This window comes from Pseudomonas sp. PME37.24/006 (assembly GCF_055556635.1).
In genome coordinates, this window is the sequence record NZ_JBVHNL010000001.1 from 619719 (window position 1) to 733277 (window position 113559).

Below are 113559 nucleotides of genomic sequence, written 5' to 3' on the forward strand. Positions count from 1 at the left end.
GGGAGCCAGGGAGCCTTGAAGGTGTTTGCCGAGTTGGGCGGGGGCGAGTTTCATGGGTCGAGAAACCGAGGGGCCACCGAAGTGGCCCCGACTGGCTTATTGCACCGGCAGTTCTATGGGCGATTGCTGCGGCTGGGCAGCTTCACGCTGGCGTGCAGCTTCCAGTGCATCGGCTTCGGCTTTGGCCTTGGCTTCGGCAGTTTGCTGCAGGGCGTCGAGCTGATCCGGGGTGATTTGCTGCAGACGCTGGGCCAGTTGTTGTACCAGATCACGGCGCATTTCGCTGCGCAGTTGGGCTGACTCCTGGTCGTTGCTGATCAGGTTATTGGAGTCCTGTACGTAGTAGCTCTGCACTTCCAGCTGGTTGTTCAGCAGCAGCAGGTTCTTGGCACCGCGGATCTCGTAGTCCAGGGTCAGAGTGCGCTCGTACTCAACGCTGCGCGCCGAGCTGGTGTAGCTGGCGGAGCGCTGGCTTTCCTGCTCGCGGGCCAGGTACAGCTTGTAGGCGGCGCCCGGGAATACCCGTACACCGTTATTTTCCAGCACTTCGCGAACGTCACGTACGGTATCGCCGTAGCTGTCGCGCGCGCTGACTTCCAGCTCCTTGAGAGCGAACGTCACGTCACCGGTACCGCGCAGCTGGAAGCCACATGCGCCGAGCAGGCTTGCCAGGCCGATTACCAACAGATTGCGCTTGATCATCTCGTTATCCCCTTGTCCTGCCGGCTCCGCTGGCCAGCATGGGCAGGCACGGGTGCCTGCGTTGCCGATACGTTGACCCGGTGCCGGCAGCATGCCGACACCTCAGTTGTCGCCTCAGTTGGCGACGATGTTGACCAGCTTGCCAGGCACCACGATGACCTTGCGGATCGTCAGCCCTTCGGTGAAGCGTTGTACATTTTCGTTGCTGCGTGCAGCCGCTTCCACCGCTTCGCGGCTGGCGTCGGCCGGCACGTCGATCTGGCCGCGCAATTTTCCGTTGACCTGAATCACCAACTGCAGGCTGTCCTGCACCAGGGCCGTTTCGTCCACGATTGGCCATGTGGCATCGATGATCGCTTCCTCGTGACCCAGCTCTTGCCACAGTTCGTGACTGATGTGCGGGGTGATCGGGGCGAGCAGCAGGGCGACGGTTTCCAGGCCTTCCTGCAGCAGAGCGCGTTGTTGATCATTGTCCTGTGGGGCTTTCTCCAGCACGTTCATCAGGGTCATCACCTGAGCGATGGCCGTGTTGAATTTGTTGTGCTGGCCGATATCCTGGCTCGCCTGCTTGATTGCCAGGTGAATGGCACGGCGGACTTCCTTGCTGCTGTCGTCAAGTTTGGCGACATCCAGTACGCCCGGCAGCCCTTTGCTGACGTGGCCCTGAGCCAGGCGCCAGACGCGGCGCAGGAAACGGTTCGCGCCTTCAACGCCGGCGTCTGACCATTCGCAGCTCATGTCGGGTGGGGATGCGAACATCATGAACAGGCGGCACGTGTCCGCGCCGAACTGGTCGATCATCGACTGTGGGTCGACGCCGTTGTTCTTCGATTTGGCCATTTTCTCGGTGCCACCGATTTCCACCGGCAGACCATCGGATTTCAGCTTGGCGCTGATGACCTTGGCCTTGCTGTCACGCTCAAGCTCGACATCGGCCGGGTTGAACCAGGTAAAACCACCATTGGCTTCGCGACGGTAATAGGTGTCGGCGACCACCATGCCCTGAGTCAGCAAGTTCTTGAAGGGTTCATTCGACGACACCAGGCCTTCGTCACGCATCAGCTTGTGGAAGAAGCGCGCGTAGAGCAGGTGCAGGATGGCATGTTCGATCCCGCCGATGTACTGATCGACTGGCAACCAGTGGTCGGCCGCGGATTTGTCTACCAGGCCGCCTTCATAATGCGGCGAAGCGTAGCGAGCGTAGTACCACGAGGACTCGACGAAGGTGTCCATGGTGTCGGTTTCACGCTTGGCCGGGGCACCGCATTTCGGGCAGTTGCATTCGTAGAACTCGGGCATGCGCGCCAGCGGCGAGCCAGCGCCATCGGGTACTACGTCCTCGGGCAGCACGACCGGCAGTTGATCTTCCGGCACAGGTACGTCGCCACAGGCGTCGCAGTGGATGATCGGAATCGGGCAGCCCCAGTAGCGCTGGCGGCTGATGCCCCAGTCGCGCAGGCGGAACTGAGTGCGCGAGGCGCCGAGTTGCTTCTTCAGCAGGGCGACTTCGATGGCGTCGAAGGCACCTTCGAAGTCCAGGCCGTCGAACTCGCCGGAATTGATCAGTTGGCCATGCTCGTTGTACGCGGCTTGCCACGGTGCAGGTGTTTCGTCACCGGCACTGGTACGAACCACGGCCTTGATCGGCAACTGGTACTTGATGGCGAATTCAAAATCACGCTCGTCGTGAGCGGGCACGGCCATGACCGCGCCGTCGCCGTAGTGCATCAGCACGTAGTTGGCGACCCACACTGGCAGTTTCTCGCCGGTCAGAGGGTGTTCGACGAACAGTGGCGTGGGCATGCCACGCTTTTCCTGGGTGGCGACGTCGGCTTCCGCCACGCTGCCTGCTTTGCATTCGGCAATGAATGCCTGCAGCTCAGGGTTGTGCTGTGCGGCCTGGGTCGCCAGCGGGTGTTCGGCGGCCACCGCGACATAGGTCGCGCCCATCAGGGTGTCGGGGCGGGTGGTGAAGACTTTCAGTACACCCGCTGCGCCGATGGAGCCGACGTCGTAGGGGAACTGCACTTCCATGCCACGGGATTTGCCGATCCAGTTGCGCTGCATGGTCTTGACCTGTTCCGGCCAGCCATCCAGTTCATCCAGACTGCTCAAGAGCTCATCCGCGTAGGCGGTGATCTTGAAGTAGTACATAGGGATTTCGCGCTTCTCGATCACCGCGCCGGAGCGCCAGCCGCGGCCGTCGATGACCTGCTCGTTGGCCAGTACGGTCTGGTCGACCGGATCCCAGTTGACTGTGCCGTTCTTGCGGTAGATCACGCCTTTCTCGAACAGGCGAGTGAACAGCCATTGTTCCCAGCGGTAGTAATCCGGCTTGCAGGTGGTGATTTCGCGTGACCAATCCACCGCCAAGCCCAGGCTGCGCAGCTGGGTCTTCATGTAGGCGATGTTTTCGTACGTCCACTTGGCAGGGGCCACGTTGTTTTTCATGGCGGCGTTTTCCGCCGGCATGCCGAAAGCATCCCATCCCATGGGCTGCAACACGTTCTTGCCCTGCATGCGTTGGTAGCGCGCGATCACGTCACCGATGGTGTAGTTGCGCACATGGCCCATGTGCAGCTTGCCGCTCGGGTAGGGGAACATTGACAGGCAATAGAACGTGTCCTTGCCGGGCTGCTCGCTCACTACAAAGGATTTCTGCGAGTCCCAGTGGGATTGCGCGGCGGCTTCGATTTCGCGTGGCTGATACTGTTCGTGCATGGCTACTTGCGCTAGGGAAAGGGGCTTTCGGGAAACGCCGTAGCATACATGACCCCCCTTGACGGTGGGAAACGTTGATTGCTCTGCTGGGCGTGTACGTAGCCGTTTGTCGCGGTGCCCGGCTCTCTTTGGGGCGAGCGCTAAGCTCAGTTGCAGGGCGTGCTGCCCGGAGGTGTGCGATGGAGCATTTAACAGGTGTCGACGACGAGGCTGATCCCTACGGGCGTTTGCTGGAACGGCTGACTTCAGCACTTGATGAAGCCAGCAGCCTGGCACATTTATCCGCAGAACCGCCCGCTGAAATGGAGGTACGTGGGTTGTCCACTGCCGAACTGGCACTGATCACCGCCTACCTTGCCAATGATCACGACTGGCTGAAAGATTGGCATGCCACGGCTGTTCAGCAATATTCATCTGCCGCCGTGTTTTCTGAGCCTATTCGACCACCGTTCAAGCGTCAGTCGCTCTTCTATTGTGGGCAGTACTGGCATGCCCCTGCTGTGCTTTTACGCGATGCGTAACGTACCGGTAATTGCCTGTTCGTAGATTTCGTCTGGCTGCCTTCATCACATTCAAAGGCGCCTCGGCTTGCGCTGAAACGAGAACAAACTCTAGGCTTCGACCCTTTTGTGGAGGTGCTCGATGCCGTTTCGCTACATGCTCAAGCAATTCTTCATGCCGCCCGGCATTCTCCTGCTGCTGCTCATGCTCGCCTGGTTTCTGCGGCGGCGCTTTCCGCGACTGGCGGCAGGCTGTTTCGCTATCGGGTTGGGTGGGTTGTGCTTGATGAGCCTACCGGTGACGGTGGAGTGGACGGCGCGACTGATCGAGCGTGAGCCTGCTTTGCTTGCGCAGCAGTGGGCTCAATTGGCGCAACGTGCGGACGCTATCATCGTCTTGGGTGGCGGGCGGGAGTCTGCAGACCCAGCGTGGGACGGTGATCAGCCCAGTGCCATAGCGTTGGAGCGTACCCGCTATGCGGCGCGTCTGGCCAAGACTTCCGGCTTACCGGTGCTGACCACCGGTGGGCTGCATTTCGGTCGGCCGCCGAGTGAGGCGGCGCTAATGGCTGACGTGATGAGTGTGGATTTCGGCGTCGAAGTGCGCTGGCGCGAAGAACGCAGCCGTACGACCTGGGAAAACGCGCTAGAAAGCGCCTCCATGCTACAGCCCGAAGGTATTCGCCGTGTGGTGCTGGTGACGCAGGCCTGGCATATGCCCCGCTCGCGCTGGAGTTTCGAGCAGGCAGGCTTTGATGTGGTGGCAGCGCCGGTGGGGTTTATCGGCGTGCCCAATGACCGCCCGCTAGGCGGTTGGCTGCCAGAGGGCAAGGCTTTCTGGCAAAGCACCTTGCTGCTCAATGAAGTGATCGGTTCCCTTGCCTACCCACTGGTCTATGGGCGTTAAGCCGGTACTGGCACAGATGTGGCGGAAGCGGCCGTTCGTTGTGGTGCGCCAATTGGTGGGCTGAAGCCCACCTTACCCAAGATGCGCGGCTGTAGGTTGGGCTTCAGCCCACCAAATCGAACGTCCGCTTTCGCCTTATGGCCGTCGTTGAGCCGTTACGCCACACCCTTGCGGCGTCGGGCCAAAGCCCAGCCCAACAGCAGGGTACACAGGATGATCAGTGGCCAAGAGCGCCATTGCAGGTATGGCGTCAGGTGCTGCATGGGCTGCACTTCACCGTAAAGGGTGCCTTGCTCGAACTGCGGCAGGCGCTCGGTGATGCGGCCGAAGGGGTCGATCAGCACGGTCACGCCATTGTTAGTGGCACGAATCATCCAGCGGCCGGCCTCCAGGGCGCGCATCTGGGCCATCTGCAGGTGTTGTAAGGGGCCGATCGAGGTGCCGAACCAGGTGTCGTTGCTCACCGTTAGCAGCAGATCGCTCTGCGCGGAGAGGTTGGCGGCGAACTCGGGGTAGACCACTTCGTAGCAGATGAATGTCGCGATGCGATGCCCTTTGGCTTCCAGCAGCGGTTGATCGGCCGCGCCGCGGGCGAAATCGGACATCGGCAGGTCGAAGAAGGCGATCAGGCCGCGCAGCACTTCCTGTAGCGGTACGTATTCACCGAAAGGTACCAGCCGCTGTTTGAGGTAATCGCCGCTACCCTGGCCGAGCACGCTAACGCCATTGTAGTAACGCTGTTCGCCACGCTCGTTGGGCTGACGGATCGGCACGCCGGTAATCAGTGCACTCTGGCGGTCGCTGGCGAAACGATCCATCACGCTGAGATAGCCAACGGCTTGTTCCTTGAGCACCGGCACTGCGGTTTCCGGCCAGATCAGCAAATCGGTCGGTTTACTGCTGAAACTCATGTCGCGGTACAGCGCGAGTTGCGCATTGAGCTGTGCCGGATCCCACTTGAGGTTCTGTTCCACGTTGCCCTGAATGGCCACAACGCTGAGCGGCTCGCCTGCCGGCGCGGTCCAGGCGTGACCCTTGAGCAGCGTGCCGCTCAGCCAGGTCGCGATCAACAGGCCCAGTGCTGCAGCCAGTTGCGGCTTATGCCGATAGAGCCGCGTCAGGTTGACCAGCAGCGCTGCGCTCAGCGCCAGCGCAAAGGACAACAGCCACACACCGCCCACTGGCGCGAGGCCAGCCAGCGGGCCGTCGAGCTGGCTGTAACCGGCGTAGAGCCACGGGAAACCGGTGAGGAACCAGCCACGAAAAGCTTCCTGGACGACCCACAAGGCAGCGAACGTCAGGGCGTCCGTTACCGGCGATGCATTGCGGCGCAGCACTAGCGCCCACAGCCAGCCCAACAGAGCAAAGAAAAGACCGAGGCCGGCAACGAAACCCAGGGTCAGGAACGCTGCCAGAGGCGGTGAGGCTGCACCGTAGTCGTGAATGCTCACGTACACCCAGCTGGTGCCGGAGGCGAATAGGCCGAAACCGTACCACCAGCCGCGCCACGCGGCCTGGCGCGGTGTCAGGTCGCGTAGTCCGCGGTAGAGCAAGGCGATCGACAGCAGCACCAACGGCCAGATGCCGTAAGGCGCCAGGGCAAGGGTGGTAAGTGCGCCTGCGAGGAGGGCGACCAGATTGCCGGGCCAGCCGGAGCGGAACAGTCGATTCATCGGGATGCTCGTGAGGGGAGTGAGAGGCGCCCTGTTTACAGGGCGCTACAATGCGTCAGCGGGCCAGCGGCGTTAGACGCAGCAGATGCACGCGGCGGCTGTCGGCATTCAGTACGCGGAAGCGGAACTCGCCGATCACCGTCACTTCGTTACGCTTGGGCAGGTGGCCGAAGGCGCTCATCACCAGGCCGCCGACGGTGTCGAACTCGTCGTCGGAGAAGTCGGTGGTGAAGGCTTCGTTGAAGTGGTCGATAGGCGTCAGCGCCTTGACCAGGAAGTCGCCGCTGGGCAGCGGTTTGACGTAGCTGTCTTCCTCGACGTCATGCTCGTCTTCGATGTCGCCGACGATCTGCTCGAGCACGTCTTCGATGGTCACCAGGCCGGCGACGCCACCGTATTCGTCGATCACCACGGCCATGTGGTTGTGATTGGCGCGGAACTCGCGCAGCAGCACGTTGAGGCGCTTGGACTCTGGTACGAAAGTCGCCGGGCGCAGCATGTCGCGGATGTTGAAGTCGGGCTGGTCGGCTAGCAGCAGCGGCAGCAGATCCTTGGCGAGGAGGATGCCGAGCACGTCATCGAGGGTTTCGCCAATCACCGGATAGCGTGAGTGCGCCGCTTCGATGATCACCGGGAGGAATTCTTTGGGAGACTGGCTGGCCTTGATGGTGACCACCTGGGAGCGCGGCACCATGATGTCGCGAACCTGCAGATCCGCGACCTGGATGGCGCCTTCGACGATGGCCAGGGCCTCGCTGTCGAGCAGTTTGTTCTGGTGCGCATCGCGCAGAACTTCCAGCAGTTCCTGGCGGTTCTTCGGCTCATGAGCAAAAGCCTGGGTCAGTTTATTCAACCAGGACTTCTGCTCGTTGCTCGATCGGTCTTCGCTCATGGGGGTTTACTCGGGATCCTTGCTTCTATTCGTCGCCGGCATACGGGTCGGGATGACCCAGCTCGGCGAGCAATAATCGTTCCAGCGCTTCCATTTCCTCGGCTTCCTCATCATCGATGTGGTCGTAGCCGAGCAAGTGCAGGCAGCCGTGTATCACCAGATGCGCCCAATGCGCTTCCAGTGTCTTGCCTTGTTCGATGGCTTCGCGCTCGACCACTGGTACGCAGATCACCAGGTCGCCGAGCAGCGGGATATCCAGCAACTCGTCAGGCACATCGGCGGGAAAGGACAGTACGTTGGTGGCGTAGTCCTTGTTTCGCCAGGTGTGGTTGAGCTCGCGGCCTTCGGCCTCGTCGACCAGGCGGATAGTCAGTTCCGAGTCTGCCGTGCGCTGGCGCAGGGCCAGCTCACACCAGGCTTGAAAAGCGCTTGGCACGGGCAACTGGTCGCCGTTACTGGCGACCTGCAGATCCAGCTCGATCATGTGTCTGACCTGGCACCCGGGTCGTTGTCCGCCGGCCGGCGGTCGAAGGGCTTGTGATCGGCTTCGAAGCGCTCGTAAGCCTCGACGATGCGCTGCACCAACGGGTGACGCACGACGTCCTTGGGCTTGAAGTGGGTGAAGCTGATGCCAGGTACGCCATTGAGCACCTCCAGCACGTGAGTCAGGCCACTTTTGGTGCCGCGCGGCAGGTCAACCTGGGTAATATCACCGGTGATTACCGCCGTAGAGCCGAAGCCGATGCGGGTCAGGAACATCTTCATCTGTTCCATCGTGGTGTTCTGGCTCTCATCGAGAATGATGAAGCTATTACTCAGTGTACGGCCGCGCATGTAAGCCAGCGGCGCGACTTCGATCACCTGCTTCTCGATCAGTTTGGCGACCTGTTCGACGCCCAGCATCTCGTAGAGCGCGTCGTACAGCGGGCGCAGGTAAGGGTCGATCTTCTGCGACAGATCGCCGGGCAGGAAGCCCAGCTTCTCACCGGCCTCGACCGCCGGGCGCACCAGCAGAATATGGCGGATCTGCTCACGTTCCAGCGCATCGACAGCACAGGCAACAGCCAGGTAGGTCTTGCCGGTACCGGCTGGGCCGATGCCGAAGTTGATGTCGTGGTCGAGGATCGCTTTAACGTAAAGCTGCTGGTTGGCACCACGCGGCCGAATCATGCCCTTGCGGGTGCGCAAGGCGATGTTGGTGTGGGCGCTGGGGTTGTTCAACTCCTCGATGCCCGATTCCTGCAGGAACAGGTGCACCATGTCCGGCGACAGCTCGGCGCTCTCGGCTTCGCGATACAAACGACGGATCAGGTGCTCGGCAGAAGTGGTCTGCTTTGGCTCGCCGAGCAGCTCGAACTGATTGCCGCGGTTACGAACCTCGATACCCAGACGCGATTCGATCAGGCGCAGATGCTCGTCGAATTGCCCGCTGAGATTGGCGAAGCGCTTGGCTTCAAAGGGTTCGAGGGTGAAACGATGAGGTTCTATGGATGTATTCAAAGTTGTATTTTGGCCGCCAGTCGGCTGAGTTGAAGGCAGAGAATAGCGCTAGCCGTCGCCGGGGGAAAGCACGGCCGACGACTGCGCTCCCAGAGCGTGCCTCGACCGGTGCTGGGCTCAGTGGCGCTCGATCAGGGTGCCGCGTAGAGAATGCGGCATCGCCTCGTCGATATGCACATCGACGAACTGGCCGATCAGCTGCGGGTTGTCACATGGGAAGTTGACGTAACGGTTGTTCTCGGTACGGCCCTGCAGCTTGCCGGGATCCTTTTTCGAGAAGTCGTTGACCAGAATGCGCTGCACGCTGCCGACCATGCGTCGGCTGTTCTCGAAGCCTTGCTGGTTGAGCCGGTTCTGCAGGATTTGCAGGCGCTGCTTTTTCACTTCTTCTGAGGTGTTGTCGACCAGATCGGCCGCCGGCGTGCCAGGGCGCGAGCTGTAGAGGAAGGAGTAGGAGAAGTCGAAACCGACATCCTCCACCAGCTTCATGGTCTGCTCGAAGTCCTTCTCGGTTTCGCCGGGGAAACCGATGATGAAGTCCGAACTGATGACGATGTCCGGCACTGCAGCCCTGAGCTTGCGGATACGCGACTTGTATTCCAGTGCGGTGTGGTTGCGCTTCATCGCCGCGAGAATGCGGTCGGAGCCCGATTGCACCGGCAGATGGAGGAATTTCACCAATTCCGGGATCTCGGCGTGGGCCTTGATCAGTGCGTCGGAGAATTCCAGCGGGTGGCTGGTGAGGTAGCGAATGCGGTCGATGCCATCGACCGCCGCGACCAGGTACAGCAGTTCGGCGAAATCGGCGATGCCGCCTTCGCGCGTGGCGCCACGGTAGCCGTTGACGTTTTGCCCCAGGAGGGTCAGTTCACGCACGCCGTTTTCGGCCAGATGGATGATTTCGGTCAGCACATCGTCCAGCGGGCGGCTGACTTCCTCGCCGCGGGTGTAAGGCACCACGCAGAATGTGCAGTACTTGCTGCAGCCTTCCATCACGGACACGAGCGCGCTGGGGCCGTCGACGCGAGGCTCAGGCAGGCGGTCGAACTTCTCGATCTCGGGGAAGGAAACATCCACTTGGGCGATCTTGGTGTTGCGTGCCGCATCGATCATCTCTGGTAGGCGATGCAGGGTCTGCGGGCCAAAGACCACATCGACATAGGGTGCGCGATCACGAATCGCCGCACCTTCCTGGCTGGCCACGCAGCCACCGACGCCTATCACCAGATCCGGGTTCTCCAGCTTCAACTCACGCCAGCGGCCCAGCTGAGAGAACACCTTGTCCTGGGCTCTTTCGCGGATCGAGCAGGTATTGAGCAGGATGATGTCGGCGTCTTCCGCACGCTCGGTCACTTCCAGGGCCTGATGCTCGCCCAGCAGGTCGACCATGCGCGAGCTGTCGTACTCGTTCATCTGGCAACCGTGGGTTTCGATATAGAGCTTCTTGGTCATGGCACTGCCTGGCGTGATTGAAAAATAGTGCGAAGAATTTTTAACGTCGCGTCAGCGACGATCCACAGGATGGCCGCCAACAGCGGAGGCCATAAATATGACCGCGCAGTATAAGGGCCTTGGCCGACCGAGGCCACAAGCTATGGACAAGAGGAGGCGACCTCGTGCCCAGTAGGCGTGCTAAGATTCGCGCCCTCTTATTGACTGCCAGCCAATAGCTACCCATGACCAAGCGTGAACCGATCTACAAGGTGATTTTCCTCAACCAGGGCCAGGTGTTCGAAATGTACGCCAAGCAGATCTTTCAAAGTGATCTGTGGGGGTTTCTGGAAATCGAGGAATTCGTCTTTGGCGAGCGCACCCAAGTGGTCGTCGATCCTAGCGAAGAAAAGCTCAAGGCCCAGTTCGATGGCGTGGTGCGTAGCTTCGTGCCGATGCATTCGATCGTGCGCATCGATGAAGTCGAACGCCTGGGTACGCCGAAGATCAGCGAGGCCAAGGGCGGCGGCAATATCATGCCGTTCCCCATGCCGATGCCTGACAAATAAGCTACAGAGTGCAGGTTGCCGGCAACAAGTCGGTTTTGATAGCCGCCTGGCTGAGGTGACTTACTTCAGTGGTGCGAAAGGCGAGAGGCCGTCGGCGGCCTGCAGTTCCTGCAGGTAGTTGCGGAAGATCTGCCCCAGCACCTGTGTGGCGACTTCCAACTCGGCTCTTGGCATCTGCAGCGAGACTTCGTCGGCGCTGTCCATGGCCTCGTCGGAGCCGTTGACTGCCGCCATCTTCAGCACGATATAGGCTTGCACGTTGTTCGCGGCCACACCCTCGCCACGGAAAAACATCATGCCCAGGTGATATTGCGCCTGCGCATGGCCCTGCAGGGACGCGCGCTCGAACCAGCTGAGTGCCTGGGGAAGGTCGCGCTCGGTAGCCCTGCCGTCGTAATAAAACTCGCCAAGCTCGTACTGCGCCTGGGCATCGCCGCCTTCGGCGCTCTGCTGGCAGGCCTGTAATGCATCGGGCAGGTCTTCAGGCGCGACGCTCAGCGAGCAACTGCCAGTTGCCGGAATCAGCAATGAGTTTCCGTCCGCCAGTGCAAGCAATGGCAGCAGGAGCAACAGGCAGCCCAGAGACAGGGTGCGGCCGGTGCGCTTCATGAAGATCCGAATACCTCGAGGTGCTGACAGGGTGGGTTCCTGGCAAGACAAATGCGTCCGCCATCACATTATGAAATAAGCCGCACCGTTCTTACAAAGTGTTTGCCGGATTTTCTGCCCCGTCGTGGCGCGATTGCGTGGTTATTGCCCGCAAATCACGCCATGACATGGCTCAAGCCCGCATGCTGGTACGCCTTACCAGGTGATCAGCCGCTGTTTTACAGGTTGCAGCATTATGCGCGCTGATAAGCATCTGCTCCGCATAGTGGTGGGTTATTGCGCCTGTTTGAGAGCGGTGAAGGCGCGCTCTGCTGCGTCAAGAGTCAGCTTCAGCTCGCTTTCGCCGTGGGCGATAGAAGTGAAGCCTGCCTCGAACGCGCTCGGTGCCAGGTACACGCCGCCTTCCAGCATCAGGTGGAAGAAGCGCTTGAAGCGCTCTGCATCGCTGGCCATCACGTCGTCGAAGGTGACGATGTCGTCGGCGCCGCTGAAATACAGCCCGAACATGCCGCCCGCCTGGGTGGTGACGAAGGGAATGCCGGCCGCATCGGCGCGCAGCTGCAGGCCCTGCAGCAACTTGCTGGTGTAGTCGCCCAGTTCGGCATGGAAGCCTGGCCGGCTGATCAATTTCAGGGTAGTCAGGCCGGCGGCCATGGCCAGCGGGTTGCCCGACAACGTACCGGCCTGGTAGACCGGGCCGAGCGGCGCGATGCGCTCCATGATCGCGCGCTTGCCGCCGAAGCAGCCAACCGGCATACCGCCACCGATGATCTTGCCAAAGGTCGACAGATCCGGTGTTACACCGTAGTGCGCCTGGGCGCCACCGAGGGCGACGCGGAAGCCAGTCATCACTTCATCGAAAATCAGTACTACGCCGTGTTGGTCGCAGAGGCTGCGCAAGCCTTCGAGGAAACCAGGCGCTGGCGGTACGCAATTCATGTTGCCGGCGACCGGCTCGACGATGATGCACGCGACTTCAGTGCCGACCTTGGTGAGCATCTCGGCGACCGCGTCGATGTCGTTGAAAGGCAGGGTCAGGGTGTGCTTGGCGAAAGCCGCCGGCACGCCCGCCGAGTTCGGCACGCCCTGGGTCAAAGCGCCGGAGCCGGCTTTGACCAGCAGGCTATCGGAGTGGCCGTGGTAGCAGCCTTCGAACTTGATGATGCTGTCACGGCCGGTGTAACCACGGGCCAGACGAATGGCGCTCATTGTCGCTTCGGTTCCGGAGCTGACCATGCGCACCATTTCCATGGATGGCACCAGCGCGCAGACCAGGTCGGCCATTTCGGTTTCCATAGCGGTTGGCGCACCGTAGGACAGGCCGTGTTCAAGCTGGCGGCGCACCGCGTCGATCACTTCGGGGTGGCTGTGGCCAAGAATCATCGGGCCCCAGGAACCCACGTAATCGACATAGCGCTTGTCGTCCTCATCCGTCACGTAGGCGCCTTCTGCATGCTTGAAGAACAGCGGCGTGCCGCCAACGCTCTTGAAGGCGCGAACCGGCGAGTTGACGCCACCGGGGATGTGTTTCTGGGCGTTGGCGAAGAGGATTTCGGAGCGTGACATGGTAGAGCCTCTTGGAAATGAATTAGGCCGATTGGAACAGGGCGCTGAAGGCATGCGCGCGGCGCTCCACTTCGGCAGCGGAATCGGCGGCGAACAGGGCGTGGATCACCGCGATCATGCTGGCGCCCCTTTCGATCAAGGGGGCGGCGTTATGCAGGTCGATGCCACCGATGGCGACGATCGGCAACTGCACGCGTGCCTTGGCGCTGGCCAGCAGGTCGAGCGTGGCCGCTGGTGCGCCGGGTTTTGTGTGGGAATTGAAGAAGCGCCCGAAGGCCACGTAGCTGGCGCCTTCGCGGGCAGCATGTTCAGCCAGATCCAGGCGCGCGTGGCAGGTGCCGCCGATGACCGCCTTGCGTCCGAGCAGGGCGCGGGCCACGGCCAGCGAACCATCTTCCTGGCCCAGGTGCAGGCCGACACCCAATCGGGCGGCCAGCTCGGCGTCGTCATTGATGATCAGCGCCGCGCCGTAGCGTTCGCAGAGACCACGCAGGGCCTCGGCCTCGCGCAAGCGGCGGGCTTCATCATCGAACTTGTCGCGGTATTGCAGCACGCGTGCACCGCCAGCCAGGGCCGCCTCGACATAGGGCAGCAGCTTGCCGCCAGCGAGCAGTTGGCTATCGGTGATCGCGTACAGACCCCTTAGCTTGGCGCGGTGGGCGGGCATCAGGAGAGATCCAGCGGCAGGCGGCGAGGGATGAACTGGCCGCGGCCCGGTTGCTCGGCGTCGCGCAGGGTACGCCAGGTGTAATCCAGGGCGGTTTCGACTGCGCTGATAAGGTCTTGTCCCAAAGCTATTCGGCCAGCGAGGGTGCTGGCCAAGGTGCAGCCGGAACCGTGGTAGCTGCCGGGCAGCCGTGGGCAGGTAAAGGTGTGCTGGCTGCCATCGCGCAGGTACAGGCGATTATGCACCACATCGCTTTCGTCGCCATGGCCGCCGGTGATCAGCAGGTGGCGGATGTGCGGCAGCAGCTTGTCCGCACATTCGTCAGCCGTGCCGTCTGGCAGTCCGGCAAGGATGCGTGCTTCCGGCAGGTTGGGCGTGGCGATGGTGGATACCGCGAACAGACGCTCGCGCATGGCGAAACCAACTTCGTCCTTGCCCAGGGCGCCGCCACCGCCGGCACGCAGTACCGGGTCGCAGACCAACGGCACACCGGGCAGTTTGTCCATGATCATCAGTACGGTTTCGACCATCTCAACCGAGCCGAGCATACCCAGCTTGACCGCCGCTACCGGCATGTCGGCGATCACCGCATGGGCCTGAGCGAGCACCCAGTCGCGGTCGAGTACGCGAAAGTCGCTGACGTCGACGGTGTCCTGCACGGTCAGTGCGGTCACCGCAGGAGCCGCGTGGCAACCCTGGGCCAGCAGCGCTTCGATATCGGCCTGCAGGCCAGCGCCGCCGCTCGGATCGTGACCGGAGAGGCACAGTACCACTGGGCGCGAGGGGGCGAGGCGGGCGGTGCTGCGCGCGTAATCAGGGAGGCCGAAGTCGATCATCTGTGTCACGGGTTCCGGTTGACGGGTACGGCGGCAACTGCAGTACCTGGTTGATCGGGGTTCGCCGCAGCGGTTAGCTGGCGGCGTTTTCGTGGGGCGCGAGCTTAACATTTAATGAGTTACGGTGAGGCTGGATAGTCTCGCCGCTCAGGTGAGAGGCCAGTGCTATCGATGCTCCGGCATCCTATGTTGGATTTACACGCATACTGGTGTGCTACCCATCGAATGCCTGGCGGAGGTCGCCGCCGGGGCTCTACTGCGCTTACCTGCACAATGTACTCCCCGATTTTTCGTCGCCGTAGCGCTTGCGATAAAGCGCTGGCAGACTCTAGAGTTGCCGGCATTCCTATTTCGAGCCGTGCAAGCCAGTATCATCAAGAGGGCGTGGGGCCTTACGGTACTGCTCGACACAGCCATTAGCGGGGCTGCATGCGTTTTTTTCTGATCATTCTTCTGGCAGTTTGCCCGGTATTGGCGAGTGCTGCGCGGCCGGCCGTGTTCGACGAGAACACACGTGTCTTGCCGCTTGGCCAGATGATGTCCGTGTTCGAGGACGTGCGTGGCGACAAGACCATCGACGACGTTACCTCCAGCGCCCTGCAAGGCAGCTTTCGTGACCACGATAAATCGGTGCTGAACGCGGGTTATTCCCGATCCGCGTTCTGGTTGCGGCTCGATCTGCATTACTTGCCCCAGGACGGCTCCGTATCCGCTCGCCACCATCAGCACTGGCTGCTGGAGCTGGCTTATCCGCCGCTGGATCGCCTGGAACTTTACGAGGTGGGTGCTGATGGCCGCTTCCACCTGACGCAACGTACTGGCGATGCGCTGCCGTTCTCCAGTCGGGAAATTCGCCAGAACAACTACCTGTTCCCCCTCGACTTCAAGCCGGATCAGGTGCGGCGCGTCTATCTGCGTATTGAAAGCCAGGGCTCGATCCAGGCGCCGCTAACCCTCTGGTCGCCCACCGCCTATCTGGAAGAGCAGCCAGCGCGCATCTACATGCTGGGCATCATCTACGGTGTGCTGCTGGTGATGCTGATCTACAACCTGTTCATCTTTATCAGCGTCCGCGATACCAGTTACCTCTATTACATCCTCTATATCGCCTCGTTCGGGTTGTATCAGGTGTCAGTCAATGGTGCAGGTATCGAGTTCTTCTGGCCCGACAATCCCTGGTGGGCGAATGTTGCTACTCCATTCCTGATTGGCGCCACGGCACTGTTCGGCTGCCAGTTCGCGCGCAGCTTCCTGCAGACCTGCGAACACAGTCCTTGGATCGACCGCTGCCTGTTGCTGTTGATGCTCTGGGGCGCGGCGGTGATGGTGTTGGCGTTGACTGCCAGCTATGCCGTGTCACTGCGTCTGGCCACGGTTCTGGCGCTGGTGTTCACCTTGGTGGTGTCCGTCGCCGGGGTGTTGGCCTGGCTACGCGGCATGCGGGTGGCGCGTTACTTCATCATCGCCTGGACGGCCTTTCTGCTCGGTGGCGTAGTCAACACGCTGATGGTGCTGGGTTACCTGCCTAATATGTTCCTGACCATGTACGCCAGCCAGATCGGCAGTGCGATCGAAGTCGCCTTGTTATCGTTGGCGCTGGCCGACCGTATCAACGCAATGAAGGAGGAGCGTGCGCGCATTTTGCAGAGTGCCACGGCCAAGCTGGAAGCGCTGAACCACGAGCTGGCCGACAGTAATCGCCTCAAGGACGACTTCCTGGCCACAGTGACCCATGAGTTGCGTACGCCGATGAACGGCGTTATTGGCTCCCTTGAGTTGATGCAGACCCTGCGCCTGGAACCGGAAGTCGAGCAATACCAGAAGACCGCGACGCGTTCGGCGCGGGACATGATGCAGATGGTCAGCGACATCCTCGCGCTCACCGAGTTGCAATCTGGCAGGCTCTATCCACGGCGCGAGACGTTCAGCTTGCGTGGCATGCTCGATGGGGTGTGCGCCAATTACGAAAGTCGCGCCCGTGACAAGGGTTTGGCCTTCGCTCTCGACCTGGATGAGCACCTGCCCGATACCGTGGAAGGCGATGCGGTAAAGCTGGCGCAAGGGCTTGGCTATCTGCTGGATAATGCCATCAAGTTCACGGCGGCTGGCAAAGTTCGCCTACGTGTACATGGTAATGGCGAGGCGACGCTCGAGAGCTTGCCACTGAGCTTCGAGGTGATCGACGCCGGGATAGGCTTGGAGAATGTCCGCGAAACGGATCTGTACCGCCGCTTCCATCAGCTCGACACCTCGATGACTCGCCAATACGGCGGCCTTGGTATCGGCCTGAGCATCTGCAGGCAACTGGTCGATTTGCTCGGCGGTAGCCTGGCGTATGAGCCCAATCGTGCTGGTGCGGGCGGTAGCATCTTTCGTCTGGATCTGACGCTTGCCTTGCCGGTGCACAAGGGCGGTAGCGAGCCAGTGGTGCGCCGCGCCAGTGGCAGCGCCGTGCGCACACCAGAGCAATGCACGGTGCTGGTGGTCGAGGACAATGCCATCAACCAATTAGTGATTCGTGGCATGTTGCTCAAGCTCGGTTACCGTGTGCGCACCGCCGACAACGGCAGCGAAGCCCTGGAGTGCCTGCAGCGCGAGTCGGTTGACGCGATGCTGCTCGACTGCCAGATGCCGGTGATGGATGGTTTCGCTACCTGCCGGGCGCTACGTCTATTGCCCGGTTGTGCCGAACTGCCCGTGCTGGCGATCACTGCCCATAGTCAGTCCGGCGACCGCGAGCGCTGTTTGGCAGCCGGTATGAGCGATTATCTGGCCAAGCCGGTTAAGTTCGACGAGTTGCGTGTGCTGCTGCATGACTGGGTGCTATGCCGCTCTGCCTGAGCCTGGTGCCGCATGGCGTATTACCACCCATTAGCCAGGCCGGCTGCACGCCGCCTGGCTTTTTCGTCTCTGCGTTTCCAGTCCGCTGATCGGTCACCTGACTGTCATCGCGATTGACTGTTTTGCGCTGTAGCCATGACGCCCTGTGCCGCTACCGCCTATCCCTCAAGTTGAATCTTTTTTCGCGCAGCCTCCTCCTTATTCCATAAGGCCAAGACTGATTCGCGGGTCGAGCAGACCTGCAAATCGGTAAGACGGCCACCCATGGAATCACCTGAGCGCTGCTCTCGAACCCTCCGTTTCGAAAGCGCCTTTGAACTGCCCACGCAAGGCTCCGACCATGACCACATTAATGCCGATTTTCACCACGCCTCGAGAAAGCTACAGCTTTCTGCCATCCGATCCTGCTCGCACCCTCTACGAACGACTGTTGCAGCCCCAATTGGCTGATGGCGCTTTGCATCAGGCGCGCGGTTTTCTTGAGGCGCAACTGGAGGAGAGTGAGCGGCTGGCTTGCGACATGCCGGCTCAGCCGGAGGCGCTGCTGGGCTGGATGCGCGATGCCGCATTGCGTACTACCGACGCGTATGCGCAGTACCTGCAGGAGCGTCGTCAGGGCGCGCCAAGGCGTTATTTCAGCAATCGTGCCCACGCCGTTTATTTCCTGCGCCATGTGGCGCCCACCAAACTGGTCGATGGCGCCTGGCTTTATGGGTTGCTCAAACACTGGCAGGAGCCGAGGCTGCGGCCGCTTCTGCGTACTTACCTTGAGGAGCTGGGCGACGGCGTTCCTGCCATGAATCATGTGGTGCTGTACAAGCAGCTACTCAGCCAGAACGGTTGCGACGAGCTGGCCGAACTGGAAGACGAGCATTTTCTTCAGGGCGCCCAGCAACTTGCACTAGGTCATCTGGCTGACGAGTACTTGCCTGAGGTGATCGGCTACAACCTCGGCTACGAGCAACTGCCCTTGCACCTGCTGATCACCAGCTACGAACTGACCGAATTGGGGATCGATCCCTATTACTTCCAGTTGCATGTGACTATCGACAACGCCAGTACCGGCCATGCGCAAAAGGCAGTGCAGGCGGTTCTGGAGAATCTGCCGGTAGTCGGTGACCGCGAAGCCTTCTATCGCCGGGTTATGCGTGGTTACCGGCTCAACGACCTGGGCGTCGGCTCCACCGCAGTGATCGCCGCGTTCGATCTCGAAGAGCAGTTGTTGGGCATGTTCGAGCGCAAGCGCGAAGTCGCCACGCAGGTGCATTCCGACTATTGCCGAATCGAGGGGCGCACCGTCAACGAATGGTTGAGCCAGCCAGGGCAGGTGCACGGCCTGCTCGAGGCGCTGGAGAGACGTGGCTGGATTCGTCGTAACGAAGACCCGCAAAACAGCCGTTTCTGGCAATTGGTGCAAGGCGATCGGGCCGCCATGTTCGGCGTGTTCAATGCTTACGAACAACAACTGCTGCATGACTGGATTGCCGGCCACTGGACGCCGCCGCGCAGCCGCGGCCGTAACCGTCGAAGCGCTGCACAACCCGGTGTCCCGCAAATGGGTGGTCTGGATGACGAAACCCAGGCCCTGCATGCAACCCTGCGTGCACTGCCGGCTGGCCAGCAGCCGGAAAAGTTGATCGAGTTGATGTCGCCCGCTAGCCACTTCACCCCCGCAGGGTTGCTGGCCACACGTCTGTTCAATGACTATCTCCAGTAACCGTTGTCGGAGCACCGATGCTTAACGAACCACAGCAGGCACTACTGAAACTCGGCCAGGCGCTCACCGCGCGAGGCTACCGATTTACCACTGGCACACCGCTGACCCATGAGCGCATCAATGGTCGCGCAGGCAACGCGCTGGCCCAGGATCTGCCTGGTGTGTTCGGCTGGAGCCGCCCCTTCGTGCCCGGCCTGGTCGGCGCCGATCTGCTTGAATTGATGCGCGCCGCAGGGGTGCTAATGGAGGAGGGTGAGCAGCTGCGCAGCACCGTGCGTTATTCCAGCCTGGGCGAGCAGTTGTTCGTGCACTCGCGCTACCCGACCACCCAGGCCGATGCGGTGTTCTTCGGCCCCGATACCTATCGTTTCGTGCGGGCGGTCGATGCCTTTCTCGGATCGCCGTCCACTGCAACGATCAGCCGTGCGGTGGATATCGGTTGTGGCGCCGGGCCGGGTGCGCAAAGCATCGCGCTGGCGCGTCCGGCGGCCGAGGTGCTGGCCGTTGATATCAATCCCCAGGCGCTTACCTACACCCGCATCAACGCTGCCCTCGCGGGTGCCGACAATCTCAGGGCTCAGCACAGTGACCTGCTCAGGGACGTGCAGGGCGAATTCGATCTGATCGTCGCCAACCCGCCTTACATGCTCGACAGCGAAAGCCGCGCCTATCGTGATGGGGGTGGTGAACTGGGGGCGGGATTGTCGCAGGCTATCGTCGAGGCCGCAGTGACCCGACTGGCGTCAGGAGGCAGTCTGCTGCTCTATACCGGTGTGGCGATGACCGCTGGCGGGGACCCGTTTCTCGCCTACATCCAGCGTACGCTGGGGGATTCCTCGCTGGCCTGGCGCTATGAGGAAGTCGACCCGGACGTGTTTGGTGAAGATCTCTCGAAGCCGGGCTACGAGGACGTCGAGCGAATCGCTGCAGTGGTGCTCACCGTTACCCGCACGGTGAGTTGACGGCAGCAGCGCCGCCCCGGAGGCGGCGCCACGCAGATTAGGCCTTTTCGATGAAACGACGGATACGCCGTGCGGCTTCCACGCATTCCTCGAGCGGTGCCACCAGCGCCATGCGCACGCGGCCACTGCCCGGATTGAAACCATCGACGTCCCGCGACAGATAGGAGCCTGGTACCACGGTCACGTGCTCCCGGGCGAACAGTGCACGGGTGAATTCGGCGTCGTCGCCCGGCGTCTTGGCCCACAGGTAGAAGCCGCCATCCGGACGTTGCACGTCGAGCACGCCATCGAGAATTTCCAACACGGCCGCGAACTTCTCGCGATACAGGTCGCGGTTGGCGCGTACGTGATCCTCGTCCTGCCAGGCGGCGATGCTGGCCAGTTGGGTTTGTACCGGCATGGCACAGCCATGGTAGGTGCGGTACAGCAGGAAGGCCTTGAGAATCTCCGCGTCGCCCGCCACGAATCCCGAGCGCAGGCCAGGCAGGTTGGAGCGTTTGGAGAGGCTGTGAAACACCACGCAGCGTTTGAAATCGCTACGGCCCAGTTCGGCACAGGCGGTCAGCAGTCCGGCCGGCGGGTTGCTCTCGTCGAAGTACAGCTCGCTGTAGCACTCGTCCGCTGCGATGACGAAATCGTACTGGTCGGCGAGGGCGATCAGCTTCTTAAGCGTTCCCACGGGAATCAGCGCACCCGTCGGGTTGCCGGGCGAGCAGAGGAAGAGAATTTGGCAGCGCTGCCAGACTTCCGGCGCCACTGCATCGAAATCTGGATTGAAGCCCAACTCGGCCAGGCACGGCAGGTAATGCGGCTGGGTGCCGGCGAGCAGGGCTGCGCCTTCGTAGATCTGATAGAACGGGTTGGGGCTGACCACCAGACCGTCGACGTCACGCTGGGCGACGGTCTGGGTGAAGGCGAACAATGCCTCGCGGGTGCCGTTCACCGGCAGCACGTGGCGCGCGGGATCGAGCCAGCCGGCCGGCACCTTGAAGCGCCGCTCGCACCACGTGGCGATGGCTTCGCGCAGCGGCGCAATGCCCAGCGTCGTCGGGTAGACGGCCAGTTGTTCGAGATTGTCGGTCAGCGCCTGGGCGACGAAGGCCGGCGAGCGGTGCTTCGGCTCACCGATGGACAGGGCGATGGGCGAGCGGTCGGCGGCGGGCTGTACGCTGGCGAGCAGGGCGCGAAGTTTCTCGAACGGGTAGGGCTGCAACTGGGCGAGGGCGTGGTTCATGATGATCCGACGTGTCCTTTGTAGGGCGGCGACAAAGTTGCCGACACTAGCACGTAGGGTGGCCTCAGGAAAATTGCCTATCCGTCCGATAGTCGTCCGTAGACGTCGCACTCCTGATGCTAGAACCTCTCAAGGCGTACCGTTTTGGGCCGATAGCCTGATTGCAAGCCGTACTCAGCCCTACTTTCAGCGAGACCCTCTATGCGCACCCTCAAGTTCAGTCACAAGATCATGCTGGCGGCGTCTCTGGTGGTCATTGCAGCCTTTGCGTCTTTCGCGCTGTACAACGACTACCTGCAGCGCAGCTCGATTCGCGACAACCTGGCTAATTACCTTCATGACGTCGGTCAGGTGTCGACCGGCAACATTCAGCACTGGCTCAACGGGCGTATGCAGTTGTTGGATAACCTCGCCGAGTCGGTTCAGGACGACACCGCAGCCGAGCCGCTGGCCAGAAACCTGCAGCACCGCAGCATCGCGTCGGCCTTTCTGTATGCCTATTACGGCCAGAATGATGGCACCTACACCCAGTTTCCCCCCAGCGAGCTGCCTGCCGGTTACGACCCGCGTCAGCGCCCCTGGTACAAGAGCGCTGCGGGCAGTAGCGGCCCGGGCTTGACCGAGCCCTACCTGGCGGCGGATCCCCGCGACGGCCTGCTGATCACCATCACTCGCCCTGTGAGTACGGGCGGCAGTCTTCAAGGTGTGGTCGGTGGCGACCTGAAGTTGCAGACGGTTGACGACATTCTGAATTCCTTCGATCTGGGTGGAATGGGCTACGCCTTTCTGGTCGACGAAAAGGGCACGGTGCTGGTGCATCCGGACAAGAGCCTGGTGCTCAAGAAGCTGCCCGACCTGTTTTCCAGTGGCGCGCCGCGCCTGGAGTCAGGCCTGCAAGATGTGGCGGCGGTCGATGGCAGTGCGCGCATCGTCACCTTCCTGCCGGTGCAGGGCTTGGCTGGGGTGCGCTGGTACGTTGGTCTTTCCGTCGATGAGAGCAAGGCGTTCGCTGCCCTGCAGGAATTCCGGCTTTCGGCGCTGATGTCCACGGTCATCGGTGTCATCGCCATTCTGTTGCTGCTTGGTGCGCTGATCCGCATTCTGCTGCGTCCGCTGCATGTAATGAGCCACGCCATGAGCGGTATCGCCGAAGGTGAGGGTGATCTGACCCAGCGTTTGAAGGTCGACTCCGGCGATGAGTTCGGCGAGCTGGCGGGTGCCTTCAACCGCTTCGTCGAGCGTATCCACGAGTCGATCCGTGAAGTGGCCTCGACCACCCGGGAAGTGCATGCCCGAGTCAGTACCGTGGTGGGAGCGTCCAATGCCTCCATGGGCAACTCCAGCGAGCAGGCCGCGCGTACTGACAGCGTTGCCGCGGCGATCAACGAGCTTGGTGCGGCCGCTCAGGAAATCGCTCGCAACGCCGCTGATGCGTCGGTACAGGCCAGCGATGCTCGTCGTGATGCCGAAGAAGGGCAGAAGATGGTCGAGCGTACGCTGGGCTCCATGGGCGACTTGTCGGACAAGATCCAGGCGTCCGGCAGCCATATCGAAGTGCTGAGCCAGAAGAGCAGCGATATCGGTCAGATTCTCGATGTGATCAAGGGGATTTCCGAGCAGACCAACCTGCTGGCGCTCAACGCCGCCATCGAAGCGGCTCGTGCCGGTGAGGCCGGACGTGGTTTCGCCGTGGTCGCCGATGAAGTACGCAACCTGGCGCAACGTACCCAGAGCTCGGCGCAGGAAATCCAGCAGATGATCGAGCAGTTGCAGGCCGGTGCTCGTGACGCCGTGACGACCATGGGCGAGAGCCGTCGCTTCAGCGATGACAGCGTACGCATCGGTGGGCAGGCCGGTGAGAGTCTGCGTGGCGTGACCCGTCGCATCGGCGAGATCGACGGCATGAACCAGTCCGTGGCCACCGCCACCGAGGAGCAGACCTCGGTGATCGAAAGCCTGAACATGGATATTACCGAGATCAACACCCTCAACCAGGACGGCGTGCGCAACCTGCAGTCCAGCCTCAACGCCTGTACCGAGCTGGATCAGCAGGTCGGGCGCCTCAAGCAACTGGTGGACAGTTTCAGGATTTGAGAGCGCTGAATACCGCTAGGGCCTCGTTGCGAGGCCCTAGCGGTTTGCCTGTTAGATACTGATCTGCAGTGGGCTTGGGCTACTCGTCGCCGACAGCTTGGTGATGATGGTCTGCTGCAAGCGTGCGCACAGTTCCGGGTCGGACAGCGGCTGGTTATTGGCGTCGGTGACAAAGAACACGTCCTCTACGCGCTCGCCCAGCGTGGCGATCTTGGCGTTCTGCAGCGAAAGGTCGAAGTCCAGGAATATCCGTCCGACTTTGGCCAGCAGGCCGGGGCGATCCGGCGCGGTCAGCTCCAGCACAGTGACTGGCCGCTGGGCGTCGTTGTGGATGGTCACCTGCGGTGCAAAAGCGAAGTGCTTGAGCTGCCGTGGTACGCGGCGCTGAATGATGTTGGGGTACTCGTCCGGGTGCTTCAGAGTGTCGATCAGGCTCTGACGTATCTGCTTGATGCGCTGCGGATTATCGCCGATGGAGCCACCTTCCACTTCCAGCACGATGTAGGTGTCGAGGGTGAACTGGCTGGTCGAGGTGAGAATTCGCGCGTCGTGAATGTTCAGGTTCAACTGCGCCATGGCAGCCACCGTCACGGCGAAGAAATCGTGTTGATCCGGTGCGTAGATAAAGATCTGCGTGCCGCCCTCGAACTCGCGTTGGGTGGTCTCCTTGACCAGCACCAGCGGGCCGGCGTCGCTCGGGTGCTGGAGGATCGCATCGGTGTGCCAGGCCACATCGCTGGCCGTGTGACGCAGGAAGTAGTCATCGCCCAGTTGCGACCATAGCTGCTCGACGTCATCGGAATCGGTTCCACCGCGTACCAGAGTGTCCAGCGCCGCGTTCTGGGTCAGACGAATCTGCTCTTCGCGCTCCACTGGATTTTCCAGGCCGCGACGCAAGGCCCGCTTGGTTTCCGTGTAGAGCTGGCGCATCAGGCTGGCACGCCAGGAGTTCCACAGGCTTGGGTTGGTGGCGTTGATGTCGGCCACGGTGAGCACGTAGAGATAATCCAGGTGAACCTGGTCGCCCACGAACGCGGCGAAGTCGTGGATCACCTGCGGATCGGACAGATCCTTGCGCTGGGCGGTGGTCGACATCGCCAGATGGTTCTGTACCAACCAGACGATCAGCCCGGTATCCCAAGCCGGCAAGTGGTGACGCTGGCCGAACGCTTCGGCATCGATGGCGCCGAGCTCGGAGTGGTCGCCGCCACGGCCCTTGCCGATATCGTGGTAAAGGCCGGCCAGGTAGATCAGTTCGGGCTTGGGCAGCTTGTCGATCAGTTTGCTGGCAAGGGGAAATTTTTCCGCTAGCTCCGGCCATTTGAACTTGCGCAGGTGCTTGATCAGGTTGAGTGTGTGGGCGTCGACCGTGTAGATGTGAAACAGGTCGTGCTGCATCTGCCCGACGATATGGCCGAACTCCGGCAAGTAGCGGCCGAGAATGCCGTAGCGGTTCATGCGGCGCAGATTACGGTGGATGCCCTGTTCGCACTTGAACAGCTCGATGAACAGGCTGGTGTTGCGAATATCCTTGCGGAAATCGTCGTTGATCAGATGGCGGTGATCGCGCAGCAGGCGGATGGTGTCGGCGCACACACCACTGAGATGAGGGTGCTGAGCCATTAGCACGAATATTTCGATGATGGCGAACGGCGTACGCTTGAATACATTCGGGTGAGTGACTTCGATATAGCCGTCACGAACCTGGAAGCGGCTATTCAGCGGTGTGGCCGGGCCGCTTTCGCCGGCGCGCAGAATTTCTTCTTCGAAGTGCTGGTTGATCAGGTCACTCAGTTCCGCGATGGCCATCACTACCCGGTAGTACTTCTGCATGAAGCGTTCGATGGTGCGCTTGGTGTCGCCCTCGTCGTAGCCGAGCAGTTCGGCCACCTTGCTCTGATGGTCGAACAACAGGCGGTCTTCGGCGCGCCCTGCCAGCATGTGCAGCGCATAACGCACCTTCCAGAGAAACTCCTGGGAGGAGGCCAGCAGGGTATATTCGCTTTCCAGCAGGAAACCCTGACCAACCATCGCGTGCAGATTGAGCGTGCCGAAGTGTCGGCGTGCAATCCACAGGATGGTCTGGATGTCGCGCAGCCCGCCAGGCGAGCCTTTGACGTTGGGCTCGAGGTTGTACTCGGTGTCGTTGTACTTGGCGTGTCGGCTTTTCTGCTCATTACGCTTGGCCAGGAAGAACTCCTGGCTTGGCCACATGTGTGCGCTGGAAGTGACCTCCTGCATGCGCCCACGTAGATGCTCGTGACCGGCAATGGTGCGGCTTTCCATCAGGTTGGTGATGACTGTCAGGTCGGCGCGGGATTCTTCGGCGCACTCGGCGACCGAGCGCACGCTTTGGCCAACTTCCAGGCCGATGTCCCAGAGCAGGGTGAGGAAGCCTTCGATCGCGTCGCGGAAAGTTTCCTGATCGTCACTGCCAAGCAGGATCAGCAGGTCGATATCCGAATACGGGTGTAGCTCGCCACGACCATAGCCACCTACCGCCAGCAGGGATATTTCGGCATCCGCGCTCCAGGAAAAACGATTCCAGGCTTCCAGAAGGATCTGGTCGGTGAACCAGGCGCGATCCTCGACCAGTCGGCGCACGTCGCGGCCGCTACGAAAGCGCGCGTCGAGCACGTCGTGGGCGCGGCGAATGGCTTTCTTGAAGGCGCCGATGGGGCTGGACTTGAGCGCCAGTTCCGCCTGGAACTGGCCACGATCGAACAACTCGGAGTCTACCTGCGGCATACGGCGGCCTTCCTTCTATCTATAGGCGTGGTTCGAGATCAGGGAGAAACGCGTGCGATGGTGTCATCGTCGCGCAGGGTGAAGATCTCGTAGCCGTCGGCGGTGACCAGTAGGGTGTGCTCCCACTGCGCGGACAACTTGCGATCCTTGGTGATCGCGGTCCAGCCGTCACCCAGTACGCGAGTTTCTGCACGGCCCTGGTTAATCATCGGCTCGATGGTGAAGGTCATACCCTCCTTGAGTTCCATGCCGGTGCCAGCGCGGCCGTAGTGCAGTACCTGTGGCTCCTCGTGAAATACCGAGCCGATACCGTGGCCACAGAATTCGCGAACCACCGAGAAACCATGCTTCTCGGCATGCTTCTGGATCACTTCGCCGATATCGCCCAGACGGGCGCCGGGGCGTACCACTTCGATGCCTTTGTACAGGCATTCCTGGGTGATGCGTGACAGTCGCTCAGCCCACTCCGGAACGCTGCCCACGTGAAACATGCGGCTGGTGTCGCCGTAGTAACCATCCTTGATCACGGTAACGTCGATGTTCATCACATCACCGTCTTTGAGTGGCTTGTCGTTGGGGATGCCATGGCATACCACATGGTTGAGCGAGGTGCAGATGGACTTGGGAAACCCAGGGCGGCCTGGTGCGGCGCCGTAATTGAGCGGCGCGGGAGTAGCCTTCTGCACGTTGACGATGTGGTCATGGCAGAGGGTATTCAGTTCGTCCGTGGTGACGCCTGGCTTGACGTGCTCGGCGATCATCTCCAGCACTTCGGCGGCCAGGCGGCCAGCGATGCGCATTTTCGCGATTTCATCGGGCGTCTTGAGGGTGACGGTCATGGTGATCTCTGTATCTTTATATATAAGCGCGACATGGTAACAGTTTGCGCCTGGAACCTTGAAGCCGCAGGGCTACACTGGGGCAGTCGCAAGCCTGTTTGAGGCTGTAGCTTGGGGCCACTTTTTATGGTATAAAACGCGCCGCTTTACGGGGCAGACCCCGAAAGCTTAACCCCACACACGTGTCGACACGATTTCCTGGGTGCCCGCAAGGGTTGGAAATTGGGACGCGTGGAGGCCTAACCCGACTTATCAAGGAACTACCATGTCCCAAGTCAATATGCGCGATATGCTGAAGGCCGGTGTGCACTTCGGTCACCAGACCCGTTACTGGAACCCGAAAATGGGCAAGTACATTTTCGGCGCGCGTAACAAGATTCACATTATCAACCTTGAAAAGACCCTGCCGATGTTCAACGACGCCCTGGCGTTCGTTGAGAAGCTGGCCGCTGGCAAGAACAAGATTCTGTTCGTCGGCACCAAGCGTTCCGCTGGCAAGATCGTTCGCGAAGAAGCCGCTCGTTGTGGCTCGCCGTTCGTCGATCACCGCTGGTTGGGCGGCATGCTCACCAACTACAAAACCATCCGCGCCTCGATCAAGCGTCTGCGTGATCTGGAAGTGCAGTCCCAGGACGGCACTTTCACCAAGCTGACCAAGAAAGAAGCCCTGATGCGTTCGCGTGATCTGGAAAAACTGGATCGCAGCCTGGGTGGTATCAAGGACATGGGCGGTCTGCCGGACGCTCTGTTCGTCATCGACGTTGATCACGAGCGCATCGCGATCACCGAAGCCAACAAGCTGGGCATCCCGGTAATCGGCGTTGTCGATACCAACAGCAGCCCAGAAGGCGTTGACTACATCATCCCGGGTAACGACGACGCCATCCGCGCCATCCAGCTGTACATGGGTGCCATGGCCGACGCCGTGATCCGTGCTCGCAGCAACGCTGGTGGCGCTACCGAAGCGTTCGTCGAAGAAGCACCGGCTGCTGAAGCTGCCGAAGGCTAAGCGGTAACGCAGAGCATCTAGTGTTATGCGCTGCGCAAAAAGGGGGCTAGGCCCCCTTTTTGCCACTCACAGATTTGATCGTCTGTTATGACAGGCGATGGTTGAAGACCTACCAAAGAGGATTTTCAAAATGGCAGAGATTACTGCAGCCCTGGTTAAAGAACTGCGCGAGCGCACCGCCCAAGGCATGATGGAATGCAAGAAGGCCCTGGTTGCCGCTGGTGGCGACATCGAGAAAGCCATTGATGACATGCGTGCTTCGGGTGCCATCAAGGCCGCCAAGAAAGCTGGCAACATCGCCGCTGAGGGTGCTATCGCCGCTCGCGTCGAGGGTGGCCGTGGCGTGATCATCGAAGTCAATTCGCAAACTGACTTCCTGGCTCTGCAGGATGACTTCAAGGGCTTCGTCAAAGACAGCCTGAATGAAGCATTCACTCAGAATCTGAGCGACGTTGCGCCACTGATCGCTTCTCGTGAGTCTGCTCGTGAAGCCCTGGTGGCCAAGTGCGGCGAGAACGTCAATATCCGTCGTCTGGCCGCTGTTGCTGGTGAAACCGTTGGTGCCTACCTGCACGGCCATCGCATCGGTGTTCTGGTCGTCCTGAAGGGCGGTAACGACGAGCTGGCCAAGCACGTTGCCATGCACGTCGCTGCCTCCAACCCGGCCGTTGTTTCCCCGGATCAGGTCTCGGAAGAATTGGTTGCCAAGGAAAAAGAAATCTTCCTGCAACTGAACGCCGACAAGATCGCTGGCAAGCCGGAAAACATCGTCGAGAACATGATCAAGGGTCGCATCAACAAGTTCCTGGCCGAAGCCAGCCTGGTTGAGCAAGCTTTCATCATGGACCCGGAAGTCAAGGTCGGTGACCTGGTCAAGAAAGCCGGTGCTGAAATCGTTTCCTTCGTGCGTTACGAAGTGGGCGAAGGCATCGACAAGGGCGAGACCGACTTCGCTGCCGAAGTGGCTGCCCAGGTTGCTGCCAGCAAGCAGTAATAGGCCGCTTAGCTAGTGCCCCAGAAGAGGCTGCCCGCTCACGCGCGCGGCCTCTTTTTCAAATGGGCTTTTTTTCAAAGCGACGGTTGGTGCCTGGGGCACGAACGGTCGTGAGCGCTGTCGAAGCGCTCAGCATGGGCGAGCCACGTGGCTCGCACGTTTTCTTACGCCGCAGGAGAGACTGGTAATGGCTCAGCAGGTGAGTGGTCGTCAACCGCGCTATAAGCGCATTCTGCTCAAACTTAGCGGCGAGGCCCTGATGGGGTCTGAAGATTTCGGTATCGACCCCAAGGTACTGGATCGCATGGCGCTGGAAGTCGGCCAGCTGGTCGGCATCGGCGTGCAGGTCGGCCTGGTAATCGGTGGTGGCAACCTGTTTCGTGGTGCAGCATTGAGCGCTGCCGGCATGGATCGGGTGACCGGTGATCACATGGGTATGCTCGCTACGGTGATGAACGCCCTGGCCATGCGCGACGCGCTGGAGCGCTCGAATATTCCAGCGCTGGTCATGTCGGCCATTTCGATGGTTGGGGTCACCGATCACTATGACCGTCGTAAGGCCATGCGCCACTTGAAAACCGGTGAGGTGGTGATTTTCGCCGCTGGCACTGGTAACCCATTCTTCACCACCGACTCAGCCGCTTGCCTGCGGGCGATCGAGATTGATGCCGATGTGGTGCTGAAGGCAACCAAGGTGGATGGTGTGTACACTGCCGATCCATTCAAGGATCCGCATGCGGAAAAATTCGATCGCCTCACCTATGACGAGGTGTTGGATCGCAAGCTGGGCGTGATGGATCTGACGGCCATCTGTTTGTGCCGTGACCATAATATGCCGCTGCGTGTTTTTAATATGAATAAGCCGGGCGCCCTGCTGAATATCGTGGTGGGTGGCGCTGAAGGTACTTTGGTCGAGGGAAGCAAAGAATGATCAACGAAATCAAGAAGGACGCCCAGGCGCGCATGCAGAAGAGCGTTGAGTCGCTGGCTAACGCATTCAGCCGCATCCGCACGGGTCAGGCTCATCCGAGCATCCTCGGCGGGGTGATGGTGCCTTACTACGGCGCGGATACGCCGCTGAGCCAGGTTGCCAACGTGACCGTGAAAGACTCGCGCACCCTGCAGGTCGTGGCGTTCGAGCGCAGCATGCTGGCTGCCGTGGACAAGGCGATCCAGAGCTCCGGTCTGGGTTTCAATCCGACCAACCTCGGCGAGCTGCTGCTGATTTCCATGCCCGCACTGACCGAAGAAACCCGTAAGGGCTTCACCAAGCAGGCACGTGACGCGGCGGAAGACGGTCGTGTGGCCGTGCGTAATATCCGTCGTGATGCGCTGAGCCAGCTCAAGGATCTGGTCAAGGAAAAAGAAATCAGTGAAGACGAAGAGCGTCGTGCTGCTGACGATATCCAGAAGTTGACCGACAAGTTCGTGGCCGAAATCGAAGCTGCCGTTAAGCAGAAAGAAGCGGATCTGATGGCCGTCTGACGGCCAGGAAGTCGCCATGGACAATTCCAAAGTCGGTGCCGCGGCGATCGTTCCGCGGCACGTGTCGGTCATTATGGATGGCAATAACCGCTGGGCGCGCAAGCGCCTGCTGCCCGGTGTGGCCGGGCACAAGGCGGGCGTCGATGCGGTGCGTGCGGTGATCGAGGTGTGCGCTGAGTCCGGGGTCGAGGTGTTGACCCTGTTCGCGTTCTCCAGTGAGAACTGGCAGCGGCCTGCCGAAGAAGTCGGGGCGCTGATGGAGCTGTTCCTCAGCGCCTTGCGTCGGGAAACGCGCAAGCTCGATGAGAACGGCATCAGTTTGCGTATCATCGGCGACCGCTCGCGTTTTCATCCTGAGTTGCAGGCCGCCATGCGTGAGGCTGAAGCCAAGACGTCGGGCGCACCTGGCGAAAAGCGCTTCATTTTGCAGATCGCGGCGAACTACGGTGGCCAGTGGGATATCGCCCAGGCTGCCCAGCGGCTTGCGCGAGAAGTTCAGGGTGGGCATCTGCAGCCTGAGGACATTACTCCGGGCTTGCTACAGAGTTGCCTGGTTACGGGCGAGTTGCCACTGCCCGACTTGTGCATCCGCACGGGCGGCGAGCATCGGATCAGCAATTTCCTGCTTTGGCAGATGGCCTACAGCGAGCTGTATTTCTCCGACCTGCTGTGGCCGGACTTCAAACACGACGCCATGCGCGCAGCGCTGGCGGATTTCGCCAACCGTCAGCGGCGTTTTGGCAAAACCAGTGAACAAGTCGAAGCCGAGGCCCGCGCCTGATGCTCAAGCAACGAATCATTACGGCATTGATCCTGTTGCCGATCGCCCTTGCAGGGTTCTTCCTGCTAGAAGGTGACGCGTTTGCGCTGTTCATCGCTGCAGTGGTCGTGATCGGGGCCTGGGAATGGGCGCGCTTGGCGGGTTTCGCCGCGCAGCCGCTACGCATTGTCTACGCAACGCTGGTGGCATTGTTGCTTTACTTGCTGCACGGGTTGCCGGCGCTGGCGCCCTGGGTGCTGGGTATTGGTGTGCTGTGGTGGGTGTTCGCGACCTTCCTGGTACTCAATTACCCGGATAGCAGTCGTTATTGGGGCGGCTTGCCGGGTCGCCTGCTGATTGGCCTGCTCATTTTGCTACCGGCCTGGCAAGGCTTGGTGGCGATGAAGCAGTGGCCGCTGGCCAACTGGTTGATCCTGGCCGTGATGGCATTGGTATGGGTAGCCGATATCGGTGCTTACTTTTCGGGTAAACGCTTTGGCAAGCGCAAGCTGGCTCCGCAGGTCAGCCCTGGCAAGAGCTGGGAAGGTCTGATTGGTGGCCTGTTGCTGAGTTTGCTGCTGACCGTCGTGGTCGGCGTGTACCGTGACTGGTCATCCGCACAATTTCTTATGGCGCTGCCTGCTGCAGCTCTGGTCGTGCTGATTTCTGTGGTCGGCGATCTCACCGAGAGCATGTTCAAGCGCCAGTCTGGCATCAAGGACAGCAGCAATCTGCTGCCTGGTCATGGCGGCGTACTCGACAGGATCGACAGCCTGACCGCGGCGGTTCCGGTATTTGCCGCGCTGCTGCTGCTCGTGGGGTGGGGCACATTGTGAGTCAGGTACAACGCATTACCGTCCTCGGCGCCACTGGCTCCATCGGCCTCAGTACGCTCGACGTCATCGCGCGCCATCCATCGCGTTATCAGGTTTTCGCGCTGACCGCGTTCAGCCGGGTGGCTGAACTGGAAGCGCTGTGCGTGATTCATCGGCCACGCTTCGCCGTCGTTGCGGATGTGCAGGCGGCAAACGACCTGCAGACTCGCCTGCGCCTTGCTGGCCTCGATACTCACGTGCTGTTTGGCGAGGCGGGGCTGTGTGAAGTGTCGGCGCACGCCGAGGTGGACGCTGTGATGGCGGCCATTGTCGGTGCGGCGGGTCTGAAGCCCACGCTGGCAGCAGTGGAGGCGGGCAAGAAGGTGTTGCTGGCCAACAAGGAAGCGCTGGTGATGTCCGGCGCGCTGTTCATGCGTGCGGTGCGCCAGAATGGCGCGGTGCTGCTGCCAATCGACAGTGAGCACAACGCGATTTTCCAGTGCCTGCCTCGGGATTATGCCCGCGGCCTGCAGTCGGTCGGTGTGCGCCGCATCCTGCTGACCGCCTCTGGCGGCCCGTTCCGCGAAACCACGTCCGAAGCGCTGCACGCGGTGACTCCCGAGCAGGCCTGCGCTCATCCCAACTGGTCGATGGGGCGCAAGATTTCCGTCGATTCGGCCAGCATGATGAACAAGGGGCTGGAGCTAATCGAGGCCTGCTGGCTGTTCGATGCGCGTCCTGATCAGGTCGAAGTGGTAATCCACCCGCAGAGCGTCATCCATTCTCTGGTCGATTACGTCGATGGTTCGGTGCTCGCCCAGCTCGGCAACCCCGACATGCGTACCCCCATCGCCCACGCGCTGGCATGGCCTCAGCGCATCGACTCCGGTGTTGCGCCGCTGGATTTGCTCACGGTGGCGCGCCTGGATTTTCAAGCCCCCGACGACGTGCTCTTCCCCTGTCTGCGCCTGGCGCGTCAGGCGGCGGAGGCGGGCGGCAGCGCGCCAGCCATGCTCAATGCTGCGAACGAAGTGGCGGTTGCGGCGTTTCTCGAGCGGCGGATTCGCTTTACCGATATCGCGCGTATCATTGACGGCGTTCTCGAGGCCGAGCCGGCTGTCGCGGTCGAGTGCCTCGACGCCGTGCTTGAGGCCGACCGCCGTGCGCGGGAGTTGGCTGGGCAGTGGTTGAATCGTGGAGAGGTGGCATGAGTGCACTGTATATGATCGTCGGCACCCTGATCGCGCTCGGGGTGCTGGTGACCTTTCATGAATACGGTCATTTCTGGGTGGCCCGGCGCTGTGGCGTCAAGGTACTGCGTTTCTCGGTAGGCTTCGGCACGCCGCTGGTGCGCTGGCACGATCGTCAGGGCACGGAATTCGTGATCGCCGCCATCCCGCTCGGTGGCTACGTGAAGATGCTCGACGAGCGCGAGGGTGATGTGCCCCCGGCGCTGGTCGAACAATCGTTCAATCGCAAGACCGTCGGGCAGCGCATTGCCATCGTGGCCGCAGGCCCGGCAGCCAATTTCGCATTGGCGCTGGTGTTCTTCTGGTTGGTGGCCATGCTGGGCAGTCAGCAGGTGCGTCCGGTCATCGGTGCGGTCGAGGCTGGGAGTTTGGCCCAGGTCGCGGGTCTGCAGGCGGGCGAAGAAATCGTTTCGATCAATGGCAAGGCGACTGTTGGCTGGTCGGCCGTCAACCTGCAACTGGTGAGACGCCTTGGCGAAAGCGGTGAGCTGGAAATTACCACCCGTCCTGTTGGTGGTGGTGCTGACACGCTACGCCGTATCGAACTGGATAACTGGTTACGCGGTGCGAATGAGCCTGACCCGATCGCTTCGCTGGGCCTGCGTCCGTGGCGTCCAAGTCTTGAGCCAGTGCTAGCCGAGTTCGATCCCGAAGGGCCTGCACAAGCTGCCGGTCTGCAGGTTGGTGATCGCCTGCTGGCGCTGAATGAGAAGTCTCTGGTCGACTGGCAGGATCTGGTCGACCAGGTACGGGCATTGCCAGGGCAATCGGTGTCGCTGTCGCTGGAGCGTGGCGGGCAACGTCTGGACGTGCCCGTCACCCTGGCGAGCCGTGGTGATGGTGAGGCGGCCAGCGGTTACCTGGGCGCCGGTGTCGCTGCTGCCCAATGGCCTGCGGACATGCTTCGCGAAGTCAGCTATGGCCCGCTGGAAGCCGTTGGTGAAGGGGTATCGCGAACCTGGACAATGAGCGTCCTGACCCTGGATTCACTTAAGAAAATGCTGTTCGGCGAGCTCTCGGTAAAAAACTTGAGCGGGCCGATAACCATTGCTAAAGTGGCGGGCGCTTCGGCCGAGTCAGGTCTCGGGGACTTCTTGAATTTCCTCGCCTACCTGAGTATCAGCCTGGGCGTTCTCAATTTGTTGCCCATCCCCGTGCTGGATGGGGGGCATCTGCTTTATTACCTGGTCGAGTGGGTGCGGGGTCGTCCCCTCTCAGAGCGGGTGCAGGGTTGGGGGATGCAGATTGGCATCAGCCTGGTTATCGGGGTGATGTTGCTGGCTCTGGTCAATGACCTTGGGCGCCTGTGACCTCTGCTGAATTACATATCTTTCGTCTCGAACGACTGATTTCTTATCGTTAGTTGGAATAAGAAAGGACTTCATGAAACGTCTGCTGCTACCTGCGGTGCTTGCCGCATTGATGATCGCCGAAGTTCACGCCGAGTCCTTCACCATCTCCGATATTCGCGTTAACGGCCTGCAACGCGTTTCCGCGGGCAGCCTGTTTGGCGCGCTGCCCTTGAACGTGGGTGAGTCGGCCGACGACCGCACGCTGGTCGAGGCGACCCGCGAACTGTTCAAAACCGGCTTTTTCCAAGATATCCAGCTTGGCCGTGATGGCAACGTGCTGGTTATTACCGTGGTCGAGCGCCCGTCGATTTCCAGCATCGAGATCGAAGGCAACAAGGCCATCAGCAGTGATGACCTGCTCAAGGGTCTGACCCAGTCCGGCTTGGCCGAAGGCGAGATTTTCCAGCGCGCGACCCTCGAAGGTGTGCGTAACGAGCTGCAGCGCCAGTATGTGGCGCAGGGGCGTTACTCCGCCGAGATCGACGCTGAAGTGATCCCGCAGCCGCGTAACCGCGTGGCGCTGAAGATCAACATCAACGAAGGTACCGTTGCGGCCATCCAGCACATTAACGTGGTGGGCAACAACGTCTTCTCCGATGAAGACCTCAACGATCTGTTCGAGCTGAAGACCACCAACTGGCTGTCGTTCTTCCGCAACGATGACAAGTACGCCCGCGAGAAACTCTCCGGTGACCTGGAGCGCCTGCGTTCCTATTACCTGGATCGCGGCTACATCAACATGGATATCACCTCCACCCAGGTGTCCATCACTCCGGACAAGAAACACGTCTACATCACTGTCAACGTCGATGAAGGCGAGAAGTACACCGTGCGTGACGTTAAGCTCTCCGGTGACCTCAAGGTGCCGGAAGAAGAAGTTCGTGCACTGCTGCTTGTCAAGGAAGGTCAGGTGTTCTCCCGTAAGGTGATGACCACTACCAGCGAGCTGATTACCCGCCGTCTGGGTAACGAGGGCTACACCTTCGCCAACGTCAACGGCGTGCCTGAGCCGCACGATGACGACAACTCGGTATCGATCACTTTTGTCGTTGATCCCGGCAAGCGTGCTTACGTCAATCGCATCAACTTCCGTGGCAACACCAAGACCGAAGACGAAGTGCTGCGCCGTGAAATGCGTCAGATGGAAGGCGGCTGGGCTTCGACCTACCTGATCGACCAGTCCAAGGTGCGTCTGGAACGCCTGGGCTTCTTCAAGGAAGTTAACGTCGAGACCCCGCAAGTGCCGGGTACTGATGACCAGGTCGACGTCAATTACAGCGTCGAGGAGCAGGCTTCCGGTTCTATCACCGCTAGCGTCGGCTTCGCACAGAATGCCGGTTTGATCCTTGGTGGCTCGATCACTCAGAACAACTTCCTGGGTAGCGGTAATCGCGTCAGCCTCGGTCTGACCCGTAGTGAATACCAGAGCCGTTATAACTTCAGCTTCACCGACCCCTACTGGACCGAAGACGGTGTCAGTCTGGGTTACAACGCCTTCTACCGCACCACTGACTACGATGAACTCGATGTCGATGTATCCAGCTACTCGGTCGATAGCCTGGGCGCTGGTGTCAACATCGGTTACCCGATCAGCGAGACCGCGCGTCTGACCTACGGCCTGACCGTGCAGCAAGACGAAATCAACACCGGCCGCTACACCGTCGACGAAATTTTCGATTTCACCCGTCAGGAAGGCGAAAAGTACCTGAACCTCAAAGCTTCCGTCGGTTGGTCTGAATCCACGCTTAACCGTGGCGTACTGGCCAACCGTGGTCACTCGCAAAGCCTGGTGTTCGAAACCACCGTGCCGGGTAGCGACCTGTCGTTCTACAAGCTCGATTACCGTGGCCAGGTGTTCAAGCCGCTGAGCGATACCTACACCATGCGTTTCCATACGCAGCTTGGTTATGGTGGTGCGTTCGGCTCTACCAGCAAACTGCCGTTCTATGAGAACTACTACGCCGGTGGTTTCAACTCGGTACGTGGTTTCGAAGACAGCAGCCTGGGGCCGCGCAGTACGCCAAGCACCGGTACGAACGAAGGCACGCTGGCTGACCCGGATCAGGATCCGCTGCCGTTCGGTGGTAACGTGCTGATCCAGGGTGGTGCGGAGTTGCTGTTCCCACTGCCGTTCGTCAAGGATCAGCGATCGCTGCGTACCGCACTGTTCTGGGATGTGGGTAACGTGTTCGATACCGATTGCAGTTCCGGACAGAAACGCCGTGGCGACAGCTGCGACATCGATTTCGGTAACCTGGCCAGCTCGGTTGGTGTGGGTGTCACCTGGATCACCGCACTTGGCCCGCTGAGCTTCAGCCTGGCGATGCCAGTGAAGAAACCGGACGACGCCGATACTCAAGTATTCCAGTTCTCCCTCGGCCAGACGTTCTAAGCGTCTGCTCATGAATCACGAAGACAGTTTTTCTGCAGGAGTTGCACCGTGCGTAAGTTGACTCAACTGGTTCTGTTAAGCGCTGCTCTGCTGGCAACCCCGGCATTCGCGGAAATGAAGGTTGCGGTACTCAATTATCAGATGGCCCTGCTCGAATCCGACGCAGCCAAGCGTTATGCAGTTGATGCCGAGAAGAAATTCGGCCCGCAACTGAACAAGCTCAAGACACTGGAAACCGATGCTCAGCGCATTCAGGATCGTGTCGTCAAAGACGGCGAGAAAATGCAGACTGCCGAGCGTGAGCGCCTTGAGCTGGACTTCAAGCAAAAGGCCCGCGATTTCCAGTTCCAGTCCAAGGAGCTGAACGAAGCCAAGGCTGCTGCTGACCGTGAGATGCTCAAGAAGCTCAAGCCCAACCTGGACAAGGCTGTTGAAGAAGTCATCAAGAATGGCAACTTTGACCTGGTGCTGGAGCGTGGTGCGGTGATCGATGTCAAACCCCAGTTTGATATCACCCGCCAGGTTATCGAGCGCATGAACCAGATGCGTTGATGATGTCCACACCTGTATTCACCCTCGGTCAATTGGCCGAGCGGTTAGGCGCCACCTTGCGTGGCGCTGCGGATCAGACGGTCGACGGGCTGGCAACCTTACAGGATGCCGGCCCGTCTCAGCTGACGTTCCTGTCGAATGCTCAGTACCGCAAGCACCTGCCTAGCTGCGAGGCCGCTGCCGTGCTGCTCACTGCCGCCGATGCCGAAGGCTTCGCCGGCAATGCGTTGATCGTGGCCAATCCCTATCTGGCCTATGCGTCGTTGTCGCATCTGTTCGATCGCAAGCCCAAAGCGGCGGCGGGTATCCATCCCACTGCCCTGGTGGCTGACGATGCTCAGGTCGATCCGAGTGCTGCTATCGGGCCTTTCGTGGTGATCGAGAGTGGCGCGAAGATTGGTGCCGGCGTATCGCTGGGCGCGCACTGCGTGGTTGGCGCTCGCTCCGAGATCGGCGAAGGTGGCTGGCTGGCACCAAGGGTGACGCTGTACCACGACGTGCGCATCGGCAAGCGAGTGGTCATTCAGTCGGGCGCGGTGATCGGTGGTGAAGGCTTCGGCTTTGCCAACGAGAAGGGCGTCTGGCAGAAGATCGCCCAGATCGGTGGTGTGACCATTGGCGATGATGTCGAGATCGGTGCCAATACCACCCTCGACCGAGGTGCGCTGTCAGACACCCGCATCGGCAACGGTGTGAAGCTGGATAACCAGATCATGATCGCGCACAACGTGCAGGTCGGTGACAATACGGCGATGGCTGCCTGCGTTGGTATTTCCGGCAGCACCTCGATCGGCAAGAATTGCATGATCGCCGGCGGCGTCGGCATGGTCGGTCATATTGATGTGTGTGACGGCGTATTCGTTACTGGCATGACCATGGTCACCCGCTCGATCAACGAGCCGGGCGCCTATTCATCCGGTACCGCCATGCAACCTGCAGCCGAGTGGAAGAAAAGCGTGGCGCGTATCCGCCAGCTGGACGACATGGCGCGGCGCGTGAAGCAGTTGGAAAAACAGCTGAACGCCGTGACCTCGAGCGGGAATGCCTCATCTGATGCCTGAGCCTGCTGATGGCGGGCTCTCTTCTTTTTATTACGGGCTTCTCTGGAAATGATGGACATCAACGAAATTCGCGAGTACTTGCCGCACCGTTACCCGTTCCTGCTGGTGGATCGGGTTACGGATCTGGATCTTGAAGGCAAGAGCGTTCGTGCCTATAAGAATGTCAGCGTCAATGAGCCATTCTTCAACGGCCATTTCCCCGAGCATCCGATCATGCCTGGCGTCCTCATCATCGAGGCGATGGCACAAGCGGCCGGTATTCTCGGTTTCAAAATGATGGATGTGAAGCCGGCCGACGGTACGCTCTATTATTTCGTTGGCTCCGATAAGCTACGCTTCCGTCAGCCAGTAGTGCCTGGCGACCAGCTGATTCTCGAGGCCAAGTTCCTCAGCAGCAAGCGCAGCATCTGGAAGTTCGAATGCAAGGCCACGGTCGATGGCAAAGAAGTCTGCTCGGCCGAAATCATCTGTGCGGAACGCAAGTTATGAGTTTGATTGACCCTCGCGCCATCATCGATCCCAGCGCCAAGCTGGCAGACGACGTCGTCGTCGGCCCTTGGTCGATAATTGGGCCCGACGTAGAAATTGGCGAGGGCAGCGTGCTGGGTCCCAATGTGATCATCAAGGGGCCTACCCGTATCGGGAAGCACAACAAGATCTATCAGTTCGCCTCGCTCGGCGAAGATACTCCTGATCGCAAGTACAAGGGAGAGCCCACGCGACTGGTCATCGGTGATCACAATATCATCCGTGAAGGCGTGACCATGCACCGTGGCACCATTCAGGATCGTGATGAAACGACCATCGGTGACCATAACCTGATCATGGCCTATGCCCATATTGGCCATGACAGCGTCGTCGGTAACAACTGCATTCTGGTCAACAACGTGGCACTGGCTGGCCACGTGCACATCGGCGATTGGGCGATCCTTTCTGGCTATACCCTGGTTCATCAGTTCTGCCATATCGGTGCGCATGCCTTTGCCGGCATGGGTGCAGCGATCGGCAAGGACGTTCCGGCTTACGTCACCGTGTCCGGCAACCCTGCCGAGGCGCGTAGCATGAACTTCGAAGGCTTGCGCCGTCGTGGCTTCAGCTCCGAGGCCATGCAGGCCCTGCGTCGTGCTTACAAGATCGTCTACCGTCAGGGATTCACCATCGAAGAAGCGCTGGTGGAGTTGGAAGACGTTGCCAATCAGTTCTCCGAAGTAGCGGTGTTCCGCGACTCCATCCTGACCTCCAGCCGCGGCATCACCCGCTGACCCATGGCTGAGGTATTGCGTGTCGCGCTGGTCGCCGGCGAGGCATCCGGCGATATTCTGGGTTCAGGTCTGATGCAGGCCTTGAAGGCACAGCACCCCAACGTAGAGTTCATCGGTGTCGGCGGCCCGCGCATGCAGGCCGAGGGGCTGGTCAGCGACTTTCCCATGGAGCGCCTGGCGGTTATGGGGCTGGTCGAGGTGCTCGGTCGTTTGCCCGAGCTGCTGTCGCGCCGCCGCCGGCTGATCGCCAGTCTGATCGAGCGCAAGCCTGATGTGTTCATCGGCATCGATGCGCCGGATTTCACCCTGGGTGTCGAGCTCAAGCTACGGCGTGCCGGAATTCGTACCGTGCATTACGTCAGCCCATCGGTATGGGCCTGGCGGCAGAAGCGCGTACTGAAGATTCGCGAAGCCTGCGACCTGATGCTCACCCTGTTTCCCTTCGAAGCACAGTTTTACGAAGCGCATCAGGTTCCTGTGTGCTTCGTTGGTCATCCGCTGGCAGATGCCATCCCGTTGCAGGCCGACCGCGCGGCTGCTCGCGAGCTGCTCGGGCTGCCCTTGGACGCTCCCGTAGTGGCATTGCTGCCAGGTAGCCGCGGCGGTGAAGTGTCGCGCCTCGGCAGTCTGTTTCTCGATGCCGCCGAGCGCCTGCGTGCGTTGCGTCCGGGTGTTCGCTTCGTATTGCCTTGCGCCAGCCCCGAGCGTCGCCAGCAGCTCGAGCAGATGCTCGGTGGGCGTGATCTTCCGATACAGCTGCTCGACGGTCGCTCTCACGATGCCCTGGCTGCCTGCGATGCGGTGCTGATCGCGTCTGGCACCGCCACCCTCGAGGCGCTGCTGTACAAGCGGCCGATGGTGGTGGCCTATCGTGTGGCGCCGATGACCTTCAGCATTCTCAAGCGCCTGGTGAAGAGCCCCTACATTTCGCTGCCCAATCTGCTCGCCCAGCGGCTGCTGGTGCCCGAGCTGATCCAGGATGCTGCCACTGCCGAGTCGCTGGCTCAGACGGTGTCACCGCTGCTGGTCGATGGCGACGTGCAGACCGAGGGCTTCGATGCCATTCACCGCACCCTGCGACGCGGCGCCTCCGAGCGCGCCGCTACTGCGGTGCTCGATCTGCTGGGGCGTCGCTGATGCAAATGGGCCTGGATTTTTCGACCGTCGAAGAACTGGTCGCTGGTGTCGACGAAGTCGGCCGCGGCCCGCTGTGTGGCGCAGTGGTTACCGCTGCGGTGATCCTCGACCCGGCGCGGCCGATCCTCGGCCTCAATGACTCCAAGAAGCTCAGCGAGGCGCGGCGCGAGAAGCTGTTCGACGAAATTCGCGAAAAAGCCCTGGCCTGGTGCATAGCCCGCGCGGATGTTGAAGAGATCGACCGCCTGAATATCCTGCATGCCACCATGTTGGCCATGCAGCGTGCCGTCGAAGGCCTGAGTGTGACGCCGAAACTGGCGCTCATCGACGGCAACCGCTGCCCCAAGCTTTTCGTGCCCAGCGCGCCTGTGGTCGGTGGTGATGCGTTGGTGCCGGCGATTGCTGCTGCCTCGATCCTCGCCAAGGTCAGCCGTGATCGTGAGATGCGTGAGCTCGACGCGCTCTATCCGGGTTATGGCATCGCCCTGCACAAGGGCTATCCGACGCCTGTGCACCTCGAGGCCTTGATTCGTCTGGGCCCGACTCCCATCCATCGGCGCTCCTTCGCGCCGGTACGCCGCTTGCTGGAAGCCACAAGCGGTAGCTGAGCGTACTCGGCCCGCTGTCCATCCTCCCAGTTGCGGTACAATCCGCGTTTTGTCGCTTTTCCTGCAGGGCTTCTTCATGGCTGTTTCTTTCGTTCATCTTCGCCTGCACACCGAATATTCCCTGGTCGACGGACTGGTTCGCGTCAAACCGCTGGTCAAGGCGGTTGCCGGCTTGGCAATGCCTGCCGTGGCCGTCACCGATATGAGCAACATGTGCTCGCTGGTGAAGTTCTACAAAGCTGCCATGGGCGCCGGTATCAAGCCGATCTGCGGCGCTGATATCTGGCTTGCCAGCGCCTACGAAGACGGCCCATTGACCCGCATGACCCTGCTGGCGATGAACCCCAAGGGCTATCGCAACCTCACCGAGCTGGTGTCGCGCGGCTGGAGTGAAGGGCAGAGCAATGATCTGGTGATCATCCAGCGCGACTGGGTGAAGGCTGCCAGCGAAGGCTTGATTGCCCTGTCCGGTGCCAAGGAAGGGGAGATCGGCCACGCGCTGCTCGACGGCGAACTGGCCAAGGCTGAAGCGCTGCTGCAGGAATGGCGGGCGGTGTTCCCGGAGCGTTTCTATCTGGAGGTTCAGCGCACCAGCCGCGTCAACGACGAAGAGCACGTGCATGCTGCCGTGGCCCTGGCAGACAAGATGGGCGCACCTTTGGTCGCCACCAACGATGTGCGCTTTCTCAAGCAGGGCGATTTCGAGGCCCATGAAACCCGCGTCTGCATCGGTGAAAGCCGCATTCTCGACGACGCGCGGCGGCCACGTATCTACTCCGACCAGCAGTACCTGAAGTCGCCGGAAGAGATGGCCGAGCTGTTCAGCGATCTGCCCGATGCGCTGGAAAACACTGTCGAGATCGCCAAGCGTTGCAATATCGAGGTAACGCTGGGCAAGTACTTCCTGCCCGACTTTCCGGTGCCGGAAGGCATGACTATCGATGAATATTTCCGCAAGGTCTCGTTCGATGGCTTGGATGAGCGTCTCGAGGTTCTGCTGCCCAAGGACACCCCGGACTACGACGCGAAGAAGCAGGTTTACATCGACCGGCTGAATTTCGAACTGGATATCATCATCCAGATGGGCTTCCCCGGTTACTTCCTGATCGTTATGGACTTCATCCAGTGGGCCAAGAGCAACGGTGTGCCGGTAGGGCCGGGCCGTGGTTCAGGTGCCGGCTCGCTGGTGGCCTACGTGCAGAAGATCACCGACCTCGATCCGTTGGCCTACGATCTGCTGTTCGAACGCTTCCTCAACCCTGAACGTGTATCCATGCCCGACTTCGACGTCGACTTCTGCATGGATGGTCGCGACCGGGTTATCGATTACGTGGCCGAGAAGTACGGCCGTAATGCGGTAAGCCAGATCATCACCTTTGGCTCGATGGCGGCCAAGGCGGTGGTGCGGGACGTAGCACGGGTGCAGGGCAAGTCCTACGGTTTGGCGGATCGTCTGTCGAAGATGATTCCGTTCGAAGTCGGCATGACCCTGGAAAAGGCCTTCGAGATGGAGGAGCCGCTGCGCGACTTCCTCAAGAACGACGAAGAGGCCGCCGAGATCTGGGACATGTCCCTGAAGCTCGAAGGCATCGTCCGCGGTACCGGCAAGCACGCCGGGGGTGTGGTGATCGCGCCGACCAAGCTCACCGACTTCTCGCCGATCGCCTGTGACGAAGAGGGCGCCGGCCTGGTGACCCAGTTCGACAAGGACGATGTCGAGTCGGCCGGCCTGGTGAAATTCGACTTCCTCGGCTTGCGTACCCTGACCATCATCAAGTGGGCGCTGGAGACCATCCACCGCGACCAGCGCGCTGCTGGCGAGCCGGAAGAGAAGCTGGTCAACATCGATTTCATCCCGCTGGATGACAAGCCGACCTATCAGATGCTGCAGAAGGCGGAGACCACCGCGGTCTTCCAGCTCGAGTCGCGCGGTATGAAGGAGCTGATCAAGAAGCTCAAGCCCGACTGCCTGGAAGACATGATCGCACTGGTGGCGCTGTTCCGCCCCGGCCCGTTGCAATCGGGCATGGTGGACGACTTCATCAATCGTAAGCACGGCCGTGCCGAGCTGTCGTACCCGCACCCGGATTATCAGTACGCAGGCCTGGAGCCGGTACTCAAGCCGACCTACGGGATCATCCTTTATCAGGAACAGGTGATGCAGATCGCCCAGGTCATGGGCGGTTATACCCTCGGCCAGGCGGACATGCTGCGCCGTGCCATGGGTAAGAAAAAGCCCGAGGAAATGGCCAAGCAGCGCGGCGGCTTCATCGAAGGCTGTGCCAGCAACAATATCAGCGCAGACCTGGCGGGTAACATCTTTGACCTGGTGGAGAAATTCGCCGGTTACGGCTTCAACAAGTCTCACTCGGCCGCCTATGGTCTGGTTTCCTACCAGACTGCCTGGCTGAAGGCGCATTACCCTGCGCCGTTCATGGCTGCGGTGCTGTCGGCGGACATGCACAACACCGACAAGGTGGTGATCCTCATCGAGGAATGCCGCAACATGAAGTTGCGCATTGATCCGCCGGATGTGAACGCCTCCGAGTACAAGTTCACCGTCAGTCATGACGCGAACAATGTGCCGCGGATTCTTTATGGCCTGGGCGCGGTCAAGGGCGTCGGCGAAGGCCCGGTGGAGGCCATTGTCGAGGCACGCCAGGACGGTCCGTTCAAGGATCTGTTCGACTTCTGCTCGCGGGTCGACCTCAAACGCATCAACAAACGCACCATGGATGCATTGATTCGCAGTGGTGCGCTGGATCGCCTGGGCCCGCATTTTTACGACGAGATCAAAGCCTATCAGGCCAACATCGACCGTAACCGTGCGGTGTTGCTGTCAGCGATGGAGGAGGCCGTTCAGGCCGCCGAGCAGACAGCGCGCAGCCATGACAGCGGCCATATGGATCTGTTTGGCGGCGTGTTCGCCAGTCCCGAGGCAGACGTTTACGCCAACCATCACCGCGCCAAGGAGCTATCGCTCAAGGAGCGCCTCAAGGGCGAGAAGGACACCCTTGGGCTGTACCTGACCGGCCACCCGATCGATGAGTATGAAAGCGAAGTGCGGCGTTTCGCTCGCCAGCGCATCGTCGACCTCAAGCCTGCACGGGATACCCAGACCGTCGCCGGCCTGATCGTCAACCTGCGGGTGATGAAGAACAAGAAAGGCGACAAGATGGGCTTCATCACCCTGGACGACCGTTCCGGACGCATCGAAGCCTCGCTGTTCGCCGAAGCCTTTTCCAGCAATCAGGCACTGCTGCAGAGCGATGCCTTGGTGGTGGTGGAAGGGGAGGTCAGCAATGACGATTTCTCCGGCGGCATGCGCCTGCGCGCCAAGCGGGTGATGAGCCTGGAAGAGGCGCGTACCGGCCTGGCCGAGAGCTTGCGTGTGCGCGTCCAGGCCAGCGAATTGAAAGGTGATCGTCTACGCTGGCTGGGTGATCTGTGCCGCCGTCATCGTGGCGCCTGCCCAATTACCGTGGATTACACCGGCGCCGACGCGAAAGCCTTGCTGCAGTTTGGCGAGGACTGGCGAATCGACCCGGCCGACAGCTTGATTCAAGCTTTGCGTGACCAGTTCGGACGAGAAAACGTCTTCCTGCAATACCGCTAGAATTGCGGCGCTGAAATGCGGGGCCAAGGCTCCGTACGACGCCCGTGACACTGCATGATCGCCGCCGACGCGAGCCAATCCCCCGGGTTTGGCTGCCGAGTGAATGCCTAGGTGCATTTGCTGGCATATTCGCTGCCGGAAGTGCCTTGCAAGTGTCGACCTGAATGCGCCTGTTCCTATAAGGTAGGCGCCAAATGGATACACGCTCCCCGGCCCTGTGGCCGTCGACGCATGACGGATGCCTATGAACCCGAATTATCTCGATTTCGAACAGCCGATTGCCGACCTGCAAGCCAAGATCGAAGAGCTTCGTCTGGTTGGTAATGACAACTCCCTGAACATCGGCGACGAAATCGCCCGCCTGCAGGACAAGAGCAGTACGCTGACCGAGAGCATTTTCGGCAATCTGACCAGTTGGCAGATCGCTCGCCTTGCTCGTCACCCGCAGCGTCCTTATACCCTGGACTATCTGCAGCACATCTTCACCGAGTTCGACGAGCTGCACGGCGATCGTCACTTCTCCGACGACGCTGCAATCGTGGGTGGCGTTGCGCGCCTCAATGGCCAGCCGGCCATGGTCATCGGCCATCAGAAGGGCCGTGAGGTTCGTGAGAAAGTGCGCCGTAACTTCGGCATGCCGCGTCCGGAAGGTTACCGCAAGGCCTGTCGCCTGATGGAAATGGCCGAGCGCTTCAAGATGCCGATCCTGACCTTCATCGACACGCCAGGTGCTTATCCGGGCATCGATGCAGAAGAGCGTAACCAAAGCGAAGCCATTGCCTGGAACCTGCGAGTGATGGCGCGCCTGAAAACCCCGATCATCGCCACCGTAATCGGTGAGGGCGGTTCCGGCGGTGCATTGGCCATTGGTGTGTGCGACAGCCTGAACATGTTGCAGTACTCGACCTATGCGGTGATCTCGCCGGAAGGCTGCGCCTCGATCTTGTGGAAAACCGCCGAGAAGGCGCCGGATGCTGCCGAAGCCATGGGCATCACTGCCGAGCGCCTGAAAGGCCTGGGTATCGTTGACAAGGTGATCGCCGAGCCTCTGGGCGGTGCACACCGCGATCCGGCCGCTGCCGCCGAATCCATCCGCCAGACCCTCAGCGCTCAGCTTGAGGATCTCAGTACGCTCGACACCGACGCCCTGCTGGCGCGTCGCTACGAGCGCCTGATGAGCTACGGTATCGCCTGATGCCGGCGTGCCCTGCAGGCATGCGAGTTGCCGACCTGGCAATGTGCATGTCTGCAGGGGCGCTCCGCTAAGCTGCAGCATGTCCCTTGAATCGGCTCTGCTCGCGCGCCTCGCTCCGTGGCGTGGGGCATCTGCCTGGCGAGTCGCTTTCTCCGGCGGGCTCGATTCCAGCGTGCTTCTGCACGCGCTGGCAGTGGCTGCTCGAAGCCACGCGCTGCCACCCATTTCCGCTATTCATGTGCATCACGGCCTGCAGGCCGCGGCCGACGACTGGCCGATGCATTGCCAGCGCCTGTGCGATGAGCTCGGCGTGCTGCTGCATGTCGAACATGTTCAGGTCGTGCCTGGTGCCAGTCTGGAGCGAGCTGCTCGTGATGCTCGTTATGCCGCGTTTTCCGCGCGGCTGAATCCGGGTGAGGTCGTGCTGCTCGCTCAGCATCAGGACGATCAGGCAGAGACCGTTCTCTATCGTCTGTTGCGCGGTGCTGGTGTGCGCGGGCTTGCTGCGATGGCGGCAAGTCGCCCGCTGGCCGCCGGGCATGCCGTTCGTCCTCTGCTGGATGTACCACGCAGTGCGTTGGAGGCTTATGCCGAGGCATATGGCCTGCGTTGGGTGGAAGACCCTTCGAATGCAGACAGCGGCCTTGCTCGAAACTTTCTACGCCGGGAAATCCTGCCGCGCTTGCACAGGCATTGGCCTAAAGCGTCCCAGGTGGTGGCTCGTACGGCGGAGCATCAGGCCGAGGCGTTGGAGTTGCTGCAGGAGCTCGCCGAACTTGATTTGCAGCGAGCCCAGGCGTCGCCCGGTTTCGATTGGCTGGACGTTCCCTGTCTCGATCTGCAGGCGTTGCGCGGGCTATCCGATGCCCGGCAGCGCAATCTACTGCGCTACTGGTTGGCGGGTTTCACCCGCTTGCCCGATAGCCGCCATTGGCAGGGATGGTTCGATCTGCGTGATGCCGGGCCCGACGCCAAACCGGTCTGGCGACTGGAGAGCGGTGAGCTGCGGCGCCATGGTCGTTATCTGTTCTGGCTCAATGCCGACTGGGCTGTGGCGTGGGTGGCTCAGGCGCAGCCCTGGCCTCTGGCTGAGCAGCCACTGGCGTTGCCGGGTAATGGTCGCGTCTGGCTCGAAGGCGCCATACCCGTGGGGCAGTTGAGCGTCGGCTATCGCCAGGGCGGCGAGGTTCTCGAGGTGCCGGGGCGTGGTCGGCGTGACCTCAAGCGTCTTCTGCAGGAGGCTGGCGTGCCCGAGTTCATTCGTGGGCGCATCCCGCTGCTGCTGTGCGACGGACGGCCCGTGGCTCTCGCCAATCTGCTCGCCGGCCCCGGCTGCGGCACGTTTCACTGGCAGCCCGAGCAAATTGATCCGCCTCTTGATGGGGCTGTCGATTCTCGCGCGTAAGGGTCGGCTGCTGTAAGAGTGTCGCAGGTGCGAAGCCCCAGGCTAGAGGCTTTTCGGGGTTCGATGTAGATCTCGTTTCAGCAGCTTTTGCCCTGCTTTGGGTTTCGCGTTCTTCCCCACTCAGGACGTTTCCGGTAGACTACGCTCCCGTCTCTATTCAGGTATTCGCTGCTTCTTCAGAAGCGGTGGATGTTTGCTATTTGCCGGCATGGTTCGCCATGTTTGCTAAGGTGAACCAAGGCCTTCTCTGCTCCCCGGCGGCTCGACCGCCACTGCTGACTTCTTAGGGTTTTTCATGACGCGCTTCATTTTCGTCACGGGTGGTGTTGTTTCTTCATTGGGGAAAGGCATCGCCTCGGCATCCTTGGCGGCAATCCTGGAGGCGCGGGGCCTGAAGGTCACGATGCTCAAACTGGATCCCTACATCAACGTCGATCCGGGCACCATGAGCCCGTTTCAGCACGGTGAAGTGTTCGTCACTCACGACGGTGCCGAGACCGATCTCGACCTGGGTCACTATGAGCGGTTCATCCGCACCACGATGACCAAGAGCAACAACTTCACCACCGGCCGCGTCTACGAAGACGTGCTGCGCAAAGAGCGCCGTGGTGATTACTTGGGCGCGACCATCCAGGTCATCCCGCACATCACTGACGAGATCAAGCGCCGCATCATCAAGGGTGCCGGCGACGCTGACGTCGCCATGGTCGAAATCGGCGGTACCGTGGGCGACATCGAGTCGCAGCCGTTCCTCGAGGCGATCCGCCAGCTGCGTTTCGAAGTGGGCGCCAAGCGCGCCATGCTGATGCACCTGACGCTGGTTCCGTACATCGCCACTGCCGGCGAAACCAAGACCAAACCGACCCAGCACTCGGTCAAGGAACTGCGCTCCATCGGCCTGCAGCCGGACGTACTGGTGTGCCGCTCCGATCACCCGATCGACCTGTCGTCGCGCCGCAAGATCGCCCAGTTCACCAACGTCGAAGAGCGCGCAGTAATCGCCCTCGAAGACGCCGACACCATCTACAAGATCCCGGGCATCCTGCACTCGCAGGGGCTGGATGATTTTGTTGTCGAGCGTTTCGCTCTGGAATGCCGTGGTGCTGACCTGTCGGAATGGGATCGCGTGGTCGATGCCAAGCTGAACCCGGAAAAAGAAGTCAATATCGCCATGGTCGGCAAGTACATGGAGCTTCTGGACGCTTACAAGTCGCTGATCGAAGCGATGAGCCATGCCGGTATCAGCAACCGTACCAAGGTCAACCTGCGCTATATCGATTCCGAAGACATCGAGAATCAGGGTACTGCGCTGCTCGAGGGCGTCGATGCAATCCTGGTTCCGGGCGGCTTCGGCTTGCGTGGTGTGGAAGGCAAAATCACCACTGTGCAGTATGCCCGTGAGAACAAGATTCCTTACTTGGGTATCTGCCTCGGTATGCAGGTAGCCGTCATCGAGTTCGCCCGTAACGTGCTGGGCTGGAGCGATGCCAACTCCACCGAGTTCGATATCGCCAGCAAACATCCAGTGGTCGGTCTGATCACCGAGTGGCAGGACGCGACCGGCGCGACCGAGCAGCGTACCGAAGCCTCCGACCTTGGCGGCACCATGCGTCTTGGCGCCCAGGATTGCCAGCTGCTGAGCGGCTCCAAGGTTCACGACTGCTATGGCAAGGACGTGATCGTAGAGCGCCACCGCCATCGTTACGAAGTGAACAACAACCTGCTGCCGCAACTGATCGACGCTGGCCTGAAGGTCACCGGTCGTTCGGGTGATGGTGCCCTGGTGGAGGTGGTCGAGAGCGCGAATCACCCGTGGTTCGTTGCCTGCCAGTTCCACCCGGAATTCACCTCCACGCCGCGTGACGGCCACCCGCTGTTCAGTGGCTTCGTCAACGCTGCACTGGCGCACCAAGCGAAGAAGGCCTGACCCATGGCTCAGAAGACCATCCGCGTTGGCGCGATCGATGTCGCCAACGACAAGCCGTTTGTGCTGTTTGGCGGCATCAACGTGTTGGAGTCCCGCGATCTCGCCCTGCGTACCTGCGAGGAATACGTGCGGGTTACCGAGAAGCTCGGTATCCCTTATGTGTTCAAAGCAAGCTTCGACAAGGCCAACCGTTCGTCGGTGAGTTCCTTCCGTGGCCCGGGCCTGGAAGAGGGCATGAAGATCTTCGAGGAAGTGAAGAAGACCTTCGGCGTGCCGGTGATCACCGATGTGCACGAACCTCACCAGGCACAGCCGGTGGCGGACGTTTGCGACATCATCCAGTTGCCGGCTTTCCTGTCTCGGCAAACCGATTTGGTGGTGGCCATGGCCAAGACAGGTGCGGTGATCAACATCAAGAAGGCGCAGTTCCTCGCGCCCCAGGAAATGAAACATATTCTCGCCAAGTGTGTCGAAGCCGGGAACGATCAGCTCATCCTCTGTGAGCGTGGTTCTTCCTTCGGGTACAACAACCTGGTGGTGGATATGCTGGGCTTCGGCATCATGAAGTCCTTCGAGTACCCGGTGTTCTTCGACGTCACCCATGCTCTGCAGATGCCGGGCGGTCGCTCGGATTCCGCTGGTGGGCGTCGTGCCCAGGTGACCGAGCTGGCCAAGGCCGGCATGAGTCAGGGGCTCGCGGGGCTGTTCCTCGAGGCGCATCCTGATCCGGAAAACGCCAAGTGCGATGGCCCTTGTGCCTTGCGTCTCGACAAGCTCGAGCCGTTCCTGGCGCAGCTCAAGCAGTTGGATGATCTGATCAAGAGTCAGGATCCGATCGAAACCGCCTGATCGGCGTTTCCACGGTTCGCTTATCTGTTTCACCGCCCGGCCTTTTGGCCGGGTTTGTCATGTCAGCCCGGTCTGCCGTTGATCGTGCCCGGTGCTGGCAGCCGAATGCAGCAGTGCGTTTTCGACAATTTCTGGAGAGCTTACAAGAATGGCAAAGATCGTCGACATCAAGGGTCGTGAGGTTCTCGACTCCCGTGGCAACCCCACCGTGGAAGCGGACGTAATCCTCGACAATGGCATCGTCGGCAGCGCCTGTGCGCCTTCCGGTGCCTCCACCGGTTCGCGCGAAGCGCTGGAACTGCGTGATGGCGACAAGAGCCGTTACCTCGGCAAGGGCGTTCTCAAGGCCGTTGGCAACATCAATGGCCCGATCCGCGATGCACTGCTGGGCAAGGATCCGGTCGACCAGAAGGCTCTGGACACGATCATGATCGATCTGGACGGCACCGAGAACAAAGCTACCCTGGGCGCCAACGCCATCCTCGCCGTCTCCCTGGCAGCCGCCAAGGCCGCCGCTCAGGATCAGGATCTGCCGCTTTACGCGCACATCGCCAACCTCAATGGCACTCCGGGCCAGTACTCCATGCCTGTGCCGATGATGAATATCATCAATGGCGGCGAGCATGCCGACAACAATGTCGACATCCAGGAGTTCATGGTGCAGCCGGTCGGTGCGAAGACCTTTTCCGATGCACTGCGTATGGGGACTGAAATCTTCCATCACCTGAAGGCCGTACTCAAGGCTCGTGGTCTGAGCACGTCCGTGGGTGACGAAGGTGGCTTTGCACCGAACCTGGCCTCCAACGAAGACGCGCTGTCGGCCATTGTCGAAGCCGTTGCCAACGCTGGTTACACGCTGGGCACCGACGTCACGTTGGCACTCGATTGTGCGGCCAGTGAATTCTTCGAGGACGGTAAGTACAACCTGTCTGGCGAGGGCAAGTCGTTCGACGCCGAAGGCTTCGCTGACTACCTGAAAGGCCTGACTGAGCGCTTCCCGATCATCTCCATCGAAGACGGCCTGGACGAGTCCGACTGGGCTGGCTGGAAGATCCTCACCGACAAGATCGGCAGCAAGGTTCAACTGGTCGGCGACGACCTGTTCGTGACCAATACCAAGATTCTCAAGCGCGGCATCGACGAGTCGATTGGCAATTCGATCCTGATCAAGTTCAACCAGATCGGCACCTTGACCGAAACCCTTGAAGCCATCCAGATGGCCAAGGCTGCCGGTTACACGGCGGTCATCTCGCACCGCTCCGGTGAAACTGAAGACAGCACCATCGCCGATCTGGCTGTCGGCACTGCCGCTGGTCAGATCAAGACCGGTTCGCTGTGCCGCTCGGATCGCGTATCCAAGTACAACCAACTGCTGCGTATCGAAGAGCAACTGGGCGCCAAGGCGCCGTACCGTGGTCGCGGCGAGTTCCGCGGCTAAGGTAGGTTTGCATGGCGAGGTGGCCATTACCTCGCCCTGCGGACTCTGTCCCGATCTGCCGAGTCGACTTCACGGTCTTGTCCGATGCCGATGACGCAGGGAGAATCGACAGATGTCCGCAGCAGCGACCCTTTCTTATCCGAGTGCCTCACCTGCCATGCGTAGTCCCTACTGGCTGTTTCTCTTTCTCGTTCTGGTACTCGCGGGGCTGCAATATCGTCTGTGGGTAGGCGAGGGCAGTCTGGCGCAGGTTACCGATCTGCAGCATCAGATCGCCGATCAGGAAGGCGAGAACGAGCGTCTGCTCGAGCGCAACCGCATCCTCGAAGCGGAAGTGATGGAGCTGAAGAAAGGCATGGAAACCGTCGAAGAGCGCGCCCGCCACGAACTGGGCATGGTCAAGGACGGCGAAACCCTCTATCAGTTGGCTGAATGAACACACCTGATCTGCCGTCCTTCTGGGCGGTGATTCCGGCCGCCGGCATCGGCAGTCGCATGCGCGCCGACAAGCCAAAGCAGTATCTGCAACTGGCCGGCAAAAGCATTCTCGAACATACCCTCAACTGTTTCCTTGATCATCCGTGCCTGCGTGGCATGGTGGTCAGCCTGGCCGAGGACGATCCGTTCTGGCCGAACCTGGCTTGTGCCCGCGACTCGCGCATCCATATTGCCAGCGGCGGTGCCGAGCGTGCCGACTCGGTGCTCAACGCGTTGCTGCGTCTGGGCGAGTTGGGCGCCAGTGAGCAGGATTGGGTGCTGGTGCACGACGCTGCGCGGCCCAATCTGGCGCAGTCCGATCTCGATCTGCTGCTGGCTGAGCTGGCTGACGACGCTGTAGGCGGGCTGCTCGCCGTTCCCGCTCGGGATACCCTCAAGCGCGTCGGCAGCGATGGACGTGTGCGCGAAACCATCGATCGCTCGGTCATCTGGCAGGCCTACACACCGCAGATGTTCCGCCTGGGGGCCTTGCACCGTGCGCTCGCCGAAGCACTGGTTTCGGATGTTACGGTGACCGACGAAGCCTCGGCCATCGAGTGGGGCGGTCAGTCGCCACGTCTCGTCGAAGGCCGGGCGGATAACCTCAAGGTCACCCGCCCGGAAGACTTGCACTATCTGGAGCGCTTGTGGCGCGGCCGGAGCTAACGCCGAAATAACGCTATCCAGTAGGAGCCTGCTTGCGGGCGAATGATGCGGCGTGCACCGGCAATGCGTACGGCCGCTATCAATCGCGCCGGGGGCGCTCCTGCAGGCAAGTGAACTGCTCTCAGTGAATCCACTTGTTGGCGTTCTTGCCAAGATTGCGATCGAGCACACTGGTGAGCCTGTTCATGGCGCCGTCGATAGCCTGCTGCATTTCGCAGGCGTCAAAGGACACCGACATGGGGTCGCGCCCCTTCATGCGTGCTTCTACCTTGCAGCGTTTGTCCTGGGGGCCGCTTTTCAGTGCGTTTTCGTCGGAGAGATGAATTTCCACGCGCGTGAGGTGTTCCTCATAGCGCTGTAACTTGTCTCGTACTCGACCTCGGATATCCGTCTTGAATGCCATCGAGGTGTCGACGTGTTTTCCGCTGTTGACCATGACCTGCATAACCATCTCCTCATGCTGGTGGGTTCGCAACGGCCCGAACAAGGGCCTCATGATTTACGACGGGGTGATGACGGCAGAGGTTCGCTGGCGGTTGTGACAGCATATGAGCGGCTAGGTGTATTCGACTCGTTGGCTCAAACCGTCGCGCAATGCATCGATCAATTGCCTGACCTTGGGCGACAGATGCCGTTGTTGCGGGTAGAGCGCCCACACAGCGGTGTTCGGTGGTTGATGATTGTCGAGCAGGGAAACCAAGGCGCCGCTGCGTAGGTGTTCGAGCACGTAATAATCGGGCAACTGACACAGGCCCAGCCCGCTCAGGGCCGCATCCAGAACCGCCTGGCCGCTGTTGCAGCGCCAGTTGCCCTGAATCCGTTGCGAGGCTTCACGGCCGTCGAGCTGGAATGTCCAGACATCGCTGCTGCCCACCAGGCAATTGTGTCGAGCCAGCTCCGAGAGGCTGTGCGGGCGACCGTAGCGCTGCAGGTAATCAGGCGACGCGCACAGGTACATGCGTCGCGGCGCCAGGCGCGTGGCAAGCATTCGCGAGTCCTGCAGGCGGCCCAGGCGGATGGCGATGTCGAAGCCGTCCTGGAGCAGATCCAGGGTGCGGTTGCTCAGTTCGATATCCACGGAAAGCCGGGAGTGACGGGCGGCGAATGCCGTGACCAGCGGCACGATGAAACGCTCGCCGTAGGCCACCGCACAGGTCATGCGCAGCAGCCCTTTGGGTTCGCCGCCCAGATCGCCAATCGCGTTGAGTGCTTCCTCCCGTGCATCCTGCAGGCGCTGGCAATGCTGCAGAAAAGTCTGGCCCGCCTCGGTCAGTGCCACCTTGCGAGTGGTGCGATAGAACAGCCGGGTGTGCAGACGCTCTTCCAGGCGGGCAATCTGCCGGCTCACTTGCGATGAGGACAGGCCCAGGCGTTCGGCTGCGGCAGTGAACTGCCCGCATTCTGCGACGGCTACGAATTCGTCCAGCCCCTCCCAGCGATTCATGTCTTCCCCCTGTTCACCTGGTGAATGGTTGATTATCCCTAAGTGGCAATAATGTTTTGCATTCTGCCTGATTATCTCTGTTCACGTGTCTACTACACTCCCTCCCCATCGCTTTCCCATCAGGAGATTTTGGACATGATCAAGTCGCGCGCCGCCGTAGCCTTTGCGCCCAACGAGCCGTTGAAAATCGTCGAAGTGGATGTCGAGCCGCCCAAGGCCGGGGAAGTGCTGGTGCGCATCGTCGCTACCGGCGTTTGCCATACCGACGCCTATACGCTGTCCGGTGCCGATTCCGAGGGCGTATTCCCCTCGATCCTCGGCCATGAAGGTGGCGGCATCGTCGAAGCCATCGGCGAGGGCGTAACGTCGGTGGCCGTGGGTGACCACGTGATCCCGCTGTACACCGCCGAATGCCGCAAGTGCAAATTCTGTCTGTCCGGCAAGACCAACCTGTGCAGCTCGGTGCGCGCCACTCAGGGCAAGGGCCTGATGCCCGACGGCACCTCGCGCTTCAGCTACAACGGCGAGCCGATCTACCACTACATGGGCTGCTCGACGTTCTCCGAATACACCGTGCTGCCGGAAGTTTCCCTGGCGGTCATTCCGAAGGAAGCGCCGCTGGAGAAAGTCTGTCTGCTCGGTTGTGGCGTGACCACCGGTATCGGCGCCGTGCTCAACACCGCCAAGGTGGAAGAGGGCGCCACCGTGGCCATCTTCGGTCTGGGTGGCATCGGCTTGGCAGCGATCATTGGTGCGAAGATGGCCAAGGCCTCGCGCATCATTGCCGTCGACATCAATCCGGCCAAGTTCGACGTGGCCCGCGAGCTGGGTGCGACCGACTTCGTCAATCCGAAGGATTACGACAAGCCGATCCAGGACGTGATCATCGAGTTGACCGATGGCGGCGTGGACTACAGCTTCGAGTGCGTCGGTAACGTGCAATTGATGCGTGCCGCACTGGAATGCGCGCACAAGGGCTGGGGTGAGAGCGTGATCATCGGCGTGGCCGGTGCCGGTCAGGAAATCAGCACCCGTCCGTTCCAGTTGGTGACTGGTCGCGTCTGGCGCGGTTCGGCTTTCGGCGGCGTCAAAGGCCGCACCGAGCTGCCGAGCTATGTGGAAAAGTCGCAGAGCGGCGAAATCCCGCTGGATACCTTCATCACCCACACCATGGGCCTGGAGCAGATCAACGAAGCGTTCGATCTGATGCACGAAGGCAAGAGCATCCGCACCGTCATCCACTACTGATAGCTGCAGGCGACAAGCTTCAAGCAACAAGCGGCCTAGGCTGCCTGGTGCTTGCGGCTTGGCGCTGCTCGGAGGCCTTATGGAAATCGTTTCCAGCAACAAGAGCTTTGGCGGCTGGCACAAGCGTTATCGCCACCGCTCCACGTCGCTCAATTGCGACATGGTGTTCGCCGTCTACCTGCCGCCACAGGCTGAGAAGGGCGCCAACCTGCCGGTGCTGTATTGGCTCAGCGGACTGACCTGCACCGACGAGAACTTCATGCAGAAGGCCGGCGCTCAGCGCATGGCAGCCGAGCTAGGCCTGATCATCGTCGCGCCCGATACCAGCCCGCGCGGCGAGGGAGTGCCGGACGACGCCAGTGGCGCCTACGATTTCGGTCTGGGTGCCGGCTTCTACGTCAACGCGACGCAGGAGCCCTGGGCGCGCCATTACCGCATGTACGATTACGTGGTGCAGGAACTGCCGGCGTTGATCGAGGCCAACTTTCCGGTATCGGACAAGCGCGGCATCGCCGGGCACTCCATGGGCGGCCACGGGGCGTTGATCTGCGCGCTCAAGAATCCGGGCCGTTACGCATCGGTCTCGGCCTTTTCGCCCATCACCAATCCGCTGAACTGTCCGTGGGGCGAGAAGGCGTTTTCCAACTACCTGGGTGAAGACCGTTCGCGCTGGCGCGAGTGGGATGCCAGCGTGTTGATCGCCGATGCGACGGAGAAGTTGCCGATTCTGGTGGATCAGGGAGATCGTGACGATTTCCTCGATGGCCAGCTCAAGCCCCATGCGCTGGAAGCGGCGGCCAAAGCGGCCAACCATCCGCTGACCCTGCGCCTGCAGCCGGGGTATGACCACAGCTACTACTTCATCGCCAGTTTCATCGAGGATCATCTGCGCCATCATGCCGAGGCGCTGGCTCGCTGAATGAAAAAAGGCGCTGCCGGTTCAACCGGCAGCGCCTTTTTTCTGGGGCTACAGATCACTCACCCAGGCTGGATCTCAGCATCCAGGCATTCTGCTCGTGCACACCGATGCGCGCTACCAGCATGTCGTGGCTGAACAGGTCACCTGCTTCTTCCGCCAGTTCGGCGAATTCGCTCATGCGCCGAGCCACTGCTTCGTTGTCCTTCACCAACTCGGCGATCATCTGCGCAGTCGGCTTGTGGGGCGCCTCGTTGTCGATGACGGTGAGCGCGCGGAAGGTTTCCCCGCCGGTTGGCGCCAGTTTGCCCAAGGCACGAATGCGCTCGGCGAGCTCGTCAGCGGCCTGATGGATTTCGTTGTACTGCGCGTCGGTCAGCTTGTGCAGACCATAGAAGTTCGAGCCTTGCACGTTCCAGTGCACGCCCAGGGTCTTGACGTACAGGGTGTAGCTGTCCGCTACCGCCTTGGTCAGTGCTTCAGCGACCTTCTCGCGGGCAGCGCCATCGACGCTGGTATTGATGGCCAGGCCATCGCCCTTGAGTTTCTGCGCGCTGGCTTTCGCCTTGGGTTTTGCTGCTGCCGGTTTGCGTGCTACGGCCATGATGGTCTCCATGGTTGTTAGAAATGTTTTGCTACTTCTTGTCGACTATCGGTAGGGGGAGAACATTCCAACATTTTCTCGATAGAGAGTTTGCGAGGGCAGTGGAGGTGGTCGCTGCCTTGCGGTTTTCCTCTTCACGTCGCTTGTACGGTCGCGCGCTGACGCCATGAGCAACCCGTGCCGGAGCGCGGTGTTTTGCTCAACGTGGAGATCATTGAAAATGGGTAAGCAGGAATGCGTTTTATTCCATTGACCGCTCCAGCAGCCGGGCAAGTCCGCCTCAAGGTGTTCTTTCGGGTAGAATCGGCCTTTTTTGCGAGGGCATCGGTTCATGCGAATTGGCCATGGTTACGATGTGCACCGCTTCGGCGATGGGGATTTCATTACCCTGGGCGGTGTGCGTATCCCCCACAAGTTCGGCCTGGTTGCCCACTCCGATGGCGATGTGGTGCTGCATGCCCTTTCCGATGCCTTGCTCGGCGCCGTGGCGCTTGGTGACATCGGTAAGCATTTCCCGGACACCGACCCTAACTTCAAGGGCGCTGACAGCCGTGTGCTGTTGCGCCATGTGCTGGGGCTGATTCACGCCAAGGGCTGGAAGGTTGGCAACGTCGACGCCACCATCGAAGCTCAGGCGCCAAAGATGGCTCCGCATATCGAAGCGATGCGCCGGCTGATCGCCGAGGATCTGCAGATCGAACTGGATCAGGTCAACGTCAAGGCCACCACCACCGAGAAGCTGGGTTTCGTGGGCCGTGAAGAAGGTATCGCGGTGCATGCCGTGGCCTTGCTGGTCAGCGCATGACCGAACTGGAGCTGCTCGGCCCGCGGGCCTATGGCGAGCCCTGTGGGCAGGCGGTACTTAAGGCCGTCGCCGAGGATTTTCAGGTCGACGAAGTGCTGGATATCGAATTGTCCGGCGCAGGTGAGCATCTGTGGCTGTGGGTTGAAAAGCGTGAATTGAATACCGAGGAGGCGGCTATCCGCCTGGCGCGTGCCGCTGGAGTACCGGTGCGGATGATCAGCTATGCCGGGCTAAAGGATCGCCAGGCGCTGACTCGGCAGTGGTTCAGCCTGCATTTGCCCGGCAAGAGTGATCCCGATCTTGGCAAGGCGCAGGACGAAGCTTTGGTGATCCTCAAGCAGGTTCGCCACTCGCGAAAGTTGCAGCGCGGCGCCCATGCTGCCAATGGTTTCATCCTACGCCTGACTGCATTGCAGGCCGATCAGGCGGCGCTGGACGAGCGCCTGAAAACCATCGCCGCCCAGGGCATCCCCAATTACTACGGTGCTCAGCGTTTCGGTTACGAGGGCGGCAACGTCGCGCATGCCCGGCATTTTGCCGAGCGCAAGGAGCTGCCGGAAAAGCGCAATGTGCGTTCGCGGGTGCTTTCGGCCGCGCGTAGCTTTCTGTTCAACCGGGTACTGGCCGAGCGAGTCGCCGCCGGCACCTGGAACCAGGCGCAACCCGGCGACCTGCTGGCGTTCACCGACAGTCGCAGTTTCTTCGCCGCTGGTGAGGCCGAATGCCAGGATCCCCGTCTGGCCCAGCTGGACTTGCATCCGACAGGGCCGTTGTGGGGCGAGGGCGCATCGCCAGCAGGTGGGGCTACCCAACGTCTCGAACAGAGCATTGGCGATGCCGAGGCGCAACTGGCCATATGGCTCGCAGAAGCGGGCATGGCGCACGAACGTCGTATCCTGCGCCTCCCCATTAGCGGTTTGACGTGGCATTATCCCGAGCCTGACATTCTGCAACTGGAATTCGTCCTGCCGGCTGGATGTTTCGCCACTGCTTTAGTGCGCGAAATTGTCGACCTTTTGCCTGCAGGGCAGACGGACAACCCATGCGTATTCTGATTTCAAACGATGACGGCGTGGCCGCACCGGGCCTCGCCGCGTTGCACGCTGCGCTAGCCGATTACGCCGACTGCACGGTGATCGCTCCCGATGGGGATCGCAGCGGCGCGAGCAGTTCGCTGACGCTCGACCGCCCATTGCATCCGTGTACCTTGGCCAACGGCTACATCAGCCTCAATGGTACGCCGACCGATTGTGTGCACCTGGGCCTCAATGGCTTGCTGCCCGAGGTCGCCGATCTGGTCGTGGCCGGTATCAACATGGGCGCCAACCTGGGTGATGACGTGCTGTATTCCGGTACTGTGGCGGCCGCCCTCGAAGGCCGTTTTCTGGCTCGGCCGGCATTTGCCTTTTCGCTGCTCTCGCGTTCGCCCGAGAACATGTCGACCGCCGCCTATTTCGCCCGAAAATTGATCGAAGCCCATGAGCACCTCGACCTGCCACCGCGTACGGTCTTGAACGTCAATGTGCCAAACCTGCCGCTCGAGCGTATCCGTGGCGTGCAACTGACCCGGCTCGGGCACCGTGCCCGCGCGGCAGCGCCAGTGAAGGTGGTCAATCCGCGTGGCAAGGAGGGCTACTGGATTGCCGCGGCCGGCGATGTCGAGGACGGCGCTGAAGGAACCGACTTCCATGCCGTGATGCAGGGTTACGTGTCTGTTACGCCATTGCAGCTCGATCGTACTTATCAGGATGGCCTGAACCGCCTCAAACCATGGCTGGAGGGGCTGATGACATGAATCGGGAGCACGACCGCCACGGGATTGGCATGACCTCTCAGCGCACTCGCGAGCGCCTGATCCAGCGGCTTTACGATGAAGGCCTGTCGAACGCTCAGGTGCTCGAGGTGATTCGCCGCACGCCGCGCCACCTGTTCGTCGATGAAGCGCTGGCGCACCGAGCCTACGAAGATACGGCTTTGCCGATCGGCCATAACCAGACCATCTCGCAGCCCTATATGGTCGCGCGCATGAGCGAACTGCTGCTCGCCGCTGGCCCGCTGGACAAAGTGTTGGAGATTGGTACGGGGTCGGGGTACCAGACGGCGATTCTGGCTCAACTGGTCGAGCGGGTGTTCACGGTCGAGCGCATTCAGGGATTGCAGGAACGTGCCAAGGAACGTCTGGTCAAACTGAGCCTGCGCAACGTGGTGTTCCGCTGGGGTGATGGCTGGGAGGGCTGGCCTGCGCTGGCGCCCTACAACGGCATTATCGTGACGGCGGCTGCGTCCGAAGTGCCTCAGGCTCTACTGGATCAATTGGCCCCGGGGGGGCGTTTGGTCATCCCCGTCGGTACAGGCGACGTTCAACAACTGTTACTGATCATTCGCGAGGAACAGGGTTTCTCTCGGCACGTACTCGACGCAGTTCGGTTCGTGCCTCTGCTTAATGGCCCTCTGGCCTGATTCAATCGAACGGAAGGATGCATGAAGAAAACCTTGTTGCTGTATGCCAAAGGGATAGCGATGGGTGCTGTCGACGTGGTGCCCGGATTCTCCGGCGGCACCGTTGCCCTGATCACCGGTATATACGACAAGCTTCTCGCCTCGTTCGCCGCCATGCCCGAAGCGATCATGCTGTTCTTTCGCGGACGCATCAAGGATGCCTGGCAGGCCTGTAACGCCAGCTTCCTGCTGGTCGTCATGCTTGGCATCCTCAGCAGTATTTTCACCCTGGCGCGGGCGATCAGCTATCTGATGAGCGAGCACCCGGTGCCGTTGTGGGCGTTCTTCTTCGGTCTGGTGCTGGTGTCTGTCTATCTGGTGTGGCGCGAAGTCAGCGTGTGGCGCGCCAACAGGCTGGTCGGCTTCGCGATAGGGCTGGCATTTGCGCTGTGGATCACGCTCGCTGTGCCCATGCAGCTTTCCGCAGACCCGCTGATGCTATTCATTGCCGGTGCCATCGCTATCAGCGCGATGATTTTACCGGGCATCTCTGGCAGCTTCATTTTGGTGTTGCTGGGGCTTTACCCAGTCGTGTTGGGCGCAATCAAGAATTTCGATCTGGAGGTACTGGCGATATTTTGTGCTGGCTGTGTACTGGGGCTACTGATGTTCTCCAAGGTACTGAGCTGGTTGCTGGCGCACATGCGTGACTTGACCATGGCCTTTCTGGCCGGTCTGATGCTCGGCTCGCTGATCAAGGTGTGGCCATGGAAACAGACGCTTACCTGGCAAACCAACCGTCATGGTGAATCGTTTCCCCTTGAACAGGTCAATCTATTGCCTTGGCAATTCGCTGACGTCAGTGGTGAGGATGCGCAGTTGTTGCTGGCCATCGCTCTGAGTGGCTGCGCTATCGTGTTGGTGTTGGGTGTGGAATGGCTGGCGCGCCGTCGTCAGTTGGAAGAAGTCTGACGTTTCGGCGTTCGTTACAGGTCGCTCGAGGCCGTCTGCAAGGGAGATACGAGTGAGTTTCACAGCCAATCAAGGGCGCTATTGCTCGTACATGCTACGCAACCTGCTGGCTCTGGCAGTGTTGGGTACCGTGTTGACCGGTTGTGCCAGTTCGCACTCCGGTAATGTGCAGGTAGTTGATCGCAACAACGCTGCAGCACAGCGTCAACCGGTGACGTCTGGGCAATATCGTGTGCAACGAGGAGACACACTTTACTCGATCGCTTTCCGCTACGGCTGGGACTGGAAAGCGCTGGCTGCTCACAACGCAATTGCGGCCCCCTACATGATCCGCGTCGGCCAGGTGATTCGCTTCGGGTCGGGTAGCTCGAGCAGGCCGGTGGCGACTTCATCACCGTCTGCCAGCACTCCCGTCGTGACTACGCCAAGCCGGCCAACCACGCCGGTTCAGGCGCCTCCTGCGCAGACTACTACGCGGCCTTCAGCACCCGTCGTAGTAACGCCAGCGACCACGCCAGTGGAGCCCGTACAGCGCTCTGCATCGGGTTGGGCATGGCCTGCCAGTGGTGCGATTATCGGACGATTTTCCTCAAACGGTAGTTTGAATAAAGGCATTGATATAGCCGGGGAATTGGGACAGCCTGTCCTGGCTGCGTCTGGTGGATCCGTTGTCTACGCCGGGAGTGGGTTACGGGGCTACGGTGAATTGGTGATCATCAAACACAGCGATACCTACGTGAGTGCCTACGGTCACAACCGAAGGCTGTTGGTACGTGAGGGGCAGCAGGTCAAAGTCGGGCAACAGATTGCCGAGATGGGTTCCACGGGAACTGACCGGGTGAAGCTTCACTTCGAGATTCGCCGCCAGGGTAAGCCTGTAGATCCAATGCAATACCTGCCACGTCGTTGATCTGTCGCTCGTTCGCCCCTCATGTGGGATGGACGAGCTCAGGTGTTGCCAAGGAATAAGGCGCATCGGGGCTTGCTGGTCGAACTCAGCAAGGGACGGAATAATAAAATGGCACTCATTTCTAAAGAAGCGCCGGAGTTTGACATCGACGATGAAGTGCTCCTGATGGAGCCCGGCATCGATCTCGACGATGGGGCTGACGAGCAGGCAGGCAAAAAGACCACTGCACGTACCAAGGCCAAGCAATCCACCGGCAGCAAGCAGCACAAGCATATCGACTACACCCGGGCGCTAGACGCCACTCAGCTTTACCTCAACGAAATCGGTTTTTCCCCCCTGCTTACCCCGGAAGAGGAAGTGTTCTTCGCGCGTCTGGCGCAGAAGGGCGACCCTGCCGGCCGCAAGCGCATGATCGAGAGCAACCTGCGCCTGGTGGTCAAGATTGCCAGGCGCTACATCAACCGTGGGCTCTCCCTTCTAGACTTGATAGAGGAGGGCAATCTCGGTCTGATTCGGGCGGTTGAAAAATTCGACCCAGAGCGTGGTTTCCGGTTTTCCACCTACGCCACCTGGTGGATTCGGCAGACAATCGAACGGGCGATCATGAATCAGACTCGCACCATTCGTCTGCCCATCCATGTAGTCAAGGAGCTCAACGTCTACCTGCGCGCCGCGCGTGAACTGACGCAGAAGCTCGATCACGAACCGTCCCCCGAAGAAATCGCCAACCTACTGGAAAAGCCGGTGGGCGAAGTCAAGCGCATGCTCGGGCTCAATGAGCGCGTGTCCTCGGTGGATGTGTCGCTTGGCCCAGACTCCGACAAGACGCTGCTCGATACCCTCACCGATGATCGGCCTACCGATCCCTGCGAGTTACTGCAGGACGATGATCTTTCTCAAAGCATTGATCAGTGGCTCTCGGAGCTGACGGACAAGCAACGTGAAGTGGTGGTGCGCCGTTTCGGTTTGCGTGGCCATGAGAACTGTACGCTTGAGGAGGTTGGCCAGGAAATCGGTCTGACCCGTGAGCGGGTACGGCAGATACAGGTGGAAGCACTCAAGCGTCTGCGCGAGATCCTCGAGAAGAACGGCCTGTCTGCTGACTCTTTGTTTCAATAACCCCGGCCTGCCAGGCCTTTTATGCCAGTTGGCTCTGCTGACTGGCATTTTTATGGGGCGAGTGTTTGCTCTGGCAGCATGCCTGCAGATGCGCACGTAAAAAAACGGCGCCTAAGTAGGCGCCGTTTCTATGTTCATGCTCGAGCGATCACACCTGCTGCAGTTCTTGCAATTGCAGTAGAGCGTCCGACTGCGACTGCACCGCACGATACTGCTCGGCATCGCTACTCAGTACGGCATAAGGTGCTGGGAAGATTTCGTGCAGCTTGCTGCTCCACTCTGCCGAAGCCGTCTTCTCGGGGAAGCAGCGGCGGATCAGGTCGAGCATGATCGAGACTGTCACCGACGCGCCTGGAGATGCCCCTAGAAGAGCTGCAATGGAGCCGTCCTTGGCCGCCACCAGCTCGGTACCGAATTGCAGAATGCCGCCTTTTTTGGCGTCTTTCTTGATGATCTGTACACGTTGGCCGGCAATCTCCAGGCGCCAGTCACTGGCTTTGGCTTCCGGGTAGAAGCCGCGCAGCGTGTTGAGGCGTTGATCCTGGGACTGCATGACTTCCTTGACCAGGTAACGAGTCAAGTCGAAGTTGTCGCGAGCCACTGCCAGCATCGGGCCGATGTTGTTGAGGCGTACTGACATGGGCAGGTCGAGGAACGAGCCCTTCTTCAGGAATTTGGTGGTGAAACCCGCGTAGGGCCCGAACAGCAAAGATTTCTTGCCATCGACCACGCGGGTGTCCAGGTGCGGCACCGACATGGGGGGCGAGCCCACTTCGGCCTGGCTGTACACCTTGGCCTGGTGCTGGTTGACCACTTCAGGATTGTCGCAGCGCAGCCACTGGCCGCTGACGGGGAAGCCACCAAAACCCTTGCCTTCCGGAATGCCCGACATCTGCAACAGAGGCAGAGCACCGCCGCCAGCACCAAGAAACACGAACCGGGCCTGGATCTCACGGTGAGTGCCGTTTTTTTGATCCTTGGTGCTCACGCGCCAGCCTTGCTCGTTGCGCGTCAGGTCTGTAACTCGCTGGCTGCAGGTCACACTTGCGTTGCCCTGTAGCGCCAGGTAATCCAGCAGACTTTTGGTCAGCGCGCCGAAATTGATGTCGGTGCCATTGGCTACGCGGGTTGCTGCAATCGGCTCATTCGCGCTGCGGCCAGGCATCATCAGTGGCATCCACTGAGCCATGGTGTCGCGATCGTCGCTGTACACCATGTCTTCAAAGGCATGGTGTACACGCAGGGCTTCGAAGCGTTTCTTCAGATAATCGACACCTTTCTGGCCGCGCACGAAACTGAGGTGTGGAACCGAGTTGATAAAGGTCTTCGGCGAACCGAAGGTGCCTTTTTTGACCAGGTAAGCCCAGAACTGTTTGGATTCCTCGAACTGGGCGTTGATGCTCACCGCCTTTTTGATGTCGATGGAACCGTCAGCGGACTCGGGGGTGTAGTTGAGCTCGCACAGGCCAGCGTGGCCGGTACCTGCGTTGTTCCACGGGTTGGAGCTTTCCACCGCGCCGGAATCCATCGCTTCCACGATTTCCAGCTTGATGCCCGGATCGAGCTCTTTGAGCAGCACGGCCAGCGTTGCGCTCATGATGCCGGCTCCAACCAGCACTACATCTACAGCTTCGTAATCGTTCTGCGCCATTGCCACATCTCCAAAAAATCAGCGTCCAATCGATGGCCTTCGGCCTGGGCGTCGAGTGCGCCTGTCAGCGGTTGCAGAGCTGTCCTGGGGATCCGGGTGACGGGAGGGGGTCGCCTTGTCCTGCCGCAAGATGATTCATATGTTCGCCACACTCTTGTGAAGTTATTGAAACCGTTTTTTTCACGTTCTTTTGGAACGCGAACCTCAAAAGTTCATGTGCCTGTTGGGCCTTCCTCGGCGACAGATGTTCCGCGAAAACGCGAGAACCGCTGCATGGCGCGAAGAGGGCTGTCGATATCGAGCAGCACGAAGTGGGCGACTCTCTGTGGCGTTGCCGATGGCATGAAGTGCATCAGCGGTACGGCGAGGCCGATCAGGAGGCGTCCTTATAATCGGGGCGCGATTATAAGGCGAAAGTAAGAAAATTGATCGGCTGAGTATGACTTTTATTACGCACGCCGTTCGGCGCGCAAGCGTCGAGGTAGCTGTTCAACGCTGGATAAAGGCGCTTTCCGGGAGAGGCGAGTCAAGCCAGGTCAGGCGTTGTTCGTTGACCTCATACCATCTCGTAGGCCCCGGTGGCTGGGCGCTCTGTCGGAATGCACGGCAGATACCATGCTCGTCGAGGCAGGCAAAGATGCGGATTCGTGGGGGATTGGTGACGTTTTCCAGTCGTGTGCGCATCAAACAAACTTCCATCATGCAAAGCGACCAAAGTCTTATACCGGCAGCATGTGACAGGTACATGACCGGAACCGCGCTCACCCATTGCAGGTCGATTGGTTATACTTCGCGGCGCCTTATGCGCCCCCTCCATGGAGAACCGAATATGCATCGCCTGTTGTTTAGTCTGGTTGCCGTTATCAGTCTGGCTCTCGTCGGTTGTGCCCACAGCCCTCAACAACTCAGCCCGCAGCCCAAGCTCATCGGGTCTTTGACCCCAGTTGGTCAGGGCCAGCCTGTGGTCGTGCGTGTCGTTGACGGTCGCCCATCCCCGGTTCTGGGAACCCGTGGTGGGCTGTATCCGGAGACCAGCGCTATCAGCGTGACTGGCCAGGATGTACTGCCCAAGTTGCAGGCTCAGGCCGAAGCAGCGGTGCGCCTGTTGGGTTTCACTCCATCCGCTAACGCTTACAACGCGCCACAGCTGACCTTGACCCTGGCTGAGCTGAAATATCAGTCACCCAAAGAAGGTCTGTATGTCACCGAAGCTGACATGACTGCCACCTTCCGCGCCGACGTGCAGAACAGCAACCGTCGTTACAGCGGCCGCTACGGTGCATCCCTGAACCAGCGCTTTGGCATGGCGCCGAACCAGGAAACCAACACCAAACTGGTCAGTGACGTGTTGAGTGATGCGCTGACCCGAGCCTTCAAGGATCCGACCCTTTCGCAGATACTCAGCGGTCAATAAGTAAGTCGTGTTGCAAGAAAAAGCCCCGAGATATCGGGGCTTTTTCGTTTCTGCTGTCAGTGCCCAGCTATCAGAGAGGGATACCAGCCTTGATGCGATACTGATTGCGTACCGGCATGGCGTACTGCAGTACCAGATAGGGCTGCTGTTCGCTCGGGCAGTTGCTCAGGCGCTTTTGCCACTCCTCTTTGGCCGCAGCCAGTTCGTCAGTGTCGAACAATGCTTCGGCCGCCGGCACATCGAGCTGCGGATCACGTTCGCTCCACATGGCATACGCCAGGTAGTGCACGGGGAATAGGCGGTAGCCGGTGAGGATATGCGCATCGGTGATGATCGCCAGTTGTTTGGCATCCTCGAAACCGCTGGTCAGCGGATCGCCAAAGTGCACGTGTACACGGCCTTTGTAGCCGGTGATGCCTAGGGCGATGCTCTTGTCATCTTCGCCTGGTTGTTTGGTGTAGCTACCGGTGGTCGCACGGGTGTACAGCTCAAGGGCCTTGGCCTGGTCGCAAGGATCATACTCGTAGCTGATCGACACCGGCGTCAGCTTGAGGCTGCCGATAACCTCGGCGAATGGCTCGTCCTTGCGGCTCATGTGGAACATCTTGAGAATCGCCGAATCGGTGCGGTCGTCACCGTCTTTGGCTCGGCCTTCGGCTTGAGCGATCCAGATCGACTCGCCATCGTTGCGAATCGAGTGGCTGATGTAGGCTGACAGCAATTGGTAAGCCGCCAGCTTTTCTCGGCGGCCACTGATCGAGCGGTGCACGATAAAGCTTTTGTTCAGACGCATCAGGTCGCTGACGAAGGGTCTCTGCAGCAAGTTGTCGCCGATCGCGATGCGTGGCGTTTTCAGCCCCGCGTGGTAAACCGCGTAGTTGACGAAGGCCGGATCCATGACAATGTCGCGGTGATTGGCCAGAAACAGATAGGCACTGCCGGACTTGAGGGTTTCTACACCCGAGTAGGTTACGCCATCGGTGGCTTTCTCGACGGTACGGTCGACGTAGGGCTCGATGGTGTCCTGCAGCGCGCTCACCGAATTGATGGCGCGGAACTGCGACCGCAGTCGATGAGCTATAAGAGGTTTGAGCAGCCAGCCGAATGGTCCCGCCAAGCGCGGGAAACGAAACTGGGTAAGGATGTCGAGGAACGCATCGTCGGCCAACAGGCGCGCCAGAACGGCTGGAATTTCCGCGTCGGCGTAGGGTCGGATGCTATCGAATTCGCCCATCAATGATCTCTTGTGGTTGTCGCTGCGATTGAGAGGTTGAGCCCCTTCGAGGAGAGCGGTTGCTGTTCGAGCCTTTGAGGCGCAACGACAGCCGACCAGGGGGCAGCAATAGACCGCCGATTATACCCTGCAAGTCACAAGGAGGCGCCCTATGCTGGAAACACAGGATTACCAATGCCCTTATTGCGGTGAGCCGGTCGAAGCCGTACTGGATCTATCGGCGGGGGACCAGCAGTACATCGAGGACTGCCCGGTGTGTTGCCGGCCAATCGTCTTCTCGCTCAGTACCGATGGTGTGGATTGGCAACTGGACGTGCACGGAGAGAACGACTGATGAAGCGCATCTACGAGCCCCAGGATCTGATGGAGGGTGAGTTGTTAAAGGGCATGCTCGCCAGTGAAGGTATTCAGGTGCATCTGGTTGGCGGGCATCTGGTTGGTGCGGTAGGCGAGCTGCCGGCCTGTGGCTTGCTCGGGATGTTGGTTGAGGATGACGATGCTGAGCGCGCCCGTCAGTTGATCGGCGAGTACAATGGCGCGCAACCGCTGCCCGGTGACGAACCGGATAATTTTCAGGGTGTGTTGCTGTGTTAAGGCAGTGTCGCGCCCACTCCTCCTGATCGGGTCACTCATGAGTGGACGCTTTGCCCTGTTTCGCTGGACGCCTGCCTTTGCTGCGCTACCCGGTTTTCCCGTTGATCAACAGCCACACTGGAATTTTGCACCGGGCGCCCAGGTGCTGCTGCAGCGTGCCGACGGCGACCAGCGTTCGCTGGTGCGCGCTCGTTGGGGGCTGACGCCTCCCTGGCTCAAGGATTTGTCGAAAACGCCGGCTCATGCCCGCGCTGAGACGCTGGTCGATCAGCCCATGTTTCGCGAGGGCTTTCGCCTGCGTCGTGGTTTGATCCCGGCGAACGGCTTCTACGAGTGGCGCGGTGCCGCTCGCAAGCGGCCCTATTGGTTGAGTGGTCAGGACTCATTGCTTTTTTTCGCGGCCGTTTGGGAGGCCTACCCGGTCGAAGGGCATGTCTACCTCAGCACTGCCATGGTCACCCAGGCCGCCGCCACGCTGCGTCGCCCGCTGATTCTGAATGAGCAGGATCAACAGCGCTGGCTGGCCGTGGATACGCCAATGGAGCAGCTGCAGGCACTGCTCGTCGGTACGTCACCGGCACTGCGGGAACGCGTATTGAGCAACCTGGTCAATGATCCGAAGCTTGATGGCCCAGAGTGTCTTACGCCCGCCTGATCGCTCAACTTGCGAGCACCTCTAACAGCCCCTAGCATACGTCGCTCAGTTCTCAGGGAGATCCAGCATGAAATCGTCGTTGTCTTTCACTACTTTGGCTGCGGCCTTGCTGCTGGCGGGATGCCAGTCCGTTAACACCACCAGCGGTGGCGCAGTGGGTGTCGAGCGCAAGCAGTACATGTTCAGTGCGTTGTCGACCGATGAAGTCAACCAGATGTATGCCCAGTCCTACCAGCAGACGCTCAGCGAAGCGTCTACCCAGGGCGTGCTGGAGAAGAACAGCGCAGATGCTAAGCGTCTGCAGCGCATCGCCGACCGTTTGATCAAACAGGCGCCGCTGTTTCGTCCCGACGCCGCGCAGTGGCAGTGGGAGGTCAATCTGATCGACAGCCCGGAACTGAATGCCAATTGCGGCCCAGGCGGCAAGATCATTTTCTACACGGGCATCATCGACAAGCTGAAACTCACCGATGACGAGATCGCCGCGGTGATGGGCCACGAGATCGCCCACGCTTTGCGTGAGCATGGTCGCGAAGCGATGTCCAAGGCCTATGGTGTAAACCTGGCCAAACAGGGTGCTGCTGCGTTGCTGGGCGTAACGCCGGATAAGATGGCACTGGCTGACGCAGCGGTGAACTACGGTATGACGCTGCCCAACAGCCGCAGCAATGAGAACGAAGCCGACCTGATAGGCCTGGAGTTGTCTGCGCGGGGTGGATTCAACCCCAATGCGGCGGTCTCGCTGTGGGAAAAAATGGCCAAGGCCAGCGAGGGCTCGCCGCCTGAGTTCATGAGCACTCACCCGGCTTCCTCGAGCCGCATCGCGTCGCTGCAGGCCGCTATTCCCAAGGTGATGCCGCTTTATCAGCAAGCGAAGAAGTGATTTAGTGTCTGTTGCCGTCATTGGATGACAGGCTGTAGTGCAATGTTCAGTCGTTCGATGATAGCGGTGACTTGCGTCACCGCTAATGCGGGAGCGGTTAACTGCTTATAACACCACTCAGCAGCATCGCCTGGTAGGCCGCGTAGAGCGCCAGTGCCGCGAAGGCGGTAGCGGCCAGTCGACGAATCAGGTTGAGGGGCAGGCGATCTGCAGCGAAGTTGCCGGCCAGTACTACCGGTACGTTGGCGATCAGCATGCCCAAGGTGGTGCCGAGGACCACCATGATGAAGTGCGGATACTGGGCGGCGAGCATCACGGTCGCCACCTGGGTCTTGTCGCCCATCTCGGCCAGGAAGAAGGCGATCAGGGTGGTCAGGAACGGGCCGTAGCGTTTCAGGTTGGAGCTTTCGTCATCGTCGAGTTTGTCTGGAATCAGCGTCCACAGCGCCACGATGATGAACGAGGCGGCGAGTATCCAGCTTAGCAGCGCGGGAGAGAGTAGCCCCGCGACCCAGTTACCGACTGCGCCGGCCACCAGGTGATTGGCCAGGGTGGCGACCACCATGCCCCAGATGATCGGCCACGGCCTGCGGAAGCGCGCCGCCAGCAGCAACGCAAGCAGCTGCGTCTTGTCGCCGATTTCCGCCAGGGCAACGATCAGGGTGGGAACGAAAAGAGATTCCAGCATCAGGTTTCCTAAAGGGGCGGGTAGACACGGCTATGACACGTACAGCCTTCCCGCCCCGGGTAAGGTGTTCGTGTCATAGGTCTTGTCAAACCCTGCGCGGCACTCGTGCTTGCTGTGGCCGAGTGGCGCAGACCCGTCTTGGCGGGTCTTGGGTCGCACGCACCATGGTCAGCTGACCAAGTATGTTGATGCATGCCGGGCGAGCTGGCGCTCGCGGGAGACTACTCCCCTAGGACGCGCGCATTCTGCCCAAGTAGGGCGCGTTGGGCAAGGCCTGCGCCGCTGTGCCGCAGGCCCGACGCTTCAGCGGCTGAGCGCTTGGTAGATGCGGAAACCCTCGGCATCGGCCAGGGTGTGGCAGGTGCCGATATGTTGCTCGATCAGCGGCGGGTATTTGAGGAAGCGGTTGGCCACCAGGCGAATCTGCCCACCCTTGCGCAGGTGTTTGCCGGCCTGACGCAGCAAGTCTTCGCTGGCCTGGTAATGGGTATGCACGCCCTGGTGGAACGGTGGGTTGCTGAGGATTGCGCTCAGCTCGGAGGGCGCCGCAGCGATGCCATCACCGCTGATGACGTCTGCTTCCAGGCCGTTCGCGGCCAAGGTCAGGCGACTGCTGGCGACGGCAAACGCATCGACGTCCAGCAGCGTGACGTGGCTGTCTGGATAGCGGCGTTTGAGTACCGCACCGAGCACGCCGGCGCCACAGCCGAAGTCCAGCAAGTGGCCGCTCGGCAGCTCGCTCAGGTGTTCGAGCAGCAGGGCGCTGCCGATGTCCAGCCGGCCGTGGCTGAATACCCCGGGAAGGGTGATCACCTCGAGCAGTCCGTCATCGAGCTGCAGACTGTAGTGCTGCGCCAGCGTGGAGAGATCCGGGATGGCAGGGGCCTGCTCCACACGCACTTGCCACAACTGGCAGTGGCGGGCGCTGTCGAGCTTGCGCGGCGTGCCGTAGGCGGCCATCTGTTTGGCCGCGCGCTCGACACCAGCGCGCTTTTCGCCGACCAGGTAGAGCACGCCGCCTGGCAGACGGGCAGCCAGAGCGTCGAGCAGGTAACCGGTCAGCTCGCGCGACTTGGGCAGAAACAGCACGGCAGAGTCGAAGCTGGCCTGCGGCGGGGTCACCCCAAAGCTGCTGCGCTCGGCGAAGCGAGTTTCGAGTCGGCCGTGGTCGCCTGCGTGCCAGCTCCAGCCAAGGGCTTGTGGCAGTTGCCCGAGCAGGTCATCGGCCGGGAGCCCCGCGAGCAGTATCGGGCCGTTGAACAGCTCGGCCTGACGCAGCAGCACTTCACTTCGCGGATCCATGACATCTCCCCGGCAAAAGCGCGAAGGGTAGGGGCGCCGGCTTCAAGCTGCAAGCCCAAAGCTGCCAGCGAAGGGCAGAGCCTTTAGTTCACTTGGCGCTTTGCCTGCCCTGACAAAAAGCCTGCCGCATTTTCCGCCAGTTGCCCGACGATCCGCTGACGCGCCTCGCGGCTGCCCCAGGCGCTATGGGGCGTGATAATCAGGCGAGGAATGTCGGCAGCCAGCAACGGGTTGCCATCACGGGGCGGCTCCTGAGTCAGCACATCGGTGGCTGCACCGCCGAGTTTGCCTGCACGCAGGGCGTCGGCCAGGGCCTGCTCGTCGATAAGGCCACCACGGGCGGTATTGATCACGAAAGCACCGGGCTTGAGCAAGTCCAGCTCGCGGGCGGTAATCAGGTTGCGGGTCTGCTCGGTCAGCGGGCAATGCAGGGTCAGTGCATCGACCTGGGGCAGCAGTTCGTCCAGCGGCAGGCGATCCGCCCGCGGCGGGCGGCCTGGCAACTGCCCGTAGAGCACGCGCATACCGAAGGCTTCGGCGAGCCGGGCAACGGCACCGCCGAGTTCACCATGACCGAGCATGCCCAGGGTCTTGCCTTCGAGCTCGATGATGGGGTGGTCGAGCAGGCAGAACATCGGTGATTGCTGCCAGCGACCGGCGCGGATGTCACGTTGGTACTCCGTCAGGCTGGTGGCCAGGGCGAGCAGCAGCGTGAGGGTGTGCTGCGCGACCGAGGGCGTGCCGTAACCCTGGCAGTTGCAGACGGCGACGCCACGGGCCCGGGCGGCATCCAGGTCGACATTGTTGGTACCGGTGGCGGTTACCAGTACCAGCTCGAGATCCGGGCAAGCGGCGAGCACCGAGGCGTCGATCACTGCCTTGTTGACGATTGCCACGCGGGCGCCCTGCAGTCGTTCGGTGACCTGTTCCGACGTGCTCCGCTCGTGTAGTACCAACTCGGCGAACTGCTCACGCAGCGGAGTCATGTCCAGGTCGCCTAAGTCGAGGGAGCGATAGTCGAGAAATACTGCGCGGCCGGTTTTGCTCATCAGCTGTACCTTTTCTGGCGGTCTTGTTGGGAAGTAAAGTGCAGCCTATCAGAACCTGTTCGCTGTCTGCGGCAGCTTGACCCCCCCAAGGGTGAAGCTCGACCATTGAAGGCCGTCGACAGTTTGAAGCCCAATGCGGAGCCGCTATGTACTGGATGGAATTCTTCACCGTCGCCCTGATTCACCTGCTGGCCGTGGCCAGCCCCGGGCCGGACTTCGCCATCGTGGTGCGCGAAAGCGTGGCGCACGGTCGCCGCACGGGTGTGTTCTGCGCGCTGGGCGTAGGCATGGGGATTTTCGTTCACGTGGCGTATTCGCTGCTGGGGATCGGCCTGATCGTTTCCCAGTCCATCGTGTTGTTCAATGCCTTGAAGTGGTTGGCTGCCGCCTACTTGTTATACATCGGTTTCAAGGCGCTACGTGCCAGGCCGGCGACTGCGGATGCCGCGCAGAATCAGGCTCCAGCGGTTGCGCGAACGCCTCGCGGGGCCTTCGTCACGGGTTTCGTCACCAATGGCCTGAACCCCAAGGCGACGCTGTTCTTCCTGTCGCTGTTTACCGTGGTGATCAACCCACACACCCCGCTGCTGGTTCAGGGCGGTTACGGTGTCTACCTGGCCGTGGCCACCGCACTGTGGTTCTGCCTGGTCGCAATGCTGTTCAGCCATCAGCGGGTGCGTGATGGCTTTGCCCGCATGGGCCACTGGTTCGATCGCCTGATGGGCGCCGTGCTGGTCGGCCTGGGTATCAAACTGGCCTTCACCGAGTTGAAGTGAAGAGCGCAGGAGCGCTCCTCCTTCACTGAGCGCTAGATGATTTCCACGGCGATTGCCGTCGCCTCGCCACCTCCAATGCACAGCGAGGCGATGCCGCGCTTACCACCGGTTTGGCGCAGTGCGTTGATCAGCGTGATGATGATCCGCGAGCCGGTCGAGCCTACCGGGTGACCTTGGGCGCAAGCACCGCCGTAGATGTTCACCTTGGCATGATCGAGGCCGTGTTCACGGATGGCCAGCATGCTGACCATGGCGAAAGCTTCGTTGATCTCGAACAGGTCGACCTGGTCTTTCTGCCAGCCGGTTTTGCGCAGCAGGTTGCTGATGGCGCCGATCGGGGCGAGGGTGAACTCGCTGGGATCCTGGCTCTGCGTTGCGTGGGCGACGATTCGAGCCAGCGGCTTGAGACCGCGCGCCTCGGCCTGCTCGGCACTCATCAGCAGCAGCGCGCTGGCGCCATCGGAGATCGAGCTTGCGTTGGCTGCAGTGATGCTGCCGTCCTTGCTGAAGGCCGGCTTCAGGCTAGGAATGCGGTCGATTCTGGCATTTAGCGGTTGCTCGTCTTCGCTCACCTGTACGTCGCCCTGGCGGGTCGTCAACGTGACAGGTGCGATCTCTTCCGCTAGCAAGCCCGAGGCCATGGCTTGCTGTGCGCGGCGCAACGATTCGATGGCATAGGCATCCATGGCTTCGCGGGTTATGCCATAGCGATCCGCGGTTTCCTGGGCGAATGAACCCATCAGGCGGCCCGTGCGGGCGTCCTCCAGGCCGTCGAAGAACATGTGATCCTTGACCTCACCATGGCCCATGCGCAGGCCACCACGCGCCTTCGGCAGAAGATACGGGGCGTTGGACATGCTCTCCATGCCGCCGGCGATCATTACCTCGTTACTACCAGCCTTGATCAGGTCGTGGGCCAGCATCACCGCTTTCATGCCGGAACCACAGAGTTTGTTGAGGGTGGTGCAGCCTGTGGCGCTGGGCAGGCCGGCGGCCAATGACGCCTGGCGTGCCGGCCCCTGTTTGAGGCCCGCGGGCAGCACGCAGCCCATGATCACTTCCTGCACATCGGCTGGCGCGATACCGGCTTTGGCTACCGCTGCGCGGATCGCGGTAGCGCCTAGCTCCACGGCGCTGACTGTCGACAGGCTGCCCTGGAAGCCCCCCATAGGCGTGCGTGCGCCGCTGACGATGACAATATCTGACATGCTTTTACCTCGATCTTCAGGAATGGGGCGAAACAGGCACTGTGGTCTTGGGCTAGGGTTGAAAAGTCATCCTATCGACTAATTTGAGCGGGTTCGTGCTCGCGGTACTGTCGGCCGAGATGCCAAGACACACCCTGGTTTCGCTTCATATCGTCGCTACCCACAATAGTCCATAACAGGTGAGCCCATGCTGCAGACCCGCATCATTCCTCCCGCTGCCAATGCCCATCAATACCCGCTACTGATCAAGCACCTGCTGTTCTCTGGCTGTCGCTATGAGAAAACCCGCGAGATCGTCTATCGCGACACCTTGCGCTACAGCTACGCGACCTTCGCCGAGCGGGTGGCGCGTCTGGCCAACGTGCTGGGTCAGGCAGGGGTCAAGGCTGGGGATACGGTGGCTGTGATGGACTGGGACAGCCACCGCTATCTGGAGTGCATGTTCGCGGTGCCGATGATCGGTGCGGTGCTGCATACCATCAATATTCGCCTGTCACCCGAGCAGATCCTCTACACCATGAACCACGCCGACGACCGTTTCGTACTGGTCAACAGTGATTTCGTGACGCTTTACCAAGGCATTGCCGATCAGCTCACCGGTGTCACCGGCACGCTACTGCTGACCGATGGTGACGACTCCCGTGCAGAGCTGCCAAACCTGGTTGGCGAGTACGAAACACTGCTGGCGGCTGCCAGCCCGGCATACGAATTCGCCGACTTCGATGAGAACTCGGTGGCCACTACCTTCTACACCACGGGGACAACCGGCAACCCCAAGGGTGTGTACTTCACCCATCGCCAGTTGGTGCTGCACACTCTGTCCATGGCTTGCACCGTCGGCAGCCTGGACAGCATCCGCCTGATGGGTAGCGATGATGTGTACATGCCGATCACGCCGATGTTCCACGTACATGCCTGGGGCGTACCCTATGTCGCCACCTTGCTGGGGGTGAAGCAGGTCTATCCGGGGCGTTACGAGCCGGAAATGCTCTGCAAGCTGATCAAGGGTGAGCAGGTGACCTTCTCCCACTGCGTGCCGACCATTCTGCAGATGCTGCTCAGCGCCCCCGGTGCCCAGGGTTACGATTTCAAGGGGCTGAAGATCATCATCGGTGGCAGCGCCCTGAATCGCGCGCTGTATGACGCAGCCAAGACCAGCGGCATCCAGCTCACTGCAGCCTATGGCATGTCGGAAACCTGCCCGCTGATTTCCTGTAGTTACCTCAACGAGGAGTTGCTTGCCGGCAGTGAAGACGAGCGCATCACCTATCGCATCAAGGCCGGCATCCCGGTGCCCCTGGTGGAGGCGGCGATCATGGACGCCGACGGCCAGCGACTACCAAACGATGGCGAAACCCAAGGTGAACTGGTATTGCGCTCCCCCTGGCTGACCCAGGGCTACCACCGCGAGCCGGAAAAGAGCGAAGAGCTGTGGGCGCATGGCTGGATGCACACCGGCGATGTGGCGACCCTGGACGCCATGGGCTTCATCGACATTCGCGACCGCATCAAAGATGTGATCAAGACCGGTGGTGAGTGGATCTCCTCGCTGGAGCTGGAAGACCTGATCAGTCGCCATCCTGCAGTGCGTGAAGTCGCGGTGGTTGGCGTGGCCGATCCGCAGTGGGGCGAGCGGCCGTTCGCGCTGGTGGTGGCGAAGGAGGGGCAGGCGCTGGACGCTAGAATTCTCAAGGAGCACCTCACGCCTTTCGTCGAACAAGGCCACATAAACAAGTGGGCCATTCCCACTCAGGTCGCGCTTGTTACCGAAGTTCCCAAGACCAGTGTGGGCAAGCTGGACAAAAAGCGTATTCGCGTCGACATCGGGCAATGGCAGGCGGCAGGAAGTGAGTTTCTGTCGACCCTGTAAGGCACGAATTTCAACGCCAAAAATGTGACTGATCAGTCAAACAAGCGTTTGGCTTGCTAATTGCTGGTTTCAAGCCATTCTTGGCTTGTCACGGATGGGACTGATCCGTCGAAACCTGCGAGCCAGAGTGTCTCGAGCACTGTAAAGCACTCTTTAGGGTGATCACTTGGCAAAGCTCGCTGGCTATAGTCAATCAGCCATAACAAAAACAAATGGAGTAGCGTCGATGACCAACACAACAAGGCCGTTCTGGCGTCTGGCAAAACTGCCGCTGGCCGTCAGCCTCGCATCAGCTCTCGCCAGTCCGGCATTCGCCGTCAATTTCAATATCGGGGAGATCGAAGGGCAATTCGATTCGTCGCTGTCGGTAGGGGCCAGTTGGTCGACGTCCAAAGCTGATAGCAACCTGATCGGTTCCAATAATGGTGGCGATGGCCTATCGCAGACTTCCGATGATGGTCATCTGAATTTCAGACGCGGGAAAACCTTTTCGAAAATCTTCAAAGGTATCCATGACCTCGAACTCAAGTATGGTGATACCGGTATTTTCGTCCGCGGTAAGTACTGGTACGACTTTGAGCTCAAGGATGAAGGCCGCGAGTTTAAAGATATTAGTGATTCCAATCGCAAAGAGGGTGCAAAGTCCTCTGGTGCCGAACTGCTCGATGCATTTGTTTACCACAACTACTCCATTGCTGATCAGCCAGGTTCGGTTCGCTTAGGCAAGCAGGTGGTGAGCTGGGGGGAGAGCACTTTCATTCTGAATAGTATCAATGCGATCAACCCCATCGATGTATCTGCATTTCGCCGCCCGGGAGCCGAAGTCAAAGAAGGTCTGATTCCGGTCAATATGTTCTACGTTTCGCAAAGTCTGACCAACAACCTGTCAGTCGAAGCGTTCTATCAATTGGAGTGGGATCAGACCGTAGTCGATAACTGTGGAACCTTCTTCTCGCAAGCTGATATCGCGGCAGATGGTTGTAACAATAACCTGGCGGTCTTATCGCCGGCATTGGGGCAGTTTTCACCCATAGCTGCGGGAGCGGGCTTTGGTTACCAAACAACTTCTGAAGGCGTCATCGTCCCTCGTTCTGGTGATCGCGATGCGCGAGATAGTGGTCAGTGGGGAACTGCGTTCAGATACTATTTCGAGCCGCTTGATACAGAGTTTGGCGCCTATTTCATGAACTACCACAGCCGGGCGCCTATTTTTAGTGCGCAGGGGGCCCCAGGGGCAGCTTATGCTGCAGCTACGGGGGTCGGACAAGCTGTAGGTGGTGCAGTTGCTGGGCAACTCATCGCGCAATGTGCTGCTTTGCCTCCTGCTAACCAACCAGCATGCTTTGCGGCCATTCCGGCTGCTGCAGCTGCAGCAGGCAGCGGTGCAGCGAGCGGGTTGGTAGCGGGTAATAGCAACTACTTCATGGAATATCCCGAAGATATTCAACTGTATGGCCTTAGCTTCTCTACCACCTTGCCTACTGGTACTGCTTGGAGTGGTGAACTCAGCTACCGGCCTAATGCGCCAGTACAACTGAATAGTACCGATATTCTTTATTCGGGTCTGACCCCGTTGGATCCGGATGTTTCGGTTCTCCCGGGCACCCCGGGTATGGATCAGCATGGTTATCGTCGCAAGGAAATCACTCAGTTCCAGACAACGTTGACGCACTTCTTCGACCAAGTAATGGGAGCGTCGCGCTTTACTCTGGTTGGTGAGCTCGGGGTAACTCATGTTGGCGGTTTGGAAAGTACTGACAAAGCACGTTACGGCCGCGATCCAGTATATGGCCCAGGCCCTTTACCTAATAACAGGTGTGCAACTCTGAACCAAAGTACTTTGGGCGGTGCTAGTGGCAAGAATGTTAGTCGCTACTGTGAGAATGACGGTTTCGTTACCAGCACCTCGTGGGGCTATCGCGCGCGCGCCATCTGGGAATATCCGGATGTTTTCGCTGGCGTGAACCTCAAACCCAATGTCGCCTGGTCTCATGACGTTAGTGGCTACGGCCCTAATGGTTTGTTCACTGAAGGTGCCAAGGCGGCTAGTCTCGGTCTGGATGCCGAATATCAGAACACCTATACCGCAAGCTTGGCTTATACAGACTTCTTCGGTGGCAAATACAACACTCTGGTTGACCGCGACTTCCTGGCCCTCAGCTTCGGTATGAGCTTCTAAGCGCCCGTATTCATAGGAAAATGCATTTATGAACACAACAAAAAGACTGTTACAGACCGGCGCTCTGACCTTGTCGCTGCTGGCCTGTGGCGTGATGGCGGCAGTGTCTTCGGACGAGGCGGCCAAGCTGGGTAGCACGCTGACGCCGCTCGGTGCAGAGAAGGCTGGTAATGCTGATGGCAGCATCCCAGCATGGACCGGCGGGTTGCCGGTCAATGCGGGCGCCGTAGACGCTGGTGGGTTCCTGGCTGACCCGTTCCCTAACGAGAAGCCACTGTTCATCATCACGGCGCAGAACGTCGAGCAGTACAAAAACAAGCTCACACCTGGGCAATACGCGATGTTCAAGCGTTACCCGGAAACCTATCGCATGCCGGTGTTTACGACCCATCGGACGGCAACGGTTCCGGACAACATCATCGCTGCGACCAAAAACAATGCGACGAATACCACACTGCTGCCAGGCGGTAGTGGTTTGCAGAACTTCCAGATGGGCAATCCATTCCCCATCCCCAAGGACGGTCTAGAGGCGATCTGGAACCACATCACCCGCTACCGTGGTGCCAGCGTGCAGCGCAACGTGGTGCAGGTAACGCCGCAGGCCAATGGCTCGTTCAGCCCGGTCAGCTTGCAGGAGGAGTTTGCTTTCCGTGCGCAGATGCCCGGTGTTGATACCAGTCAGCCGAGCAATATCCTGTTCTACTTCAAGCAGCGGGTAACGGCGCCTTCGCGTCTGGCCGGCAACGTGTTGCTGGTGCATGAGACTATCGACCAGGTGAAGGAGCCGCGCATGGCGTGGCTGTACAACGCCGGCCAGCGTCGCGTGCGTCGTGCACCGCAGGTGTCCTATGACGGCCCGGGTACTGCAGCCGATGGCCTGCGTACCTCGGACAACCTGGATATGTACAACGGTTCGCCGGATCGTTATGACTGGCAGTTGCTGGGCAAGAAGGAAATCTACATTCCTTACAACAGCTACCGCATTGATTCGCCGAAACTGAAGTACAGCGATATCGTCAAGGCTGGGCACTTGAACCCGGATCTGACCCGCTATGAGCTGCACCGCGTCTGGCATGTGACCGCTACCTTGAAGCAGGGCGAGCGCCACATCTACGCCAAGCGCGACTTCTACATCGACGAAGATACCTGGCAAGCTGCTGCCATCGATCACTACGATGGTCGCGGCACACTGTGGCGTGTAGCTGAGTCTCACGCTCAGTATTACTACGACAAGCAAGTTCCCTGGTATGCCGTGGAGGCCATTTATGACCTGCTGTCCGGGCGTTACTTGGCTCTGGGTCTGAAGAACGAAGAGAAGCGTGCTTACCAGTTCGACTTCCCTGCTAAAGAAAGTGATTACACGCCGGCAGCGTTGCGTCAGTCTGGCGTTCGCTGATCCAGGTGAGTGATGGAAAAGCCGGCCTTGGGGCCGGCTTTTTCTTGCCTGCTGCAAATGTTTTGTATCGAACAGGAGTGTTTGCATACCGATTTCCGTGTGCGGCGCTGAAGGATTGCCACGGCTGTGCGATTCAGCGGCATTTGAATAATTCAGGCTGCGGATCCGACGCTCTGAAGAATCCGGGGCGGGGGGCTCAACTACCGGCTCATCGATCTACATCACCGCGGCCTCGTTCTTTTGATCCGAGCAAGGCTGCTCCACTGCCCGAATCCTTTGCGGCTAGAATCTGCGCTTGGCCCGCCAGCAGCTTTACAGGAACACCCATGCAAACCACACCGCCAGCTCTCATTCGCGAAACCTTCCCCGTCGGGCCTTTGCAGTGCAACTGCACCATCATTGGCGACCCACTGACTGGCAAAGCCATCGTGGTCGATCCAGGCGGCAATCCTGAGTTGATCATGGCGCGCTTGGAGGTGCTGGGCTTGAAGGTTGTGAGCATCATTCACACCCACGCTCATCTCGATCACTTTCTCGCCTCGGGGCAGATGAAAGAGAAAACCGGGGCGACGCTGCACCTGCACAAGGACGACCAGTTTCTCTGGGAGAACCTGGAGATGCAGTGCCAAATGTTCGGTGTGCCTTACACGCCTGTTCCTGCACCGGATCATTGGCTGGCGGATGACGAGGAATTGGCCTGTGGGTGTGGCGTCGCACTGCACACGCCGGGGCATACGCCAGGCTCCATGAGCTTCTGGTTTCCCGCGGCCAAGCTGCTGATTGCCGGCGATACGCTGTTCCGTCGAGGTATTGGTCGCACCGATTTGTGGGGCGGGGACTATGCCGCCATCGAACGCTCCATCAAGCGCCGTTTGTATAGCCTGGATGAGGACGCCACCGTAGTGACCGGCCATGGTGCGGACACTCGGTTAGGTGACGAGATGCGTGAAAATCCATTCGTGCGTGCTTGAAAAAACAAGCGTTTACAGATTTTTACCAGTTTGATTGTTAGGCTTGGTCGGGAACTTGGCCCTGTTTGGTGGCTCGAACCCGCGGGCAAAGGTCTGTTACTACACGCAACAATACAAAGGATTCGTTCATGAAGAAGTACCGCTTTCTGGTCGCCGCGACCGCTGTACTCGCCATTCTGTCCGGCTGTACGGCCAACCCCTATACCGGCGAAAGCCAGGCTGGCAAGGCCGGGATTTATGGTGGCGTTGGTGCCCTGGCAGGCGCCGCGGTTGGTGCCGCGACCTCTAGCAAGAAGGATCGTACCAAGGGCGCATTGATCGGTGCGGCCGTAGGTGGCGCCGCGGGCGGTGGCTATGGCTACTACGTCGATACCCAGGAAGCCAAGCTGCGGCAGCAATTGCAAGGCACGGGCGTTCAGGTGCAGCGCAATGGCGACGATCTGACCCTGATCATGCCAGGCAATATCACCTTTGCCAGCAACTCGGCGGACATCTCCGGTAGCTTCTACCCGACGCTGAATTCCCTGGTACTGACCTTCAAGGAGTTCAACAAGAACGGCGTGAACATCGTCGGTCATACCGATAGCACCGGTTCCGCTGACCTGAACCAGAACCTGTCAACGCGTCGTGCTCAGAGCGTGGCGTCGTACCTGTCGGCCAATGGGGTTCCAGCGTCGCGCATCTCTGCCTACGGCGCTGGCCCGAACCAGCCGATTGCCAGCAACGCTAACGAAGCGGGTCGCGCGCAGAACCGTCGTGTAGAGATCAATCTGCGTCCGCTGTAACGGCTGCAGGTTCATCTGAAAACCCCGCCTCGGCGGGGTTTTTCATGCCTGCGATTCTGCTCTCGTGTACGTGGATATGTTGCCGGGCGTGGCTAGACTGTGTGGAGCAATAGTCGAACGTCATGCGCGGTGGTCGATGTCGGGCACCCGCCTTGGTACGCAGTCGTGGCCATGGAGGTAGGTGTGCAGGATCAGGATGAGACGCTGGTAATCCTTGTCGTCGATGACCGCTGGGACAATCTGGAGGACATGCAGGAGCTACTGGAGGAGATTGGCCGGCCAGTGCATTGCGTCGACTCCGGTGCCAAGGCCCTTGAATTTCTGGCGCAAGGTCATGTGGGCCTGGTGCTGCTCGATGTGCAGATGCCACGCATGGACGGTTTCGAGGTGGCGCGGCGCATGCGTGATGATTCGCGCACGCGCTTCACGCCGATCATCTTCATCTCCGGGATGATCCAGACCGATGACGTTCTCAGTCAGGGTTACGGCGCCGGTGCGGTGGATTTCATTTCCAAGCCGGTGCAGCCGGCGATCCTGCTGCACAAGGTGCGGGCACTGCTCGAACATGAGCAGTATCGCAGCGGCCTGTTACGCCTGAGCCAGCAATTGGAGCGCGAGCGCGCCTTCAATGCGTCGATTCTGGACAATACCGCCGAAGGCATCATGGTGGTGGGGGACGATGGACGCGTGCGCTTCGCCAACCCGGCGATCACCAGAATGCTTGGCTGCCAGGATGGCGAACTTGCCGGCAGCGAGTTGCTGGCCTGGATCGATACACCTCGCGAGGAGCCCTGGCAGACATCGAGCTTCTACCAGCATTGGCAGCGTCGGGAAAACCTGCGCATGCATGATGCCAACCTGCGTACCCGGGATGGACATAGCGTGCCAGTAGCGCTGTCCTGCTCACCTTTGCCGGATGACCAGAACGCGATGATTCTGCTGGCGCTGGACATGTCGGTGGTGCGCGACCTGCATCACCAGCTCGAGTCACTGGCCATCACTGATGCCTTGACGGGTTTGCTCAACCGACGCGGATTTCTCCAAGAGCTACAGGCCGCTATTTCGCGTAACGAGCGCACGGGCCAGAGCGCCGCGTTACTTTATCTCGACCTGGATGGCTTCAAGCACATCAACGACACCCTGGGCCATGAGAGGGGTGATCAGGTGTTGCGCTGGGTCAGTGTTCAGCTCAAGACCTGCCTCAGGCCTTACGACCATCTGGCGCGGATTGGTGGCGACGAGTTCACGGTGATCATCGACAGCCTGGGCGGCCCGACTGATGCTGCATCCGTGGCAGAGAAGTTGATTGAGCAGGTGTCCAGCGAGCAGAGTTTCCAAGGCGAATTGTTCCGTCTTGGTGTCAGTATCGGTATCGCGTTATTGCCCGCCGATGGCAAAACCATCGAAGAGGTGATGCGCGCAGCAGATACCGCAATGTACGCGGCCAAGCGAGGAGGGCGGCGGCAATTCTGCTTTTACCGCTCCGATGTGCTTCCGGTGAGCTGAGTGCTCATGGATGCTGCTGATGCAACCGTGCCAACTGACTGTCCTTTTCCTGCCAGAGCGCGTTGATCCATTGCTGGAATTCCTTGCGATAGGCTTCGTCCTGATCATAAGCGCGGCCGATGAAGTGCGCGGGGATCGGTAGCTGTTCGATGAGCACCACCACGTCCTCCAGTTGGCCGCTGAGCAGCGCCCAGAATCCTGGGCTGCCCTTGGGATAATGCAGCGTGACGTTGATGATGCCGTGCAGTTGCTCGCCCATGGCGTCGAGTACAAAGGCGAGGCCACCCGCTTTGGGCTTGAGCAGGTAACGGTAGGGTGATTGCTGCTCTCGGTGCTTGGCCGGCGTCAGACGCGTGCCCTCGACGAAGTTGAAGATGCCCACCGGGTTGTGTCGGAACTTGGCGCAGGTACGCCGCGTGGTCTGCAGATCCTTGCCCTTTTTTTCCGGGTGTTTGGCCAGGTATTCCTTGGAGTAGCGCTTCATGAACGGGAAACCGAGCGCCCACCAGCACAGCCCGATCACCGGCACCCAGATCAACTCCTGCTTGAGGAAGAATTTCAGCGGGCGAATACGCCGGTTGAACAGGTATTGCAGCACCAGGATATCCACCCAGCTTTGGTGGTTGCTGGTTACCAGGTAGGAGTGCTGATAGTCGAAACCCTGCGCCCCTTCGATGTGCCACCGAGTGTTGCCCAGAAGCTGCATCCAGACCTTGTTGCAGCTGATCCAGCCTTCGTGGATGAAGGTCATCAGTCGGTCGCACCCGCGCTGTATTACAGTCAACGGTAGGATGATGCGCAGCAGCGTGACGGCAAACAGCGGCCAGCACCAGAACAGGGTATTGAGGGCTAGCAGGGCGCTGCCCAGCAGGCCGAGTAATTGGGCAGGCAGAAAGTGCAGCATGGACGCTCGAACCTCTTGCAGGTTGGGCCCCGTGCATGGCTGCGGGGCAATTTCCGCACAGGTTAACGATTGGTGATGGAACTGCAAGCCGATCCGAACGCGAGCCGCATTGGCCGCGTTCGAAGTGGCTGCACCTCACTGGCGCATGTTGGCGGCCTGAATGGCGGTGAGCGCGATGGTGAAGACGATGTCGTCGACCAGCGCCCCGCGGGACAGGTCGTTCACCGGCTTGCGCAGGCCCTGCAGCATAGGGCCGACACTGATGCAGTCAGCGCTGCGCTGCACCGCCTTGTAGGTGGTATTGCCAGTATTCAGATCGGGGAAAATGAATACTGTGGCGCGACCTGCCACCGGGCTGTTGGGAGCCTTCTGCCGGCCGACGCTCTCGATGGCCGCGGCGTCGTACTGCAAAGGGCCGTCGAGGAGCAGATCCGGGTTGGCCTGACGGGCCAGGCGGGTCGCCTCGCGAACCTTCTCCACTTCCTCGCCACTACCGGAATCCCCGGTGGAATAGCTGAGCATGGCCACGCGCGGAGGAATGCCAAAGGCTTGGGCCGAGCTGGCGCTTTGCAGCGCGATTTCGGCCAGTTGCTCGGCATTGGGATCCGGGTTGACCGCGCAGTCACCGTAGACCAGCACCTGATCCGGCAGCAGCATGAAGAACACCGAAGACACCAGGTTGTAGCCGGGTGCGGTCTTGATCAACTGCAAGGCCGGGCGAATGGTGTTTGCGGTGGTGTGCACGGCGCCGGATACCAGACCGTCGACCTCGTCCAGAGCCAGCATCATGGTGCCCAGCACCACCGTGTCTTCCAGTTGGGCGCTTGCCATGGGCGCGTTGAGGCCTTTGCCCTTACGCAGCTCGACCATCGGCTCGACGTAACGCTCGCGGATCAGATCCGGGTCGAGGATTTCCAGGCCTGGTGGCAGTTCGATGCCAAGTGCCTGAGCCACCGTATGGACTTCTTCGGGTTTGGCCAGCAGCACGCAGCGGGCGATACCACGAGTTTGACAGATGGCGGCAGCCTGTACGGTGCGAGGCTCCGCGCCTTCGGGTAGGACAATGCGCTTGTTCGCGGCCTTGGCCTGCTGCACCAGTTGATAGCGGAATGCGGGGGGCGAAAGGCGCAATTCACGAGGGCTGCCGCAGCGAGCAGCGAGCCAGTCGTGGTCGAGGTGGCTGGCGACGAAATCGGCGACCTTCTCGGCGCGCTCCTTGTCGTCGACCGGAATCTCCTTGTTCAGGCGATTCAGGTTGGTGGCGGTGTCGTAGGAGCCGGTGCTCACAGTCATCACTGGCAGGCCGCTTTGCAGCGCGCCACGGCACAGCTCCATGATGCGCGGGTCGGGAGCGAAGTCGCTGCACAGCAGCAGACCGGCCAGCGGCATGCCGTTCATGGCCGCCAGGCTGGCGGCGAGAATGATGTCGTCGCGGTCGCCCGGCGTGACTACCAGCGTGCCTGGCTTGAGCAACTGCACGGTGTTGGCCACGGCGCGAGCGCAGAGGACGATCTTCAGCATGCGTCGCTGTTCATAGTCGCCGGCGTTGAGCACGCGGGCACCAAGCAGTTCGGCGATATCGCGGGTGCGCGGTGCATTCAGTTCGTCGAGCCAGGGAATGCAGCCGAGTAGGCGGAATTCCGGGTGACGCAACAGCGACGAGTGTTCGCGCAGGCGTGCGGCGAACGCGTCCAGGCCGTCGTCACTGCGGACTTTGTTGAGGATCACCCCGAGCACCTTGGGGTCTTTCGGCCCACCGAACTGCTGGGCTTGGATTTCCACGCGGTCGCATAGCTCACTGAGGCTTTCCTGCTCCGGCGCGGAAACCAGGATCACGTCGGCATCCAGGCTCTTGGCCAGGTGGAAGTTGACCCGGGCCGCGTAACTGGCCTGGCGCGTTGGCACCATGCCTTCCACGATCACCACGTCCTTGTCCTTGGCGGCCTCTTGATAGAGGCTGATGATTTCCTCGAGCAGTTCGTCCAGATCGCCATCGCCGAGGCGTCGCTCGACATGGGCCAGGGCCAGCGGTTTGGGAGAATGCAAGCCGTGGGTTCGGGCAACCAGCTCGCTGGAGCGTTCCGGGCCGGCATCGCCCTGGTGCGGCTGGGCGATGGGCTTGAAGAAGCCGACCTTGAGGCCGGCGCGCTCAAGCGCGCCAACCAGGCCCAGGCTGATGGATGTGAGGCCGACGCCGAAGCCGGTCGGTGAGATGAAGAAGGTGTGCATGGGGTTCTCCGTGGTCAGTCGAGCAGCGCCAATGTGTCGAGGGCGATCTGGCGCTCTTCGTTGGTGGGCACCACCAGCACCCGAATATGGTCTTGCGCATGGATAGGGCCGCTGACGCCACGCAGGCAGCGCTCATTAGCGGTTTCGTCCAGTTTCAGGCCGAGCAGGCTCAGGTGTGCGACCGTCTTGCTACGAATTAGCGGTGAGTTTTCGCCGATGCCGCCGGTGAATATCAGCCCGTCCAGGCGCGGCAGAGCGCAGCTCATGGCCGCCAGGGATTTGGCCAGGCGATAGCAGAACACTTCGATGGCCAGGGTCGCGCCGGCATGCCCTTCATTACGGGCCTGTTCCAGGCTGCGCATGTCGTTGGACAGGCCGGATAGGCCAAGCAGGCCGCTATCGTGATTGAGCATGCGATCGATCTGCTCCAGGCTCCAGCCCAGCGTACGGGATAGATGGCTGTGCAGGTTGGGGTCGACATCACCGCTGCGGGTACCCATCACCAAGCCTTCCAGAGGCGTCAGGCCCATGCTGGTGTCGCGGCTCTGGCCGTTGACCACCGCGCAGGTCGAGCAGCCATTGCCCAGGTGAGCGACTAGCCAGGCGCTGTCGTCGACGGGCAGGCCGGTCAGCTCGGCTGCGCGGGCACTGACGAAACGGTGGCTGGTGCCATGAAAGCCGTAACGGCGCACGCCGTGGTCGCGGTACAGATTCTCCGGCACCGCGTAGCGGAAGGCATGCTCGGGCAGGCTCTGGTGAAAGGCTGTATCGAATACGGCAACCTGGGGCAACTGCGGGTACAGCGCCAGCGCCGCTTCGATACCCAGCAAGCCCGCTGGGTTGTGCAGGGGGGCCAGAGGCGCTACGGCACGAATCGCCGCGATCACTTGACCGTCCAGACGCTGGGCACTGGTGAAGTGTTCGCCGCCGTGCACCACGCGGTGGCCGATGCCATGCAGATGACCACCGGTGGCTTCCTGCACACGTTGCAGCAGATGAGCCAGAGCCGCGCGGTGGTCGTCTCTGGGAATCGCCTGGCTGTGCTTTATGTCATCGCGTTGCCAGTGCAGCACGGCGTCCGCACTGCCGAGACGTTCCGCCAGTCCGCTGATGGCGAACGTTTTCTGGTCGGGGTCGACCAGGGCGAATTTGATGGAGGAGCTACCGCAGTTGATCACCAGAATATTGCGTGCGGGCATTCAGAAGTCCTTAGCGTTCGGCTAGCGCTCCGACACACCAGCCACAGGTGAAGTTCGTGCCGATACGTGCGCGCCGTTGCGCGGCATCGAGCACCCAGGCGCGATTTTGCCAGGGAGGCTGATGGCGCAGGTGTTGAGTATGGCCACAAGATAAGACAGCCACCCAGTAGCCGTCGTGATCCTGCTCAAAACCGACCAGGGTAATGCCCGGTGCGGCCCGCCCGTCTGGGGTTGGGTCGCTTTCGCATCGTCCCTTGGTTACAATCTCACGTTCATTTTCCTCGAGCAAAAGGTTCGCCCCATGCAGATCGCCGCCAACAAGGCCGTTTCCATCGACTATACCCTGACCAACGATGCCGGTGAGGTAATCGATAGTTCCGCTGGCGGCGCGCCGCTGGTTTACCTGCACGGCGCTGGCAACATCATCGTCGGCCTTGAGAAGGCGCTGGTCGGCAAACAGGCCGGTGACGAAGTGAACGTCTCCGTCGAGCCCGAAGAAGCCTACGGCGAATATAGTGCCGAATTGGTCGCCACCTTGAACCGCTCGATGTTCGAAGGCGTCGATGAGCTGGAAGTCGGTATGCAGTTCCATGCCTCCGGCCCGGATGGCGGGATGCAGATCGTCACTGTCCGCGAGCTGGACGGAGACGACGTGATCGTCGACGGTAACCACCCGCTGGCCGGCCAACGCCTGACCTTCGCCGTCAAGATCGTCGACGTGCGTGATGCCAGCGCCGAAGAAGTCGCCCACGGTCACGTGCACGGCGAAGGTGGTCATCACCACTGATCCGTATGTCGGCAGTCGATCTTTCGCTGCTGGCCGCTGGTCATCCGTGACTGCTAAGCTGCAGCCACGAAAAGGCGCCTTTTCAGGCGCTTTTTTTGTCTATTTTTTATCTGTTTTCGCGTTACCCGGAGCACACCATGAGCGCCTTTCACGACTTGACACTGCACGCACTGGATGGCCAGGAGCTGCCCCTGGCACCGTTCAAAGGCCAGGTCTTGCTGGTGGTCAACGTCGCCTCAAAATGCGGGCTCACACCTCAGTATGCGGGGCTGGAGCATTTGCAGCAGGCCTATGCTGCGCAGGGTTTCAGTGTGCTGGGTGTGCCGTGCAACCAGTTCGCGGGCCAGGAGCCGGACAGCGAGTCGGCAATCGCCCAGTTCTGCAGCTTGAACTACGGCGTCACCTTTCCGCTGAGCAGCAAGCTGGAGGTCAACGGTAGCGGTCGTCACCCGCTGTATCGGCTGCTGGCGGGCGAGGGGGCTGAGTTCCCCGGTGACATCACCTGGAATTTCGAAAAGTTTCTGGTCGGTCAGGATGGTCGCGTGCTGGCGCGCTTCTCGCCGCGTACTGCACCTGATGATCCTGCCCTGATTCAGGCCATCGAGAAAGCGTTGGCCTGAATAAAAGAGGCCGCCTGGTTGGCGGCCTTTTCCTGTGTACTGTTGCTGCCTGGCCTCAGCACTGGCTCTAATGCGCTCGTTTCGTCTCGATAGCCACTGCAGCGGCGCGCGCAGCGGTTTGTCTGTCGTTGCCGTGGATCGCGTTGCGCAGATGGTCTTCGAACTGTTCGATGATCGATGACCAACTCTGCCTGGCGGCGTGCCGGCGGGCATTGAGGCGCACGCGTCGCAAATTTTCCCTGTCTTCGATCAGCCAGTGTGCCGCTTCGATGAACGTTCGTTGATCATCGGCGCTGGCCAGCATGCCGTTATGGCAATGCTCGATGTGCTGAGCGGCGGCGGCCTGATCGAAGGCGACCACGCCCAGTCCTGCCGCCATGGCTTCGAGCAGCACATTGCCGAAGGTCTCCGAGAGGCTGGGAAACAGGAACAGATCGCCGCTGGCGTAGTGCTCTGCCAGCGTTTCGCCGCGCTGTATGCCGCAGAATAATGCGTCCGGTAGCCTCTGCTGCAAGCTGTCGCGTTGCGGGCCGTCACCGACCATGATCAGCTTGAGCCGTTGCCCTGTGTGTTGTCGCTGCAGGGCCTGGAAGGTGCTGACCAGCAGATCCAGGTTCTTCTCCGCGGCCAGTCGACCCACGTGCAACACGGCAATGTCCTGCTCGCTCAGCCCCCAACTGTGGCGTAGTTCGTCGCTTCGCCGGGCGGGGTTGAACAGTTGGGCATCGACGCCACGGGCGAGCAGTTCCAGGCGCTCGAAACCGCGCCGTTGCAGCTCGCAGCGCTGGCTGAGGCTGGGCACCAGGGTCATGCGCGAGGCGTTGTGAAACCAGCGCAGGTAGTTGGTCAGCAGCCGTGTCAGCAAGGTGATGCCGTAATGCCCGGTGTACTGCTGGAAGTTGGTGTGAAAGCCACTGATCACCGGGATACGCAGGCGCCGTGCGGCTCTCAGGGCAGACAGGCCCAGCGGCCCTTCGGTGGCGATGTAGAGCACGTCCGGGCGTTGCCTGCGCCATAGGCGCAGCAGCTTGTGCCGCGCCGACTGGCCCCATTGCAGGCCGCGGTAGCCGGGCAGTGGCCAGCCACGCGTTAGCAGCAGGTCGTCATCGTTGGCCGCAGTCGCATCGGCGGTCTGTCTTGGACGTATCAACTGCAGGCGGTGACCACGCGCGCGCAGCCCGGTGACCAGATGGCCGAGGGTATTGGCCACTCCGTTGATTTCCGGGCTGAAGGTTTCGCTGACCAGGGCGATGAATAGCGGGGGAGTGCTCATGACAGCAGTCTGGGCCGCTGTCATGTAGCGTTTGTGACATCAGTGTGGCGTTTTCGTGACGCTCCGCGCGCCATCGCTGACGCCGCCTTCACGCACCCAGAACAGCGTCGCGCCGGCGACGGCTGCCGGCATCATCAGGATGTTTACGAACGGAATCAGCAGCGCCGCGTAGGTGATACCGCCGAAGCCCAGCGACTGCCAGCGCTTTTCGCGCAGCCAGGCGAGCATGTCCTGCCAGCTGACCTTGTTGTTGTCGGCGGGGTAGTCGATGTACTGGATGGCCATCATCCACACGCCGAACAGCAGCCACAGCGGTGCGGCGACCAGGTTGACCACCGGGATGAAGGACAGTATCAGCAGGCCCAGTGCCCGCGGCAGGAAGTACGCCAGTTTGCGTCCTTCACGGCTCAGGGTGCGCGGCACCATGGCGATCAGCTCGCCCCAGCTGAATGGCGGGAAATTATCCTCGCCACGCACCACCACCTCGACTTTCTCGGCGAGAAAGCCGTTGAACGGCGCAGCGACGATATTGGCCAGCATGGTGAAGGTGAAGAACACCATCAGCACCACCAGGATCACGAACAGCGGCCATAGAATGTACTGCAGGAAGCTCAGCCAGCTGGGTAGGTTCGGCATGAAGGTATCCACCCAGCCACTGAACTGCTGAATGGCAAAGCCGATCATCAGGCTGAACAGGATCAGGTTGATCGCCAGCGGCAGCAGCACGAACAGTCGCAGGCCGGGGCTCAATACCAGCTTCAGGCCCTCACTGAGGTATTGCGGGCCGGACAGCACGGGGGCGCGCATGTAGGTGTCTCCAGAAAGTGAACGTCGCGCGACCTTACCCATTTTGCCGCCCCCGGGAAAGCGCGGCAGCGTTACCGCTGGCGTCATAGGCTGCGGCTATGCAAGGGATTGGCAAAGTGCATTTCCGTCCCCGTTGTGGTGACCCGTAGTCTTCGCGCATCCCTTTCTGGAGCCGCTTCTGACAGATCCTTGCCCGTTGCCGATGGCTCCGTTTTCCCGGCAGTCATGCCCTGAGGAGTTTGTGATGTCCAGTACGCGGCATGCTCGTGTGATCATTCTAGGCTCCGGCCCTGCCGGCTACAGCGCGGCAGTGTATGCCGCGCGCGCCAACCTCAAACCTCTGCTGATCACCGGGCTGCAGGCCGGTGGCCAACTGACCACCACCACGGAAGTGGATAATTGGCCCGGCGATGCCCACGGCCTGACCGGCCCGGATCTGATGCAGCGCATGCAGGCCCACGCCGAGCGGTTCGAAACCGAAATCGTCTACGACCATATCCAGGCGGTTGATCTCGCAGCGCGGCCGTTTACCCTGGTGGGCGACAGCGTTTCCTACACCTGCGACGCGTTGATCATCGCCACGGGTGCCAGCGCCCGATATCTGGGACTGCCCAGCGAAGAGGCGTTCATGGGCAAGGGCGTGTCGGCCTGTGCCACGTGCGACGGCTTCTTCTACCGCAATCGTGAGGTCGCGGTAGTCGGCGGCGGTAATACCGCCGTGGAGGAAGCACTGTACCTGGCCAATATCGCCAGCCGGGTGACGCTGATTCACCGGCGCAACGGCTTCCGGGCGGAGAAGATCCTGCAGAACAAGCTGCAGGCGCGGGTTGCCGAGGGGCGCATCGTACTGGCACTGAATGCCGAGGTGGATGAAGTGCTTGGTGATGTCTCCGGGGTTACCGGTGTACGCCTGCGCGAGCGCGACGGTGGCACTCGGGACTTGGTGGTGGATGGTCTGTTCGTGGCCATCGGGCATACACCGAACACGGCGCTTTTCGAAGGCCAACTGGCGCTCAGGGATGGTTATCTGCAGGTCAATGGCGGGCGTGATGGCAATGTCACAGCGACCAATATTCCAGGCGTGTTCGCTGCCGGCGACGTAGCGGACAGCGTGTATCGCCAGGCGATTACCTCGGCGGGCGCTGGCTGCATGGCTGCGTTGGATGTAGAGCGCTATCTGGACGGGCTCTGATCGTCGAAACTGAGCCTGGCTTGAGCTATGCCCTGAACGAAGATGCCTGTATCTATTGATACGGGCATCTTTTTATCCGGCTCTGATACCGGCTTACAGATCGAAATCGTATTCGGCCAACTGCTTGTGCAGGCGTCGCTCCTCGAGAAAATTATCGATGATGCGTCGCTTGGTCAGGTTGGTTTTCGCCACTTCCACGGGTGCTTCGCTGTTGTCCGTTTCGTCACTGACGAAGTCGTCTTCCAGCTCCAGCTCTTCTTTGCCGTTGCTCATGCGCTTCACTCCTGGCTACAGGGGCCATTTGCCGACCTTATAAGGGCAAACGTGAGGCGAGTAAAAAAGATTTTTTCAATCGACTCATACAAGAAGTATATGAGGCATCAATCGTCAGAGGTCTTTAGTTTGTATTCGCACAGGTCTTCGATCCGGCAACTGCCGCAGCGCGGCTTGCGCGCTTGGCAAACATAGCGGCCATGCAGGATCAACCAGTGGTGGGCATCGAGGAGAAAATCCCTGGGTACGAACTTCAATAGTTTCTTTTCCACCTCCACCACATTCTTGCCTGGAGCGATGCCGGTGCGATTGCTGACCCGGAAAATGTGCGTGTCCACTGCCATGGTCAGCTGACGAAAAGCGGTGTTGAGCACCACGTTGGCGGTCTTGCGGCCGACGCCTGGCAGCGCCTCCAGCGCTTCACGGGATTCCGGAACCTGGCTGCCGTGTAGCTCGACGAGCATGCGGCAGGTCTCGATGACGTTTTTGGCCTTGCTGTTGTACAGGCCAATGGTCTTGATGTATTCGCTGAGCCCTTCGACACCAAGGGCCAGAATCGATTCCGGGGTATTGGCCACCGGATAGAGTTTGGCGGTGGCCTTGTTGACCCCGACATCGGTGGCCTGAGCGGAGAGAATCACCGCGATCAGTAGTTCGAAGGGCGTGCTGTAGGCCAGCTCGGTCTTCGGTTCCGGGTTGTCTTCGTGCAGGCGGCGGAAGATTTCAAGGCGTTTGGCGGCGTTCATCGTCAGGGCGGTTCACGGTAGTCGGCGCGCTCTAGGTGGCGCTGATATGCGCTTGCAGCCGGCGTTCGGCGACGGCAAGGCGTTCGAGTGCTGCATTCAGGGTGTCGCTTTCAGTGTTTGTGCTGCGTTGCAGTCTGTTCACGTCAGCACGGGCGTAGGCCAGGTCGGTTTTCAGCTGGCGCAGTTCGGTGCTCACGCCGGCCTTGTCGACCAGTACCCGCTGGGGGGCAGGTTTGCCGCAGTGCTGCTCGGCATCGTGCAGCACCTGCTGCGCCGCGGCGTAGTCTGTCCGTAAGGTACTCAGCAGGGCGTCATCGACGCCTCGCCGTTCGCCGGACTGCAGCGCTGCGCGGCGGTTGGCGACTTCGATCTTGGCTTGCTTCAGCGCCTGCTCCCCGGCATCGGGCGTCTTGCCGGAGGTGTTGGGCAGCAGCTCGTCCAACTGCCGTTGCGCCTGCTCGGCTGCCTGGCGCAGCGTATCGAGTTGCACTCGCTGGGTTTCGTCCGGCGTTTCGCCAAAAGCCTTGAGGGCCTTCTGCAACTGAGCACGGCTCATTGCCGCATCGATGTTTGCCCGTTTCAACCCGCCATCGTCGCTGGCTGGCGCGACAGCGATCGTTGATGACGAGTCGTGCTGAGCCGCCTGCAGTGCCGCCGCGGCCTGCTCGCTGGCGCTTTGCAGGGCATCCAACTGCGCCGCGAACGGTGAGTCGGGGTGCATGGCCACCTGCTTGCGGATCTTTTCGTAGGCGACCTTGGCCATCGATGCTTCGATTTTCAGGCGCTTGAGCCGAGCGGTTTGATCGTCATCGTTGGCTGTACGGGTAACGGCTGCTTCCAGCTCTGGGCGCGCGACCGGCGTGCTGCGTGCGGCGCGGCGGCGCGCATCGTCGCGAGCGAGGCGGGCGAGGCGGGCCTGATGGCGAGCGCGAAACTGGTCGGCACGCTCACGCTGAATGGTCGCCTGCGGCGTAGCCAAGGTGATCAGGTCGATGCAGTCCACCGGGCAGGGCGCAATGCACAGTTCGCAACCCGTGCATTCGTCGCTGATCACCGTGTGCATCAGTTTGGCGGCGCCGACGATGGCGTCCACCGGACAGGCCTGGATGCATTTGGTACAGCCGATGCACTCGGCCTCGCGGATCACCGCTAGCTGCGCGGGAGTTGCCGGTAATGCCAGTGGCAGTTCCGGAACCTGCAGCAGGTTGGCCAGCGCGTGAATGGTGGCGGTGCCGCCTGGTGGGCACTTGTTGATCGCTTCGCCGGCAGCGATTCCCTCGGCATAGGGCTGACAGCCTGGGTGGCCACATTTGCCGCATTGCGTCTGCGGTAGCAGGGCGTCGATGGCGGCTATACGCAGGGCGTTGCTCATGCTCCAGGCACACAGCGTCGCTCGCACGGGGTCGGCCCGTGGGAGCGCATGCAGGAGAGGTCGCGAGAGTCGATCATGGGTGTTGCAGGTCTGGCTGAAGCGTTGGCCGTGCATTATCCGGCATGCGCCGTGCCCGGTACAGCGGCACGGCCACGTCAGCGCGCATTCAGACCTTATTGCGGGCGCGGCTGGCCTTGCGCCATAGCCAGCGGATCAGCAGGGCCAGCGGGAACAGGATGATGACGAAGGGAATGCCGTAGCCGAGCAGCTTGAGGGCTTCCGTAGCGCCTTCGGTGGCATTGTCGAGCATGCCGCCAGCGGCTTCGCCGATACGCGCCAGACGGCCGATCGTCTCGCCCTCGGTGCTGAAACTCAGGGTCAGCAGGTTCGTCGTCAAACGGCGTTGCTGCTGGGCCGACTGCTGGGCTGTGCCCGCCAGCTGTACCTCCACCTCGGCCAGTTCGCGGGCCAGGGCGAGCATGTCGCTGACGCTCAGGTCACCACGGGCCTGGTATTGCAGCAGGGTTTTCTGCTGTCGCTCCAGGCGCTGGCGTTGCTGCTCGGTATCGCTGACGGCCTGGGCCAAGTCTTCGGCGCGTGTATGGCGGCTCTGCAGCTCGCCGCCTTCACCGGCAAAGCCGACCAGCGGCTCGACGCCAGCCGGAGCGATGCGCACGGTAATGCTGGCGGCCTGGTAGTGGCCCTGGCTCTGCTCGATGGCCAGCAGGTCGCACTGGCCGAAACGCTGGCTGCTGCACGCTTCGCGTACCGCCGCCAGGCGTGATTCGACCTGCTCGACGGGCAGGCGAATGCCCACGCTATGCTCGTAGGCGAGGAACGCGCCCTGCTGCGCGCTTTCACCAAGCAGCGCAGCACCAGCGGCCGAACGGTTTTCGCCGGATGGCGAGCAGCCGCCGAGTATCAGCAGGAAGGCAAGCAGGACGAGCAGTGGGTGGCGGCGGAGAAACATCCTTGTACCTCGAGAATTGTTGACGGTGGTTGCCTTGCGCCTGTCAGGGCAGCATCAAGGCGGAGGTGGAGCACATCCTGATCGTTCCTCACGCTCTGCGTGGGAACGCCTCTCGGACACTCTGCGTCCGATGTCGAATGCTGGTGGCCGGCCCAATAGGGCGCAGAACGCTCTGCCCAGGACTCCCACGCGGGAGCGTGGGAGTCATCAGTTTTGCAGAGCGCCAGGCGGTTGTTTACTTGACGCGTTGACCTGGCTTGGCGCCGCTGTCCGGGCTGAGCAGGTAGATTTCTTCGCCGCCAGGGCCAGCAGCCAGCACCATGCCTTCCGACACGCCGAACTTCATCTTGCGTGCTGCCAGGTTGGCCACGTACAGCGTTAGGCGGCCTTCCAACTTGCTTGGGTCTGGGTAGGCGCTCTTGATGCCGGAAAACACGTTGCGCTTCTCGTCACCGATATCCAGGGTCAGGCGCAGCAGCTTGTCGGCACCTTCGACGAACTCGCACTTCTCGATCAGCGCGATACGCAGATCGACCGCTGCGAAGGCGTCGAAGGCGATTTCGGCGGCCAGCGGATCCTTCGCCAATTCACCATTGCCTCGGGGAGCGTCCTCCTGCGGGGCGTTGGCGGCGGCCAGGTCTTCCTTGGAGGCTTCGACCATGGCTTCGACCTTGGCCGGCTCGATGCGGCTGAGCAGCGGGGTGAACGGATTCAACTGATGATCGGCCAGCAGCGTGGCCAGGTCATTCCATGCCAGCGGTGCGACGTTGAGGAACGCCTCGGCGTCGCGGGCCAGATGCGGCAGCACCGGCTTGAGGAGGATCACCAGTTGACGGAACAGGTTGACGCCCAGGGCGCAGATCGCCTGCACCTCGTCGGCCTTGCCTTCCTGCTTGGCCAGCGACCACGGCGCCTTGTCGGCGATCCAGGCATTGGCCCGGTCGGCCAGGGCCATGATTTCACGCATGGCGCGAGCGAAGTCGCGGCTCTCGTAGGCGTCGGCGATGCTGGGTGCGGCGCTCTGGAAAGCATTCCACAAATCTGGCTCAGGGTTGGCCGCAACCAATATGCCGGCATTGCCCTTGTGGATGAAGCCGGCGCAACGGCTGGCGATGTTGACCACCTTGCCGACCAGATCCGAATTGACCTTCTGGATGAAGTCCTCGAGGTTCAGGTCGAGGTCATCGACGCCGCGACCGAGCTTGGCCGCGTAGTAGTAGCGCAGGTATTCCGGATTGAGATGATCCAGATAGGTGCGCGCCTTGATGAAGGTGCCGCGCGACTTGGACATCTTCTGCCCGTTCACGGTCAGGTAGCCGTGCACGTTGATGGCTGTAGGTTTGCGGTAGCCGGCACCTTCGAGCATGGCAGGCCAGAACAGGGCGTGGAAGTTGACGATGTCCTTGCCTATGAAGTGGTACACCTCGGCGCTGGAATCCTTGTTCCAGAACGCATCGAAATCCAGTTCCGGGCGACGTGCGCAGAGGTTCTTGAAGCTGGCCATGTAGCCGATCGGCGCATCCAGCCAGACGTAGAAATACTTGCCCGGCTCGTCGGGAATCTCGAAGCCGAAGTAGGGCGCATCACGGCTGATGTCCCACTCGTGCAGGCCACCATCGAGCCATTCGGCGAGCTTGTTGGCGACCGACTCCTGCAGCGTGCCGCTGCGCGTCCATTGTTGGAGCATTTCCTGGAACTGCGGCAGCTTGAAGAAGAAGTGCTTGGAGTCCTTGAGCACCGGCACCGCACCAGAAATCGCCGAGCGCGGGTCTTTCAGTTCGGTGGGCTCGTAGGTGGCACCGCATTTTTCGCAGTTGTCGCCGTACTGATCGGGCGTCGCGCATTTGGGGCAGGTGCCCTTGATGAAACGGTCGGCCAGGAACATGCCTTTTTCCGGGTCGAAATACTGGGTCACCGAGCGCGTGGCTATGTGGCCATTGTCACGCAGCGCCTTGTAGATCGACTCCGACAGCTCGCGGTTTTCCGGCGAATGGGTGGAGTGGAAGTTGTCGAACTCCACCAGGAAGTCGGCGAAGTCACCGCTGTGCTCAGCCTTGACGCCGTCGATCAGCTGTTCGGCGGTGATGCCTTCCTTTTCTGCACGCAGCATGATGGCCGAGCCGTGGGCATCGTCCGCGCAGACGTAGATGCACTGGTTGCCGCGCAGTTTCTGGTAGCGCACCCACATGTCGGTCTGGATGTACTCGAGCATGTGGCCAAGGTGGATCGAACCGTTGGCGTAGGGCAGGGCGCTGGTAACGAGAATCTGGCGAGCTTGGGACATTGTCAGGCTGTCATCGGGTGAAGGGAGGTCGGTCACTATAAAGTAACCGAGCGCGTTCCGGCCAGCGGGCAAATAGCGCTGACATCGACTTGAATTTAGAGGCGTAAGCGGGTTCCAACGGGAACCTTCCGCTCCCAGCAAGGAGATGAACCATGCCTGCAGTTTTACGTCCTCTCGCCTGTGCCACCGCTCTGGCCCTGTTGGTTGGCTGTGCCTCGAGCAACCCCTACGACAACGCCGGTGGTGGCGCAGCCAGTGGCGGTGGCCACCGCACTGCTACCTACGGCGGCCTGGCAGCGCTGGCCGGTGCGGCGGTCGGCGCTGCAGTCAGCCATGATGACCGCGGTAAAGGTGCTGCCATCGGTGCCGTGCTCGCCGGCGCTGCAGGTGCCGGCTATGGCTATTACGCCGATCGCCAGGAGGCCGAGCTGCGCCGCAGCATGGAAGGCACCGGTGTGGAGGTGCAGCGTCAGGGCGATGACATCAAGCTGATCATGCCCGGCAACATCACCTTCGCTACGGATTCTGCGGATATCGCTCCCAGTTTCTATGCACCGCTGAATAACCTGGCGACTTCGTTCCAGCAGTTCCAGAACAACAGCATCGAGATCGTCGGTTACACCGACAGCACCGGTTCGCGTCAGCACAACATGGCGCTGTCGCAACGTCGTGCGCAAAGCGTGACCAGCTACCTGACTGCTCAGGGCATTGACGGCAGCCGCCTGTCCAGCCGTGGTGCCGGCCCGGATCAGCCGATTGCCGACAACGCCAGCGCCGATGGCCGCGCGCAGAACCGCCGTGTCGAGGTGAATCTCAAGCCACTGCCCGGTCAGCCCGTGCAGTGAGTGTTGATGGCTGGCGGCCCTTCGGGTCGCCGGTCTGCATCCGGCTGGTGGCTCGGGTAGGATAGGCGTCTTTTCCTGCCATCTCCGGAGCCAAGCATGAGTGCTGATATCCGCGCCGCGGTCGAAGCCGTATTGCGCCAGTACACCGATCCCCATCTCGATCAGGATCCGCTCAGCGCCGGCTGCGTGCGCAGCATTGACGTGCTGGGCGACCAGGTCAGCCTGAAGCTGGAACTGGGCTACGCTGCAGCCCTGTTCAAGCAGGGCTGGGCGCAGTTGCTACAACTGGCCATCGAGAATATCGAGGGTGTACGCAGCGCCAGCGTAGAGGTGAACTGCGTGATCGCCGCCCACAAGGCGCAGGCTCAAGTGCCGGCCCTGGCGAACGTCAAGAACGTGATTGCCGTGGCGTCCGGCAAGGGCGGGGTGGGCAAGTCGACCACCGCTGCCAACCTGGCCCTGGCATTGGCCCGTGAAGGCGCGCGGGTGGGCATTCTCGATGCCGATATCTACGGCCCGAGCCAAGGCATCATGTTCGGTATCCCTGAAGGTACGCGGCCTCAAGTACGTGATCAGAAGTGGTTCGTGCCGCTCGAAGCCCATGGCGTACAGGTGATGTCCATGGCTTTTCTCACCGATGACAACACGCCGGTTGTGTGGCGCGGGCCGATGGTCTCTGGGGCGCTGTTGCAACTGGTCACCCAGACCGCCTGGGATGACCTCGACTATCTGGTCATCGACATGCCGCCCGGCACGGGCGATATCCACCTGACCCTGGCGCAGAAGGTTCCGGTTGCGGGGGCGGTCATCGTCACCACACCGCAGGATCTGGCCCTGCTCGACGCCCGCAAAGGCGTGGAGATGTTCCGCAAGGTGAACATTCCGGTGCTCGGCGTGGTGGAGAACATGGCCGTGCACATCTGCTCCAGCTGTGGCCATGCGGAGCATCTGTTCGGTGAGGGTGGTGGCGAGAAACTGGCTGCTCAGTTCGACGTCGATCTGCTGGCTTCCATGCCGCTGTCCATGGCCATCCGTATGCAGGCTGACGGTGGCAAGCCGACGACCATCGCCGATCCGGAAAGCCAGATCGCTATGCTATATCAGCAAGTCGCGCGGCAGGTCGGTGCACGCATCGCTTCGAGCGCGGCGACCGCCCAGGCCATGCCGACCATCGTCATCGCCGATGATTGATCGCAGTAGCGCGTCCGCCTGGCGGGCGCGCTGCATTACTCGCTGCATAAAATGCAGGCATAAAAAAACCCCGCCGAAGCGAGGTTTTTTATAGAAAGAGCAGGTTAGATAACCTGAACTTCCTCAGCTTGCATGCCTTTCTGACCACGAGTGGCCACGAAGGAAACTTGCTGGCCTTCTTTCAGGCTCTTGAAGCCATCGCTCTGGATAGCTTTGAAGTGTACGAACAGGTCGTCACCGGATTGCGGAGTGATGAAGCCGTAGCCTTTCTCATCGTTGAACCACTTAACGGTGCCATTCTGACGATTGGACATGTGATGTCTCCTAATATCTAAAGAAATAACAGCCCTGGATAAAACCAGGCCGGGACTGAGTGCAACGAGTACTAGGAGTCGGACGATGTTTGGATCGAAATCTAGGCATCATGTAGCGATTCGCGGTGACACATGCAGCACAGTGGGGTCACCATACCCGCTTTCTTCGCTAAGTGCGAATGGTCTGTCAGTCTTTTTGCGATTTCCTGGCATTCAGCACTGCGGCCTCTTGTTCAAACGGCCTGTCAAGAGGCTTTGAACCCTGTCGCTCAGCCCGGTAAGATGCGTTCACTTTTTCACCGCACAGACCTTCTAGGACGGCCCCGCCATGAGCATCAAATCGGACAAGTGGATTCGCCGCATGGCCCAGGAACACGGCATGATCGAGCCGTTCGTCGAGCGCCAGGTGCGTAATGAAGGCGGCTTACCGCTGATTTCTTACGGGGTGTCGAGCTACGGTTACGACGTGCGCTGCGCCGATGAATTCAAGGTCTTCACCAATATCAACTCGGCCACCGTAGACCCGAAGAATTTCGACGAGAAAAGTTTCGTCGATATCAAAAGCGACGTGTGCATCATCCCGCCGAACTCGTTTGCGCTGGCACGTACCGTGGAATTCTTCCGCATTCCGCGCAACGTATTGACCATCTGCCTGGGCAAGAGCACTTATGCGCGCTGCGGCATCATCGTCAACGTCACGCCGCTGGAGCCGGAGTGGGAAGGGCATGTGACGCTGGAATTCTCCAACACCACCACGCTGCCGGCGAAAATCTACGCCAACGAGGGTGTGGCACAGATGCTGTTCCTTGAGTCCGACGAGGCCTGTGAGGTGTCGTACAAGGATCGGGGCGGCAAGTACCAGGGGCAGCGCGGTGTGACGCTGCCCAGGGCCTGATACGGCACGTGGAGTGCGATTCGAAAAAGCCGGGTGTTTCCCGGCTTTTTTGTGGGCGAGATTTCTCGCCTGCGGACGAGCACCGGGTAGGCAGTCAGTGACGTGGGGACAAATTGCAGGCAAAAAAATGGGCGCCATGGGCGCCCGGAGAAATCAATCGATGCCTAGTTTCTGAGTGGAGGTACCCGGCTAAGTTCATTCGGATTTATAGGTCGAACTGTTCACCCGCGGCCGGTCTACATGGTTATGACGGTGCGCAAGGTTGTGTGCCAGCCGCAAAACTACCCGCTGGAGACTCACTATGAGCCAATGGAATATCGCCTACAGCCGAGATGAGGCGGCCGAAGTCCTCAAGGTCAAATCGAAAGACAAACCCAGCCTCGAGCAGGCTGTGATCTGGCTGCTGGAGTGGGCCGAAGAGAACCTGGAGCGCCTCGAACCGAAGGAGCTGCCCCGTGAGGAGCAGACTCCCGCAGTTCGCTTGGAGGAGCGCTTCGGCATTACCGTAACGGGCATTGCCCGCGACTGATCGCAGCATCTAGGCGCGAGCGCGCTCCTTGCCGGCCGGCTCTTTAGCTGCGGCAGCGCGGCGTGCGCTCATGGGTTCGACCTTGCGCTGTTTCTCGTGCAGGAAACTCAGCACGGCATGCCGATAGGCGTTGTAGCGCGGGTCGTCAGCCAGAGCGATGCGGTCACGGGGTCGCGGCAGATCGATGGTGAGGATTTCGCCAATGGTCGCCGAAGGGCCGTTGGTCATCATCACGATGCGATCGGAAAGCAGCACGGCTTCGTCGACGTCGTGGGTGATCATCATCACCGTGTTGTGCAGCTCGCTCTGGATACGCATCACCTCGTCCTGCAAGTGGGCGCGGGTCAGGGCGTCGAGTGCGCCGAAGGGCTCGTCTAGCAGCAGCACCTTGGGTTCCATGGCCAGCGCGCGGGCAATGCCTACACGCTGCTTCATGCCGCCGGAAATTTCGCTGGGCCGTTTGTGCAATGCGTGGCCCATGCTCACCAGCTCCAGATGATGCAGCGTCCAGTCGCGGCGCTCGGCCTTGCTCTTGGTGCGTTTGAAGACCTTGTCGACGGCCAGTGCGACGTTTTCCTGCACCGTCAGCCAGGGCAGCAGCGAATGGTTCTGGAACACCAGGCTGCGATCCGGGCCGGGACCACGAACCTCCCTACCATCGAGAATCACCGCGCCGCTGCTGGAATCGGTCAGGCCGGCGACGATGTTCAGCACCGTCGATTTGCCGCAACCGGAATGGCCGATGATAGAGATGTATTCGCCACGCTCGACGTTGAGGTTGATCTGGTTCAGTACGTGGGAGCTGACGCCGTCACGCTCGAAGTACTTTTCCACATGTTCGATGCTCAGGTAGTGCTTGCTCATGTCTGTCTCCTCAGGCCGATGTGCCACGGGTGATGCGGTTGCCGACGAACAGCACCAGGCGGTCGAGCAGGAAGCCGACCACGCCAACGTAGACCAGGGCGAGAATGATGTCGCTGATGCGCGAGGCGTTCCACGCGTCCCAGATGAAGAAGCCGATACCCACGCCACCAATCAGCATCTCTGCTGCGATAATCGCCAGCCAGGACAGCCCCACGCCAATGCGCAGCCCTGAGAAGATGTAGGGGGCGGCGGCAGGCAGCATGATCTTCTGGAAGTACTCCAGGCCATTGAGGCGCAGCACTTTGGCGACGTTGCGGTAGTCCTCGGGGATGTTGCGAATGCCCACCGAGGTATTGATGATGATCGGCCAGATGGCAGTGATGAAAATCACGAACAGCGCCGATGGGTGACTGTCTTTGAAGCCGGCCAGCGACAGCGGCAACCAGGCCAGCGGCGGCACGGTACGGAGGATCTGGAACAGCGGGTCGAGACCACGCATGGCCCAGGTCGACTGGCCGACCAGTACGCCCAACGCTACACCGATCACGACTGCCAGGGCATAGCCGTAGGCCACCCGCTCGAGGCTGGCGAGCAGTTGCCAGGCCATGCCGACGTCGGTGCCGCCATTGTCATAGAACGGATTGACGATCAGCTCCCAGGTGTCTTCGATGACCTGGCTGGGTGGCGGCAGCGATGCAGTGGGGCCACTGCACAGCAATTGCCAGATCAGCAGCAGTGCTGAGGTGATCACCAGCGGCGGCAGTACCGATTGCATCAGCGTGGTCGACAGTCGTTTCAGCCAGCTTGGAGCGATGACACCGGCCGGCAGGGCCAGCGATTTTACGGGCGCATTCATGGAGCGTTCCTCCGGTTAGGCCTTCAGGGACAGGCTGTCGAGATAGGCTTGCGGGTTCTGCGGGTCGAAGGTCTTGCCGTCGAAGAAGGTCTCGATGCCGCGCGACTTGGATTGCGGAATCTGCTCGGCAGGTACCGCCAGCTCGGCGGCGGCCTGGCGCCAGATGTCCTCGCGGTTGACGGTGTTGATCAGTGCCTGGCTGTCGAAGTCCTTCGGCAGGTAGCCCCAGCGTTTGTTTTCGGTCAGGAACCACAGGTCGTGGCTCTGGAAGGGGTAGGAGGCGAACTCGCTCCAGAAGCGCATCAGGTGCGGGCTGTTTTCCACCACGCGGCCGTTGCCGTAATCGATGTTGCCCTGCAAGCGTGCCAGCAGATCCTTGGCGGGAGCGCCGATCCAGCGGCGTTTGGCGCAGATCTCGGCGACCTGTTCCTTGTTCTCCGCCGCTTCGCAGAACATCTGCGCTTCCATCACCGCCTTGAGCAGCGCACGGGTGGCGTTGGGGTTGGCGTCGACGTAATCGGCGCGCAGCGACAGGGCTTTTTCCGGGTGGTTGGCCCACAGCTCGCCGGTGGTTACCGCGCTGTAGCCAATGCCCTGGTTGATCAACTGAGCGTTCCATGGCTCACCGACGCAGAAGGCGTCCATGCTGCCGACCTTCATGTTGGCGACCATCTGCGGTGGCGGGATGACCACCGTCGGCAGATCCTTGTTGGGTTCGATCCCACCAGCTGCCATCCAGTAGCGCAGCCACAGGTCGTGGGTGCCGCCTGGGAAGGTCATCGCCGCTGCAATCTTCTGGCCTTTTGCCTGCTTGGCGGCAACGGCCTGCTTGAAGGCGCTGGCGTCGGTGCCAAGCTTTAGATCCTGGTATTCCTTGCTGATGGAAATGCCCTGACCGTTGAGGTTCAGGCGCGCGAGGATGTACATCGGCAGCGGGGTATTGTTGGTGGTCACCTTACCGGCGGCCATCAGGTAGGGCATCGGTGTAAGGATATGGGCGCCATCGATGCCGCCACTGCCGGCGCCGAGCACCAGGTTGTCGCGGGTGGTGCCCCACGACGATTGCTTGAGCACCTCTACGCCGGTCATGCCGTGCTTGGCGAACAAGCCCAGTTCATCGGCCACGAACAACGGTGCGGCGTCGGTCAGGGCGATGAAGCCGAGCTTGGCCTTGGTGGTTTCCAGGCCGTCGCTCCCCGCAGCCCATACCGCACTGCTCAGGCCCGCAGGTAGCATGCTCATCAATGCGCTGCCGCCGAGCAGACCCATGGATTGTTTGAGGAAGGTACGACGTGGCTGATTGGTACTGTCGTCGATGCTCTGCAGTGTACGTGGCTTGTCGTCCATATCGTTTTCCCCAAAAGGCACGCATAAAAAAACGGCGTCACTCTCATGGCAGCGCGCGGGCTGTATGAGGGTGGACGCCGTTGTCCAGGATTTGGATTGTGGAGGGGCAGAGCCTGCCTCCCTGTTACGGACATAGCAGGTTGCATGCCAGTAGCTGGCACCGGTGGCCTGGCTGGTTGACAGCTGCCCTTGAGTACTTGGTGTATCTGCGTTAACTGCTTGAGCAGGAAAGGTTTTCAGCCTGTGCCGGACGATTTCTTCGAGGCTGCGCCTGATCAGTTCGGAGGCTGGCGCCGCACAGCAGCGGGGCGTCGATCGCTTGCCGTGCGCGGCGTAGGTGCATGGATGCCAGAGTCTTTATTGCAGGCACTTTTCCCGGGCATCGCCTTTCAGTGCTGGGCTACAGGGGCGGAGTGGGTCGTAGCCTGTGGTTGAGCGCAGCGATACCCAGGGCCGGTAAGGCTCATTCAGGCGCGGTCGCTGCGCGGATTTTCCTGGGCCTTGCGGGCGGCGAAGGCGAGCAGGCTCTGGGCGACGTCGACCAGGCGCATGCTGCGCTCCATAGCGGATTGGCGCAGGCGTGCGTAGGCATCTTCTTCACTGAGCCGGTAATCGTTCATCAGCAGCTTCTTGGCCCGCTCGATCACTTTGCGTTCGTTGAGGGTTTCGCGGGTTTCCTTGAGCTCGTCACTGACTCGCTGCAGGCGTTGGTTCTGTTCGTGCAGCAGGTCGAGCACCGAGCGCGTCAGGTGGTTGCCCACCGAATCCTGAGATGCACTGTCCAGGGTGCTGCTGTGCACGCTGAACAGCAGCGCCTGATCGCTACCAACATCCATCTGCCCCAGACGCTTGAGCAGCGTGCGATGGTTGTCCAGGTCAGCATGGGCTTCGGCGATGCTGCGGCGGCAGTGTTCCAGCAGGCGATTGGCGAGGTGGTTTTCCACTTCCTTCATGGCGTCGATGCGTCGGGTATTGAGTTCGAACCACAGCTCACACAGGCTCGGATCGACCGTGGCATTGGCAGACGTGCGCTTGGCGATGCCGCGCAGGCTGATTACCTGGGCGACGGTGTCGCCGCTGTGAATCTGTTGCCACAGGGCCCCCGCCTCTGCATCGGCGAACTCGCTGAACACATCGAAGCAGCGCTCCTGGCCGTCTTCGAGATGCTGCAGGCGCTCCTGCAACTCGGCATCGAAATGCCCGCGCGAGAAGCCCTCGACACCCGCGGCGCGCTCCTGACCGGCCAGCTCCTTGCCCTGCATGAAGTTGAACATGGCCACCAGCAGCCGGGTGATGCCTGGGTCGACTGCGGTATCGGCGGCTTCGAAGACCACGGCCATCAACCCGCCAATCAGCCGCGTGAAGGCTTGGGTGGCCAGGCGTGGCGTCGGCTGCAGCTCGCGGATGCGGCGGCGCAGGCCGGGCAGTTCGTCCAGACCATGCAAGACATAAGCGATGCGGTTGAACAGGCGGGCACGATCCGCGGCATTGGCCTGAGCGGTATCCATGGCCATGAAGCATTCGTGTACCTGACGCTCTACGGCGGCTGACTCGGCACTGTGTGCGTCAAGTTGGTGCAGATAATGGCTCGATTGGTTGCCCAGATAGATGTTGGAGTAGCCCCGTTCCTTCTGCAGCTGGTGCACCAACTGACTGACATTGGTCACCAGTTGGCAGGTGAAGGACAGGCTTTCCAGGCCCTGCAGCTCGCAGCGGCGGGCGGCGAGCATGAATCGCAGGGCGGCAGGCATGGTGGTGTCAGGCATGAGGGCAGTCTTTCAGGCAGTACGGTTGAACTAAAACAGTGCAAATAGCAGTCCAGTTGCATAGACCGGACTGTCGTAAGGGGTCAGGCGCTGCGTACCTCAAGTTCTCGCGCAGCATCCATGGCAGCGCCAACCACATCGCCGATGACCAGAATGGCCGGGCTTTTCAGCTTGAATGCCAGTGCAGCGTCGGCCATTTCCAGCAGCGTGCTGCGGCACTCGCGTTGATCCGGCAGCGAGGCGTTCTCGATCATCGCCACGGCGGTGTGCGCCGCCATACCGGCATCGAGCAGATGCTGGCGGGTATCGGCCAGAGTAGCGATGCCCATGTACACCACCAGCGTCGTGCCGCTGTCGGCCAGTGCCTGCCAGTTGGGCGAGCTGCCATCCTGGGTGTGGGCGGTAACCAGAGTGACGCCGCGAGCGATGCCGCGCAGGGTTAGGGAGATGCCGCAGCGGGTCGCCGCAGCCAGGCCGGCGGTGATGCCGTTGACGATCTCGCAATGCACGCCGCGGGCGGCCAGCCAGTCGGCTTCTTCGCCACCGCGGCCGAAGATGCACGGGTCGCCGCCCTTTAGGCGCGCAACCACCTTGCCTTGGCGGGCATAGCGCAGCATCAGGCGATGGATGAAGGCCTGGGGCGTCGAGCGGCAGCCGCCGCGCTTGCCCACGCGGATCACCCGGGCGTCGGGACAGTGCTGCAACACCTGCGGATTGACCAGGTCATCGATCAGCACCACGTCGGCCAGGCCGAGGGCACGCACCGCCTTGAGAGTGAGCAGTTCCGGGTCGCCTGGGCCGGCGCCGATCAGCCATACGCTTGGGTTCATCGCGGTATTCCTTCTGTCTAGGTTCAGCCCAGTCTTCGCTAGGCTTCGATGGTCTGTAGCGCCAGTAGGCGCTTGATTTCAGGTACGCAGGAGCCGCACTGGGTGCCGCAGCCGAGATTCTGTTTGAGCGCGATGAGGTCGCAGCCGCGCTGGATGCCCTCGCGTACTGCCGTCTCGCTGACATTCATGCAGGTGCACAGGGTCTTGCCGGTCTGCCGGCGGCTCTGGCCGGGCGGACTTTCCACCGGTGCCAGCAGCCAGCGGCGCAGGCCGCGGCCGTTGTCGTCATCGAGTGAGGTCTGGTTTTGCCAGAGGTCACGCAGCCAGCCGCGTGCGCGGGTCTCACCGCTCAGGGAAAAGCCTGTCAGGCGACCGCCGTCGATACGCGCGCGCTTGTGAATGGGCAGGGCGCCTGGGTCGCCACGAGGGTCGTCGTAACGGATCACCGGCCCTTCGGCCAGGCCCAGTTGCTCCTGAAGTTGTTCGAGTAATTCGGCATCGGGTGCGTGATGGTGGGCGACGCGCATCACCAGCGCCGAGGTCTCGCGACCGGCCAGGCCGAAGCTCGCGTAGGCGAAGGTTTCGCACAACGGGCGCAAGGCTTCCAGGCGTTGCTGAACGTCACCTTCGACCAGCGCGTGGAATGTCCAGGGCAGGTCGATGGGCTGCACGTCGATCCCGGCGTGTTTCAGCTCCGGCTGCTTCGACAGCGGATCGAACGCTGGCAAGGTCAGGGCGTTGATGCCGAGGCCTTTGAGAAAGCGATCGCCCCAGTGCATGGGCAGAAAAGCCTGGCCTTGCTGCAGGCTGGCGTCGGCCTGGACGCGCACCACCAGCGCGCCGCGGCGGCTGCGCACCTCGACCAGTTGGCCGCTCTGCAGGTGCCGCTGCGCCATGTCTTGCGGGTGCAGGTCGAGCAGCGGTTCTTCGACATGGGCGAACAGCCGTGCCGCGGTGCCGGTGCGGCTCATGCCGTGCCACTGATCGCGCAGGCGACCGGTATTGAGCGTCAGTGGATACTGGCTGTCGCGTTGCTCTTTAGCCGTTTGATAGGTCTCGGCGATAAAGCGCGCGCGGCCGTTGGCGCTTGGAAAGCGGCCGTCGCCATAGAGTCGCGGCGTGCCGTTTTGCGCACCTTCGGGAAAGGGCCATTGCTGCGGGCCGCGTGTCTCCAGTAGCGCGTAGCCGAGGCCACAAAGATCCAGATCCCGGCCACGGGTCAGCACCTTGTATTCCTCGAACAGCTGCTCGCTATTGTCGAAGGCGAAATGCCCGGAAGGCACGCCCGGCAGGCGAGCTTCCAGGCGCCTGGCGAAATCGCAGGTGATCGACCAGTCGGCCCGCGCCTCACCAGGGGCAGGCACGGCACGGCGCACGCGGCTGACGCGGCGCTCGGAGTTGGTCACCGTACCTTCCTTCTCGCCCCAACTGGCAGCAGGCAACAGCAGGTCGGCGTAGCGGCAGGTTTCGGTGGTGAAGAATGCCTCCTGCACCACCACGAACGGGCAGTCGCTCAAGGCTTTGTGGATGCTGTGTTGATCCGGCATGGACTGGGCCGGGTTGGTGCAGGCGATCCACAGCGCCTTGATCTTGCCGCTGCCCACCGCCTCGAACAGTTCGATGGCGCTGAGCCCCGGGTTTTGCGGCAGTGTTTCGACGCCCCAGTAAGCGGCGACTTCGGCACGGTGCTGCGGGTTGGCGACCTCACGGTGACCGGGCAGCAAGTTGGACAGGCTGCCGGTTTCCCGACCGCCCATGGCATTCGGCTGGCCAGTGAGGGAAAACGGCCCGCTGCCGACCTTGCCGATCTGCCCGGTGGCCAGGTGCAGGTTGATGATAGCGGCGTTCTTTGTGGTGCCGGCGGTGGACTGATTGACGCCCATGCACCACAGCGACAGAAAACGCGGTGAGCTGCCGATCCACTCCGCGCAGCGACGCAAATCCGCTTCGCTGATTGCGCAGAGCTGGGCGACGCGCGCGGGCTCGTAGTCGGCGACCAGCGCTTGCAGCGCCCCAAAGCCTTCGGTGTGCGCGGCGATGAAGGCGTGGTCGATACGCCCTTGTTCCAGCAGCAGATGCAGTACGCCGTGCAGAAGTGCCACATCGCTGCCGGGTGCGATGGCCAGGTGCAGATCGGCGAGGTCGCAGGTGTCGGTGCGCCGTGGGTCGACGACGATGACCTTCATCTGCGGGTTGCCTGCCTTGGCCGCTTCCAGGCGGCGAAACAGGATCGGGTGGGCATAGGCCATGTTGCTGCCGATGATCAGCAGCGTGTCGGCCTGCTCGATGTCTTCGTAGGAGCAGGGCGGTGCATCGGCGCCCAAGCTGCGCTTGTAGCCGACCACTGCTGAGGACATGCACAGGCGTGAGTTGCTGTCGATATTATTGGTGCCGACCAGGGCGCGGGCCAGCTTGTTGAAGGCGTAGTAGTCCTCGGTCAGCAGTTGCCCGGAGATATAGAAGGCGACGCTGTCCGGGCCGTGCTCGCGGATCGTTTCGGCGAACACATCGGCAGCGTGATCCAGAGCGTTGCTCCAGTCGGTGCGCGCACGGGCCAACCCTTTGCCGAGACGCAGTTCGGGGTACAGGGCGCGGGCCGCGATGTCTCCGGTCAGGTGCAGCGAGGCGCCCTTGCTGCACAGTTTGCCGAAGTTCGCCGGGTGTGCAGGATCGCCGCTGACGCCGAGAATGCGCTCGCCGTCGTGCTCGATCAGCACGCCGCAGCCGACGCCGCAGTAACAGCAGGTCGAGGCGGTGGTGTGCGTCGCGGCGCCGAGTTGTAGAGCGCCCATCAGGCCGCTCCCTGCAGGAGAATCGGCTCGGCGCTGCAGGCGGGTGACAGGCTGTTCACCGCATCTTCGCCAAACATCAGCATGTCGCGGATATGCGCGACCTTGCGGCCTTCGCGGATCAGTTGCAGGTACCAGGCGCCATCGGCGGTATCGCCATACAGGCAGGCGCCGACCAGCACGTCGTTCTTCAGCACCAGCTTGCGATAGCTGCCGGTGACCGGGTCGTCGAGAATGATGCTTTGCGTGCCTGGGCCGCCAGCGAAGTCACCGGCGGAGAACAGGTCGATACCAGTGACCTTGAGTTTGGTGGATGTCAGCGAGCCGAGATAGCGGCGAAAGCCCTGCATGGCCAGGTGGCTGGCGCATACCCGCGCCTGTTCGAACAGGGGGGCCACCAGGCCGTAGGCGACGCCACGGTGGCTGACGCATTCGCCAACCGCGTAGACCCGGGGGTCGAAGCTCTGCAGGGTGTCGTTGACCAGGATGCCACGGGCGCAAGGCAGGCCGGCACGCTGGGCCAGTTCGATGTTGGGGCGAATACCGGCGGCCATTACCACCAGGTCGGCAGGCAGTTGCTCGCCATCGCTGAAACGTACGGCGCTGACCCGGCCAGTGTTGGTGCCGATCAAGTCGGCAGTCTGCTTGCCTAGGGCGAAGTGCAGGCCGCGTCGCTCCAGAGCGTTTTGCAGCAACTTGCCGGCACGCTCGTCGAGCTGGCGTTCCAGCAAGGTGGCGCCGTTGTGTACCACGCTCACGTCCATGCCTCGTAGCTTGAGGCCGTGGGCGGCTTCCAGGCCAAGCAGGCCGCCGCCGATGACCACTGCGCGGCGGTGCAGGTTGGCGCTGTCGAGCATGCAGCGGGTGTCGGCGATGTCGCGGTAGCCGATCACGCCGTCCAGTTCGTTGCCCGGTATCGGCAGGATGAATGGCCGGGAGCCGGTGGCGATCAGCAGGCGGTCATAGTCGGCACAGCTGCCATCATCGGCGATCACCCGGCGGTGCACGCGGTCGATCTCCACCACCTTGCGGCCCAGCAGCAGCTGAATGCCGTGCTCGGTGTACCAGCTCAGTTCGTTGAGCACGATGTCATCGAAGGTCTGTTCGCCCGCCAGCACCGGTGACAGCAGGATGCGGTTGTAGTTGGGGTGCGGCTCGGCGCCGAACACGGTGATGTCGTAGAGATCAGGGGCGATCTTGAGCAGCTCTTCCAGCGTGCGTACGCCGGCCATGCCGTTGCCGATCATCACCAGTTTCAATCGTTTCATCCGCTACCTCCGTGGCCCTGAGTGAATCGCGGCAAACAACAAAATGGCCGGGAGCCATTTGTGACGTCGGCTCCGCCGACGGCCCGTAGGGTGTCCGCCAGGGATGGCGGGGCACAAAAAAGGCGTCCTGCACGCTGAGTGCAAGGACGCCTTTGTCCGATCCCGATTCGTTTCGGGGAGCCCTGCCATCTACCGGCGTGCTCTATGTCTGCAAGGACATAGAGCAGGGAGTGTGCCAATTGCTCGAGAACGGCCGGGCAGGGTGAGGAAATGACCCTGGAGTCAGGGGGAGCGGTGCCGTAACCCAGCGTGGCCTCGTTCCTGGCCTCCGAGGGGCGGGTTATGACGCAGCCGGCGTCGTGTCAATCGATGCCGGCCGCGCCTGATCCATTCTTCTTTCTGCGCGTTGTTGGTGCGTTGCGCACCTGGGTTGTGCGTCAGGGCGTCAGCAGCAGGCGTTTGCTGCCGTAGGTCTTTTCCAGGTTCTGCTGTTGCACGGGGAAGCTCAGGTACTTGGCGCGGCGCCAGGCATCGATGCCGTCGGCATAGTGCGGGCTGGCCGGGTTGCCGGATTGCCCGGAGCTGTTGAGGCCAATCATGGGTTCCTCGCGGCCGAAGTCGACGATCATCCGCATGCTCGGGATCAGCCAGGTATCGAAGTCCTGGCCCCAGTTGTAGGCCGAGACGTTCAGCGTGCTGTGGTCACCACCGGCGGGGTAGGGGCCACGATCCAGATAACCCTTCAACGAGCCGATGCTGGTGCGCTGGCCGGCGCTCAGGTAGGGCGCCATCTGCGTGCTGCCGCTCAGCCACTCGTAAGTGTGCAGCTTGCCCCACTGCCAGGCGGCGCGTTCAGTGCCCAGGCGCTGCTCGAGCAATTCGATGCTGGCCGCCAGGCTGCGGGCCAGAATCGCCGGTTTGTCTTCCTTCTGCGCGGTGCGCACGTCGTCCCAGAAAGGGCTGTCTTCACGACCGAGCAGGTGATCGGCCTGCGCTGAATAGGAGAGGTTGGCGTTATTCACCAGGGCTTTCCAGGCTGCTGAGGTTTCCGGGCCGAGCTCGTCGAGGAAGATCTGTCGGGCGCTTTCGTGCAGGAAGGCGCTGTACACGGCTGCGTCCGCGGAGGTCGCGGAGAGCTTGCCGTCGAAGGCCATCAACCTGCTCAGGGCTTCACGCGCTTTGCCACGCTGGGCCTCCGGCAGGCGGTCGATGGCCTTGCGCAGTGGTTCGGCCATGTTCTGCGCTTCGAACATGTTCTGCAGCTTGGCGGCGAACAGCGTGGTCTGGTCGTACTGCATGGCAATCATGCTTTGCGTGTCATGGCGGCCACTGCCGGCCAGCTGCGCGATGCGCTCGTAGCGCTCCGGGGCGTACCAGGAGTTGGATAGCTGCATGCCATAACCACGCGGCACGCTGCGTTGGTTGGCGCTGCCCAGCCAGCCCTGCTGCGGATCCTGATCGTAGGGGTGGAGCATGGGGTCGGCGAAGCCATCCCATTCATAGCGGCTGTCCCAGCCTGGAGATGGCACCAGG

The 113559-nt window shown here is 60.9% G+C and carries 101 protein-coding genes, 2 pseudogenes and 1 riboswitch (2 of these 104 running past the window's edge); of the genes and pseudogenes, 59 read left to right on the top strand and 44 right to left on the bottom strand.

Annotated features, from left to right (window positions below):
- From holA to leuS, 3 genes are all read right to left on the bottom strand, one after another.
- Positions 1-54, bottom strand: partial view of a DNA polymerase III subunit delta gene (gene holA, locus ACZ3GY_RS02855; RefSeq protein ID WP_465908864.1) — the 5' portion only. Its footprint begins 981 nt before the window's first position; only the first 54 of its 1035 coding nucleotides appear in the window; its start codon is at positions 52-54; the stop codon falls past the left edge of the window.
- A gap of 42 nt (positions 55-96) precedes the next feature.
- Positions 97-702 (bottom strand): LPS-assembly lipoprotein LptE, encoded by a 606-nt coding sequence (locus ACZ3GY_RS02860; protein WP_465908865.1) that lies wholly within the window; start codon positions 700-702, stop codon positions 97-99.
- A 114-nt stretch (positions 703-816) separates the two neighbouring features.
- The gene (gene leuS / locus ACZ3GY_RS02865; RefSeq protein ID WP_465908866.1) at positions 817-3423 is read right to left on the bottom strand and encodes a leucine--tRNA ligase; all 2607 of its coding nucleotides are present in this window, start codon (positions 3421-3423) and stop codon (positions 817-819) included.
- Between the two features lie 179 nt (positions 3424-3602).
- Here leuS and ACZ3GY_RS02870 point away from each other — a divergent pair, with 179 nt between their 5' ends.
- The gene (locus ACZ3GY_RS02870) at positions 3603-3944 is read left to right on the top strand and encodes a hypothetical protein (RefSeq protein WP_465908867.1); all 342 of its coding nucleotides are present in this window, start codon (positions 3603-3605) and stop codon (positions 3942-3944) included.
- A 121-nt stretch (positions 3945-4065) separates the two neighbouring features.
- Entirely contained in the window at positions 4066-4830 is a 765-nt protein-coding gene (locus tag ACZ3GY_RS02875) for a YdcF family protein (protein WP_465908869.1), read from the top strand.
- Positions 4831-4985: 155 nt separating this feature from the next.
- Here the strand turns inward: ACZ3GY_RS02875 and lnt are convergent, their stop codons facing one another.
- The 5 genes from lnt to miaB form a co-directional block, all read right to left on the bottom strand.
- The gene (lnt, locus tag ACZ3GY_RS02880) at positions 4986-6503 is read right to left on the bottom strand and encodes an apolipoprotein N-acyltransferase (RefSeq protein WP_465908870.1); all 1518 of its coding nucleotides are present in this window, start codon (positions 6501-6503) and stop codon (positions 4986-4988) included.
- 55 nt (positions 6504-6558) lie between these two features.
- Positions 6559-7395 (bottom strand): CorC family transporter, encoded by an 837-nt coding sequence (locus ACZ3GY_RS02885; protein ID WP_225834744.1) that lies wholly within the window; start codon positions 7393-7395, stop codon positions 6559-6561.
- Positions 7396-7420: 25 nt separating this feature from the next.
- Complete coding sequence (gene ybeY, locus ACZ3GY_RS02890) at positions 7421-7879, bottom strand: rRNA maturation RNase YbeY (protein ID WP_465908871.1); 459 nt, start codon at positions 7877-7879, stop codon at positions 7421-7423.
- A complete protein-coding gene (locus ACZ3GY_RS02895) occupies positions 7876-8895 on the bottom strand; it encodes a PhoH family protein (protein ID WP_465908873.1) in 1020 nt (339 codons plus the stop codon). Before ACZ3GY_RS02895 ends, ybeY begins: the two co-directional genes overlap by 4 nt.
- 117 nt (positions 8896-9012) lie before the next feature.
- Positions 9013-10347, bottom strand: coding sequence for a tRNA (N6-isopentenyl adenosine(37)-C2)-methylthiotransferase MiaB (miaB, locus tag ACZ3GY_RS02900; protein WP_465908874.1), 1335 nt, complete (start codon positions 10345-10347; stop codon positions 9013-9015).
- A gap of 224 nt (positions 10348-10571) precedes the next feature.
- Here miaB and ACZ3GY_RS02905 point away from each other — a divergent pair, with 224 nt between their 5' ends.
- Positions 10572-10895 carry a DUF1820 family protein gene (locus tag ACZ3GY_RS02905; RefSeq protein WP_463563847.1) on the top strand — a complete coding sequence of 108 codons (324 nt, stop codon included), beginning with the start codon at positions 10572-10574 and terminating at the stop codon, positions 10893-10895.
- A 60-nt stretch (positions 10896-10955) separates the two neighbouring features.
- Here the strand turns inward: ACZ3GY_RS02905 and ACZ3GY_RS02910 are convergent, their stop codons facing one another.
- From ACZ3GY_RS02910 to ACZ3GY_RS02925, 4 genes are all read right to left on the bottom strand, one after another.
- On the bottom strand, positions 10956-11504 hold the full coding sequence (locus ACZ3GY_RS02910; RefSeq protein ID WP_465908875.1) for a tetratricopeptide repeat protein: 549 nt from the start codon (positions 11502-11504) through the stop codon (positions 10956-10958).
- Positions 11505-11777: 273 nt separating this feature from the next.
- Positions 11778-13070 (bottom strand): glutamate-1-semialdehyde 2,1-aminomutase, encoded by a 1293-nt coding sequence (hemL, locus tag ACZ3GY_RS02915; RefSeq protein WP_465908876.1) that lies wholly within the window; start codon positions 13068-13070, stop codon positions 11778-11780.
- Between the two features lie 22 nt (positions 13071-13092).
- Entirely contained in the window at positions 13093-13737 is a 645-nt protein-coding gene (gene thiE / locus ACZ3GY_RS02920; RefSeq protein WP_465908878.1) for a thiamine phosphate synthase, read from the bottom strand.
- A complete protein-coding gene (locus tag ACZ3GY_RS02925) occupies positions 13737-14573 on the bottom strand; it encodes a bifunctional hydroxymethylpyrimidine kinase/phosphomethylpyrimidine kinase (RefSeq protein WP_465908879.1) in 837 nt (278 codons plus the stop codon). The genes thiE and ACZ3GY_RS02925 overlap by 1 nt, the downstream gene beginning before the upstream one ends.
- Positions 14574-15002: 429 nt before the next feature.
- Here ACZ3GY_RS02925 and ACZ3GY_RS02930 point away from each other — a divergent pair, with 429 nt between their 5' ends.
- From ACZ3GY_RS02930 to ACZ3GY_RS02940, 3 genes are all read left to right on the top strand, one after another.
- Positions 15003-17414 carry a hybrid sensor histidine kinase/response regulator gene (locus tag ACZ3GY_RS02930; protein ID WP_465908880.1) on the top strand — a complete coding sequence of 804 codons (2412 nt, stop codon included), beginning with the start codon at positions 15003-15005 and terminating at the stop codon, positions 17412-17414.
- A gap of 340 nt (positions 17415-17754) precedes the next feature.
- A complete protein-coding gene (locus ACZ3GY_RS02935; protein ID WP_465908882.1) occupies positions 17755-19131 on the top strand; it encodes an iron-containing redox enzyme family protein in 1377 nt (458 codons plus the stop codon).
- Between the two features lie 17 nt (positions 19132-19148).
- Positions 19149-20093 (top strand): methyltransferase, encoded by a 945-nt coding sequence (locus ACZ3GY_RS02940; RefSeq protein WP_465908883.1) that lies wholly within the window; start codon positions 19149-19151, stop codon positions 20091-20093.
- A gap of 37 nt (positions 20094-20130) precedes the next feature.
- Here the strand turns inward: ACZ3GY_RS02940 and dapC are convergent, their stop codons facing one another.
- The gene (gene dapC, locus ACZ3GY_RS02945) at positions 20131-21327 is read right to left on the bottom strand and encodes a succinyldiaminopimelate transaminase (RefSeq protein WP_465908884.1); all 1197 of its coding nucleotides are present in this window, start codon (positions 21325-21327) and stop codon (positions 20131-20133) included.
- A 231-nt stretch (positions 21328-21558) separates the two neighbouring features.
- Here dapC and ACZ3GY_RS02950 point away from each other — a divergent pair.
- Positions 21559-22566, top strand: a pseudogene (locus ACZ3GY_RS02950) (HAMP domain-containing protein); the annotation flags it as partial.
- A 90-nt stretch (positions 22567-22656) separates the two neighbouring features.
- On the top strand, positions 22657-23421 hold the full coding sequence (locus tag ACZ3GY_RS02955; protein WP_465909220.1) for a methyl-accepting chemotaxis protein: 765 nt from the start codon (positions 22657-22659) through the stop codon (positions 23419-23421).
- Between the two features lie 51 nt (positions 23422-23472).
- Here ACZ3GY_RS02955 and ACZ3GY_RS02960 read toward each other — a convergent pair whose 3' ends face one another.
- Both ACZ3GY_RS02960 and map read right to left on the bottom strand, forming a co-directional pair.
- Positions 23473-26169, bottom strand: a complete 2697-nt coding sequence (locus ACZ3GY_RS02960) for a [protein-PII] uridylyltransferase (RefSeq protein WP_465908885.1) — start codon at positions 26167-26169, stop codon at positions 23473-23475.
- A gap of 38 nt (positions 26170-26207) precedes the next feature.
- Positions 26208-27008, bottom strand: coding sequence for a type I methionyl aminopeptidase (gene map / locus ACZ3GY_RS02965; protein ID WP_463563856.1), 801 nt, complete (start codon positions 27006-27008; stop codon positions 26208-26210).
- Between the two features lie 265 nt (positions 27009-27273).
- On the opposite strand from map, the gene rpsB reads away from it, so the two are divergent.
- The 23 genes from rpsB to ispD all read left to right on the top strand — a co-directional run bounded on the left by rpsB (position 27274) and on the right by ispD (position 53258).
- Positions 27274-28017, top strand: a complete 744-nt coding sequence (rpsB, locus tag ACZ3GY_RS02970; protein ID WP_463563857.1) for a 30S ribosomal protein S2 — start codon at positions 27274-27276, stop codon at positions 28015-28017.
- A 130-nt stretch (positions 28018-28147) separates the two neighbouring features.
- The gene (gene tsf / locus ACZ3GY_RS02975; protein WP_465908886.1) at positions 28148-29011 is read left to right on the top strand and encodes a translation elongation factor Ts; all 864 of its coding nucleotides are present in this window, start codon (positions 28148-28150) and stop codon (positions 29009-29011) included.
- A 187-nt stretch (positions 29012-29198) separates the two neighbouring features.
- Positions 29199-29942 carry a UMP kinase gene (gene pyrH / locus ACZ3GY_RS02980; protein WP_225834708.1) on the top strand — a complete coding sequence of 248 codons (744 nt, stop codon included), beginning with the start codon at positions 29199-29201 and terminating at the stop codon, positions 29940-29942.
- On the top strand, positions 29939-30496 hold the full coding sequence (gene frr, locus ACZ3GY_RS02985) for a ribosome recycling factor (RefSeq protein WP_463563859.1): 558 nt from the start codon (positions 29939-29941) through the stop codon (positions 30494-30496). The genes pyrH and frr overlap by 4 nt, the downstream gene beginning before the upstream one ends.
- Positions 30497-30512: 16 nt before the next feature.
- Positions 30513-31277, top strand: a complete 765-nt coding sequence (gene uppS, locus ACZ3GY_RS02990) for a polyprenyl diphosphate synthase (RefSeq protein ID WP_465908887.1) — start codon at positions 30513-30515, stop codon at positions 31275-31277.
- Positions 31277-32092 carry a phosphatidate cytidylyltransferase gene (locus tag ACZ3GY_RS02995; protein WP_465908888.1) on the top strand — a complete coding sequence of 272 codons (816 nt, stop codon included), beginning with the start codon at positions 31277-31279 and terminating at the stop codon, positions 32090-32092. Before uppS ends, ACZ3GY_RS02995 begins: the two co-directional genes overlap by 1 nt.
- A complete protein-coding gene (gene ispC, locus ACZ3GY_RS03000; protein ID WP_465908889.1) occupies positions 32089-33282 on the top strand; it encodes a 1-deoxy-D-xylulose-5-phosphate reductoisomerase in 1194 nt (397 codons plus the stop codon). The genes ACZ3GY_RS02995 and ispC overlap by 4 nt, the downstream gene beginning before the upstream one ends.
- Positions 33279-34631 carry an RIP metalloprotease RseP gene (gene rseP, locus ACZ3GY_RS03005; RefSeq protein ID WP_465908891.1) on the top strand — a complete coding sequence of 451 codons (1353 nt, stop codon included), beginning with the start codon at positions 33279-33281 and terminating at the stop codon, positions 34629-34631. The genes ispC and rseP overlap by 4 nt, the downstream gene beginning before the upstream one ends.
- Positions 34632-34704: 73 nt before the next feature.
- The gene (gene bamA / locus ACZ3GY_RS03010) at positions 34705-37065 is read left to right on the top strand and encodes an outer membrane protein assembly factor BamA (protein WP_463572492.1); all 2361 of its coding nucleotides are present in this window, start codon (positions 34705-34707) and stop codon (positions 37063-37065) included.
- A 48-nt stretch (positions 37066-37113) separates the two neighbouring features.
- Positions 37114-37617 (top strand): OmpH/Skp family outer membrane protein, encoded by a 504-nt coding sequence (locus ACZ3GY_RS03015; RefSeq protein WP_463563864.1) that lies wholly within the window; start codon positions 37114-37116, stop codon positions 37615-37617.
- Positions 37617-38678: a UDP-3-O-(3-hydroxymyristoyl)glucosamine N-acyltransferase gene (lpxD, locus tag ACZ3GY_RS03020; RefSeq protein ID WP_465908892.1), complete on the top strand. Its 1062-nt coding sequence runs from the start codon at positions 37617-37619 to the stop codon at positions 38676-38678. Before ACZ3GY_RS03015 ends, lpxD begins: the two co-directional genes overlap by 1 nt.
- A 48-nt stretch (positions 38679-38726) precedes the next feature.
- Entirely contained in the window at positions 38727-39167 is a 441-nt protein-coding gene (fabZ, locus tag ACZ3GY_RS03025; RefSeq protein WP_042555181.1) for a 3-hydroxyacyl-ACP dehydratase FabZ, read from the top strand.
- Complete coding sequence (gene lpxA / locus ACZ3GY_RS03030; RefSeq protein ID WP_463563866.1) at positions 39164-39940, top strand: acyl-ACP--UDP-N-acetylglucosamine O-acyltransferase; 777 nt, start codon at positions 39164-39166, stop codon at positions 39938-39940. The genes fabZ and lpxA overlap by 4 nt, the downstream gene beginning before the upstream one ends.
- A gap of 3 nt (positions 39941-39943) precedes the next feature.
- Positions 39944-41077 carry a lipid-A-disaccharide synthase gene (gene lpxB, locus ACZ3GY_RS03035; RefSeq protein WP_465908894.1) on the top strand — a complete coding sequence of 378 codons (1134 nt, stop codon included), beginning with the start codon at positions 39944-39946 and terminating at the stop codon, positions 41075-41077.
- Positions 41077-41685 carry a ribonuclease HII gene (rnhB, locus tag ACZ3GY_RS03040; RefSeq protein WP_465908895.1) on the top strand — a complete coding sequence of 203 codons (609 nt, stop codon included), beginning with the start codon at positions 41077-41079 and terminating at the stop codon, positions 41683-41685. The genes lpxB and rnhB overlap by 1 nt, the downstream gene beginning before the upstream one ends.
- 76 nt (positions 41686-41761) lie before the next feature.
- Entirely contained in the window at positions 41762-45301 is a 3540-nt protein-coding gene (gene dnaE / locus ACZ3GY_RS03045) for a DNA polymerase III subunit alpha (RefSeq protein ID WP_465908896.1), read from the top strand.
- Positions 45302-45545: 244 nt separating this feature from the next.
- Positions 45546-46496: an acetyl-CoA carboxylase carboxyltransferase subunit alpha gene (locus ACZ3GY_RS03050; protein WP_463563870.1), complete on the top strand. Its 951-nt coding sequence runs from the start codon at positions 45546-45548 to the stop codon at positions 46494-46496.
- A gap of 79 nt (positions 46497-46575) precedes the next feature.
- Positions 46576-47901, top strand: a complete 1326-nt coding sequence (tilS, locus tag ACZ3GY_RS03055) for a tRNA lysidine(34) synthetase TilS (protein ID WP_465908897.1) — start codon at positions 46576-46578, stop codon at positions 47899-47901.
- A 295-nt stretch (positions 47902-48196) separates the two neighbouring features.
- Positions 48197-49828, top strand: coding sequence for a CTP synthase (gene pyrG, locus ACZ3GY_RS03060; RefSeq protein ID WP_465908898.1), 1632 nt, complete (start codon positions 48197-48199; stop codon positions 49826-49828).
- Between the two features lie 3 nt (positions 49829-49831).
- Positions 49832-50677 (top strand): 3-deoxy-8-phosphooctulonate synthase, encoded by an 846-nt coding sequence (gene kdsA, locus ACZ3GY_RS03065; protein WP_465908900.1) that lies wholly within the window; start codon positions 49832-49834, stop codon positions 50675-50677.
- A gap of 148 nt (positions 50678-50825) precedes the next feature.
- Complete coding sequence (gene eno, locus ACZ3GY_RS03070; RefSeq protein WP_465908901.1) at positions 50826-52115, top strand: phosphopyruvate hydratase; 1290 nt, start codon at positions 50826-50828, stop codon at positions 52113-52115.
- A 157-nt stretch (positions 52116-52272) separates the two neighbouring features.
- On the top strand, positions 52273-52551 hold the full coding sequence (gene ftsB, locus ACZ3GY_RS03075) for a cell division protein FtsB (RefSeq protein WP_463566009.1): 279 nt from the start codon (positions 52273-52275) through the stop codon (positions 52549-52551).
- The gene (ispD, locus tag ACZ3GY_RS03080) at positions 52548-53258 is read left to right on the top strand and encodes a 2-C-methyl-D-erythritol 4-phosphate cytidylyltransferase (RefSeq protein WP_465908902.1); all 711 of its coding nucleotides are present in this window, start codon (positions 52548-52550) and stop codon (positions 53256-53258) included. Before ftsB ends, ispD begins: the two co-directional genes overlap by 4 nt.
- Positions 53259-53379: 121 nt before the next feature.
- Here the strand turns inward: ispD and ACZ3GY_RS03085 are convergent, their stop codons facing one another.
- Positions 53380-53703 carry an HPF/RaiA family ribosome-associated protein gene (locus ACZ3GY_RS03085; protein WP_225834671.1) on the bottom strand — a complete coding sequence of 108 codons (324 nt, stop codon included), beginning with the start codon at positions 53701-53703 and terminating at the stop codon, positions 53380-53382.
- A 111-nt stretch (positions 53704-53814) separates the two neighbouring features.
- Positions 53815-54702 (bottom strand): LysR substrate-binding domain-containing protein, encoded by an 888-nt coding sequence (locus ACZ3GY_RS03090; RefSeq protein ID WP_465908903.1) that lies wholly within the window; start codon positions 54700-54702, stop codon positions 53815-53817.
- Positions 54703-54837: 135 nt separating this feature from the next.
- Here ACZ3GY_RS03090 and ACZ3GY_RS03095 point away from each other — a divergent pair, with 135 nt between their 5' ends.
- The gene (locus ACZ3GY_RS03095; protein ID WP_225834662.1) at positions 54838-55950 is read left to right on the top strand and encodes an S-(hydroxymethyl)glutathione dehydrogenase/class III alcohol dehydrogenase; all 1113 of its coding nucleotides are present in this window, start codon (positions 54838-54840) and stop codon (positions 55948-55950) included.
- A gap of 79 nt (positions 55951-56029) precedes the next feature.
- Complete coding sequence (fghA, locus tag ACZ3GY_RS03100) at positions 56030-56869, top strand: S-formylglutathione hydrolase (protein ID WP_465908904.1); 840 nt, start codon at positions 56030-56032, stop codon at positions 56867-56869.
- Positions 56870-56924: 55 nt separating this feature from the next.
- On the opposite strand, the gene ACZ3GY_RS03105 is transcribed toward fghA, so the two are convergent.
- Positions 56925-57470 carry a Dps family protein gene (locus tag ACZ3GY_RS03105; protein ID WP_465908905.1) on the bottom strand — a complete coding sequence of 182 codons (546 nt, stop codon included), beginning with the start codon at positions 57468-57470 and terminating at the stop codon, positions 56925-56927.
- A 331-nt stretch (positions 57471-57801) separates the two neighbouring features.
- Between ACZ3GY_RS03105 and ispF the strand changes: the two genes are divergently transcribed.
- The 7 genes from ispF to rpoS all read left to right on the top strand — a co-directional run bounded on the left by ispF (position 57802) and on the right by rpoS (position 63715).
- Positions 57802-58275: a 2-C-methyl-D-erythritol 2,4-cyclodiphosphate synthase gene (gene ispF / locus ACZ3GY_RS03110; protein WP_465908907.1), complete on the top strand. Its 474-nt coding sequence runs from the start codon at positions 57802-57804 to the stop codon at positions 58273-58275.
- Entirely contained in the window at positions 58272-59330 is a 1059-nt protein-coding gene (truD, locus tag ACZ3GY_RS03115) for a tRNA pseudouridine(13) synthase TruD (RefSeq protein WP_465908908.1), read from the top strand. The genes ispF and truD overlap by 4 nt, the downstream gene beginning before the upstream one ends.
- The gene (surE, locus tag ACZ3GY_RS03120) at positions 59318-60070 is read left to right on the top strand and encodes a 5'/3'-nucleotidase SurE (RefSeq protein ID WP_465908909.1); all 753 of its coding nucleotides are present in this window, start codon (positions 59318-59320) and stop codon (positions 60068-60070) included. Before truD ends, surE begins: the two co-directional genes overlap by 13 nt.
- 29 nt (positions 60071-60099) lie before the next feature.
- Complete coding sequence (locus ACZ3GY_RS03125; RefSeq protein ID WP_225839846.1) at positions 60100-60735, top strand: protein-L-isoaspartate(D-aspartate) O-methyltransferase; 636 nt, start codon at positions 60100-60102, stop codon at positions 60733-60735.
- A gap of 21 nt (positions 60736-60756) precedes the next feature.
- Entirely contained in the window at positions 60757-61686 is a 930-nt protein-coding gene (locus ACZ3GY_RS03130; RefSeq protein WP_465908910.1) for a polyprenyl-phosphate transporter, read from the top strand.
- 91 nt (positions 61687-61777) lie between these two features.
- On the top strand, positions 61778-62596 hold the full coding sequence (locus ACZ3GY_RS03135) for a peptidoglycan DD-metalloendopeptidase family protein (RefSeq protein ID WP_465909221.1): 819 nt from the start codon (positions 61778-61780) through the stop codon (positions 62594-62596).
- A 108-nt stretch (positions 62597-62704) separates the two neighbouring features.
- Positions 62705-63715, top strand: coding sequence for an RNA polymerase sigma factor RpoS (gene rpoS / locus ACZ3GY_RS03140; protein ID WP_463563885.1), 1011 nt, complete (start codon positions 62705-62707; stop codon positions 63713-63715).
- 148 nt (positions 63716-63863) lie between these two features.
- Here the strand turns inward: rpoS and mqo are convergent, their stop codons facing one another.
- Positions 63864-65366 (bottom strand): malate dehydrogenase (quinone), encoded by a 1503-nt coding sequence (mqo, locus tag ACZ3GY_RS03145; RefSeq protein ID WP_465908911.1) that lies wholly within the window; start codon positions 65364-65366, stop codon positions 63864-63866.
- 829 nt (positions 65367-66195) lie between these two features.
- On the opposite strand from mqo, the gene ACZ3GY_RS03150 reads away from it, so the two are divergent.
- Complete coding sequence (locus tag ACZ3GY_RS03150) at positions 66196-66780, top strand: YajG family lipoprotein (RefSeq protein ID WP_463563887.1); 585 nt, start codon at positions 66196-66198, stop codon at positions 66778-66780.
- Between the two features lie 70 nt (positions 66781-66850).
- On the opposite strand, the gene ACZ3GY_RS03155 is transcribed toward ACZ3GY_RS03150, so the two are convergent.
- On the bottom strand, positions 66851-68017 hold the full coding sequence (locus ACZ3GY_RS03155; protein WP_465908912.1) for a 1-acyl-sn-glycerol-3-phosphate acyltransferase: 1167 nt from the start codon (positions 68015-68017) through the stop codon (positions 66851-66853).
- Positions 68018-68165: 148 nt separating this feature from the next.
- Between ACZ3GY_RS03155 and ACZ3GY_RS03160 the strand changes: the two genes are divergently transcribed.
- The 4 genes from ACZ3GY_RS03160 to ACZ3GY_RS03175 all read left to right on the top strand — a co-directional run bounded on the left by ACZ3GY_RS03160 (position 68166) and on the right by ACZ3GY_RS03175 (position 70146).
- Positions 68166-68348: a CPXCG motif-containing cysteine-rich protein gene (locus ACZ3GY_RS03160; RefSeq protein WP_463563889.1), complete on the top strand. Its 183-nt coding sequence runs from the start codon at positions 68166-68168 to the stop codon at positions 68346-68348.
- A complete protein-coding gene (locus ACZ3GY_RS03165) occupies positions 68348-68608 on the top strand; it encodes a putative signal transducing protein (RefSeq protein ID WP_463563890.1) in 261 nt (86 codons plus the stop codon). Before ACZ3GY_RS03160 ends, ACZ3GY_RS03165 begins: the two co-directional genes overlap by 1 nt.
- A 37-nt stretch (positions 68609-68645) precedes the next feature.
- Positions 68646-69263, top strand: coding sequence for an SOS response-associated peptidase (locus ACZ3GY_RS03170; protein ID WP_463563891.1), 618 nt, complete (start codon positions 68646-68648; stop codon positions 69261-69263).
- Positions 69264-69330: 67 nt separating this feature from the next.
- A complete protein-coding gene (locus ACZ3GY_RS03175) occupies positions 69331-70146 on the top strand; it encodes a M48 family metallopeptidase (RefSeq protein ID WP_463563892.1) in 816 nt (271 codons plus the stop codon).
- A gap of 97 nt (positions 70147-70243) precedes the next feature.
- Here ACZ3GY_RS03175 and ACZ3GY_RS03180 read toward each other — a convergent pair whose 3' ends face one another.
- The 3 genes from ACZ3GY_RS03180 to ACZ3GY_RS03190 all read right to left on the bottom strand — a co-directional run bounded on the left by ACZ3GY_RS03180 (position 70244) and on the right by ACZ3GY_RS03190 (position 73185).
- Positions 70244-70831 carry a TMEM165/GDT1 family protein gene (locus tag ACZ3GY_RS03180; protein ID WP_465909222.1) on the bottom strand — a complete coding sequence of 196 codons (588 nt, stop codon included), beginning with the start codon at positions 70829-70831 and terminating at the stop codon, positions 70244-70246.
- A gap of 90 nt (positions 70832-70921) precedes the next feature.
- A riboswitch (yybP-ykoY riboswitch) is annotated at positions 70922-71076 on the bottom strand.
- Positions 71077-71137: 61 nt separating this feature from the next.
- A complete protein-coding gene (locus ACZ3GY_RS03185; protein WP_463563893.1) occupies positions 71138-72136 on the bottom strand; it encodes a methyltransferase in 999 nt (332 codons plus the stop codon).
- An 83-nt stretch (positions 72137-72219) separates the two neighbouring features.
- Positions 72220-73185, bottom strand: a complete 966-nt coding sequence (locus tag ACZ3GY_RS03190; protein WP_465908913.1) for a 2-hydroxyacid dehydrogenase — start codon at positions 73183-73185, stop codon at positions 72220-72222.
- A gap of 146 nt (positions 73186-73331) precedes the next feature.
- On the opposite strand from ACZ3GY_RS03190, the gene ACZ3GY_RS03195 reads away from it, so the two are divergent.
- Positions 73332-73961: a LysE family transporter gene (locus tag ACZ3GY_RS03195; protein WP_463563895.1), complete on the top strand. Its 630-nt coding sequence runs from the start codon at positions 73332-73334 to the stop codon at positions 73959-73961.
- Positions 73962-73993: 32 nt separating this feature from the next.
- On the opposite strand, the gene ACZ3GY_RS03200 is transcribed toward ACZ3GY_RS03195, so the two are convergent.
- Positions 73994-75169 carry a thiolase family protein gene (locus ACZ3GY_RS03200; protein ID WP_465908914.1) on the bottom strand — a complete coding sequence of 392 codons (1176 nt, stop codon included), beginning with the start codon at positions 75167-75169 and terminating at the stop codon, positions 73994-73996.
- Positions 75170-75356: 187 nt separating this feature from the next.
- On the opposite strand from ACZ3GY_RS03200, the gene ACZ3GY_RS03205 reads away from it, so the two are divergent.
- The 6 genes from ACZ3GY_RS03205 to ACZ3GY_RS03230 all read left to right on the top strand — a co-directional run bounded on the left by ACZ3GY_RS03205 (position 75357) and on the right by ACZ3GY_RS03230 (position 83876).
- Positions 75357-77039, top strand: coding sequence for a fatty acid--CoA ligase (locus tag ACZ3GY_RS03205; RefSeq protein WP_465908915.1), 1683 nt, complete (start codon positions 75357-75359; stop codon positions 77037-77039).
- A 226-nt stretch (positions 77040-77265) separates the two neighbouring features.
- A complete protein-coding gene (locus ACZ3GY_RS03210) occupies positions 77266-79218 on the top strand; it encodes a DUF1302 domain-containing protein (RefSeq protein WP_463563898.1) in 1953 nt (650 codons plus the stop codon).
- A gap of 28 nt (positions 79219-79246) precedes the next feature.
- A complete protein-coding gene (locus ACZ3GY_RS03215) occupies positions 79247-80614 on the top strand; it encodes a DUF1329 domain-containing protein (protein WP_465908916.1) in 1368 nt (455 codons plus the stop codon).
- 326 nt (positions 80615-80940) lie between these two features.
- Entirely contained in the window at positions 80941-81585 is a 645-nt protein-coding gene (locus ACZ3GY_RS03220; RefSeq protein WP_463563899.1) for an MBL fold metallo-hydrolase, read from the top strand.
- 128 nt (positions 81586-81713) lie between these two features.
- Entirely contained in the window at positions 81714-82370 is a 657-nt protein-coding gene (locus ACZ3GY_RS03225; RefSeq protein WP_463563900.1) for a YiaD family glycine zipper/OmpA-like lipoprotein, read from the top strand.
- A gap of 183 nt (positions 82371-82553) precedes the next feature.
- A complete protein-coding gene (locus tag ACZ3GY_RS03230; RefSeq protein ID WP_465908918.1) occupies positions 82554-83876 on the top strand; it encodes a GGDEF domain-containing response regulator in 1323 nt (440 codons plus the stop codon).
- 4 nt (positions 83877-83880) lie between these two features.
- Here ACZ3GY_RS03230 and yihG read toward each other — a convergent pair whose 3' ends face one another.
- From yihG to ACZ3GY_RS03250, 4 genes are all read right to left on the bottom strand, one after another.
- A complete protein-coding gene (gene yihG, locus ACZ3GY_RS03235) occupies positions 83881-84780 on the bottom strand; it encodes a 1-acylglycerol-3-phosphate O-acyltransferase, YihG family (protein WP_465908919.1) in 900 nt (299 codons plus the stop codon).
- Between the two features lie 135 nt (positions 84781-84915).
- On the bottom strand, positions 84916-87009 hold the full coding sequence (gene pta, locus ACZ3GY_RS03240; protein WP_463563903.1) for a phosphate acetyltransferase: 2094 nt from the start codon (positions 87007-87009) through the stop codon (positions 84916-84918).
- A 14-nt stretch (positions 87010-87023) separates the two neighbouring features.
- Entirely contained in the window at positions 87024-88208 is a 1185-nt protein-coding gene (locus ACZ3GY_RS03245; RefSeq protein ID WP_463563904.1) for an acetate kinase, read from the bottom strand.
- Positions 88209-88218: 10 nt separating this feature from the next.
- Positions 88219-88617 carry a DUF3565 domain-containing protein gene (locus ACZ3GY_RS03250; protein ID WP_463563905.1) on the bottom strand — a complete coding sequence of 133 codons (399 nt, stop codon included), beginning with the start codon at positions 88615-88617 and terminating at the stop codon, positions 88219-88221.
- Between ACZ3GY_RS03250 and ACZ3GY_RS03255 the strand changes: the two genes are divergently transcribed.
- Positions 88510-88995, top strand: a complete 486-nt coding sequence (locus ACZ3GY_RS03255) for an FKBP-type peptidyl-prolyl cis-trans isomerase (RefSeq protein WP_225834595.1) — start codon at positions 88510-88512, stop codon at positions 88993-88995. The genes ACZ3GY_RS03250 and ACZ3GY_RS03255 overlap by 108 nt on opposite strands.
- Positions 88996-89132: 137 nt before the next feature.
- Positions 89133-89615 carry a glutathione peroxidase gene (locus ACZ3GY_RS03260; RefSeq protein WP_463563906.1) on the top strand — a complete coding sequence of 161 codons (483 nt, stop codon included), beginning with the start codon at positions 89133-89135 and terminating at the stop codon, positions 89613-89615.
- 67 nt (positions 89616-89682) lie between these two features.
- On the opposite strand, the gene ACZ3GY_RS03265 is transcribed toward ACZ3GY_RS03260, so the two are convergent.
- Together ACZ3GY_RS03265 and cysZ are read right to left on the bottom strand one after the other, a co-directional pair.
- The gene (locus ACZ3GY_RS03265) at positions 89683-90888 is read right to left on the bottom strand and encodes a glycosyltransferase family 4 protein (protein ID WP_463563907.1); all 1206 of its coding nucleotides are present in this window, start codon (positions 90886-90888) and stop codon (positions 89683-89685) included.
- Between the two features lie 39 nt (positions 90889-90927).
- Complete coding sequence (cysZ, locus tag ACZ3GY_RS03270; protein WP_463563908.1) at positions 90928-91695, bottom strand: sulfate transporter CysZ; 768 nt, start codon at positions 91693-91695, stop codon at positions 90928-90930.
- A 244-nt stretch (positions 91696-91939) separates the two neighbouring features.
- Between cysZ and trxB the strand changes: the two genes are divergently transcribed.
- Complete coding sequence (gene trxB, locus ACZ3GY_RS03275) at positions 91940-92887, top strand: thioredoxin-disulfide reductase (RefSeq protein WP_463563909.1); 948 nt, start codon at positions 91940-91942, stop codon at positions 92885-92887.
- A 93-nt stretch (positions 92888-92980) separates the two neighbouring features.
- On the opposite strand, the gene ACZ3GY_RS03280 is transcribed toward trxB, so the two are convergent.
- The 5 genes from ACZ3GY_RS03280 to metG all read right to left on the bottom strand — a co-directional run bounded on the left by ACZ3GY_RS03280 (position 92981) and on the right by metG (position 98532).
- Positions 92981-93160 (bottom strand): PA3496 family putative envelope integrity protein, encoded by a 180-nt coding sequence (locus ACZ3GY_RS03280; protein ID WP_225834585.1) that lies wholly within the window; start codon positions 93158-93160, stop codon positions 92981-92983.
- Between the two features lie 107 nt (positions 93161-93267).
- Positions 93268-93906: an endonuclease III gene (nth, locus tag ACZ3GY_RS03285; protein WP_465908920.1), complete on the bottom strand. Its 639-nt coding sequence runs from the start codon at positions 93904-93906 to the stop codon at positions 93268-93270.
- A gap of 31 nt (positions 93907-93937) precedes the next feature.
- Positions 93938-95278 carry an RnfABCDGE type electron transport complex subunit B gene (locus ACZ3GY_RS03290; RefSeq protein ID WP_465908921.1) on the bottom strand — a complete coding sequence of 447 codons (1341 nt, stop codon included), beginning with the start codon at positions 95276-95278 and terminating at the stop codon, positions 93938-93940.
- Between the two features lie 166 nt (positions 95279-95444).
- The gene (locus ACZ3GY_RS03295; protein WP_465908922.1) at positions 95445-96248 is read right to left on the bottom strand and encodes a DUF4349 domain-containing protein; all 804 of its coding nucleotides are present in this window, start codon (positions 96246-96248) and stop codon (positions 95445-95447) included.
- Between the two features lie 235 nt (positions 96249-96483).
- Positions 96484-98532, bottom strand: a complete 2049-nt coding sequence (metG, locus tag ACZ3GY_RS03300) for a methionine--tRNA ligase (RefSeq protein ID WP_465908923.1) — start codon at positions 98530-98532, stop codon at positions 96484-96486.
- 152 nt (positions 98533-98684) lie between these two features.
- On the opposite strand from metG, the gene ACZ3GY_RS03305 reads away from it, so the two are divergent.
- Both ACZ3GY_RS03305 and apbC read left to right on the top strand, forming a co-directional pair.
- Entirely contained in the window at positions 98685-99377 is a 693-nt protein-coding gene (locus ACZ3GY_RS03305) for a YiaD family glycine zipper/OmpA-like lipoprotein (protein ID WP_465908924.1), read from the top strand.
- A 96-nt stretch (positions 99378-99473) separates the two neighbouring features.
- Positions 99474-100568 (top strand): iron-sulfur cluster carrier protein ApbC, encoded by a 1095-nt coding sequence (gene apbC, locus ACZ3GY_RS03310; protein WP_465908925.1) that lies wholly within the window; start codon positions 99474-99476, stop codon positions 100566-100568.
- A gap of 104 nt (positions 100569-100672) precedes the next feature.
- On the opposite strand, the gene ACZ3GY_RS03315 is transcribed toward apbC, so the two are convergent.
- The gene (locus tag ACZ3GY_RS03315; RefSeq protein WP_042555234.1) at positions 100673-100882 is read right to left on the bottom strand and encodes a cold-shock protein; all 210 of its coding nucleotides are present in this window, start codon (positions 100880-100882) and stop codon (positions 100673-100675) included.
- Positions 100883-101210: 328 nt separating this feature from the next.
- Between ACZ3GY_RS03315 and dcd the strand changes: the two genes are divergently transcribed.
- Complete coding sequence (gene dcd / locus ACZ3GY_RS03320) at positions 101211-101777, top strand: dCTP deaminase (RefSeq protein ID WP_463563916.1); 567 nt, start codon at positions 101211-101213, stop codon at positions 101775-101777.
- A gap of 301 nt (positions 101778-102078) precedes the next feature.
- Positions 102079-102306 carry a hypothetical protein gene (locus ACZ3GY_RS03325; protein WP_463563917.1) on the top strand — a complete coding sequence of 76 codons (228 nt, stop codon included), beginning with the start codon at positions 102079-102081 and terminating at the stop codon, positions 102304-102306.
- A gap of 9 nt (positions 102307-102315) precedes the next feature.
- On the opposite strand, the gene ACZ3GY_RS03330 is transcribed toward ACZ3GY_RS03325, so the two are convergent.
- From ACZ3GY_RS03330 to ACZ3GY_RS03365, 8 genes and pseudogenes are all read right to left on the bottom strand, one after another.
- On the bottom strand, positions 102316-103170 hold the full coding sequence (locus tag ACZ3GY_RS03330; RefSeq protein ID WP_465908927.1) for an ABC transporter ATP-binding protein: 855 nt from the start codon (positions 103168-103170) through the stop codon (positions 102316-102318).
- Positions 103171-103180: 10 nt separating this feature from the next.
- Positions 103181-104026, bottom strand: a complete 846-nt coding sequence (ntrB, locus tag ACZ3GY_RS03335; RefSeq protein WP_465908928.1) for a nitrate ABC transporter permease — start codon at positions 104024-104026, stop codon at positions 103181-103183.
- A 15-nt stretch (positions 104027-104041) separates the two neighbouring features.
- The gene (locus tag ACZ3GY_RS03340; RefSeq protein ID WP_465908929.1) at positions 104042-105373 is read right to left on the bottom strand and encodes a CmpA/NrtA family ABC transporter substrate-binding protein; all 1332 of its coding nucleotides are present in this window, start codon (positions 105371-105373) and stop codon (positions 104042-104044) included.
- Positions 105374-105840: 467 nt separating this feature from the next.
- Positions 105841-107139 (bottom strand): nitrate- and nitrite sensing domain-containing protein, encoded by a 1299-nt coding sequence (locus ACZ3GY_RS03345; RefSeq protein WP_463563921.1) that lies wholly within the window; start codon positions 107137-107139, stop codon positions 105841-105843.
- Positions 107140-107222: 83 nt separating this feature from the next.
- The gene (gene cobA / locus ACZ3GY_RS03350; protein ID WP_465908930.1) at positions 107223-107969 is read right to left on the bottom strand and encodes a uroporphyrinogen-III C-methyltransferase; all 747 of its coding nucleotides are present in this window, start codon (positions 107967-107969) and stop codon (positions 107223-107225) included.
- Between the two features lie 38 nt (positions 107970-108007).
- The gene (locus ACZ3GY_RS03355) at positions 108008-110761 is read right to left on the bottom strand and encodes a nitrate reductase (RefSeq protein WP_463563923.1); all 2754 of its coding nucleotides are present in this window, start codon (positions 110759-110761) and stop codon (positions 108008-108010) included.
- Between the two features lie 56 nt (positions 110762-110817).
- Positions 110818-112026: pseudogene (locus ACZ3GY_RS03360) on the bottom strand (NAD(P)/FAD-dependent oxidoreductase); the annotation flags it as partial.
- Between the two features lie 437 nt (positions 112027-112463).
- On the bottom strand, positions 112464-113559 hold the 3' end of the coding sequence (locus tag ACZ3GY_RS03365) for a penicillin acylase family protein (protein ID WP_465909223.1). It continues 1376 nt past the right edge of the window; only the last 1096 of its 2472 coding nucleotides appear in the window; its start codon lies off the right edge, out of view — the gene reads right to left on this strand; it ends in the stop codon at positions 112464-112466.

Excerpts from the sequence above, each read along its gene's own strand:
- ACZ3GY_RS03355 (WP_463563923.1), bottom strand. The coding sequence starts at position 110,761 with ATGGGCGCTCTACAACTCGGCGCCGCGACGCACACCACCGCCTCGACC.
- ACZ3GY_RS03305 (WP_465908924.1), top strand. The coding sequence starts at position 98,685 with ATGCCTGCAGTTTTACGTCCTCTCGCCTGTGCCACCGCTCTGGCCCTG.
- ispD (WP_465908902.1), top strand. The coding sequence starts at position 52,548 with ATGAACACACCTGATCTGCCGTCCTTCTGGGCGGTGATTCCGGCCGCC.
- ACZ3GY_RS03210 (WP_463563898.1), top strand. The coding sequence starts at position 77,266 with ATGACCAACACAACAAGGCCGTTCTGGCGTCTGGCAAAACTGCCGCTG.
- map (WP_463563856.1), bottom strand. The coding sequence starts at position 27,008 with ATGACCGTCACCCTCAAGACGCCCGATGAAATCGCGAAAATGCGCATC.
- ACZ3GY_RS03325 (WP_463563917.1), top strand. The coding sequence starts at position 102,079 with ATGAGCCAATGGAATATCGCCTACAGCCGAGATGAGGCGGCCGAAGTC.
- miaB (WP_465908874.1), bottom strand. The coding sequence starts at position 10,347 with ATGACCAAGAAGCTCTATATCGAAACCCACGGTTGCCAGATGAACGAG.
- yihG (WP_465908919.1), bottom strand. The coding sequence starts at position 84,780 with ATGCTGCACTTTCTGCCTGCCCAATTACTCGGCCTGCTGGGCAGCGCC.
- ACZ3GY_RS03190 (WP_465908913.1), bottom strand. The coding sequence starts at position 73,185 with ATGAGCAAAACCGGCCGCGCAGTATTTCTCGACTATCGCTCCCTCGAC.
- lpxD (WP_465908892.1), top strand. The coding sequence starts at position 37,617 with ATGATGTCCACACCTGTATTCACCCTCGGTCAATTGGCCGAGCGGTTA.
- ACZ3GY_RS03185 (WP_463563893.1), bottom strand. The coding sequence starts at position 72,136 with ATGGATCCGCGAAGTGAAGTGCTGCTGCGTCAGGCCGAGCTGTTCAAC.
- ACZ3GY_RS02940 (WP_465908883.1), top strand. The coding sequence starts at position 19,149 with ATGCTTAACGAACCACAGCAGGCACTACTGAAACTCGGCCAGGCGCTC.
- ACZ3GY_RS03225 (WP_463563900.1), top strand. The coding sequence starts at position 81,714 with ATGAAGAAGTACCGCTTTCTGGTCGCCGCGACCGCTGTACTCGCCATT.
- ACZ3GY_RS03260 (WP_463563906.1), top strand. The coding sequence starts at position 89,133 with ATGAGCGCCTTTCACGACTTGACACTGCACGCACTGGATGGCCAGGAG.
- kdsA (WP_465908900.1), top strand. The coding sequence starts at position 49,832 with ATGGCTCAGAAGACCATCCGCGTTGGCGCGATCGATGTCGCCAACGAC.
- ACZ3GY_RS03175 (WP_463563892.1), top strand. The coding sequence starts at position 69,331 with ATGAAATCGTCGTTGTCTTTCACTACTTTGGCTGCGGCCTTGCTGCTG.
- ACZ3GY_RS02885 (WP_225834744.1), bottom strand. The coding sequence starts at position 7,395 with ATGAGCGAAGACCGATCGAGCAACGAGCAGAAGTCCTGGTTGAATAAA.
- thiE (WP_465908878.1), bottom strand. The coding sequence starts at position 13,737 with ATGCCCGCCCACCGCGCCAAGCTAAGGGGTCTGTACGCGATCACCGAT.
- leuS (WP_465908866.1), bottom strand. The coding sequence starts at position 3,423 with ATGCACGAACAGTATCAGCCACGCGAAATCGAAGCCGCCGCGCAATCC.
- ACZ3GY_RS03345 (WP_463563921.1), bottom strand. The coding sequence starts at position 107,139 with ATGCCTGACACCACCATGCCTGCCGCCCTGCGATTCATGCTCGCCGCC.
- ACZ3GY_RS03095 (WP_225834662.1), top strand. The coding sequence starts at position 54,838 with ATGATCAAGTCGCGCGCCGCCGTAGCCTTTGCGCCCAACGAGCCGTTG.
- ACZ3GY_RS03220 (WP_463563899.1), top strand. The coding sequence starts at position 80,941 with ATGCAAACCACACCGCCAGCTCTCATTCGCGAAACCTTCCCCGTCGGG.
- ACZ3GY_RS02925 (WP_465908879.1), bottom strand. The coding sequence starts at position 14,573 with ATGATCGACTTCGGCCTCCCTGATTACGCGCGCAGCACCGCCCGCCTC.
- frr (WP_463563859.1), top strand. The coding sequence starts at position 29,939 with ATGATCAACGAAATCAAGAAGGACGCCCAGGCGCGCATGCAGAAGAGC.
- ACZ3GY_RS02870 (WP_465908867.1), top strand. The coding sequence starts at position 3,603 with ATGGAGCATTTAACAGGTGTCGACGACGAGGCTGATCCCTACGGGCGT.
- ACZ3GY_RS03170 (WP_463563891.1), top strand. The coding sequence starts at position 68,646 with ATGAGTGGACGCTTTGCCCTGTTTCGCTGGACGCCTGCCTTTGCTGCG.
- ftsB (WP_463566009.1), top strand. The coding sequence starts at position 52,273 with ATGCGTAGTCCCTACTGGCTGTTTCTCTTTCTCGTTCTGGTACTCGCG.
- pyrG (WP_465908898.1), top strand. The coding sequence starts at position 48,197 with ATGACGCGCTTCATTTTCGTCACGGGTGGTGTTGTTTCTTCATTGGGG.
- surE (WP_465908909.1), top strand. The coding sequence starts at position 59,318 with ATGCGTATTCTGATTTCAAACGATGACGGCGTGGCCGCACCGGGCCTC.
- ACZ3GY_RS02860 (WP_465908865.1), bottom strand. The coding sequence starts at position 702 with ATGATCAAGCGCAATCTGTTGGTAATCGGCCTGGCAAGCCTGCTCGGC.
- cysZ (WP_463563908.1), bottom strand. The coding sequence starts at position 91,695 with ATGCGCGCCCCCGTGCTGTCCGGCCCGCAATACCTCAGTGAGGGCCTG.
- ACZ3GY_RS03290 (WP_465908921.1), bottom strand. The coding sequence starts at position 95,278 with ATGAGCAACGCCCTGCGTATAGCCGCCATCGACGCCCTGCTACCGCAG.
- ACZ3GY_RS03330 (WP_465908927.1), bottom strand. The coding sequence starts at position 103,170 with ATGAGCAAGCACTACCTGAGCATCGAACATGTGGAAAAGTACTTCGAG.
- ACZ3GY_RS02935 (WP_465908882.1), top strand. The coding sequence starts at position 17,755 with ATGACCACATTAATGCCGATTTTCACCACGCCTCGAGAAAGCTACAGC.
- ACZ3GY_RS03255 (WP_225834595.1), top strand. The coding sequence starts at position 88,510 with ATGCAGATCGCCGCCAACAAGGCCGTTTCCATCGACTATACCCTGACC.
- hemL (WP_465908876.1), bottom strand. The coding sequence starts at position 13,070 with ATGTCACGCTCCGAAATCCTCTTCGCCAACGCCCAGAAACACATCCCC.
- fghA (WP_465908904.1), top strand. The coding sequence starts at position 56,030 with ATGGAAATCGTTTCCAGCAACAAGAGCTTTGGCGGCTGGCACAAGCGT.
- ACZ3GY_RS03160 (WP_463563889.1), top strand. The coding sequence starts at position 68,166 with ATGCTGGAAACACAGGATTACCAATGCCCTTATTGCGGTGAGCCGGTC.
- ACZ3GY_RS03085 (WP_225834671.1), bottom strand. The coding sequence starts at position 53,703 with ATGCAGGTCATGGTCAACAGCGGAAAACACGTCGACACCTCGATGGCA.
- ACZ3GY_RS02960 (WP_465908885.1), bottom strand. The coding sequence starts at position 26,169 with ATGCCGCAGGTAGACTCCGAGTTGTTCGATCGTGGCCAGTTCCAGGCG.
- tsf (WP_465908886.1), top strand. The coding sequence starts at position 28,148 with ATGGCAGAGATTACTGCAGCCCTGGTTAAAGAACTGCGCGAGCGCACC.
- ybeY (WP_465908871.1), bottom strand. The coding sequence starts at position 7,879 with ATGATCGAGCTGGATCTGCAGGTCGCCAGTAACGGCGACCAGTTGCCC.
- ACZ3GY_RS02910 (WP_465908875.1), bottom strand. The coding sequence starts at position 11,504 with ATGAAGCGCACCGGCCGCACCCTGTCTCTGGGCTGCCTGTTGCTCCTG.
- fabZ (WP_042555181.1), top strand. The coding sequence starts at position 38,727 with ATGATGGACATCAACGAAATTCGCGAGTACTTGCCGCACCGTTACCCG.
- ACZ3GY_RS03205 (WP_465908915.1), top strand. The coding sequence starts at position 75,357 with ATGCTGCAGACCCGCATCATTCCTCCCGCTGCCAATGCCCATCAATAC.
- truD (WP_465908908.1), top strand. The coding sequence starts at position 58,272 with ATGACCGAACTGGAGCTGCTCGGCCCGCGGGCCTATGGCGAGCCCTGT.
- tilS (WP_465908897.1), top strand. The coding sequence starts at position 46,576 with ATGTCCCTTGAATCGGCTCTGCTCGCGCGCCTCGCTCCGTGGCGTGGG.
- ACZ3GY_RS03135 (WP_465909221.1), top strand. The coding sequence starts at position 61,778 with ATGCTACGCAACCTGCTGGCTCTGGCAGTGTTGGGTACCGTGTTGACC.
- ispF (WP_465908907.1), top strand. The coding sequence starts at position 57,802 with ATGCGAATTGGCCATGGTTACGATGTGCACCGCTTCGGCGATGGGGAT.
- uppS (WP_465908887.1), top strand. The coding sequence starts at position 30,513 with ATGGACAATTCCAAAGTCGGTGCCGCGGCGATCGTTCCGCGGCACGTG.
- nth (WP_465908920.1), bottom strand. The coding sequence starts at position 93,906 with ATGAACGCCGCCAAACGCCTTGAAATCTTCCGCCGCCTGCACGAAGAC.
- ACZ3GY_RS03215 (WP_465908916.1), top strand. The coding sequence starts at position 79,247 with ATGAACACAACAAAAAGACTGTTACAGACCGGCGCTCTGACCTTGTCG.
- bamA (WP_463572492.1), top strand. The coding sequence starts at position 34,705 with ATGAAACGTCTGCTGCTACCTGCGGTGCTTGCCGCATTGATGATCGCC.
- pyrH (WP_225834708.1), top strand. The coding sequence starts at position 29,199 with ATGGCTCAGCAGGTGAGTGGTCGTCAACCGCGCTATAAGCGCATTCTG.
- ACZ3GY_RS03150 (WP_463563887.1), top strand. The coding sequence starts at position 66,196 with ATGCATCGCCTGTTGTTTAGTCTGGTTGCCGTTATCAGTCTGGCTCTC.
- eno (WP_465908901.1), top strand. The coding sequence starts at position 50,826 with ATGGCAAAGATCGTCGACATCAAGGGTCGTGAGGTTCTCGACTCCCGT.
- ACZ3GY_RS03130 (WP_465908910.1), top strand. The coding sequence starts at position 60,757 with ATGAAGAAAACCTTGTTGCTGTATGCCAAAGGGATAGCGATGGGTGCT.
- ACZ3GY_RS03105 (WP_465908905.1), bottom strand. The coding sequence starts at position 57,470 with ATGGCCGTAGCACGCAAACCGGCAGCAGCAAAACCCAAGGCGAAAGCC.
- pta (WP_463563903.1), bottom strand. The coding sequence starts at position 87,009 with ATGCACACCTTCTTCATCTCACCGACCGGCTTCGGCGTCGGCCTCACA.
- ACZ3GY_RS03295 (WP_465908922.1), bottom strand. The coding sequence starts at position 96,248 with ATGTTTCTCCGCCGCCACCCACTGCTCGTCCTGCTTGCCTTCCTGCTG.
- ACZ3GY_RS03245 (WP_463563904.1), bottom strand. The coding sequence starts at position 88,208 with ATGCCCGCACGCAATATTCTGGTGATCAACTGCGGTAGCTCCTCCATC.
- rpoS (WP_463563885.1), top strand. The coding sequence starts at position 62,705 with ATGGCACTCATTTCTAAAGAAGCGCCGGAGTTTGACATCGACGATGAA.
- ACZ3GY_RS03340 (WP_465908929.1), bottom strand. The coding sequence starts at position 105,373 with ATGGACGACAAGCCACGTACACTGCAGAGCATCGACGACAGTACCAAT.
- ACZ3GY_RS02905 (WP_463563847.1), top strand. The coding sequence starts at position 10,572 with ATGACCAAGCGTGAACCGATCTACAAGGTGATTTTCCTCAACCAGGGC.
- rseP (WP_465908891.1), top strand. The coding sequence starts at position 33,279 with ATGAGTGCACTGTATATGATCGTCGGCACCCTGATCGCGCTCGGGGTG.
- dnaE (WP_465908896.1), top strand. The coding sequence starts at position 41,762 with ATGGCTGTTTCTTTCGTTCATCTTCGCCTGCACACCGAATATTCCCTG.
- ntrB (WP_465908928.1), bottom strand. The coding sequence starts at position 104,026 with ATGAATGCGCCCGTAAAATCGCTGGCCCTGCCGGCCGGTGTCATCGCT.
- dcd (WP_463563916.1), top strand. The coding sequence starts at position 101,211 with ATGAGCATCAAATCGGACAAGTGGATTCGCCGCATGGCCCAGGAACAC.
- ACZ3GY_RS02930 (WP_465908880.1), top strand. The coding sequence starts at position 15,003 with ATGCGTTTTTTTCTGATCATTCTTCTGGCAGTTTGCCCGGTATTGGCG.
- ACZ3GY_RS03280 (WP_225834585.1), bottom strand. The coding sequence starts at position 93,160 with ATGAGCAACGGCAAAGAAGAGCTGGAGCTGGAAGACGACTTCGTCAGT.
- ACZ3GY_RS03195 (WP_463563895.1), top strand. The coding sequence starts at position 73,332 with ATGTACTGGATGGAATTCTTCACCGTCGCCCTGATTCACCTGCTGGCC.
- trxB (WP_463563909.1), top strand. The coding sequence starts at position 91,940 with ATGTCCAGTACGCGGCATGCTCGTGTGATCATTCTAGGCTCCGGCCCT.
- cobA (WP_465908930.1), bottom strand. The coding sequence starts at position 107,969 with ATGAACCCAAGCGTATGGCTGATCGGCGCCGGCCCAGGCGACCCGGAA.
- mqo (WP_465908911.1), bottom strand. The coding sequence starts at position 65,366 with ATGGCGCAGAACGATTACGAAGCTGTAGATGTAGTGCTGGTTGGAGCC.
- ACZ3GY_RS03125 (WP_225839846.1), top strand. The coding sequence starts at position 60,100 with ATGACCTCTCAGCGCACTCGCGAGCGCCTGATCCAGCGGCTTTACGAT.
- metG (WP_465908923.1), bottom strand. The coding sequence starts at position 98,532 with ATGTCCCAAGCTCGCCAGATTCTCGTTACCAGCGCCCTGCCCTACGCC.
- ACZ3GY_RS02875 (WP_465908869.1), top strand. The coding sequence starts at position 4,066 with ATGCCGTTTCGCTACATGCTCAAGCAATTCTTCATGCCGCCCGGCATT.
- apbC (WP_465908925.1), top strand. The coding sequence starts at position 99,474 with ATGAGTGCTGATATCCGCGCCGCGGTCGAAGCCGTATTGCGCCAGTAC.
- dapC (WP_465908884.1), bottom strand. The coding sequence starts at position 21,327 with ATGAACCACGCCCTCGCCCAGTTGCAGCCCTACCCGTTCGAGAAACTT.
- ACZ3GY_RS02955 (WP_465909220.1), top strand. The coding sequence starts at position 22,657 with ATGGGCAACTCCAGCGAGCAGGCCGCGCGTACTGACAGCGTTGCCGCG.
- ACZ3GY_RS02995 (WP_465908888.1), top strand. The coding sequence starts at position 31,277 with ATGCTCAAGCAACGAATCATTACGGCATTGATCCTGTTGCCGATCGCC.
- rnhB (WP_465908895.1), top strand. The coding sequence starts at position 41,077 with ATGCAAATGGGCCTGGATTTTTCGACCGTCGAAGAACTGGTCGCTGGT.
- ACZ3GY_RS03090 (WP_465908903.1), bottom strand. The coding sequence starts at position 54,702 with ATGAATCGCTGGGAGGGGCTGGACGAATTCGTAGCCGTCGCAGAATGC.
- ACZ3GY_RS03050 (WP_463563870.1), top strand. The coding sequence starts at position 45,546 with ATGAACCCGAATTATCTCGATTTCGAACAGCCGATTGCCGACCTGCAA.
- rpsB (WP_463563857.1), top strand. The coding sequence starts at position 27,274 with ATGTCCCAAGTCAATATGCGCGATATGCTGAAGGCCGGTGTGCACTTC.
- ACZ3GY_RS03165 (WP_463563890.1), top strand. The coding sequence starts at position 68,348 with ATGAAGCGCATCTACGAGCCCCAGGATCTGATGGAGGGTGAGTTGTTA.
- lpxA (WP_463563866.1), top strand. The coding sequence starts at position 39,164 with ATGAGTTTGATTGACCCTCGCGCCATCATCGATCCCAGCGCCAAGCTG.
- ACZ3GY_RS03265 (WP_463563907.1), bottom strand. The coding sequence starts at position 90,888 with ATGAGCACTCCCCCGCTATTCATCGCCCTGGTCAGCGAAACCTTCAGC.
- ACZ3GY_RS03200 (WP_465908914.1), bottom strand. The coding sequence starts at position 75,169 with ATGTCAGATATTGTCATCGTCAGCGGCGCACGCACGCCTATGGGGGGC.
- lnt (WP_465908870.1), bottom strand. The coding sequence starts at position 6,503 with ATGAATCGACTGTTCCGCTCCGGCTGGCCCGGCAATCTGGTCGCCCTC.
- lpxB (WP_465908894.1), top strand. The coding sequence starts at position 39,944 with ATGGCTGAGGTATTGCGTGTCGCGCTGGTCGCCGGCGAGGCATCCGGC.
- ACZ3GY_RS03315 (WP_042555234.1), bottom strand. The coding sequence starts at position 100,882 with ATGTCCAATCGTCAGAATGGCACCGTTAAGTGGTTCAACGATGAGAAA.